Source organism: Asticcacaulis excentricus CB 48, from assembly GCF_000175215.2.
GTDB lineage: Bacteria > Pseudomonadota > Alphaproteobacteria > Caulobacterales > Caulobacteraceae > Asticcacaulis > Asticcacaulis excentricus.
Map to the genome: position 1 here is coordinate 1,403,094 of NC_014816.1, position 115,343 is coordinate 1,518,436.

At 59.1% G+C, this 115,343-nt stretch carries 90 protein-coding genes, 1 tRNA gene and 2 pseudogenes (2 of these 93 cut by a window edge); 36 read left to right on the forward strand and 57 right to left on the reverse strand.

The window, feature by feature from the left end:
• A protein-coding gene (locus tag ASTEX_RS06520) for a GH36-type glycosyl hydrolase domain-containing protein (protein WP_013478816.1) crosses the window boundary here: on the forward strand, positions 1–683 show its end. The gene continues 1,624 nt to the left of window position 1, outside the view; only the last 683 of its 2,307 coding nucleotides appear in the window; the start codon falls outside the window, past its left edge; it ends in the stop codon at positions 681–683.
• Between the two features lie 99 nt (positions 684–782).
• On the opposite strand, the gene ASTEX_RS06525 is transcribed toward ASTEX_RS06520, so the two are convergent.
• The 3 genes from ASTEX_RS06525 to ASTEX_RS06535 all read right to left on the reverse strand — a co-directional run bounded on the left by ASTEX_RS06525 (position 783) and on the right by ASTEX_RS06535 (position 3,955).
• Entirely contained in the window at positions 783–1,097 is a 315-nt protein-coding gene (locus ASTEX_RS06525) for a BlaI/MecI/CopY family transcriptional regulator (protein WP_013478817.1), read from the reverse strand.
• Positions 1,098–1,100: 3 nt separating this feature from the next.
• Entirely contained in the window at positions 1,101–1,550 is a 450-nt protein-coding gene (locus tag ASTEX_RS06530; RefSeq protein ID WP_013478818.1) for a MotA/TolQ/ExbB proton channel family protein, read from the reverse strand.
• A gap of 80 nt (positions 1,551–1,630) precedes the next feature.
• Positions 1,631–3,955, reverse strand: a complete 2,325-nt coding sequence (locus ASTEX_RS06535; RefSeq protein WP_013478819.1) for a glycoside hydrolase family 127 protein — start codon at positions 3,953–3,955, stop codon at positions 1,631–1,633.
• Positions 3,956–4,118: 163 nt separating this feature from the next.
• On the opposite strand from ASTEX_RS06535, the gene pelA reads away from it, so the two are divergent.
• From pelA to ASTEX_RS06550, 3 genes are all read left to right on the forward strand, one after another.
• Positions 4,119–5,414 (forward strand): pectate lyase, encoded by a 1,296-nt coding sequence (gene pelA / locus ASTEX_RS06540; protein WP_013478820.1) that lies wholly within the window; start codon positions 4,119–4,121, stop codon positions 5,412–5,414.
• 100 nt (positions 5,415–5,514) lie between these two features.
• Entirely contained in the window at positions 5,515–5,967 is a 453-nt protein-coding gene (locus tag ASTEX_RS06545) for a response regulator (RefSeq protein ID WP_013478821.1), read from the forward strand.
• 187 nt (positions 5,968–6,154) lie between these two features.
• Entirely contained in the window at positions 6,155–6,649 is a 495-nt protein-coding gene (locus ASTEX_RS06550) for a hypothetical protein (protein WP_013478822.1), read from the forward strand.
• On the opposite strand, the gene ASTEX_RS06555 is transcribed toward ASTEX_RS06550, so the two are convergent.
• Positions 6,646–10,026: a trifunctional glycoside hydrolase family 18/polysaccharide deacetylase/glycosyltransferase family 2 protein gene (locus ASTEX_RS06555; RefSeq protein ID WP_013478823.1), complete on the reverse strand. Its 3,381-nt coding sequence runs from the start codon at positions 10,024–10,026 to the stop codon at positions 6,646–6,648. The two genes, ASTEX_RS06550 and ASTEX_RS06555, sit on opposite strands and share 4 nt — an antisense overlap.
• Positions 10,027–10,305: 279 nt before the next feature.
• Between ASTEX_RS06555 and ASTEX_RS06560 the strand changes: the two genes are divergently transcribed.
• On the forward strand, positions 10,306–11,559 hold the full coding sequence (locus ASTEX_RS06560; protein WP_013478824.1) for a hypothetical protein: 1,254 nt from the start codon (positions 10,306–10,308) through the stop codon (positions 11,557–11,559).
• 2 nt (positions 11,560–11,561) lie between these two features.
• Here the strand turns inward: ASTEX_RS06560 and ASTEX_RS06565 are convergent, their stop codons facing one another.
• Positions 11,562–12,482, reverse strand: coding sequence for a ribokinase (locus ASTEX_RS06565; protein ID WP_013478825.1), 921 nt, complete (start codon positions 12,480–12,482; stop codon positions 11,562–11,564).
• Positions 12,483–12,675: 193 nt separating this feature from the next.
• Between ASTEX_RS06565 and ASTEX_RS06570 the strand changes: the two genes are divergently transcribed.
• The 4 genes from ASTEX_RS06570 (at position 12,676) to ASTEX_RS06585 (ending at position 17,069) form a co-directional block, all read left to right on the forward strand.
• Positions 12,676–13,629 carry a DUF2608 domain-containing protein gene (locus ASTEX_RS06570; RefSeq protein ID WP_013478826.1) on the forward strand — a complete coding sequence of 318 codons (954 nt, stop codon included), beginning with the start codon at positions 12,676–12,678 and terminating at the stop codon, positions 13,627–13,629.
• Between the two features lie 5 nt (positions 13,630–13,634).
• Positions 13,635–14,612, forward strand: coding sequence for a nucleoside hydrolase (locus tag ASTEX_RS06575; RefSeq protein ID WP_144004704.1), 978 nt, complete (start codon positions 13,635–13,637; stop codon positions 14,610–14,612).
• Positions 14,613–14,706: 94 nt separating this feature from the next.
• Positions 14,707–15,786: an L-rhamnose/proton symporter RhaT gene (gene rhaT / locus ASTEX_RS06580; RefSeq protein ID WP_013478828.1), complete on the forward strand. Its 1,080-nt coding sequence runs from the start codon at positions 14,707–14,709 to the stop codon at positions 15,784–15,786.
• 209 nt (positions 15,787–15,995) lie between these two features.
• Positions 15,996–17,069 (forward strand): ABC transporter substrate-binding protein, encoded by a 1,074-nt coding sequence (locus ASTEX_RS06585; protein ID WP_013478829.1) that lies wholly within the window; start codon positions 15,996–15,998, stop codon positions 17,067–17,069.
• A 105-nt stretch (positions 17,070–17,174) separates the two neighbouring features.
• Here ASTEX_RS06585 and ASTEX_RS06590 read toward each other — a convergent pair whose 3' ends face one another.
• Positions 17,175–18,050, reverse strand: a complete 876-nt coding sequence (locus tag ASTEX_RS06590; RefSeq protein WP_013478830.1) for an aldo/keto reductase — start codon at positions 18,048–18,050, stop codon at positions 17,175–17,177.
• A gap of 120 nt (positions 18,051–18,170) precedes the next feature.
• Here ASTEX_RS06590 and ASTEX_RS06595 point away from each other — a divergent pair, with 120 nt between their 5' ends.
• Entirely contained in the window at positions 18,171–19,490 is a 1,320-nt protein-coding gene (locus ASTEX_RS06595; protein ID WP_013478831.1) for an amidohydrolase, read from the forward strand.
• Between the two features lie 64 nt (positions 19,491–19,554).
• The gene (locus tag ASTEX_RS06600; RefSeq protein WP_013478832.1) at positions 19,555–20,619 is read left to right on the forward strand and encodes a PLP-dependent cysteine synthase family protein; all 1,065 of its coding nucleotides are present in this window, start codon (positions 19,555–19,557) and stop codon (positions 20,617–20,619) included.
• Positions 20,620–20,622: 3 nt separating this feature from the next.
• Here ASTEX_RS06600 and ASTEX_RS06605 read toward each other — a convergent pair whose 3' ends face one another.
• From ASTEX_RS06605 to ASTEX_RS06645, 9 genes are all read right to left on the reverse strand, one after another.
• Positions 20,623–21,063: a peptidase associated/transthyretin-like domain-containing protein gene (locus tag ASTEX_RS06605; protein ID WP_144004626.1), complete on the reverse strand. Its 441-nt coding sequence runs from the start codon at positions 21,061–21,063 to the stop codon at positions 20,623–20,625.
• 352 nt (positions 21,064–21,415) lie between these two features.
• Positions 21,416–22,402, reverse strand: coding sequence for a P-type DNA transfer ATPase VirB11 (virB11, locus tag ASTEX_RS06610; RefSeq protein WP_013478833.1), 987 nt, complete (start codon positions 22,400–22,402; stop codon positions 21,416–21,418).
• Positions 22,399–23,496: a TrbI/VirB10 family protein gene (locus ASTEX_RS06615; protein WP_013478834.1), complete on the reverse strand. Its 1,098-nt coding sequence runs from the start codon at positions 23,494–23,496 to the stop codon at positions 22,399–22,401. Before ASTEX_RS06615 ends, virB11 begins: the two co-directional genes overlap by 4 nt.
• Positions 23,497–23,498: 2 nt before the next feature.
• Positions 23,499–24,341, reverse strand: coding sequence for a TrbG/VirB9 family P-type conjugative transfer protein (locus ASTEX_RS06620; protein ID WP_013478835.1), 843 nt, complete (start codon positions 24,339–24,341; stop codon positions 23,499–23,501).
• Positions 24,338–25,585: a TrbL/VirB6 family protein gene (locus ASTEX_RS06625; RefSeq protein WP_013478836.1), complete on the reverse strand. Its 1,248-nt coding sequence runs from the start codon at positions 25,583–25,585 to the stop codon at positions 24,338–24,340. The genes ASTEX_RS06620 and ASTEX_RS06625 overlap by 4 nt, the downstream gene beginning before the upstream one ends.
• Positions 25,582–28,008, reverse strand: a complete 2,427-nt coding sequence (locus ASTEX_RS06630) for a VirB4 family type IV secretion/conjugal transfer ATPase (protein ID WP_013478837.1) — start codon at positions 28,006–28,008, stop codon at positions 25,582–25,584. The genes ASTEX_RS06625 and ASTEX_RS06630 overlap by 4 nt, the downstream gene beginning before the upstream one ends.
• 9 nt (positions 28,009–28,017) lie before the next feature.
• Positions 28,018–28,314 carry a VirB3 family type IV secretion system protein gene (locus ASTEX_RS06635; RefSeq protein ID WP_013478838.1) on the reverse strand — a complete coding sequence of 99 codons (297 nt, stop codon included), beginning with the start codon at positions 28,312–28,314 and terminating at the stop codon, positions 28,018–28,020.
• 3 nt (positions 28,315–28,317) lie between these two features.
• Positions 28,318–28,608: a TrbC/VirB2 family protein gene (locus ASTEX_RS06640; RefSeq protein ID WP_013478839.1), complete on the reverse strand. Its 291-nt coding sequence runs from the start codon at positions 28,606–28,608 to the stop codon at positions 28,318–28,320.
• 10 nt (positions 28,609–28,618) lie between these two features.
• Entirely contained in the window at positions 28,619–29,173 is a 555-nt protein-coding gene (locus tag ASTEX_RS06645; protein ID WP_013478840.1) for a lytic transglycosylase domain-containing protein, read from the reverse strand.
• A gap of 1,177 nt (positions 29,174–30,350) precedes the next feature.
• Between ASTEX_RS06645 and ASTEX_RS06650 the strand changes: the two genes are divergently transcribed.
• The 6 genes from ASTEX_RS06650 (at position 30,351) to ASTEX_RS06670 (ending at position 39,216) form a co-directional block, all read left to right on the forward strand.
• On the forward strand, positions 30,351–33,119 hold the full coding sequence (locus ASTEX_RS06650) for a DUF5695 domain-containing protein (RefSeq protein WP_013478841.1): 2,769 nt from the start codon (positions 30,351–30,353) through the stop codon (positions 33,117–33,119).
• A gap of 16 nt (positions 33,120–33,135) precedes the next feature.
• The gene (locus tag ASTEX_RS06655; protein ID WP_013478842.1) at positions 33,136–35,529 is read left to right on the forward strand and encodes a glycoside hydrolase family 127 protein; all 2,394 of its coding nucleotides are present in this window, start codon (positions 33,136–33,138) and stop codon (positions 35,527–35,529) included.
• 568 nt (positions 35,530–36,097) lie between these two features.
• Positions 36,098–36,466, forward strand: coding sequence for a hypothetical protein (locus ASTEX_RS20500; RefSeq protein ID WP_168148075.1), 369 nt, complete (start codon positions 36,098–36,100; stop codon positions 36,464–36,466).
• Between the two features lie 32 nt (positions 36,467–36,498).
• Entirely contained in the window at positions 36,499–36,846 is a 348-nt protein-coding gene (locus tag ASTEX_RS06660) for a hypothetical protein (protein ID WP_041658571.1), read from the forward strand.
• Positions 36,847–36,908: 62 nt separating this feature from the next.
• A complete protein-coding gene (locus ASTEX_RS06665) occupies positions 36,909–38,540 on the forward strand; it encodes a multicopper oxidase domain-containing protein (protein ID WP_013478843.1) in 1,632 nt (543 codons plus the stop codon).
• On the forward strand, positions 38,524–39,216 hold the full coding sequence (locus ASTEX_RS06670) for a copper resistance protein B (RefSeq protein ID WP_013478844.1): 693 nt from the start codon (positions 38,524–38,526) through the stop codon (positions 39,214–39,216). Before ASTEX_RS06665 ends, ASTEX_RS06670 begins: the two co-directional genes overlap by 17 nt.
• Before the next feature lie 58 nt (positions 39,217–39,274).
• Here ASTEX_RS06670 and ASTEX_RS06675 read toward each other — a convergent pair whose 3' ends face one another.
• The 3 genes from ASTEX_RS06675 to ASTEX_RS06685 form a co-directional block, all read right to left on the reverse strand.
• Positions 39,275–40,489 carry an alginate export family protein gene (locus ASTEX_RS06675; RefSeq protein ID WP_013478845.1) on the reverse strand — a complete coding sequence of 405 codons (1,215 nt, stop codon included), beginning with the start codon at positions 40,487–40,489 and terminating at the stop codon, positions 39,275–39,277.
• 118 nt (positions 40,490–40,607) lie between these two features.
• Positions 40,608–41,597, reverse strand: coding sequence for a LacI family DNA-binding transcriptional regulator (locus ASTEX_RS06680; RefSeq protein WP_013478846.1), 990 nt, complete (start codon positions 41,595–41,597; stop codon positions 40,608–40,610).
• A gap of 2 nt (positions 41,598–41,599) precedes the next feature.
• On the reverse strand, positions 41,600–42,886 hold the full coding sequence (locus ASTEX_RS06685) for an MFS transporter (protein WP_013478847.1): 1,287 nt from the start codon (positions 42,884–42,886) through the stop codon (positions 41,600–41,602).
• A 149-nt stretch (positions 42,887–43,035) separates the two neighbouring features.
• Here ASTEX_RS06685 and ASTEX_RS06690 point away from each other — a divergent pair, with 149 nt between their 5' ends.
• Positions 43,036–43,461, forward strand: coding sequence for a hypothetical protein (locus tag ASTEX_RS06690; RefSeq protein WP_013478848.1), 426 nt, complete (start codon positions 43,036–43,038; stop codon positions 43,459–43,461).
• A 53-nt stretch (positions 43,462–43,514) separates the two neighbouring features.
• Here ASTEX_RS06690 and ASTEX_RS06695 read toward each other — a convergent pair whose 3' ends face one another.
• From ASTEX_RS06695 to ASTEX_RS06745, 11 genes are all read right to left on the reverse strand, one after another.
• Complete coding sequence (locus ASTEX_RS06695; protein ID WP_013478849.1) at positions 43,515–44,282, reverse strand: response regulator; 768 nt, start codon at positions 44,280–44,282, stop codon at positions 43,515–43,517.
• Between the two features lie 546 nt (positions 44,283–44,828).
• A complete protein-coding gene (locus tag ASTEX_RS06700; protein WP_083805561.1) occupies positions 44,829–45,101 on the reverse strand; it encodes a helix-turn-helix domain-containing protein in 273 nt (90 codons plus the stop codon).
• Between the two features lie 136 nt (positions 45,102–45,237).
• Positions 45,238–45,552, reverse strand: a complete 315-nt coding sequence (locus ASTEX_RS06705) for a hypothetical protein (RefSeq protein WP_013478850.1) — start codon at positions 45,550–45,552, stop codon at positions 45,238–45,240.
• 82 nt (positions 45,553–45,634) lie between these two features.
• Complete coding sequence (gene serS, locus ASTEX_RS06710; protein ID WP_013478851.1) at positions 45,635–47,041, reverse strand: serine--tRNA ligase; 1,407 nt, start codon at positions 47,039–47,041, stop codon at positions 45,635–45,637.
• Between the two features lie 161 nt (positions 47,042–47,202).
• Entirely contained in the window at positions 47,203–48,102 is a 900-nt protein-coding gene (gene tatC / locus ASTEX_RS06715) for a twin-arginine translocase subunit TatC (RefSeq protein ID WP_013478852.1), read from the reverse strand.
• Positions 48,099–48,686: a Sec-independent protein translocase protein TatB gene (gene tatB, locus ASTEX_RS19655; RefSeq protein WP_013478853.1), complete on the reverse strand. Its 588-nt coding sequence runs from the start codon at positions 48,684–48,686 to the stop codon at positions 48,099–48,101. The genes tatC and tatB overlap by 4 nt, the downstream gene beginning before the upstream one ends.
• A gap of 86 nt (positions 48,687–48,772) precedes the next feature.
• Complete coding sequence (locus ASTEX_RS06725) at positions 48,773–48,979, reverse strand: twin-arginine translocase TatA/TatE family subunit (protein WP_013478854.1); 207 nt, start codon at positions 48,977–48,979, stop codon at positions 48,773–48,775.
• Between the two features lie 120 nt (positions 48,980–49,099).
• A complete protein-coding gene (scpB, locus tag ASTEX_RS06730) occupies positions 49,100–49,771 on the reverse strand; it encodes an SMC-Scp complex subunit ScpB (protein ID WP_013478855.1) in 672 nt (223 codons plus the stop codon).
• The gene (locus tag ASTEX_RS06735) at positions 49,768–50,625 is read right to left on the reverse strand and encodes a segregation and condensation protein A (protein WP_013478856.1); all 858 of its coding nucleotides are present in this window, start codon (positions 50,623–50,625) and stop codon (positions 49,768–49,770) included. The genes scpB and ASTEX_RS06735 overlap by 4 nt, the downstream gene beginning before the upstream one ends.
• A 3-nt stretch (positions 50,626–50,628) precedes the next feature.
• Complete coding sequence (gene nagZ, locus ASTEX_RS06740; RefSeq protein ID WP_013478857.1) at positions 50,629–51,720, reverse strand: beta-N-acetylhexosaminidase; 1,092 nt, start codon at positions 51,718–51,720, stop codon at positions 50,629–50,631.
• A 14-nt stretch (positions 51,721–51,734) separates the two neighbouring features.
• Complete coding sequence (locus tag ASTEX_RS06745; RefSeq protein ID WP_013478858.1) at positions 51,735–52,508, reverse strand: SPOR domain-containing protein; 774 nt, start codon at positions 52,506–52,508, stop codon at positions 51,735–51,737.
• Between the two features lie 238 nt (positions 52,509–52,746).
• On the opposite strand from ASTEX_RS06745, the gene ASTEX_RS06750 reads away from it, so the two are divergent.
• Positions 52,747–53,235: a hypothetical protein gene (locus tag ASTEX_RS06750; protein WP_013478859.1), complete on the forward strand. Its 489-nt coding sequence runs from the start codon at positions 52,747–52,749 to the stop codon at positions 53,233–53,235.
• A 17-nt stretch (positions 53,236–53,252) separates the two neighbouring features.
• Here the strand turns inward: ASTEX_RS06750 and ASTEX_RS06755 are convergent, their stop codons facing one another.
• From ASTEX_RS06755 to ASTEX_RS06765, 3 genes are read right to left on the reverse strand one after another with little or no spacing between them, the layout of a single operon-like run.
• On the reverse strand, positions 53,253–54,170 hold the full coding sequence (locus tag ASTEX_RS06755; protein WP_013478860.1) for a CPBP family intramembrane glutamic endopeptidase: 918 nt from the start codon (positions 54,168–54,170) through the stop codon (positions 53,253–53,255).
• A gap of 56 nt (positions 54,171–54,226) precedes the next feature.
• Positions 54,227–55,804, reverse strand: coding sequence for a cisplatin damage response ATP-dependent DNA ligase (locus ASTEX_RS06760; RefSeq protein ID WP_013478861.1), 1,578 nt, complete (start codon positions 55,802–55,804; stop codon positions 54,227–54,229).
• Positions 55,801–56,811, reverse strand: a complete 1,011-nt coding sequence (locus ASTEX_RS06765) for a ligase-associated DNA damage response exonuclease (protein ID WP_013478862.1) — start codon at positions 56,809–56,811, stop codon at positions 55,801–55,803. Before ASTEX_RS06765 ends, ASTEX_RS06760 begins: the two co-directional genes overlap by 4 nt.
• A gap of 76 nt (positions 56,812–56,887) precedes the next feature.
• Between ASTEX_RS06765 and ASTEX_RS06770 the strand changes: the two genes are divergently transcribed.
• The 3 genes from ASTEX_RS06770 to ASTEX_RS06780 all read left to right on the forward strand — a co-directional run bounded on the left by ASTEX_RS06770 (position 56,888) and on the right by ASTEX_RS06780 (position 60,620).
• The gene (locus ASTEX_RS06770; RefSeq protein ID WP_013478863.1) at positions 56,888–59,335 is read left to right on the forward strand and encodes a ligase-associated DNA damage response DEXH box helicase; all 2,448 of its coding nucleotides are present in this window, start codon (positions 56,888–56,890) and stop codon (positions 59,333–59,335) included.
• Positions 59,319–59,987, forward strand: coding sequence for a ligase-associated DNA damage response endonuclease PdeM (pdeM, locus tag ASTEX_RS06775; RefSeq protein WP_013478864.1), 669 nt, complete (start codon positions 59,319–59,321; stop codon positions 59,985–59,987). Before ASTEX_RS06770 ends, pdeM begins: the two co-directional genes overlap by 17 nt.
• A 69-nt stretch (positions 59,988–60,056) precedes the next feature.
• Positions 60,057–60,620, forward strand: a complete 564-nt coding sequence (locus ASTEX_RS06780; RefSeq protein WP_013478865.1) for a lipocalin family protein — start codon at positions 60,057–60,059, stop codon at positions 60,618–60,620.
• A gap of 28 nt (positions 60,621–60,648) precedes the next feature.
• Here the strand turns inward: ASTEX_RS06780 and ASTEX_RS06785 are convergent, their stop codons facing one another.
• Positions 60,649–61,536: a LysR substrate-binding domain-containing protein gene (locus tag ASTEX_RS06785; RefSeq protein ID WP_013478866.1), complete on the reverse strand. Its 888-nt coding sequence runs from the start codon at positions 61,534–61,536 to the stop codon at positions 60,649–60,651.
• 88 nt (positions 61,537–61,624) lie between these two features.
• Here ASTEX_RS06785 and ASTEX_RS06790 point away from each other — a divergent pair, with 88 nt between their 5' ends.
• Together ASTEX_RS06790 and ASTEX_RS06795 are read left to right on the forward strand one after the other, a co-directional pair.
• Positions 61,625–62,590, forward strand: coding sequence for a sodium-dependent bicarbonate transport family permease (locus ASTEX_RS06790; RefSeq protein WP_013478867.1), 966 nt, complete (start codon positions 61,625–61,627; stop codon positions 62,588–62,590).
• A 91-nt stretch (positions 62,591–62,681) separates the two neighbouring features.
• On the forward strand, positions 62,682–63,698 hold the full coding sequence (locus ASTEX_RS06795; protein ID WP_013478868.1) for a LacI family DNA-binding transcriptional regulator: 1,017 nt from the start codon (positions 62,682–62,684) through the stop codon (positions 63,696–63,698).
• Here the strand turns inward: ASTEX_RS06795 and ASTEX_RS06800 are convergent, their stop codons facing one another.
• Both ASTEX_RS06800 and ASTEX_RS06805 read right to left on the reverse strand, forming a co-directional pair.
• On the reverse strand, positions 63,699–64,928 hold the full coding sequence (locus ASTEX_RS06800) for an MFS transporter (protein WP_013478869.1): 1,230 nt from the start codon (positions 64,926–64,928) through the stop codon (positions 63,699–63,701).
• 174 nt (positions 64,929–65,102) lie between these two features.
• Positions 65,103–67,535 carry a TonB-dependent siderophore receptor gene (locus ASTEX_RS06805; RefSeq protein ID WP_013478870.1) on the reverse strand — a complete coding sequence of 811 codons (2,433 nt, stop codon included), beginning with the start codon at positions 67,533–67,535 and terminating at the stop codon, positions 65,103–65,105.
• 444 nt (positions 67,536–67,979) lie between these two features.
• Between ASTEX_RS06805 and ASTEX_RS06810 the strand changes: the two genes are divergently transcribed.
• The 5 genes from ASTEX_RS06810 to ASTEX_RS06830 all read left to right on the forward strand — a co-directional run bounded on the left by ASTEX_RS06810 (position 67,980) and on the right by ASTEX_RS06830 (position 76,499).
• Positions 67,980–69,746 carry an amylosucrase gene (locus ASTEX_RS06810; RefSeq protein ID WP_013478871.1) on the forward strand — a complete coding sequence of 589 codons (1,767 nt, stop codon included), beginning with the start codon at positions 67,980–67,982 and terminating at the stop codon, positions 69,744–69,746.
• A 2-nt stretch (positions 69,747–69,748) separates the two neighbouring features.
• Positions 69,749–70,636: an ROK family protein gene (locus ASTEX_RS06815; protein ID WP_013478872.1), complete on the forward strand. Its 888-nt coding sequence runs from the start codon at positions 69,749–69,751 to the stop codon at positions 70,634–70,636.
• A gap of 86 nt (positions 70,637–70,722) precedes the next feature.
• Entirely contained in the window at positions 70,723–71,592 is an 870-nt protein-coding gene (gene ku, locus ASTEX_RS06820; RefSeq protein ID WP_013478873.1) for a non-homologous end joining protein Ku, read from the forward strand.
• Entirely contained in the window at positions 71,593–74,136 is a 2,544-nt protein-coding gene (ligD, locus tag ASTEX_RS06825; RefSeq protein ID WP_013478874.1) for a DNA ligase D, read from the forward strand.
• A gap of 122 nt (positions 74,137–74,258) precedes the next feature.
• The gene (locus ASTEX_RS06830) at positions 74,259–76,499 is read left to right on the forward strand and encodes a glycoside hydrolase family 3 protein (protein ID WP_013478875.1); all 2,241 of its coding nucleotides are present in this window, start codon (positions 74,259–74,261) and stop codon (positions 76,497–76,499) included.
• Positions 76,500–76,548: 49 nt separating this feature from the next.
• On the opposite strand, the gene ASTEX_RS19840 is transcribed toward ASTEX_RS06830, so the two are convergent.
• Positions 76,549–79,791 carry a PAS domain-containing hybrid sensor histidine kinase/response regulator gene (locus tag ASTEX_RS19840; protein WP_013478876.1) on the reverse strand — a complete coding sequence of 1,081 codons (3,243 nt, stop codon included), beginning with the start codon at positions 79,789–79,791 and terminating at the stop codon, positions 76,549–76,551.
• 142 nt (positions 79,792–79,933) lie between these two features.
• Here ASTEX_RS19840 and ASTEX_RS06840 point away from each other — a divergent pair, with 142 nt between their 5' ends.
• The 3 genes from ASTEX_RS06840 to ASTEX_RS06850 all read left to right on the forward strand — a co-directional run bounded on the left by ASTEX_RS06840 (position 79,934) and on the right by ASTEX_RS06850 (position 83,111).
• Positions 79,934–81,313 (forward strand): glycoside hydrolase family 53 protein, encoded by a 1,380-nt coding sequence (locus tag ASTEX_RS06840; RefSeq protein ID WP_013478877.1) that lies wholly within the window; start codon positions 79,934–79,936, stop codon positions 81,311–81,313.
• 273 nt (positions 81,314–81,586) lie between these two features.
• The gene (locus tag ASTEX_RS06845; RefSeq protein ID WP_013478878.1) at positions 81,587–82,156 is read left to right on the forward strand and encodes an RNA polymerase sigma factor; all 570 of its coding nucleotides are present in this window, start codon (positions 81,587–81,589) and stop codon (positions 82,154–82,156) included.
• Entirely contained in the window at positions 82,143–83,111 is a 969-nt protein-coding gene (locus ASTEX_RS06850; protein WP_013478879.1) for a FecR family protein, read from the forward strand. The genes ASTEX_RS06845 and ASTEX_RS06850 overlap by 14 nt, the downstream gene beginning before the upstream one ends.
• A gap of 200 nt (positions 83,112–83,311) precedes the next feature.
• Here ASTEX_RS06850 and ASTEX_RS06855 read toward each other — a convergent pair whose 3' ends face one another.
• From ASTEX_RS06855 to ASTEX_RS06925, 15 genes and pseudogenes are all read right to left on the reverse strand, one after another.
• Positions 83,312–85,474: a beta propeller repeat protein gene (locus tag ASTEX_RS06855; RefSeq protein WP_144004628.1), complete on the reverse strand. Its 2,163-nt coding sequence runs from the start codon at positions 85,472–85,474 to the stop codon at positions 83,312–83,314.
• 197 nt (positions 85,475–85,671) lie between these two features.
• A pseudogene (locus ASTEX_RS21065) lies at positions 85,672–85,839 on the reverse strand (helix-turn-helix transcriptional regulator); the annotation flags it as partial.
• A 220-nt stretch (positions 85,840–86,059) separates the two neighbouring features.
• Positions 86,060–87,235 carry a sialidase family protein gene (locus ASTEX_RS06865; RefSeq protein WP_013478882.1) on the reverse strand — a complete coding sequence of 392 codons (1,176 nt, stop codon included), beginning with the start codon at positions 87,233–87,235 and terminating at the stop codon, positions 86,060–86,062.
• Positions 87,236–87,293: 58 nt separating this feature from the next.
• Positions 87,294–90,413 (reverse strand): glycoside hydrolase family 2 protein, encoded by a 3,120-nt coding sequence (locus ASTEX_RS06870; RefSeq protein WP_013478883.1) that lies wholly within the window; start codon positions 90,411–90,413, stop codon positions 87,294–87,296.
• Between the two features lie 147 nt (positions 90,414–90,560).
• Complete coding sequence (locus ASTEX_RS06875; RefSeq protein ID WP_144004629.1) at positions 90,561–91,526, reverse strand: pectinesterase family protein; 966 nt, start codon at positions 91,524–91,526, stop codon at positions 90,561–90,563.
• A 67-nt stretch (positions 91,527–91,593) separates the two neighbouring features.
• The gene (locus ASTEX_RS06880; protein ID WP_013478885.1) at positions 91,594–92,520 is read right to left on the reverse strand and encodes a rhamnogalacturonan acetylesterase; all 927 of its coding nucleotides are present in this window, start codon (positions 92,518–92,520) and stop codon (positions 91,594–91,596) included.
• 45 nt (positions 92,521–92,565) lie between these two features.
• A complete protein-coding gene (locus tag ASTEX_RS06885) occupies positions 92,566–94,179 on the reverse strand; it encodes a family 43 glycosylhydrolase (RefSeq protein ID WP_013478886.1) in 1,614 nt (537 codons plus the stop codon).
• 312 nt (positions 94,180–94,491) lie between these two features.
• Positions 94,492–97,947 (reverse strand): TonB-dependent receptor domain-containing protein, encoded by a 3,456-nt coding sequence (locus ASTEX_RS06890; RefSeq protein WP_013478887.1) that lies wholly within the window; start codon positions 97,945–97,947, stop codon positions 94,492–94,494.
• Positions 97,948–98,106: 159 nt separating this feature from the next.
• Positions 98,107–100,851: a TonB-dependent receptor gene (locus tag ASTEX_RS06895; protein ID WP_041658573.1), complete on the reverse strand. Its 2,745-nt coding sequence runs from the start codon at positions 100,849–100,851 to the stop codon at positions 98,107–98,109.
• A gap of 84 nt (positions 100,852–100,935) precedes the next feature.
• Positions 100,936–101,229: pseudogene (locus ASTEX_RS21070) on the reverse strand (STN domain-containing protein); the annotation flags it as partial.
• 84 nt (positions 101,230–101,313) lie between these two features.
• Complete coding sequence (locus ASTEX_RS19270; RefSeq protein WP_168148077.1) at positions 101,314–102,204, reverse strand: FecR family protein; 891 nt, start codon at positions 102,202–102,204, stop codon at positions 101,314–101,316.
• 80 nt (positions 102,205–102,284) lie between these two features.
• Entirely contained in the window at positions 102,285–102,764 is a 480-nt protein-coding gene (locus ASTEX_RS06905) for an RNA polymerase sigma factor (RefSeq protein WP_013478890.1), read from the reverse strand.
• Between the two features lie 466 nt (positions 102,765–103,230).
• Positions 103,231–103,306, reverse strand: a tRNA-Phe gene (locus ASTEX_RS06915).
• 109 nt (positions 103,307–103,415) lie between these two features.
• Positions 103,416–103,664, reverse strand: a complete 249-nt coding sequence (locus tag ASTEX_RS06920; RefSeq protein ID WP_013478891.1) for a DNA gyrase inhibitor YacG — start codon at positions 103,662–103,664, stop codon at positions 103,416–103,418.
• 116 nt (positions 103,665–103,780) lie between these two features.
• Complete coding sequence (locus ASTEX_RS06925; protein WP_013478892.1) at positions 103,781–104,062, reverse strand: FliM/FliN family flagellar motor switch protein; 282 nt, start codon at positions 104,060–104,062, stop codon at positions 103,781–103,783.
• 41 nt (positions 104,063–104,103) lie between these two features.
• On the opposite strand from ASTEX_RS06925, the gene lipB reads away from it, so the two are divergent.
• Positions 104,104–104,907 carry a lipoyl(octanoyl) transferase LipB gene (gene lipB / locus ASTEX_RS06930; protein WP_013478893.1) on the forward strand — a complete coding sequence of 268 codons (804 nt, stop codon included), beginning with the start codon at positions 104,104–104,106 and terminating at the stop codon, positions 104,905–104,907.
• A 592-nt stretch (positions 104,908–105,499) separates the two neighbouring features.
• Here lipB and ASTEX_RS06935 read toward each other — a convergent pair.
• Together ASTEX_RS06935 and ASTEX_RS06940 are read right to left on the reverse strand one after the other, a co-directional pair.
• A complete protein-coding gene (locus tag ASTEX_RS06935; protein WP_013478894.1) occupies positions 105,500–105,817 on the reverse strand; it encodes a hypothetical protein in 318 nt (105 codons plus the stop codon).
• 46 nt (positions 105,818–105,863) lie between these two features.
• The gene (locus tag ASTEX_RS06940) at positions 105,864–106,424 is read right to left on the reverse strand and encodes an HNH endonuclease (RefSeq protein WP_013478895.1); all 561 of its coding nucleotides are present in this window, start codon (positions 106,422–106,424) and stop codon (positions 105,864–105,866) included.
• A gap of 154 nt (positions 106,425–106,578) precedes the next feature.
• Between ASTEX_RS06940 and gluQRS the strand changes: the two genes are divergently transcribed.
• Positions 106,579–107,406, forward strand: coding sequence for a tRNA glutamyl-Q(34) synthetase GluQRS (gene gluQRS, locus ASTEX_RS06945; RefSeq protein WP_013478896.1), 828 nt, complete (start codon positions 106,579–106,581; stop codon positions 107,404–107,406).
• 54 nt (positions 107,407–107,460) lie between these two features.
• Here the strand turns inward: gluQRS and ASTEX_RS06950 are convergent, their stop codons facing one another.
• Entirely contained in the window at positions 107,461–107,664 is a 204-nt protein-coding gene (locus tag ASTEX_RS06950) for a cold-shock protein (protein WP_013478897.1), read from the reverse strand.
• A 540-nt stretch (positions 107,665–108,204) separates the two neighbouring features.
• On the opposite strand from ASTEX_RS06950, the gene ASTEX_RS06955 reads away from it, so the two are divergent.
• On the forward strand, positions 108,205–109,281 hold the full coding sequence (locus ASTEX_RS06955) for an alpha/beta hydrolase fold domain-containing protein (RefSeq protein WP_013478898.1): 1,077 nt from the start codon (positions 108,205–108,207) through the stop codon (positions 109,279–109,281).
• Between the two features lie 155 nt (positions 109,282–109,436).
• Here the strand turns inward: ASTEX_RS06955 and ASTEX_RS06960 are convergent, their stop codons facing one another.
• Positions 109,437–111,038, reverse strand: coding sequence for an AbgT family transporter (locus tag ASTEX_RS06960; protein ID WP_013478899.1), 1,602 nt, complete (start codon positions 111,036–111,038; stop codon positions 109,437–109,439).
• Positions 111,039–111,305: 267 nt separating this feature from the next.
• On the opposite strand from ASTEX_RS06960, the gene ASTEX_RS06965 reads away from it, so the two are divergent.
• Complete coding sequence (locus ASTEX_RS06965) at positions 111,306–111,734, forward strand: RcnB family protein (RefSeq protein WP_013478900.1); 429 nt, start codon at positions 111,306–111,308, stop codon at positions 111,732–111,734.
• A 620-nt stretch (positions 111,735–112,354) separates the two neighbouring features.
• Here the strand turns inward: ASTEX_RS06965 and dxs are convergent.
• The gene (gene dxs, locus ASTEX_RS06970) at positions 112,355–114,277 is read right to left on the reverse strand and encodes a 1-deoxy-D-xylulose-5-phosphate synthase (RefSeq protein WP_013478901.1); all 1,923 of its coding nucleotides are present in this window, start codon (positions 114,275–114,277) and stop codon (positions 112,355–112,357) included.
• 303 nt (positions 114,278–114,580) lie between these two features.
• On the reverse strand, positions 114,581–115,343 hold the 3' portion of the coding sequence (locus ASTEX_RS06975) for a polyprenyl synthetase family protein (protein ID WP_041658576.1). It continues 146 nt past the right edge of the window; only the last 763 of its 909 coding nucleotides appear in the window; the start codon falls outside the window, past its right edge; the stop codon is at positions 114,581–114,583.

Consider the following 115,343-nt stretch of genomic DNA (forward strand, 5'->3'; position numbering starts at 1 on the left):
GGCGACTGTATCTTAATCCGCAGAGTTTTGCTCTGCTGTCCGGCGCGGCTTCAGAGGCGCAGGCCCAGCGCATGGTGCACGCCGTGGCATCGGAACTGGAGACGCCCTATGGCGTCGAAATGCTGGGCCCCCCCTACACAAAGATGCGCGAAGATGTCGGGCGTCTGACGCAAAAATCGCCTGGTGTGGCCGAAAACGGCTCGGTCTATAATCACGCGGCGGCGTTTTATATCTATAGCCTGACGCAGGTGAAGAAAGGTGAAAAAGCCTTTGAACTTATGCGCAAAATGCTCGCCGGAGTGGATGAAGCCGACTACGTGCAGCGCGGTCAGTTTCCGGTCTTCATCCCCAACTATTACCGCGGTGATTTCCATGCCCACCCACGCACGGCGGGCCGCTCTTCGCAGCTTTTTAACACCGGCACCGTGGCCTGGGTCTATCGCAGCCTGATCGAAGGCCTGTTTGGCCTGAAAGGCACGCGCGAAGGCTTAAGCATCCAGCCCTGTCTGCCCGCGCAGTGGGCTGAGGCTAGGGCGACACGCCTTTTCCGGGGGTCGACGTACCACGTCACCTATCGCCGGGGCGGCCCGCCGGGTTTGATGCTGGACGGTCAGCCGATAGCGGGCGATGTGCTGCCACTGCCGCAAACGCCCGGTACGTTCGAAGTTGTTGTGACCCTGTAACAAGGACGCCGGACACAAAGGTCCGGCGGCGCCAAAATGGGATAGGGCGCAGTTTGGTCAGGTCCGTGGAACGGGGAGCGTTACGCAGAAACTGACGGTTCAGAAGGTCTCATCGATGAAGCGGCGGAAGGCCTCACGGTCACTGGCGAAGGTCCGTTTGATCAGGTTGTCGATCTCGTGCGCCACATAGGCGTCGCGGGTGATCAGCGGATGGTAGCGCAGGGTGCCGTCTTCGCGTTGCGAGTGCAGGGCCTGTTTGTGTATCAAGCGCGCGATCAGAGTCTTGATGGTCGCATCGCCCCAATCCCGGCCCGTCTTGACCTCGGCGATCAGGCGCGCCGGGGGCAGGGGCCCCAGCCGCCACAGAGCGGCCAGAACTGCCGATTCCGCATCGGTAATGGCGGGCAGACTCACGCCCTATTCCCCCAGCACAGCGCGGTCGATCCGTGCTTCGACCGCCCAGTGGGCGATGACCGCGACCGAGCCGGTGATTAGGCCCAGTAGGATCAACGAGGCGATCTCGGCCCAGCCGGGCGCCAGCACCGCTACGGGCGGCACGGTCTTCACATTGGCCAGCCCGATGGTCATGTTCAGTGTTCCAAAAGCCGCCCCGACGAGTCCGGCCAGCGGCCCGCCTAGTCTCAACCCCTTGAGAAAGGCCGAACTGCCCGCCAGACTCGGTCCCTGCAGCAGTTTGCGAATACAGACCGCGATAGCCGCAGCCGTGGCCGCCAGCAGGCCAAGGATCAGCACCTGCACCGGCATGGCGGCGTGCTGAAAGATGGTCAGGGGCGTGAACGGTGCGGCCAGAGCCATGCCGGGTGCGAGCAGGGATGCCGAGGCAAGACACAGTGACAAAAGGCGCATAATTTCCTCCAATTTACGTTTGTAGATTATATATTCTACATTTGTAAAATGGAGTCAACCGTCTCTTTTACACGCGTGTCTCAGGTGGTCTGCGCGGGGGCTCTTTTCAAAATCCGCGCCTCATAGACGTTGGCCCATTGATCGCGGTCGGCTTCTAAGCGCACCCGCACCTTGGTCTTGCCCGCTGTTAGCGCAGCGGGCAGCGGGTAGGTAATGACATTGCGCGCCATCGTTGGTTCACCCGACAAGGTTTCGGTCGCCAGCACCTGCCCTTCGACCAGCAGACGGAAGGATTTGTTGCGGTCGCGTCCGGCATAGGCGACCTGTAGCACCAGCGGCCCCTCAGCGGTTTTGAGGTCAAACGCCAGATAACCCTTTTGAATCAACCGCCCACGTTCAGCGATATGGGTGATGGTCGCCGTATTCGGCGTGCCATCAAAAGCGTGATCAGTTTCTGGCTGCTGCTCACCCAGCCGTATGGAATCCACCGTGCGGGCGGCCATATCGACGCGGTCCTTTGCCGCCTGACGCCACACGGCCTCTTCGCCGACCCATTCCGCGCTACCGAAACGGCGGAAATAGACCGCCGTGCGGTTGCGGTGTTGCAGGAAAAAAGGCTGCAGACTGAGGTCTCCGGGCTTGCCTTGCGTCCCCAATCGGTACTGATGCAGGCCACCGGCAGCGACCAGTTGGGGCGCCGTCTCATCGGACACTAGTGCCGGATCGACTCCTTCCCAAGGCTGATCCGATGGCCCAAGGTCACCGGCCAGTACCAAAGGCCCGCTCAGGAAGGCGATCAGTTTGGCATCATCGGGCATGGCTTCAACGCGCACGTGCATGGCCAGACACAACTCAATTCGGTCGCCGTTTTTCAGGCCCGTGAGCCGCAGATACCCCCCCTGACCCACACCCGCAGCCTTGCCGTTCACCCTCAACACGGGGGTGTCGCACCAACCCGGAACGCGCAAATCTAGGGCTTTGGGTGCCTTGTGCACTGTGATCACCACCTGATCGGACAGCGGGAAGGCGGTTTCCATCTCGAGTTGCGTTTCGGGCGCATTAAGCGTCGAGGCGTAATAGAGGTTTACCGCCACGCCCTCGCCGCGCTTCCAGTATATGCTTTCGCCGTGCTTGGAATGGCTTTCCATGCCCGATCCGACGCAGCACCAGAAGTCGTTGGTTGGGTCCGAATGCACGCGCCCCAGACCCGAAGCCAGTCCGGTGAAATAGGTAAACATGCCCGTTTGCGGGTCTTGCTGGCTCATAATGTGGTTGAGGTGGGTCCGCTCATAAAAGTCGAACAAGGCCGCATCGCCGCTCCAACCATAGAGATGGCGTGTAAGGCGCAGCATATTGTAGCTGTTGCACGCCTCACAGGTCTGCTGATCGAGGCGGCTGGCCAGTTGGCGCGGCGCTCCGAAATGTTCGTGGTCGGAATTGCCGCCGATGACGTAAGAGTGGTCGCGCGATACGGTCTGCCAGAAAAAGCGCGCGATCCGGGCGTCGTCGGCGTTCTGCGTCAGCTCAAAAAGACGGGCGGAGCCGACGATCTTGGGGATCTGCGTATTGGCGTGCTTGCCGGCCAGTTCGTCGTGCCCAGCGGCCAGAGGATCGACAATAGCGCGGTGCCGCAGACGCTGTGACAGGGTGAGCCAGCGTTGGTTTTTCGTGCGGGCATAGAGTTCAGCATAGGACTCGGTCAGGCCACCATGTTCGGCACGCAGAATTTCCTGAATCTGCGCATCGCTAAGGCTTTCGAGAATGGTCCCCAGATAGTCGCCCAGACCCGTTGCAACGATCAAAGCGTCGGCCAGTCCGGCGTACTGATGCGCGTCGAGCGCTCCGGCAAACACCTTATGATAGGTATAGAGCGGTACCCAGCCGCCATTTAGATCAAATCCAGAGGTGCGGATATCGCCCTTGCGCAGTTCCTCGTAAACGACCTTGCCGTCCACCTCCTGCCCATTACGGCCCACGGTCGTGCCGCCCGCATAGCCGTCGCTGTGTTTGGCCTGAATGGTCTTCAGTTCGCTCAGCACATGGGCGGCGCGGTCACGAAATTCGGGTTTGCCCGTCTGCGCGTACATCAGCGAAAGGCCGGACAGGTAGTGGCCCAAACTATGGCCTGCAATGCCGCGCGCCTCCCAGCCGCCATAGACCTCGCCTTTAGGTTCCAGCCCGGCACCTTTGCGGAAATTGTGCAGAAAACGATCAGGCGACAGCGATAGAAGATAGCGCTGATTGGCCTCAATGGAGGTCAGGAAGATCGACGGCTTAAGCCGCACCTGAGACAGAGGGAAGGGCGTGGCGGATATAGGGTCGGGCGTCACGGCCCCGGCAGCGGATACGCCGACGGCCATCCCCAGTCCTGCGGCAGTTACTCCGCGTCGCGTCCAGCCCTGCATGGCCTCTCTCCTGTGCTGTTTTTCTGCACTATAACCCACCATTTGTCTGAGTAAAATCAAACTTGCGCTCCGCGACGGATTTCGGATTGCCATACGTTTGACACCGGTATCATATATGACCAACCAAAACAGACACTGCCAACCGTCTTTTCGGGGAAATGCCATGCACCGCCGTACCTTGCTCACCAGCCTTGCCATCCTGCCGTTCACAGCGCCTTTGCTGGCGCAGGCGGCCCAGATTGGCGTCAATACCCCGTTTCCACCGCTCAGTCCTGAGCGTATCAAGGCAATCGCGCCCGCGGCGGAGCAGGCGGCCTGGCTTGATTATCTGGCGCGGTCGCAGGCGCAACTGGCCGCTGATCAGGCGGCGCTGATGGCCGAGCGCAAGGGCCTGAGCACAATCCCTGCAGACCCGAAAACCGGCGACGGCGAAAAGACCATGCCGCTCGATAAACCCGCCGAGTGGTATGCCTCGGCGGAAGGCCGTAAGGTGGCTGACAATATCGTCAGCTTTCAGACGCCCGCCGGCGGCTGGGGCAAGAACCAGCCGCGTGATACCGAGCCGCGCGTGACGGGGCAGCATTATGTTGCCAACAACGCCCCGCACAACGGATCATCCGGAGATTTTGATACGTCGGCGGTTCCCGGCTGGAGCTATGTCGGCACCATCGACAACGGGGCCACGATCACAGAGACGCGGTTTCTGGCGCTGGCCTTTAACGCGACGAAGGACGTCCGTTATCGTGACGCCGCTATTCGCGGTCTGACCTACCTGCTCAATGCGCAGTTCCCTAATGGCGGCTGGCCGCAGGTGTGGCCTTTGATGGGTGGCTATCACGATGCCATGACGCTGAATGACAACGCCATGATCTCGGTGTCGCGTCTGGTGGGCGATGCCGGACGTGGTGACACGGGCTTTGGTTTCCTGCCAGCCGACCTGCGCGCGCGCCTGCTGGCGGCGGAACAGCGCGCCCTGACCGTTTTCCTCAAGGCGCAGGTTGTGATCGACGGTAAGCTGACCATGTGGGCGCAGCAATACGATGCCTTGACCCTGATGCCCTCATCGGCCCGCAATTACGAGATGCCGTCGTTGAGTTCGTCGGAAAGCGGCTCCTTGCTGGTTTATCTGATGAAGCAACCCAACCCGTCGGTCGAGATGAAGACGGCAATTGTGGCCGGGATTGCGACGCTGGAGGCCACAAAGATCGAAGGCAAGGCCTTTGAGAAGACGCCGGACGGCAAGGATCGTCTGCTGGTCGATAAGCCGGGAGCCGGGCCGATCTGGTCGCGCTACTACGATCTCAAAACGATGAAGCCGATCTTTGGCAACCGGACCAAGACCCTGCACGATACGATTAATGACGTGGAGCCGGAACGCCGCCGCGGCTATTCGTGGTTTGGCAGCGGGCCGCAAAGCGCGCTGAAGGCCTATATCGCCTGGAAGGCGAAACAGGGCTAAGCCTCTCCGAATGGAAAACTTATCTGTGGTGTGATCACTTGAGGCCGGACGGTCCGCAACGGGCCGTTTGGATCACATAATAAACACCGAAGTCACCCGCATGGCCAAACCGCACCCGGCCCTTCCGTTAAACCTGTCGCCTGTTACGCAGGCAGGGGAGGGGTCGATCCGCATTCTTGTGGTGGAAGATAATCCCGCCAACGCATTGGTGGCGAGCCTCTTTCTTGAACAGATGGGCTATGCCCATGATCGCGTCGAAAATGGTCGGGAAGCGCTCGAAGCGTTTGAAACGGGACGTTACGGCCTGATCCTGATGGACCTTCAGATGCCGGAGATGGATGGCTATGAGGCCTCCCGCCGCATCCGGGCGCTGGAGCGTGAAACCGGTCGCATGGCTGTGCCCATTGTTGCCCTGACAGCGCACGCGCTTAGTGGCGACCGCGAAGCCTGCTTGCTGGCCGGGATGAATGAGTACCTCTCCAAACCTTTTAAGCCGGATGAGTTGCAGGCCTGTCTGGAGCGCCTGACCGTCGCAAAGCCACCCGTCGCATAAGGTCTCTTACAACAGCGGGCGATACGCCGTCCCGTTCCATCAATAACTGCACGATCGGTTCTGAGAGCAAGTTTTCAAGACAAGGATTCATGTTCCGGCTCCGATAGATTTCTATTTGCGACTCGTTCTCAATAATGTTAATGAGAATTATTCGCAATTATTAATCCACGTAGGAGGCGGTTTTCTCATGTCCCAAGGGGTTTCCGGAAGGGGGCGCGACCTTCGCCAGCTACGCTATGCCGAGCATTTTCTGACCTGGGCGCTGCGTACCTCGGTGGCCTGCTCGCCTCAGTGTCGTCTGTTGCAGCGTGAGTTCGGGCACGCCTTTGGTCCAGAGCCATCCGAAGGGCTGAAAGCCTTTCACGGCTGGCTTCTGGCATTGGCCAAAGGTCGGCGGCGGTTGGAAATCGGACGGCCGGGCCTGATCGCGCTGACCCGTGACGAGGAGATGCTTCTGAGCCTGCTCACCGACGCGCAGACGCAGGACGTGGACCGCTTCACCGCTCTGGCGCGCTTTGTGATGGGGGCGGAGCCCTCAGGCGAGCTTTATGTGACCGCCCGCCATCTGATGGAACTGATGGCGCAACGTGGGCACGGCCTGCCGGCTAGCACGGCCGTTGGGCGCGACCTGCCGAGGGTTTTGCCCTGCGCCGGACAGCCGCCGCAACTGAGGGCCATTTAACCTTGCGGGGTTGATGCAGGGGCGACGCGCCCGCTGCGCTCCAGCTTACCCCAGCCAACCGCCAGCCCGCGCCCGGCTGAGGCCAGCGCCTTCAGCACCACATAGTACATGATCTGACGATAGACGAAGCGTTGTGACAAAAGCCAGAAGACGGGATAGCGCTTTTCGCGCGGCTCTAGCATGTAGGCGATCCAGCCGCACAGGGCGTCGATGGCCACAAACACCGTCCAGTAGATTAGCATCCGCTCAAGGGTGCCGTCAGTCTGGTTCAGTCCGTGCTGGCTGATCGTCCATAGGGTAGCGGCAATATTGATCAGCAGGGCCAGATCAATCAGCGGGGAAATCACCGAAAAGCCGATCTGGAAAATCCACGCCTGCGGCAGCCCGATATGTGCCAGCCCCTTCGGCTTGCCTTCTTTCAGAATACGACGGTGTTTCCACAGGCATTGCAGCGTACCAAAAGCCCAGCGGTAGCGCTGTTTGATCAGGGAGGCGAAGCTTTCGGGCGCTTCGGTCCACGCCACGGCGTCCTGATCGTAGGCCACGGCCCAGCCGCGCCGCTGAATGGCAATGGTCAGGTCCTGATCTTCGGCCAAAGTATCGTGCGGATAGCCGCCGACCTCTTCGAGGGCCGAACGCCGCCACGCCCCAACCGCACCGGGCACGACCATCATGGCGCCAAAGGTCGCCAGCGCCGTACGTTCCAGATTCTGCGCCGTCACATACTCCACGCCCTGCCAGCGGGTAACGAAGTTGAAGCGATTGCCGACCTTGGCATTGCCTGCCACCGCGCCGATCTCAGGCCGGATGAACCAACGCACCAGCCGCGCAATGGTTTCCGGTTCGAACTGCGTATCAGCATCGAGCGCGATGATGATTTCGCCTCTGGCTCTGGCGATGCCATTATTGACCGCCGTCGCCTTACCCGCATTGGCCTGAGTGATCAGGGTGACGCGCGGTTCGTTCGCAAAGGCGCGCGCCACGATGGCGCTGGTCTCGTCCTTTGAGCCGTCATCGACCACCACCACCTCGATATCAACATCGACGCTGGTCAGGACGCGGCGCACCGAGGCTTCGATGACGCGGGCTTCGTTAAAGGCGGGGATGATGACGCTGACTTGCCGGGCATGAACAAAGTCGGCGATACGGCCGTCATCGGTTTCGGCCGGCGGGTCCATATGGCCACTATAATCGGCCCATATGGCCATAACGCTGAGGATGAGGGCGCGCAAAACCCCAAGAACAATGGCGGCGATAAATAGCCATTGCAGGCCAATCGCCCCCCAGGCCAGCAGCATGAAGATGCCGACATCAAAGCGCACGGCAGCCAGATCATTCCCCGAAAGGGTAGGCATGGCCTGTGCCGCAGGCAGGTCGGTCAGTCCGCTCACCGTCGTAAACTGATAGCCCTGCGCTTTCAGGGCCCGGATGATGTGCGGGAGGGCGTCGATGGTCTGCTGACGATCACCGCCGGAATCGTGCAGCAGGACGATCTGACCCGATCGACAGTTGTTGATGTCTTCTTTGCAGGCCTCGGACGCGGCACTAGCAGCGCCGTCGGCGACGCCCTTCAGGACATTGTTCACAATCGCCTGTACGCCCGGCCTCTGCCAGTCTTCGGAATCGACGTGCAGCCCGACGCTGGTATAGCCCATCTGCTGACCCAGAAGGGCCGGGGCCAGTTCGTTTTCGGTCGTGGGTTCCGCATCCCCGAAATAGGGGGCGCGCAGCCAGCGCAGGGAGCGCCCCGTATAGGCTTCGACCACGCGCTGCGTCGAGTTCAGTTCCACCTTCGCCCATTCGGCGGGGATATTGGCCATATTGGGGTGGGTATAGGTGTGGTTGCCCAGTTCATTCCCTTCAGCCAGCAGGGTTTTGAGCAGGAAGGGGTGGCCCAGCGCCTTTTCGCCTACCACGAAAAAGGTCGCAGGAACGTGTTCGGCCTTTAGGATTTGCAGCACCTTCGGCGTCCATTTCGGATCGGGGCCATCGTCGAAGGTGAGGGCGATGGAACCGGGTTTGAAGCCTGTACGGCGCACGACATAGGGGGTGGGCAGGGTCTGATAGACCTGATTTTGCGCCATCCGCTGGGCGTCAAATTCGACCGTTCGGCGTCCAAATGTAGGGGTCGCGCTGATGCGCAGGATTTCGCCCGCCCCTTCGACATCGACATTGCCTGCGGGGTTAAGTGTTGTCAGATCGGGCGTGGTTTTGCCCTGAAAATGCGCAAAATCCTGCCAGATGCCGGGGTCTTCCGAGCCCAGACGCCACAAGGCGACGCCATAGGCATCAGTGGCGTGAACGGCCAGCAGCTGATTCCACGCGCTGACGGCATCAAGCATCCACACTTCGTGATTGACGCCGTTTTCCTGATAGGCAAAGCCGCTGTTGCCGGTGGCGCGGTCGAAGGAGACAGGCGCTTCGGAATCGTGCGCGATCAACCAGGCATCGCCCACCGTCAGGACTGTGGTGCCGAATTTCGACCAGTCGTAGGCGTAATTGCCGATACAGACGATAGCCTTATCCGCCGGGACGGCCTTCATCGTCACCGCCAAACGTCCCTCGAACCAGTCCTGCGCGGCGATCGGGCCCGCCTTATCAACCATCGAGTGCTGATCATAGACCATCAGGAACAGTTTGTCGGTCGCCTGCGCAAAGGCGGACAGGTTCCAGTCAGGGTCATCGACCGGTACGGTGGCGGTGACTGAATATCCCCTGGCCCCCAGACGCGCGCGGGCCTCTTTCAGAAGGGCGAGATAGGGTTTGAGGGCGGCAGGCTCCAGATTTTCGAAGTCGAAAACAACGCCGCCTGATTTTTCCTGTTTAAGGGTGTCTTCGATCTGCGCCAGCAACTGCGTCCGCGCGGTGACATTCGTCAGGAGGCGACGCGTATTTTCGCGCTCAAAGCCTTTGAGCGAGGTGTTCTGCACCATGGTCAGCAGAACAGGCGCCTTTTTTGCCGCCGCCAGTACCTTATGAAAGCGCACATCCGGCTGATAGCTATAGGTGTTTTGGGGACCCGAGACGCTGGCAAAGGCCCCAATCACCACGTCCATATCGCTGGCGTGGGACTCAAACGCGGCGCGGCTGCCGTCGTCCCACGGCACGTAAAAGCCGATGATTTTCTGAGGCGTATCTGCGTGGCGGGTCAGATTGCGAAACCGATGCGGATGGCGCGCATCGTGGGTCTGGAAATTCCAGCGCGACGCGTGCGAGGCCTCCATATGCAGATCAAGCTGACGCGGCACCGGCACGAACAGCACCGACAAGATCAGGCCCAGAAACAGCAGGCTGGCAGCCGCCGCCAGCGCGATCACGCCCATCAGCGTGGCCTTGTTGCGCTTGCCGGAGGGATCATAAAAGACCGGTGTTTTCATCGTGCGCAGGTTCCGAAAAAGGAGATACCGCTTTGCGGACTGAGCCTGTGACGCAAATGATCAGACAACGCTCTGCCCGAAGGTAGACCCGTCGCCAGTTGCCCCGGCTTCGTGTCAAAATTGAGATAACTGCAATCGATTTTATAAACACCGGTTCCGTTTTCAGAATAGCCCACAGTTTGAGGCTGCCGCTGGCAACGGAAACCGGTTACCCTGACCGTAAAATGTCCTGAACTCCGGCCAGAGACGGCGGGAAGAGAAGAAAACAGGGAAAACACAATGCCACACCGTCTTCATCGCCGGATGATTCTGAGCGGCCTGATCAGTGCCGCAGCCGTTCCTGCACAGAGCGCGCAAAGGCCTGCGGTGATCCGCGTTACGACCCTTGATCCGCAGGGGCCGGGATCGCTAAAGGCCGCGCTTGATGCCAAGGGGCCGCGTGTGATCGTTTTTGAAGTTGGCGGCCTTATCGACCTTGGCAAAACCACTCTTGTAATTCGCGAGCCCTATGTCACGCTTGCCGGGGAAACGGCACCGGGGCCTGGGATCACTCTGATCCGGGGCGGGATCAGCGTCCAGAGCCATCACGTGGTTATCCGGCATGTCGCCGTGCGGCCCGGCACCGCCGGTATGCCGGAGCGCTCAGGCTTTGAGCCGGATGGCCTATCCTGCACGGCGGCGCACGACGTCCTGATCGAACAGTGCAGCTTTACCTGGGCGGTGGATGAGGCCCTGTCAGCCTCAGGACCGCGGTTTGAAGGCGCAACACCGGATGATTGGCGACGCAACACGTCACATAATATTGTTTTCAGAAATAATCTGATCGCTGAAAGTCTTCATCAAGCCAGCCATGCCAAAGGGGCGCATTCGATGGGCTCCTTGCTCCACGACAACGTGACCGGGGTGCAGTTAATCGGTAATCTCTATGCCCAAAACAATGAGCGCCATCCGCTGATCAAGGGCGGGGCGCAGGCGGTTGTGGTCAACAATGTCTTTGTCAATCCCGGCTCGGCCTGCGCGCAATATACGCTGGTGGAAGACCAGTGGAAGGGCCGCTCCCCCATAGCGGGTAAGCTCCTGCTGCGCGGCAATGTGATGCGCGGCGGTGTCAATACGCGGCCCAATCTGGGTTTGCTGAAATTTGGCGGGGCCGGGGATCTCGATTTACACGCCGCCGACAATATGGCCACCTATGCCGATGGCCGCCCGGCTCCGATGATCGCCTACTATCAGGCGCGGTCGGATGGTTATGAAGACACTACCCCTTATCGCCCCAAGGCGTGGATTCGTGCCGTGCCCAAGGAAAGTCTGTGGCCGCAGGGCCTGGCCTTGCGCCCCGCAGCGAACATCGAGACCCATGTCTATCGCCATGTCGGCGCGCGACCGTGGGCACGCGATCCAATCGACGCCCGCATTATCGCGGAGGCGCAGGCGGGCAAGGGGCGCATTATCGACAATGAAAGCGATGTAGGTGGGTATCCACAGCGCGCCGCGGCCCGGCGTGCGTTTCACGAGTCCCTTCTGATGAAATAGGGCTACGTACGCTCACGCAGAAACGCGTCTACCTCCGCCGCTGTCGGGGCGGCATCGGCCGAGCGGCGCGTGACCGAAATGGCTGAGGCTGCTGAGGCATAGCGCATGGCCGACACGTAGTCGTCGCCAAGGACCAGCCGTGCGGCCAGTGCGCCATTGAACACGTCACCTGCGCCCACCGCATCCACGGCTTCAACCTTAAAGGCGGGCAGGCGCACCAGTTCACCGTCGATCAGACCGGCACAGCCATTGGCCCCCAGCGTCGTGATGACGGTTTCAGCCCCATGCGCGCGTAGGGTCTGCATGGCGCGGATCAGCGACTCATCGTCCTGCCCGTCTATGCCGGTCAGTTTGGCCAGTTCCGTCTCATTGGGCGTCACCACTTCGCACAGGGGTAGGAGGTCGAAGACGCCGTTATCGACCGGGGCGGGGTTGAGAACGGTCTTCACGCCGTTTGCCGTGGCGATTTCCAGCGCGGTTTTCAGTGTGTCGAGCGGCGTTTCAAGCTGCACAACCATCGCCCCGGCCGAGGCAATCAGCGCTTCGGCGGCTTCGGCATGGGCGGGCGTCAGGCTGGCATTGGCCGCTGAGGAAACGACGATCATGTTCTGACCATCGGGCGCGACAAGAATATTCGCCATGCCGGTGCCGACACCGTCCAGCACCACCACAGACGCCTCATCGACGCCACGCTTTTTGAGAAAATCGCGCGCCATGCCGCCGAAATTGTCATCACCCACCGCGCCGACCATGCGGGTGGTGACACCGGCCTGCGCCGCCGCCACCGCCTGATTGAGCCCCTTGCCGCCCATGGCCACCGCCGTGTCGTGGCCTATGATCGTCTCATTTGGTTTAGGCAGGGCATCGACCCGGATAAAGAAGTCCACATTAATCGAGCCGAGGACGAGAATGGAGGCGCTCACGAAAATCCCTTTGGTTGACACCGGCCCGCAGGCAGGTAATTAAACGTTTCACAACCGTGTTTATAAACTGTGTCTATAAACGGCCTCTATAGACAGTTTGCCTTGCGACAAACAAGGCGCTGATCTAAGCCTGATCCGCGCGTTTTGCCAAGTTAAAGCAAGGCGGTCCAGCTAATCATTTTCAGGAAATCCCATGCGTTTCCCAACTCTTGCGGCTGTGCTGGCCGCCATGGCCCTAAGCACCACGGCCCTTTCGGGGCAGGCCTTTGCGGCGGCTGAGCATCCGCCGCTACCGGCAGAGGGGTTCTATACGACCTCTGACCTGCGTAGCGCTGCCGATCTGGCGCTGGCCGATCAGGCCGCCAAAAAGCGCGTGCTGTTCGTGGTCGATATCGACGACACAATCCTGACCGTGCCGCAGGATCTGGGGTCCGAGGCGTGGCTTTCGGAACGCATGGCGGCCATTAAGGCCCGCACCCCGGCCGGCCAGACGCCGGATTACGAGCCGATCTTTTACGAACAGGCCCTGTGGTATCAGGTGACGAATATGGTGCCCACTCAGGCCGATGGACCGGCCGTGCTGGCCGGGCTTCAGGACGCGGGGATTCCCGTCTATGCGCTGACGGCGCGCGACCCGAACCTGCGCGGGCAGACCGAACGTGCCCTGTCAAAGGCCGGTTACGACCTGTCGAAAGCGCCCGATTGCGCCAAACCCCTGTGCACCCGGCGCGGGCGTCTGCGCGACAGCGAAATCCGCGCGGCGGGCGCGGCGCTAAAGGTCACGCTGAGTGATGCCGCCTATAAGGACGTGACGGTTCAGGACGGCGTAATGATGGTCGCCGGTCAGGACAAGGGCACTATGCTTCTGCTTCTGATGGGCAGCCTGGGCAAGTTCGATGCCGTCTATTTTGTCGATGATAGCCAGCGCAATATCGACAATATGGTGCGGGCGGCGAAGGTCACCAAAACGCCTCTTTATATCTATCGCTACACCGGTGTCCTGCCTAAGGTCGAGGCACTGCATAAGGACAAGGCGCGCCTGAGCGCCGCCGACGCGGTGTCGGATGCGACCCGCACCGTCATGTGCCTTCAGGTGCAGTCCGACCTGTGCACCTACACCCACACGACCGCAGACTCTTCGAAATGAGTAAGATGAAGATTATTTTCGACACTGATCCGGGCATCGACGACGCCATGGCGCTGGCCTATCTGGGGGCGCAGCCGCGGGCTGAATTGCTGGCCTTGACGACCGTGTTCGGCAATGGCGGCGTGGACATCACTACGCGCAATGCCCTCTATCTGACGCAGCGTTTCGGCATCGACGTGCCGGTCTATCGCGGGGCGCATACACCGCTGGTCCTGCCGGCACCGACGCCCGCACCGCACGTGCATGGCTATGACGGTCTGGGCGATATCGGTGCGCTGGACGGGTTTGTGGCCGAACCGCAGGCGACCTTTGCGCCGCAATGCATCGTCGAACTGATCCGCGAATATCCGGGTGAGGTGACCCTGCTGGCCGTCGGGCCGTTAACCAATCTGGCGCTGGCGCTTGAGCTTGATCCGGAGATTACGGGTCTGGTCAAGGAAGTGGTGATCATGGGCGGCGCCTTCGGCTGGGGCCCGCGCCGCGGCAATGTTTCGCCCGTCGCCGAAGCCAATGTTATCAATGACCCGCACGCGGCGGACAAGGTGCTGACAGCTAACTGGCCTATCCGGGCCGTGGGTCTGGATGTCACTACCCAATCTATCCTTTCTACGGCGGCAGCGCGTGAACTGGGCCGCACAGCAGGTGAAACCGGGCAGTTCCTGTTCGACATCTCGCGCGGCTACGAAAAGCTATATACGCAACGCGACGGCTTCGCCGGTTGCGCCATGCACGATGTGGCCGCCGCCATCGCCGTGTTTGAGCCACACCTGTTCGGGTACGCGCGCGGCACGATCCGCGCCGTGACGGACGGTATCGCCATCGGCCAAACCATTCTGAAAGAAGAAGGCCGCAGCTTCCCGCCGGGGCCTTGGGACGACCTGCCGGTGCAGACCGTCTGCCGTGAAGTAGATGTCGAGGGCGTGTTGAGCGCCTATCATTCCGTGCTGAGTACTCACTATGGTGGACTGAAAACGGCGGTCTGAGCGCATTTGACGAAAATTTTAGAACTGCATTGCGTATATCGGGACATGAAGTTAGCATAAGCGGACAAAATCAATCATAAGGAAGCGTCCGCCTATGACTCCCAATCCGCTGATCGGCGTCTTTTTCCACTGGCTGGGCGGTCTCGCCTCCGCCTCGTTCTACGTGCCTTATAAGAAGATCAAACTGTGGTCGTGGGAGATCTTCTGGCTGACCGGCGGCATCTTTTCGTGGCTGATCGCGCCTTGGATATTTGCCTATTTTCAGACCTCTGACCTGTTTGGCGTGCTGGGTGGGGCGTCCCCGACGACATGGTTCTGGTGCGTCTTTTGGGGCCTGCTGTGGGGCTTTGGGGGACTGACCTTCGGCCTGACCATGCGCTATCTGGGCCTGAGCCTTGGCATGGCGGTGGCGCTAGGCCTGACCACGGTTATCGGCACTCTGGGCGAACCGATCTTCACGGGCAAGATCATCGGACTGATCCGGACGCTGAGCGGGCAGGTGACCCTGTTCGGGGTGCTGGTGGTGCTGGGCGGTATCGTGCTGGTGGCGCGCGCCGGTCACGCCAAGGAGAAAGAAGTCACCGAAGTCTCTGAAAGTCTCAAAGAATTTAACCTGACAAAGGGTCTCCTGGTGGCCGTCTTTTGCGGCATTATGTCGTCGTGTTTTGCCTTTGGTCTGGCCGCCGGTGCGCCGGTACGCGAAGCCTCAGCGGCTGCTGGAACCGGTCCTCTGTGGGTCGGCCTGCCGGTCCTGTGTATGGTCCTGCTTGGGGGGTTGACCACCAATCTGGTCTGGTCTGGCTATCTGATCCTCAAGAATAAATCGGCCTCCGAATGGGTGGGTAAGCCGCGTGCCGATGCCGAAGACAAGGGCAAGATCCCCCTGCTGGTCAATTATCTGCTGGCGGCGCTAGGCGGCACCCTTTGGTATTTCCAGTTCTTCTTCTACACCATGGGTGAAAGCCAGATGGGCGAATACGGCTTCTCGTCCTGGACTCTGCACATGGCCTCGATCATTCTGTTTTCGACCCTTTGGGGTTTCGCGCTGAAGGAATGGGCCGGGACCTCGGCCAAAACCAAGGGGCTGGTCTGGGGCGGTATCACCCTTCTGGTTGGTTCGACCGTGATCATCGGCATCGGCAATATGCTGGCTGGGCAGGCAGCCGGGCACTGAGTCTCATTTAAAATCAATGTAGTCGGCGTTTAGGATGAGTTTAAGTCCTCATCACCTTTTCTGATTTGTCGATTGAGAAATTATCACACCTAAAACGCAAAAACGGGTTGGAAAAAATAAAAGTAGATAAGTAGGAATAAAGGGCGCCTCTGGCGTATCCTGCCTCCCGCGGTGCGGCCTTGCGCACTGTCCAACGAAGGTAACTTCCCATGTCCGTTAGGCCGTCTGCCTCGCTCACTAGTCCGCCTTCGGCATCGTCTCAGATGCCGTCGCAACTGGTGTGGTACGCGCGTTGTCCGACCCTGACGGCCATGGGCCTTTTGGCACATCGGGGTGTGCTTCAGCGCGAGTTTCGTCGTGACCCGGTAAATTTCATCTCGGTGCGCGAAACCTCCCTACCGTCGGTGCGGCAGGGCTACCTCGATCATTCTTTGGCCAATCTTGTGCGGGAAGGCGATGCGGCCACCGCCTTGTGGTCCTATGGTGTCAATGAGCGCTCGCGGCTTTTGGCCATCGGGCACACGTGGCACACGGTTCTCGTTGTGGTTCCCGCGCGGTCATCTATCAACGGCCTCGCCGACCTTAAGGGGCGCACATTGGCCCTGCCGCGCGAAGCCGGAAGCTTTTCACCGGCGCGGGTGCGCTCATTACGCGCCTGGGACAGTATTCTAGACGTCAGCGGTCTGAAAGGCGCCGACGTGACCTTCTTTAATATCGTTGCCGGGCATCCCTCTACGCCTTTTGGCGACATTGCCCGGCGTGAAATCGAGGCCGTTATGGGCGGTCAGGCCGATGCCGGTCTGCTGTTCGGAGCCAAGGGCATCGAGCTGGCGCGCACAGCGGGCCTGAAAGTCGTCCACGCGTTTGAGGCAGCGGATATCCGTAGCGATGCGCGCCTCAAAGGGCTGGCGGAACTGCGCACCCTGACCATTGACTATCCGTTTTTGGAGGCCAATGAAGCGATCGTGTCGCGTCTGGTGCAGGCTCTTGCCTTAGCGTCCGACTGGGCGCGCAGTTTCCCGAAACAGGCCCTGTCGCATATTGCCGAAGAGGGTAAGGTCGAGGCCGATGACGCGGTGCGCGCCTATGGGGACCTTATTCCCGAAAGCACTGCCTTAGGCGCCGAAGAGGCGCGACTGATGGACATAAAAGGCCTACTCGACTGGCTTAAACAGCGTCAGGCGGTGCCAGAAGCGCTTGTCCTCAGCGACTGGAACCGTACCGATCTGCTGACCACCAAGGAGCTGCCTTATCCCTCAAAACGCTTGAACGCCGTCGCCTGATCTATCCCCTTTATCAGCGATGGCTTCGGGGTGGCGCGGTGTTGATCTGACGCCGCCGCGCCGCCGAAAAAGGCCCGGGAGTGGTGCCCCGGGCCTTTTTCCTGTTTATTTTGGCTTCGCCGCCTGATCGAGGGCCGCAAAATCCTCATCGCTCAGTGCGAGGTGCGCCGCCGCCACGTTTTCTTCGAGGTGGCGGACCTTGCCTGTGCCGGGTATGGGCAGCATCACCGGGCTCCTTTTCAGGACCCACGCCAGAGCAACTTGTGACGGCGTGGCCGTGTATTTCGCCGTGAGACGGTCCAGTGTGCCCCCCGGCTTGGCCAGATCGCCGGCCGCCAGCGGATACCAGGGGATAAAGCCGATACTGTGTGCCGTGCAGTAGTCGAGCACGGCTTCATGGCGACGTTCGACGAGGTTATATAGGTTCTGTACGGTCGCAACCGGGAAGACGTTTCGCGCGGCTTCGATGTCGCTAACCGACACTTCCGACAGACCGGCATGGCGAATAACTCCGTCGTCCAGAAGCTGTTTCACAGCAGCAAACTGTTCGTCGCGCGGAACAGACGGGTCAATGCGGTGCAGCTGCCACAGGTCGATCCGCTCAACCCCCAACAGGTCGCGGCTGCGGTGGGCCTGCTGGATCAGATAGTCGGGCCGGCCGTTTGGCGTCCAGATATTCGGCCCTGAACGGGTCAACCCGGCCTTAGTTGCGATAATAAGGTCGTTGGCATAAGGATACAGGGCTTCGCGGATCAGCTTTTCTGAGGTTTCCGGTCCATAGGAGTCGGCTGTGTCGATGAAATTGACCCCCAGACCACCAAGGCGTCTCAGGGTGCGAATGGCCTCCCCGCGGTCTGCAGGTTCGCCCCAGACCCCACTGCCGGTGATGCGCATGGCCCCAAATCCGAGGCGGTTGACGGCAAGATCGCCGCCGATGGCAAAGGTGCCGGACAAACGGGCATCGGGTAGGGCTGGTGACATGGATAACTCCTCAAACGTTTCAGCAGATGTGGGGCGGGCGGGTCCCGGTCGCAAGGCTGGGCTATTGACAAGGCGTGGGGTGCACCGCCTATTTCGCATATAGCTTTGAGGGGAATTATCATGCGCCGCCTGTTGCCCGTACTGACCGCTGCTCTGATGGGGCTTCCACTGCCCGCTCTGGCCGAGCCGGACTATGTTGCCGCCATCCGCGCCGATTATCAGAAGGATCTGGGGGACATGTGGGACTGGTTCCACCGTAACCCCGAACTGTCGATGCTGGAAAGTAAGACTGCGGCGCGCATGGCAAAGGAACTGCGTGCGACCGGGGCTGAGGTAACGGAAAAGGTGGGGGGTACGGGGGTTGTGGCCGTGATCCGCAATGGTCCGGGACCGGTCGTCATGCTGCGGGCCGATATGGACGGCCTGCCGGTCAAAGAAGCGTCGGGCCTCCCCAATGCCTCGGTGGCGAAACAGGTGGGTACGGACGGTGTTGAATATCCCGTTATGCACGCCTGCGGTCACGACACCCATATCACGGCCATGGTGGCCACGGTGCGTCAGCTTCAGCGGCTTAAGTCGCAATGGAAGGGCACATTGGTCATTGTCATCCAACCGGGTGAGGAGCGGGTGATGGGGGCCAAGGCCATGCTGAAGGACGGGCTCTATATCCGCTTCCCCAAGCCCGACTATGCGCTGGCCTTCCACGTCAATTCGCAGATGCCTGCAGGTAAAGTGGCCGCTTCGGAAAACATTCAGTATTCGTCGTCTGATTCCATCGACATCCATGTGCATGGCGTCGGCGCGCACGGGGCGTCTCCGCATCTGGGGAAGGACCCTGTCTATATCGGCAGTCAGATTGTTATCGCCCTGCAAGGACTGATCAGTCGCGAACGTTCCCCGCTAAGCCCCGGCGTGATAACGGTCGGGGCCTTCCACGCGGGCAGCAAGCACAACATCATTTCCGATGCGGCTGAGCTTCAGGTGACGGTACGGGCCAATGATGAGGTGACGCGTGGGCAATTGGTAGACGGCGTCAAGCGTGTCGCGGTCAATATGGGCCGCGTTAACGGCTTGCCCGATGATAAACTGCCGGAGGTCAATGTCGTCGAAGGCACCCCCACCACCATCAATGACGCGGCACTGGCGCGCCGTCTAAACGGGGCGATTGCCGCGGCTCTAGGGCCGAACACAGTCGTGCCGTTCCAGCAGATGGGTATGGGGGCGGAGGACTTCGCCTATTTCGTTCAGCCGGACCTTAAGGTGCCGGGCTATTATTTCGCCGTCGGTGGCACGCCTCAGGCGGCGTTCGATGCGGCTAGGGCCGGAGGCCCGGCGGTGGCTTCGCACCACTCAGCGCTGTTCAAGATCGACCCGGAAGCGACCATCGTTACCGGTGCGTCGGCCATGACGGCAGCGGCGCTGGACCTGCTCAAGCCGTAAGGCAGGTGGCTCTTGACTCCTGAACCCGCACGCGCTTTGTCCCACAGGTTTCGGGAGCAACGGAATGAGCAGTATGACACAGTTACCGCGCGAGTGGCTGATTGAGGCGGTGCGCCGCATCGAGGCGGATTTCAACCGTTCCTCCGACACGCACCTGATCCATCATGAGGTGGCTGCGTTTCCGGGCGTGCATCTCTATTTCAAGGACGAGTCCTCACACCCGACCGGCAGCCTGAAACACCGGCTGGCGCGCTCCCTGATCCTCTATGCCCTTTGTAATGAGTGGGTCGGGCCGCAAACCACTCTGATCGAGTCGTCTTCCGGTTCGACCGCCGTGTCCGAGGCCTATTTTGCGCGGCTGCTTGGCCTGCGTTTCATCGCGGTGGTACCAAAGTCTGTGGCTCAGGCCAAGATTGACGCGATCCGTTTTCAGGGCGGTGAGGTGCACGGCGTCGATGATCCTAATGCCGTCTATGCCGAAGCGCAGCGTTTGGCCGATGAAACCGGCGGCCATTACCTCGATCAGTTCACCTATGCCGAACGGGCCACCGACTGGCGCGGCAATAACAATATCGCCGAAAGCCTGTTCAGCCAGATGACCGCCGAGCCCTATCCGGTGCCGACCTGGCTGGTGACCGGGGCCGGGACCGGCGGCACGTCTGCGACCCTGGGGCGCTATATCCGCTATCGACGATTGCCGACGCGGTTGTGTGTCGCCGATCCCGAAGGCTCGGTCTTCCATCGTCACTATCATGACCGCAGCGTGCAATTGATCGACCGCTGTGGTTCCTGCATAGAAGGGATCGGTCGCCCGCGTGTCGAGCCGAGCTTCATCCCGTCACTGATTGACCACATGGAGGTGGTGACGGACGCGCAGTCGATCGCTGCCGTGCGGCTGTTGTCGGAGCGTCTGGGGCGCCGCGTCGGCGGCTCGACCGGCACAAATCTGTGGGCCTGTGTGCGCCTGATGCAGGAAATGGCGCAAAAAGGTGAAACCGGCTCAATAGTTACCATTCTTTGCGATGGCGGGGAGCGCTACGCCGACACCTATTATAACGATGGCTGGCTGTCGGCGCGCGCAATCGACTGGCGCTCGCCCTATGCAGACCTTAAGTCCCTTATGGGATAGGGGTCAGATAGTGATTCCCAGTGTGATGGTCCCGGTGTAACCGTTGGTCGTGTCACCGCTGGGGCTGATGGTCTGCGCAGACAGGTGCGATGACGACAGGTCACTGAAGACATTGTCCGCGGAAAAGGTGATGCCGTTCAGGGTCGCCCTCGAGGCATGGTATCCTGAGACCGTGTTGTAAACCTTAGAGCATACCTCCCGAACAAGCGCGAATTTCGTTGTCTTTATCTTGTTGGCATAGCTGGTGGCGGCGGCAAGACTGGGATAGACCTCAACGTGGATATGCGGCATCCGGGCGGTGTAACAACCGGGGAAGATGGCGGTGAATGTGACCTTACAGTTTGCGTCGCTGACCTGTATTCCGCGTAGATAGTTCTGGGTGCTTGTGGTCGAGGAATAGAGCGAACAAAGCCGCGTCGGCGGGATATCGTCTCTCAGTCTCATTTGAAAAGGTTGTGCAGGCGCCGCTCACGCAGGACGAATTGCTCGAAGATGAGCTGCTGCTGAGGATGGACTGACCGTGGACGATGAAGACGACGATGTGGCTGCGCTTGCCGTGGTTGACCACCGCCGCCACATGCGGCCGTGAAGCTGGCCCCGCAAGCGACCTTTCCCAACATGGCGATCGCGCGCCGGCGGGAAAGCAACAGAATGAGGTCCTGAAGGCTGCCTTCATCCTGCTGGTACGAGGATGTTCGGGTTGTCGTGGCTTATCGATTCGCCATTAATGCAATCTATCGCGGAGGCTATCCCGACCGATTGAGGCGAATATCGTTATGTGATTATATCGAACCCATCACAATGACGTAGTGGCATTCCGGGGTAACAGAATATCGGCAATGCCGCGCTCACCACCCACCTTCGACAGTTGCACGACAACGTCGATCAGCCCGGACGCATAGGCGATGGTTTCGGGCCGTGAGAGGGCCATGCCGGTCTGCATCACCATCAACGCGATCTGTTCCAGCGCGCCCTGCGGCGTGTTCGCGTGCACTGTTGTGAAGGAGCCGGGGTGGCCGGTATTGATGGCGCGCAGGAAGGTCACCGCCTCGGTGCCGCGGATTTCGCCGACAATGATGCGGTCAGGACGCAGACGCAACGAAGCCTGTAACAGGTCATTGACCGTCACCTTGGCTTCACCCAGCTCGCCCTTGACCGCCACGAGGCCCAGCGCATTGGGCTGATGCACGGCGATTTCGGGCGTGTCCTCGACCAGAATGACCCGTTCCTCATTGGGCACTGCGCTTAAGAGCGCACTGAGGAAGGTCGTCTTGCCCGACGAGGTGCCGCCCGAAATCAGAATGGTCTTGCGCTCGGTCACCGCCTGTTTGAGGAATCCGACCGGATTGGCGCGCGCGGCGCGCTGTTCATCGGCCGGATTGCCATAGGCCGGGGCGCGGATTGGCCCGCGATCATAGGCTTCCAGCGGCCGATTGACCATCAGGTGGCGACGGATAGCGATGGCCCAGTGGCGGCGCGTCGCGGGTGGACCGACGATCTGCACGCGCTCACCCGACGGTAAGGTGGCGGCCAGCATAGGGTTCTCGCGATTGATCCCCTGATGGCTGATGCGCGCGATCTGCGCCGCCAGTCGGTTAAGCAGCCCGTCATCGATGTCGGGCGCGTCGAAGCGCTGCATATGCGGTTGACCGCTGATTTCGACCCACACTTCACCTGGCCGATTGACCATGACCTCGGTCACTTCGGCGCGGTCAAGCCACTGTCGGAAAGGGGCCAGATAGGCCTGAAGATAGACGGCTTCGGTCGGTAGGGTTTCGGTCATAGCGAAAAGTCGAGATCGCGGGAAACGAAGACCTGAATCGGCGTGCCCTGTGCTACACGCACAGTGGGGCCGATCTTTGAGTCCGCCTGTAGCGCGGCTGTGGCGGCATTATTTGCCCCCTGCGCCGTCCCGATGACGATTGTGTTGCGGTCGCCACTGCTCGACGAATTGGCAAGCCCGCCGATGATCGACAGCAGCATGGCCGAACCGAAGCGTTTGAAGAAGTGCGTATCGATATCACCCGTTTGACCGGCCTGACCCAGATTATCGGTCGAAGGGTCGGTCAGGACGATGGCCGTGCCGTCCGGACGGATCAGGCGCGCCCAGGTGATAAACAGGCGGTTTTGTCCGCTTTGTAGGCCCGACCGGTAAGAGCCGATCAGGCGCGAGCCGCGCGGGATCAGTACGCGTGACCCGTCAAAGCTGCGCACATCGCGCGAAACCAGCGCCCGTGTATAGCCGGGCAGGTCTGAATTGAGCGCTGTTTCCAGAACGGCCGGGATCAAGGTCCCCTGCGATACGGTGCGCGACGGTGTGGTGATGCGCGTAGCGCGCACCTGACGCGTCGGGTCGAGGCTGGTCATGGCGGTGACGGAATTGCCGTCCATCACATTGCCTTCGGCTTTTTGCGCCGGGGCCGGGGCCTGAGCGGCATTGGCCGTCGGGTCGGGATCGGGGGCCGAGACGTCGTAGATCAGGGCGTTGGCGCGGGCATTATTGGCGTCGGCCACAGGGGCAGCTCCCCCCGTCTGAGGCGGTTGCGGCTGCGCTACGGGCGGGCCTTCGGGCAGGGCGACGGGCGGCAGTTCGACCACCGTGCCGTTTTGCCCCTGCTGCGGTGGCATGGGCTGCGCCGGTTGTGTCTGCGGTGGCCGGATCTGCGCCGCCTGACGGTTATTGTTCATGAACACCAGAGTCAGCGCGCCCAGAAACACGGCACCCATTATGCCGCCGGCCAACACCAGACTGTCTTTCAACGTTGATTTCGAAGCCACCTGGGGCAGGGCATTGACCGAGGCGACGCCAAGGTCGGAACGGTCGAGGGCTTTGCGCGGATCGCCTTGCGGATCGTTGGAGGGGAGACGGGTTTTCATACTCAGTCCTCCTTGCGTCCGAACCAGCCGGTCCGTTTCTTCTGGGTGGCGGCCGCATCGGCCTTACGCAGGATTTCGGGACGCGGCTGCGGTGACAGGGCATCGAGCGCCGGCGGCACATAGGCGTCATTATAAACCGTGGCCGTCAGGTCGCCGCGACGCAGGACAAAGGCCGGGCCCACCTGTTCGATAACGATAAAGCCTTCGCGATAGCCGAAATTGACCAGAGTCTCCTTGCCATCCAGTACGGCGTAGATCGCCGGAAACGGCACGCCTTCGCCCCACATCAGATAGGTCGATTGCCCGTCATCGAACAGGCGCATGGGCACCAGAGACGGGTCACCGGCATAGGTGTAGCTGGTGTTGCGCTTTTCCGGCAGGGTGGAGACGGGCTTGGCCGGGGTTGCCGGTGCGGCGGCTGCCTTTTCGGCGGCTTCGCGGGCCTCAGCCTCGTCCTTGGGGAAGGTGAAGCGCAGATCGTAGATCACCTCACCGCGCTTGCAGGCGGCCGCATCCTTGGTACGCAGTTCGAAGGCATAAGTGCGGCGGTTGGTGACGACTGACAGATTGGTGAAGGCCCCGCGCTGAAACGGTTTCACAAACATCAGATTGCCGCGCTTGTTCGGTGTGGCCTGCCACTGGGCGGCATCACCGACGGCGACATTCTCGATCTTTTCGTTGTCAGCGAAGGTGATCATGGTCTGAAAGCTGACGCACGTATCGAGGCGGATGACCTCACCATCGACATAGGTGATGGTGCGGATGCGGTTGTCCTGCGCCTGAGCGGGCGCGACGGCCAGTAGGGGCACGGCGATGAGCAGGGAAAGAGTAGAGGCGAACTTCATGAACCGGGGGCCTTTGAAAGGGGCGTCGGGGTCGGGGCGGTTTTGGCTGACGAAGAGGCTGGGGCGGCAGGGCCGGGCGCGCCGCGGAATCTTTGGCCAAGGCCCTGGCGGCGGGTCACGCCGCCGGACAGCTGGCCTGCCTGTGGCATTGAAGAGAGGGTGGTGGTTACGGTCTGAACCCGCGTGTCGCGGCTGGAGCTGCGGCCCCCGGCGGCGGCGGTCTGGCTGTTTTGCGTAATGAGGGTGGAGCCTCCCACGGCGGCCATAACGGCGGCTGAGGTCACGGCGGCGGCCTGCACGTCGGCGGCACTGTCGCCCCGCTCACGCAGCGGGTTCCAATTTTTGACAATATTAAACGCCACCACCATCAACATGATGAGGAAAGCCGCGTAAATTACGGAACCCATGAACAAAATGACGATTGGCTGAATGTCGCGCACTGTCTGCATCGGGTCGCCCGAAATGGCCAGAATGGCGGGGGTCAGGAGGGCCAGAGCCGCCGAACCACCGAGCGTCACCAGCATGGGAATGAAGGCAAAGCCGATAGAGGTGCGCAACCAGCCTTCGAACAGGCCGCGCGTCTGGGTAAACAAGGCAAAGACGACGAACAGCGGTCCCAGAGCCAGCAGAAGCGTCAGGATCAGGCGCGACAGGACCAGCACACCTACGGTGGACAAAAGCAGGATCAGGCCCGAACTCCATAACATGTCCGAGGCTGACGACTTGCCATTGCGGATGGGCTGCGGGGTTTGTACGCTGGGGGCTGTGCTCGCCGCAGGAGCGGCCTGCGACGTCTGTTCAAAGGCGGTGGCGGCATCGGCAAAGTGCACGAACAGCACGTCGAGCCGCTTGGCAAAGGCGGCGCTGGCCCCCTCATTGGATCCGGTCAGAGCGGCGGCAATCTCATCGGGGCCGCGCGTCAGCAGATTATAGACAACGGTCTGATAGGCGGGCCACGCGGTGACAAAGGTCAGGACCAGACCGATGGCCAGCACTTTCGGCGTCATGGTGGTCAAAGTCAGGCGCGTGCGCCCGGTGATCAGCCCAAAGGCCAGAAAAGCGATATAAAGGGTCAGACAGATTGTCAGGGCCGTGCCCAGATAGCCGCCATCGCCGAACAAACGCCCGAAGCTGTCCTCGACCACGCGCCCGATCTGGCAGTCCACGCTCATCAGCGCGCCTGAAATACCCGTGTCGCCGCTGAGCGGCATACCGGGGCAGGTAGCGGGCGGGGGCGGCATCATGCGGATACGCGCTCCGTTTGGCCAAAGCCGGGCCATGGCGTACCCGTCAGGGCTTCGAACCACGCCGACGGCGCGTCGCCATGCGTTTCGCGTAGTTCGTCTAGCTTGCGCACCGTCGATTCACGTCCCGACAGCAGCGTCAGGATTTCCGGCGTCCCCGACAGGTCGAGGCGCGCCACGACTGAATGGTTACCATGCTTGACCAGGAAGGCGCGCGAGTGCGGCGGAAGCGCGCGCACCAGCCCAACTTCATGCGCGCTAAGGCCGAAGCCTTCGCCGTAGTCTTCGAATCGGGCGCGCGGATTGGGCATGAAGATCTGCGTCGCCGCCTGCTCGATGATCGCCGATGAAATGCGGCTGTCGAGGGCGTCACCGGCACTTTGCGTGCCGAAACCAAGGATCGCATTACGTTTTCTGAGCGTCTTCATCCAGTCTCGGATGCGCGCGGAAAACACCTCATCGTCCAGCGCCTTCCAGCCCTCGTCGATTAGGATCATGGCCGGGGTGCCGTCCAGACGCTCCTCGATACGATGGAAGAGGTACATCATGATCGGCCCGCGCAGTATTGGCGCGTCGAGGAACTGCGTCATGTCGAAGCCCAGTACGCGCGCCGACAGGTCGAGTTGATCCGCCTCGTTATCAAACAGCCAGGCCCATTCGCCCGATCCGACCCACGGGGCGAGACGCGCCGCCAGATCGGTCTGACTGGGGCGACGGAAACCTCCGAGAAGCTCCTGAAAATAGCGCAGTCGCCGATAAACCGGGGCCTGTGCGTACATGGCGTCAATGGCCGAAGCGATGATGGTCTCGTCTTCCGGCGGCAGGGCCGGGCCTTCGCCGGCGATTAGCCGTGACAGCAGGTCGCGCAGGAACCCGCGATTGATGGCGCTGTCGGGCAGTTGCAGCGGATTAAAGCCGCTCGGTTCTCCGGCGCGCAGCGTGGCATAATGGCCGCCGATGGCGCGGATGAAGATTTCCGAACCGCGATCCTTGTCAAAAATGATGGTGCGCGGGCGCGCCTTCTGGGCCTGAGCCGCAAGGAAGTTGAGCACCACGGTCTTACCCGACCCCGACGGCCCGATCAGGGTGAAATTGCCAAGGTCCGAGGCGTGGAAGTTGAAGAAATAAGGCGTAGCCGCGGTCGTTTCAAAGACGGTGATCGCCTCGCCCCAGTGGTTGTCGGCGGCTTGTCCTAACGCAAACCCATGCAGGCTAGCCAGTCCTGCAAAGGCCGAGACTGAAATCAACGCCTTACGCGAAATATAGGTCTCATTGCCTGGAAACTGCGCCCAGAAGGCCGGTTCGAGATTGATGTCTTCGCGGACCGCTACGGCTCCCGTATCGGCCATTGCCGACGTGACCTGTGCTGCCGCCTGATCCAGCGCGCTAAGGCTCGGTGCACGCACGCAGACTGTCAGGTGATGCTCGCCCAAAGCCGTCTGACCCGACGCCAGTTCGTCCTTGGCCGCCATAAGGCCTGCACGCAGGGTAATGCCGTCATCATCGGCGGCGCGCAGACGACGCAGGGCCAGATTGACGCGCTCAAGACCGATCTGACGATCCACGAACTGAAAGCTCTGCGACACAGTCATTTCATAGGGCAGGTGGAGCAGGGCATCAAGCATGCCCGGCGCGGCCTGCGGCGGATATTCCTTCACTGAAATGAGCGCGCCGAATGACTTATCTGCGCCGGCGCCTTTCATTTCAAAAGCATCGATGCCAAAGCTCAGGCGCTGATAAGGCAGGTACTGCCCTACATCGTCGCGAGCTAGCGGATCGGGCTTGAGCACCGGGCGCATCTCGCCGTGCATCAGGGCCGATAGCAGTTCCAGCGGCTCGGAACAGCGGCCGCCACGCGTCTCATAAGAGGTCAAAAGCCGCGGGCCATAGCGCCCAAGCGCAGCCATCAGGGCGTCGCGCGCCGCATCGAGGTCCCGAAGTTCCGCCCCCAAACCGTCACGATCGGCCCCGGAATGCGCGCCAAACAACTTGCCGAGGCTTTCGGAAAGTCCGGCCTTTCCACGCGCCGGGCGACGCAAAATGGTTATGAACAGATCGTTGACGAACAGTTCGCGCGATTGCAGACGGTCCTGCCAGCGGGCATTGATGTATTCGGCTATGGGGTCATCGTACTGCCCACTGCTGGTCACCGATACTTTTCGGCGGACGATATGGTGGTGGAGCACCAGCCGCGAGTCCCCGATGGCACGGAGCGCGCTCTCCCGCAGAGCGTGCAGACCGTTAAGGTCGGTCGTGTCCGCCGTTTCAAATCCAAAACCATCGATATAGAGAGCCTGCATCAGCGACCCGTCACGCAGCGTAACCGTGTGGTCATTATAGAGATGGGCAAAAGGCAGGCGATCACCGATCCGCTGCTCCTTGGTGCCCAGACTCATGACTTGCCCGAACAGGCCTTTACTCATGCGAAAACCTTACGGTAAATAGGAGTTGCAGCGCCAGAATTTATAATTCCGGATCCGCGGGGTGCGGCTCACCTTAGTGAACCACAGGTCGAACAGGCGTGGTTCACGCAGACAGGCCAGATAACCTACGGCATGCACCAGAAGCGCAATCCCCAGAGCCCAGAACGACCGCGTGACCAGAAAGGCCTCGGTGGTGATCATGAAGTTAAGGATGAAGTAGGAATAGGTCACGCCCGCAAACATTTGCGGCTGGGTCAGCGCCCGGAAAATCGGCGCCTTGACCAGAGCGACGGTCTCTTCGCTCATGCCTCAGCCCACGGCCGTACGGATGCCCGCCACGATGGTGGCCGCGCCGAACAGGATAAAAATGCCGAGGATGACGGTGGCCCCGAAGCGCCAGTTCATTCGACCAGACAGCATCATAAAGCCGACGGCGGCTACAGCGATCACGGCCACGGCGGTGGCAACATTGCCCAATAGCGTGCCCTGAATCCAGCCAAGCGCATTGACAATTGGGCCGGAACCAGCGGGGTCCTGCGCAAAGGCCGGTGATGCGGCAAGCAGCGGCAGAAGGGCGGGCAGGAATTTACGGACTTTCATAGGTCTATCCTTACGAGCATGTCTCGGTCGGTTGAGGATCGGTCTTTACGCTCAGCCGGTCAAGGCTGCGGGCGACATAGGCCTGGGTTTCGGTATAGGGCGGCACGCCGCCGTGGCGGTTGACTGCGCCGGCCCCGGCATTATAGGCGGCTAGCGCCAGATCAATACGACCGTCAAAGCGGTCAAGCTGACGGCGCAGATAAGCGGCACCGCCGAACACATTGCCTTGCGGATCAAAGGGGTCGACGCCCAGTTCGGCGGCGGTCGCGGGCATAAGCTGCATTAGGCCGATGGCCCCGCGTGGCGAGATGGCCTTCGGATTAAAGTCCGACTCCTGTCGGATGACCGCGATCAGAAAATCAGCGCTGAGACTATAGCGTTCGGCGGCGGCCTGGATCACATCCTGATAGGGCAGGGATGTCGTTTGAACGGTTACCGGCGGCACGGAGGCGCACAGGGTGTGAAAGTCGCCATCGTCGGCCAGCTCAAACACCTGCGCAGCGGTGGGTAAAGCGGCGCAAAGCACCACACCCATTGTTCCCGCTGTCGTCAAAAATGCCCGCACGGGCCGCTCCTTGCTCACGCTCTGTACCGCGCACTATACCGCGTCACGGCTGCACCGTCCCGGTGAAGATGTCATCTGGTCAAGCGGCTCTAACAGTTAAGTTTGTCAGATTTGTTACGCTCGCCCCCCAATAATCTTTGCACGGAGAATTCTTGCGATTCGCCGCTGTTGTCAGCATACACCGCGCGGTCCTTAATTTACAGGAAGCCGGGGTTGGGTTGTGAGAAATTGCGCGGACTAGGGAAGAAGGCAATGCCATCTGTGCCATATCCAGTCGGCGTAACTAGTTGCGGTAATCGAGGCGATCTCGGGATGGGTGGGGCAAAACGTCGTCTGAGCCAGAAACTGGCGGGCCTCTGTATTGGTCGGCTTGAGCAACACCGGATGTGGGGTCTTTACGCAAACCACCGAAGCATTGCCTCCACCTCCACCTCAGTCCACAGGCGGGCAGGGCAAGAAACAATGCTATCACGCAAGCATGGGCGGCTTTTTCGAGACGGAGCCTAAACGCCTTCCGTCCGTTCCAGAATGTGACCTGCGCTGACGGGTTGCCACACAGAACAGCCTGACTTTCTGCATAAAAACATGCCCCGCGAGGTTTTTACAGGCATGATGATTGCCATCAAAGATGATGACACTATCCCCTGAGAACATTAAGAAATCAAAATTTTTGCCATTAACAATTCGTGACAAAACGGCAATCTCAAAAGGGGCGCGGAGGGCTTCACTCCATCTAAGGGGCTGAGGCGGGCCACTCTGCAGCTATTTTTCGTCATGCAGATCAAGCGACAAAAAGCCCTCAGGCGCGGTTTCGTGGCAGTTAAACCCTGATAAATTAAATAACTCCGACAATTAATTTACATAATCGTATATTTTATAATTGACCCCGCTGGCTAAGGAGGGTTACATTTTTGATGGGTGGGGCACTCTTGGTTCCGGTGAAGAGGCCCGTGCCCGGCTTACCGTGCGGCCTCTGATGACATTAAAGACTCCCTACGTGTTATCGGAGATCGCTAGTAACTTGCATGTCCGCCACGCTTCACTTTTGTCGTGTGGTGTAAACCTTCATTCTTAGTCGGCCTCCGCAAACCCCGTGGATCAGCCAAGCCCCTAACGCGAAAAAGAACCCTGAGTATTTTTCGAAAGTATCTCCACTTCTTACCCGACGGAGTGAACCATGACGCCATCCGCCGTTTCGACCCTGACCCGCCGCGCCAGCCTTACGGCCATAGCGGGGGCGCTGGCCGCCCCCAGTCTGGCGCGGGCCGCTGATACAGGAGGTCTGGCTTGGAACAGCGCGGACGCGCAGACCACAGTTCATGAGACGCCGGATTTCCATATCGAGCTTCAGGAAACCTCCCAAACCCTCGTCTCTCTGGCTCCGAAGGGTGTAGGGGGAGGCTTTGACTTCGCCCCGCGCCACCGTTTTACCCAGCGTCTGGGCGACGGGTGCTACCGTCTAGGCGATCTCGACCTGCGTGTGCGCATCGAAGGGGAAGAAAAGTGGAGCGACCATTCGACGGCCTATCGCCGTGTGAAGGTCAAAGCCCTGCCAAAGCCCGAGGGGGCGCTGGCCTCAGCGGACATTACCCCCAGCCTTGGCGCGGAGATGCCGCTGAAGGTGGTGCGGACGTGGAGTGTGTCTGAGGGCAAGCTGGTTTTGCGCTTTACACTGGCGAACCCCACCCAGAAGACGATTGAAGTCGGCGGTCTGGGCATGGCCATGGTCTTCGACAATATCATCAGCGGGCGTCATCTCGATGAGGCTCATGATGTCGCCTCTTTCTACGATCCCTATGTCGGTCTGAATGCCGGCTATCTTCAGGTCAACCGACTGAACGGGCAGGGGCCCTCCTTGCTGGTCCTTCCAGCCAACGATACGGCGAAGTTCGAGCTGTATAAGCCGATCCTCAACACGCGCGATGGCGACAAAAAGCTGGCGATCTACAGCGATATCGAGCCGCGCAACATGACGTTTGAAGGCTTTTATAGCTGGATGACGCACGCCAAAGGTTTTGCCGACAGCGAATGGAAGGGCGTCGAGCAGTGGAACACGCCCACTTCGCTGATGCTCAAGCCGGGGCAATCGACCAGCGTGGCGCTGAAATTCGTTCTGTCGCCGTCTATCCGTGAGATCGAGCCGACCCTGATCAAACAGGGCCGTCCGGTCGCTGTCGGCATTCCCGGCTATGTGGTGCCGACCGACCTGCCCGCCGACCTCTTTATCCATGCGCCGAAGGCGGTCAAAGCTTTAGGGGTGCATCCGCAGGGCGCGCTGGAGGTCACGCCTGTCGGGGCTATTAGGGGCGGCTGGCTGAAATACAGCGTGATGGGCAAGGCGTTGGGTCGCGCGCGGCTGACACTGACCTATGCCGACGGTACGCAACAGACTATCCATTACAAGGTGACCAAGCCCCAAGCAGAGGCCGTGGCCGATATGGGGCAGTTCCTGACCACGAAGCAGTGGTACGAAAACCCCAATGATCCGTTCAAGCGCTCGCCGTCGATCATGATTTTCGACCGCGAAAAGAACGCACTGGTGCTTCAGGACAATCGAGTCTGGGTATCTGGCCTGTCAGACGAAGGCGGGGCCGGGGCGTGGCTGGCGGCCATCATGAAACAGCTCGACAATCCGAATCCCGAAGAGGTGCAGAAGTTCGAGCGCTTTGCCAACACCACGCTTTGGGGGCAAATTCAGACACCAGACGGCCCCGATAAATACGGCGTGCGCAAGTCACTGATGTTCTATGACCCAGAAGGGATGCCCAACGGCACCTATGATGCGTCTCTGAACTGGAAGGTATGGTCGGCCTGGGATCGCAAGCACGCCGCCGATCTGGGACGGTCCTACAACTACCCGCACCCGGCGGCGGCCTGGTGGACGCTGTATCGACTCGGCCGCTATAACACGGGCATGACGTCTGGTGAAACCTGGCAAACCTATCTGACGCGGGCGGCCGAAACCATCAAGGCCATGATGAGTAAGGCCCCTTACTACACGCAGTTCGGTCAGATGGAAGGCGACGTCTTCCTCTACATCCTCCTCGATCTGAGGCGTGAGGGCTGGACCGAACTGGCCAGTGAGGTCGAGGCGTTGATGAAAGGCCGCGTCGAAATCTGGAAGACGCTGAAATATCCTTTCGGCTCGGAAATGCCGTGGGATTCAACCGGTCAGGCCGAGGTCTATATGTGGATGCGCTATTTCGGCCATCAGGATAAGGCCGACGTCACGCGCGAAGTCATCATGGCCTATGACCCTGCCATCCCGCACTGGGGCTATAACGGCTCGGCCCGTCGCTTCTGGGACTTTCTCTATGCCGGGAAGCTGTCGCGCATTGAGCGTCAGTTGCACCATTACGGCTCGTCGTTGAACGCCGTGCCTCTGTTTGACGCCTATCGCGAAACGCCGGATGACCTCTATATGCTGCGTGTCGCCTATGGCGGCCTGATGGGGTCACTGACCAATATCGACCAAGAGGGTTTTGCCTCAGCGGCCTTCCATTCCTTCCCGGACGCCATGAAGTGGGATGCCGTCAATGGCGACTATGGCATGAGCTTCTTCGGTCACGCTGTGACCTCGGCCTCATATCTGGTCAAACACACTGTGTTCGGCTGGATCGGCTTTGGCGGCGTGGTCAAGACATCGAATGGTGTAATCCATCTTACGCCCAAGGATAGCGCTCGACGTCGCGTCTTCATCGCGCCAGCCGGTCTGTGGATCACGCTCGATGCCGGCAAGATCGCTGAGGTAGGCTATGATAGTGTTAGCGGTAAGGTGCGCTTGACGCTGGAGGCTGCCGACGCGCAAACGCCCGTCGCCTACATTAATTTTGAAACCACGGTGAAGGGAGCCAAGCCCTACAGCCTCAAGGGCGAGAAGGCTCTGGGTGCCTATGCGGTGCCACTGAAGGCCGAAGCCATCACCCTCGACCTGAACCCCGCCTGATACAGGAATACGCCAGATGATCCGCACGACCTTTCAAACTGATCGCCGCGCCCTGCTGTGTGGGGCCGGGGCCCTGACGCTTCTGACTGCAATTGGCGGCCCGGCCGTGGCCTCAGCCCCGATCGTCGCCAGGCCCATTCCGCTGACACAGGTGCGCCTGCTGCCGTCGCCTTTCCTTGAGGCCGTCGAAGCCAACCGTCGCTACTTGTTGTTCCTGTCGCCTGACCGCTTTCTTTACAATTATCACAAGTTTGCTGGTATGCCGGTGAAAGGGGAGATCTACGGCGGTTGGGAATCGGACACCATCGCCGGCGAAGGGCTGGGGCACTATCTATCGGCCTTATCGCTTATGCACGCCCAGACGGGTGACAACGAATGCGTGGCGCGCATCCACTACATTATTTCGGAACTTGAAAAAGTGCAGGCGGCGCACGGCGACGGCTATGTAGCAGGCTTTATGCGTAAGCGTAAGGACGGCTCTATCGTCGATGGAAAGGAAATCTTCCCGGAAATTATGGCGGGCGATATCCGCTCGGCGGGCTTCGATCTCAATGGCTGCTGGGTACCTTTCTATAACTGGCACAAGCTTTTTGCCGGACTTCTGGACGCGCAGGCCTATTGTGGCGTCGACCGGGGCATTCCGGTGGCCGAAAAGCTGGGTGGCTATATTGAAATGGTTTTTGCGGCGCTTGACGACGCACAGACGCAGAAGGTGCTCGACTGCGAGCATGGTGGCATCAACGAGAGTTTTGCCGAACTGTATAGCCGCACGAACAATCCGCGCTGGCTGAAGCTGTCTGAGCGACTCTATCACCACCGCATGCTCGACCCGCTGGCGGCCCGCGAAGACAAGCTTGCCAACAACCACGCCAACACACAGGTGCCAAAGCTGATTGGTCTGGCGCGTCTCTATGAGCTGACGCAGAAGCCGCAGTATCAGACCGCCTCCAGCTTCTTCTGGGAGCGGGTTGTGAACCACCACAGCTTCGTTATTGGCGGCAATGCTGACCGTGAGTATTTCTTTGAGCCGGACACCATCTCGGCCCATATCACCGAGCAAACCTGCGAAAGCTGCAACACCTACAATATGCTGAAGCTGACGCGACACCTCTATAGCTGGTCGCCGAAGGCCGCTTGGTTCGACTATTATGAGCGCGCGCATCTCAATCACATGCTGGCGCATCAGAACCCAAAGACGGGCATGTTCACCTATATGATGCCGCTGATGTCGGGCGCGGCGCGCGGTTTCTCCGATGAGGAAAACTCCTTCTGGTGCTGTGTGCTGTCGGGGATCGAAACCCATTCCAAGCACGGAGACTCTATCTACTGGCACCAAGAAAAGACGCTCTTCGTCAACCTGTTCATTCCGTCAAAGGTCAACTGGGCGGAACAAAAGGCGGCGTTCGAGCTGACCACCAAATACCCCTATGAGGGCCAAGTAGCGCTGAAACTCAGCCAGCTTTCTGGCGCGAAGACCTTTACGGTGGCGGTGCGTATCCCCGGCTGGGCCGAAGCCTCAACTCTGCAAGTCAATGGCAAGCCGGCCCTAGCCAAGATGAATGATGGTTATGCCCTAATTACCCGAAAATGGCGCGCGGGGGACGTGGTGACGCTGGACCTGCCGCTGAAGCTGCGTTTTGAGACCGCGGCAGGCGATAACAAGGTCGTGGCCCTCCTGCGCGGCCCGATGGTGCTGGCCGCTGATCTGGGGCCTGCAGATCAGCCGTGGGGAGGCGATGCCCCGGCTCTAGTTGGGTCCGATCTGATCGGCAGCTTCTACCCGGTCTCGGCGGCCGAAGCGGTATATGTATCCAAAGGCTCGGGACGTCCGGCGGATATGACATTCCGTCCCTTCTATGCGCAATACGAACGCCGCACAGCGGTCTATTTCAATCGCTACAGCGACGACGAATGGGCACAGGCGCAGGTCGCCTATCGCGCTGAACAGGCCCGTCTGAAAGATCTCGCCAACCGTTCGGTGGATGTCATGCATCTGGGTGAGATGCAGCCCGAACGCGACCACAATCTCCTAACCGGCGGCAACTCCTACCCGGTGGTCTATCGCGCCCGCAATGGCCGGGACGCCCGCACTGGGGGCTTCTTCAGCTTTGAGATGAAGACGACCAAGGACGGGAAGGATGCGGGCCCGCTGATGCTCCAGGCCACCTATTGGGGTTCAGAATTCAACCGCAGCTTCACCATTGAGATCGACGGCACGGTCATCGCGCATGAGCGACTGTCGGGCCGTCAGCCGGGGGCGTGGATAGATGTCGATTACCCCATCCCGCACGAACTGACGCGCGGGAAACAAAAGGTCACGGTCAAGGTCAACCCGCAGGAGGGGAAATCTGCTGGCCCGGTCTTTGGTGTCCGCCTCTTTACCATGGCTCCTGCGGCAAAACCGGCCTGAGGCATCCTGATGCGCCCTTGTCCCTGATCAGCCTACTGCCGCTGCCGGCCGGATGGACGACTCACGCTGAGCCAGTCCTCTATGCGCCCAACTCGGCGCCGGAAGCGCGGACGGTAAGTGCCCATCTTCGATGATGGAGCTGATTATACGACCGATCCCGCACCGCTGATCTCCGGGGCCAGGTTGTATATTCTTACCGGACGCGATACGGCCGTACCGGGCGTCATGATCTCATCATGCCCGAATGGCAGATGCTGGTCAGCGATGATCCGTAATCGGGATAGTGGACGCATAAACTGTACTTTCTAAAGCCGGAAGCGGTGGTCAAGTGAGCGACGCCGGTCCGCGCCTTTGCCCCTCAGATCGTGCAGAAATCGGACAAGTGCTTCTATCTCTACGCCCCGGTGCGACGCGCCCTTTGACGCCATGGTCATCCGCAACATCGCTTCGCACGCCCGCGTCACCGCCTCCAATGCGCCTGTGGAATACTGGCTGCGCGCCCTTGATATCGGCCTGCCGCCAGAAATTTTGGGCCACCTGATCGCCCAACAATCCGACGCAGAAATGGGTGCCGTTAAAGGGGGAGCGATCAGTCACGCTGAACGGGGCCAGTATCTATTTCTGGGACTATCAAACCGCAGGCTCCGGCGTCGGTGTCACGCCGCCAAAGGGCTGGCATCTGGACTATCGTGACCGCGAAACGTTGAAACCCGTCAAGGCCACAACCGCGTACAGAAGCCGTCTTGACGCCACTTATCCTGTCTCGTTTACGCTAGCGGCCGCTCGCTGTCTGCGGGCCGCGTTCGACGCTTCTACTGATGGGAAGTCCTACGCTGCTGTTGCGGCACAGGAGTGGCAGGCCTTTACAGTTACCCCGCAGGTGCCCGTCAAGGCCTCGGTAAAGGGCCCCGCGTCAACTGAGTGTGCGCAGCGATAGGCAAGCGCGTGAAATCCTGCTAAACAGGGTGCATGTGGAAGCGGCTGAGCCCTATTTTCGGATTGCTGGCCTTCGTTGTGGCCACGGTGGCGGGACCGGCCATGGCTCAAGTCCGCATGGCCGCCGTCGAGCCTATGCCCTGTCATGAGATGGCAATGAGTGAACAGGGAACATCGATAAAAAAGCCTGTCCAAAAAACGCATACCGATTGCGACGGTGCGTGTCAGTGCCCGGTCAGCCATTGCGCCGCCGGTCCTCTCACCCTGCCTCAGCTGACCTTGCCGATGATCTATGATAACCCTGATTTTCACAAATTTTTCTTTGATCAACGGTTGAGCTTTGGTTTGAGTGAAGACCTGATGCGCCCGCCACGCGCCTGAAAACCGGACTCGTTGGGCGCCCAGAGCGGGTGCAACTCGTCACGTTTTTTAGGAAAATACTCATGAAATCCATGCTTTTGGCGGGCTTCTTCAGCTTGTGCGCCACTATGGCTCTAGCCGAAACCCGCACCTATCACCTGACTATCTCGCCGGTCCAGTCCATCATTGGCGGCAAACCCGTACCCAAGATCGCCGTCAATGGCACCATTCCCGGCCCCGTCCTGCGCTTTACCGAAGGCGACGAGGCTGTGATCCATGTGACCAACCGCTTGAAAACCCCGACCTCAGTCCACTGGCACGGCCTGCTGCTTCCGGGTGTAATGGACGGCGCGCCGGGCTTTAACGGCTTCAAAGGCATAGCCCCTGGTGAGACCTTCACCTATCGTTTCCCGATCCGGCAGTCGGGCACCTACTGGTATCATTCGCATTCTTTGGGGCAGGAGGCAGACGGCCTCTACGCCGGCATTGTCATAGCTCCCAAGACACCGGCCCCCATTTCCGCCGACCGCGACTATGTGGTGCTGCTCTCCGACTTTCATCAGGACAGCGCTGCACGTATTCAAGCCAACCTCAAAAAGTCTTCCGACTATTATCAGTATAAGCGCCGCACCGTGAGCGATCTGATTGAGGACGCGCATGCACAGGGGATTGGTAAAGCTCTAAAATCAGCCGGCGAGTGGGGGAAGATGCGTATGCTCCCCACCGACCTGTCCGACGTCACCGGCTACCGCTTTCTCGTCAACGGCCTAACGAATGAGCAGAACTGGACGGGCCTGTTCCGGCCGGGTGAGCAGGTGCGCCTTCGCTTTATCAACGCCTCGGCCATGACGATGTACGATGTACGCATCCCGGGCCTGAAAATGACGGTTGTCGCGGCCGATGGCCGACCGGTACAGCCGGTTGAGGTGGATGAATTCCGCTTCGGCAATGCCGAAACCTATGATGTCATTGTAACCCCGCGCGAAGAGCGTGCCTATACGATTGCAGCCGAGTCGCTCGATCGCGAGGGCTTTGCGCTTGGGACCCTCGCCCCGCACGAAGGGATGACCGGCGAACTCCCCGTGCATCGCCCGCGTGCTTTGCTCAAAATGGGCGACATGAATATGGACGTCATGATGCGCGACGACCCCCACATGGATATGAGCCAGATGGACCATGACAGCGGTTGGGCCGACACGGGCGCACCCAAAGGGGCCGTGGTGCTCAACTATTCTCAATTGAAAAGCTTGACCCCTCGGAGTGACACGCGCGCTCCCACGCGCTTTATCAAAGTGGTGCTGGGCGGTAATATGGAGCGCTATATCTGGACCATAAACGGGAAAACCTTTTCCCCCGAAGACGGCATTGCGTTGGGCTATAATGAGCGGGTGCGGCTGATCTACGTCAATGAAACCATGATGGCCCATCCCCTGCATTTGCACGGCATGTTCGTACAGCTTGAGAACGGGCAGGACGCGGATCGCATGCCAGACAAGCACACGGTGATCGTGCCGCCGGGTCAGACCGTGTCGGTTCTACTTTCGGCTACCGAGCCCGGTGACTGGCCCTATCACTGCCACCTGTTGTTCCATATGCAGTCGGGAATGATGACGACCTTACGCGTCGCTGCACCGGAAGCGGGTTTTATACCCCCGACGGCGCAACCCGCTCCGAACCACACGCCACACGGGGAAGGCCATGATGAACATCATTAAAATAACGGCTCTGTGCCTGCTGCTCCCCTCAGCCGCGTTAGCCCAACACGACCATTCGGCCACCTATCACGCCGTGTGGCTGGAAACCGCCTTCAGCCGGCACGAGGGGAAGGAGACGGCCTATTGGGAGGCCGACGGCTGGGTCGGTGGCGATACGCACAAGCTTTGGCTCAAAAGCGAAGGCAAGGTGGGTGACGCCCGGAAGAATGGCGACGTCTGGGCTCTCTACAGCCGCAATGTGTCAACCTTCTGGGACATGCAGATTGGTGTGCGTCACGATTTCGGGGAAGGGGATCGCAACTGGTTGGCCATAGGGGTAAACGGGCTCGCACCCTATTTCTTCGAGACCGAGGCGCATCTGCTCGTGGGTGAAGAAGGCACCGTCGGCGCGCGGTTGCGGCAGGAAAACGATGTGCTGTTGACTAATCGGCTGATCCTGTCGCCGTCTTTGGAAGTCAATGCGGTCAGTCAGGCCGACACACAGCGCGGCACGGGTTCGGGTCTGACCGATGCGACAGCGGCCCTGAAACTGCGCTATGAGGTCAACCGGCGCTTTGCACCCTACGTGCAGCTTGATCATCAGCGCAAATTGGGAGAGACGGCCGAATGGGCGCGCGCTGCGGGAAATATGACTGAAGACAGTCGCATAAGCATCGGAATACGCTGGCTATTCTGATAAATGAAAACGGCGTCCGGATCGCTTCGGACGCCGAAATTTCACTCTGTCTCCAACATTACAGCTTGTATTCCAGACCAACCCACACCTTGCGTCGCGACGCCGGCATTGAGGAGTCCGCGCGCTCGAAATCGGCATATTTGACACTGACCGTCAGGTTCTTGGTCAGAGCCGTCGAGGCCAGCGCATCCCATTCTTTGCCCACGGCGCGGCTGTTACGATCCGTCTTGAAATCGTGATAGCTGAGGGTCAGGGTCGGCTTCTTAAAGGGGCCGATCTGGGTCGGATGAGCATAAGTGGTCGTGAAATTTAGATCGTTCAGACCATCCGGCAGCATCTTGTTGCCATTGGTTGAAAAGGCGTCGGCCCAGCCACGGACATTGTGCGCGCTGCCGATGGGGGTGATGAAGCCGCGCACCCCATTGCCTTCATTCTTCTCATATGCCGCGACGACCTTCCAGCGTCCATGATTGACGCCCACCTCGCCGTTCACGGCCTTGAGGCTGAAATCGCTGGGGTTATTACCGTGCTCGACCTGCTTGGCGATGACACCGGCATACGTCAGTTTCGTCGTTTTGCTCAGCGGTTTTTCACCGCTGAACCGCAGGCCAGTCGTCAGGGTTGAGTTATAGGCCGAATTCTTGAAATCGAGCGCATAGACAAAGCCTTGTACTTTCATGGCCGGGCTTGCCGCATAGCCGACATTTAGAATGTGGCTGTCGGAATCCCAGTCGGCATATTCGCCCGCGGTGCGGTTGATCTTGGTCAGATAGGCATAGGTCGACGACCACTTGCCCTTTTTAACGTCCAGACGTAGAGCATCGAAGGTCATTTCGTCCTGACGCCACCCGGAATTGCCAACAAAACGGTTGTCGTCGATCAGGATGCGCTGACGCCCGGCCGTCAGTGTCGTCGCTACATTGGGCGTCCAGGTCAGTTGCAGGCGGTTAAGTTCGGTGACTTCCGGGTCGTTGACCGAGGCATAGGTCGTCTTGCCATTATAACCCGAATTATAGTCGTCCTTGACTGCGCGCACGTCCTCGAATTCAACGAGGATCTTGACCTTGCCGAACTGACCGCTCTCGAAACCAACACGATTGCGCCACGTCAGGGAGCTGGCGTCATTCAATCCGGCTTGCGACACGCTTTCGCTACGCAGGCGGGACTCAAGGATGGGTTTGGACTTGGCGAGAGCTTCGGAAAAGCTTTCAGCGTGTGCACCGCCGGCGATACCGGCCAAGGCGAGGGTGCTGAGCGAAACGCGAACAATCATAGACGTACTCCAACTGGTGCGCGCCTTCCGAAACGTATGAAGCAGGTCCGGACACAGAGGCGCGTACTTTCGATGAAAATAAGCCTCTCATAAAAATGGTAATTTTTTGCAAACGCCGTTACGGGAGCGTTCGCGTCGATTCCCGAACGATCAGAGTCGTGTCAAAAACGACACGTGCAGGAGTGCCGGTTTCCCGTTGCAGCAGGCGATCCACAGCCTCATTGGCCATGTCTTCAATGGGCATTTCGACCGTCGTTAGGGCCGGAGCCGAGGTACCGACCCACGGCGCATCGCCAAAGCCGATGACCGATAGGTCGTCCGGCACCCTTAGGCCACTTCGCGCGGCGCGCCGCACAACAGCCAGCGCAATCTGATCCGTGCCGGCGAAGATGGCCGTGACGTCGCGGCGGTCGATAGCCTCACCCACGGTGGGCTCCAAATCGTCCGAAAATGCGGTTTCCACATGAAATACGCACTCGGCCTCGTCGTTTAAACCAGAGCGAAAGCCCTCGCAACGTTCGATCATACTGCTGAGGCTCATTGGGCCTGAGACGAGTCCGACCTTGCGGTGCCCGCCCTTGAGAAGATGCGCCGCCGCCTGCTGTCCCCCGCCAAAATAGTCAGCCAGCACCAGAGATAGACCCGTTGCCTTGCGGTCCATCACCACGGTCGGCAAGCCCGGCGTTACGGTTTGGGCGTCGAGATCCTGCACCGGAAACCACACCAGCCCGTCGGCCCCGCGCTCGATCAGGCTGGCTATGGCCTGCTGCTCAAGGCCGATATCCCCTTCGGTATCCGCAATAATCACATAATGGCCGCTGGCACGTGCCCTGCGCATGACGGCCTGCGCCAGAGCGGTGAAAAAGGGATTGGCAAAGTCCGGCAGGATAAGGCCCAGCGTTCCCGTGCGGCCGGTACGCACCGCCCGCGCCGACAGGTTCTGACGATAACCCAGATCGGCAGCGACCCTGAGGATATGGGCTCGCACCTCTCTACCCAGCGAACCTGTGCCATTGATGGCATACGACGCACTGGCCAAAGAGACGTCAGCGGCTCGGGCCACGTCTTTCAGCGTGATACGCTTTGCGGTGCCCCCCTCGTTTGCCATGCTCAGACCTCGTCCTTGCCTGAGGCAAAGATGCAGACCAGCGTGACCAGCGCCGCCACCAAAAGGTAATAGCCAACATGGCTCAGCCCATAGTTTGCCTGAAGCCAGGTGGCGGCATAGGGGGCCAGCGACGCCCCAACGATGCCTGCAAAATTGAAGGTGAGGGAGGCCCCTGTATAGCGCACATTTGCCGGGAAGGGGGCCGCCAGCGCCGTGCCGATCAGGGCATAGGTCATGCCCATCAGCGCCATGGCGGCAATAGAAAAGACAAAAATGCCGCCCTCGTTGCCCATCAACGGGGCCAAGGCGAACGAGAAGGCCGCAATCAACGCGGTAGTCAGGATCAGGATTTCGCGACGACCAAAGCGCTCCGCCAGCTTGGCCGACAGCGGTATAAACAGACCAAAAGCGATCGAGCCCAAAATCTGAACCTCAAGAGCCTTCACAAACGGAATTTTCAGCACCTTAACATTGTACGAGAGGAGCCACGCGCTGCCGATATAGAAGAGGACAAAGGTCACCAGCGCCACAAAGGTTCCGAGGAACAACGAGCGCTTATGCCGGCCGAAGATTTCGACCAGCGGCACCTTGACGCGTTCTTCCTTGTCGATAGCGGCCTGAAACTCCGGCGTCTCGGTGATCGACAGGCGCACCCACAGGCCAACCCCGATAAGCGCCAGAGAGGCGATGAACGGCACGCGCCAGCCCCAGGTCAGTAGGTCCTCCTGCGAAATGAAGTGCAGCAGCACCCAGAAGGCCCCGGACGACAGCAGCAGACCGATGGGGGCCCCCAGTTGCGGGAACATACCGTACCACGACCGCTTGCCTTCCGGCGCATTTTCGGTGGCCAGCAGTACCGCGCCTCCCCATTCGCCGCCCAGACCAAAGCCTTGCCCGAAACGGCACAGGGACAGAAGGACCGGTGCAACCACGCCGATCTGCGCATAGCTGGGCAAGCAGCCGATAAGGACCGTGGAAATTCCCATGGTCAGCAGCGCCGCCACCAGCGTCGCCTTTCGTCCAATACGGTCGCCGAAATGCCCGAACACCATAGCCCCAACCGGACGGGCAAAAAAGGCGATGGAAAAGGTGGCGAAGGACTGCAGCAGGGCCGAGGTCGGGTCGCTGGTCGGAAAGAACAGGGATGGAAAGACCAAAACGGCCGCTGTGGCATAGACGTAGAAGTCGAAAAATTCGATGGTCGTGCCGATCAGGCTGGCCAAAAGGACCTGCGCCGGTGAGTTGACGGGCTTGTGGCCGGTGATAGTCGCCGGTGTAGCGTTGGACATGGACGGAATCCCGAAATCCCTGTGATTTGATTGCTGTTCCGCCTAACGCATTTTCCGCCGTAGCGGAAGCCTGACATCTGCAAGACGCCGCATGGCGCGCTTATTTTGAGCCGCTTACAGTGGCGCATCGGAATTGAAGGAGATTTTTCATGACCTCACTATGGAGACCCAGCGCGGCTTTGTTCGCGGTTTCGGTGCTTCTGGGGGCCTGCTCTGCGGAACGCTCTCAGCCCGCGGCTGAAGAAGTGGCCCAAAGCCCCCTGAGCGAAACGCCGGCATCGGCTGTCTCGTCAAGCGCCTCCGCCTTTGACTATGCCGGGCGCTGGAAAGGCGTGGAGGGCACCTACATGACCGTCATGCCGCAACTGGACACGACCTATCAGGTGGTGATCGCCGATCTGGATGGACCCAAAACCTATGTGGGGACGCTGCAAGCCGACGGTTTGCATATCGAGCGCAATGGTGCGCCTGCGGTTATCGTGCCCGGTGACGGCGAGGCAACCGGCATGAAATGGCTGACGGAAAAGTCCGACTGTTTGGTCGTGGCCGTCAACGAAGGCTATTGCCGCGATTAAAAAAGCCGGCTCCGTTTGCAGAGCCGACTTCCTTTTTGTGGCTGTGCGACCTGTTAGGAGGCCATCAGGCGGATGGCCGTATTGATCAGTTCGACCGGGCGGAACGGTTTCTGGATTTCAGCGTCGGCCCCGGCGGCCATGGCGGCCGACGTCGCGCGGTCCGAGCTGACGCGCGCATCCAGTCCCGCCGACATCGCCAGAATCCGCACATTGGGCCAGGTCGATTTGATGACGCGAATCCCCTGAAGTCCGCCCATGCCCGGCATGAAGATGTCCGAGACGATCAGATCAACGTGGGCGATGTCTTCGTTGTCTAGCGCCTCTTCCATGCTGTGCGCAATCGATACGCGGTAGCCGTTATCCGACAGGGTCTGCGCGGTCAGGGTGGCCACGGTGTGGCTGTCGTCGATGACCAGAGCGTGCTTGCGCTTGCGGCCCTCGGAGGCGTCAGCCTGCGCCGACTCGACGATGGCGCGCATCTGTTGACGCGAAAAGGGCTTGCGCAGAACGTAATCGACATTGGTGCTGCGCGCCAGTTTCAGCGTACTGTCCACCGAAGCGTCACGCGATCCGGCAGTCATGATGGCGATGGTGGCGTCCAATGCGCGGTCGCGGATTTGCGTGATATGGTCAAGGCTGTTGTCTTCGCCTAGAAACACATCAACGAAAATCAGGTTCGGCCGTTGCTGCAACAGCACGTCGTGACATTCGGCAAGGGAGCGCGCCACCACATAGTCCCAGTCTTCGTCCTTGAGCATCCGCCCGACGATGTTTGCCTGGGTCATGCTGTCTTCGATAACCAGCGCCAGTCCTTCAGCCATTCTTGCCTCGTTTAGATGAGCCGCACGGGGTGCGAAAAGGGATTGGCACACTCAATACAATGTTATTCTTAATAATTCCCCCTGTGGAGCATTCTGTGGAACCTCTAGGGCTCATCCGCGAAAAAAAGCCGCGCGAAAAACGCACGGCCTTAAGTCGATACAGGGAGGAAAGCCCCGAAGGGCAACGGTGCAGGACACCGCATATCAACACCATACAATTGGTTGACCAAAAATTCAACTGTAAAATGCCTTTCAGTTTTAAAAACGTTAGCCCCTTTTCTGTTTTCCATTAATCCGACGTCGAAGACGATCGAATAGGATTCAACCTGGCTCCCATTGGGCGAAAGACGACCAGCCAGGGCAGGGGAGACACTAAGCGGGAGCTAAATGATTACCAATTACTGGGCCATGTAGACCCGGGGAATGCTGAAGGCGGCATCGAAAGAGTTGAACGCCCCGCAGACCCGCCAATAACGGGCTTGCTAGACACGCGGCCGGCGCTTCTTACGTGTCGTCCAGAGGCCTTGCTCAACCATCCACAGCCGATCAGCGGCCGGAATCGGCATAACGTTCGCGGATGATCGCCAAAGCTTCGGCGCGAACTTCGTCAGGCTTGCGCCGGTTGCTCCGCGGGCCGCGCTGCTTTGATACCAAACCGTTAACGCCGAACGTCCGGTAGGCTTGGAGCAGCCGAAGCGTCTGGCGCCGGCTAAGGCCTAGAATATCTGCCGCGGCTTGGGCGGTGAGGCGCTCGTGGTCGAGATCGCGTAGAACCTCGAATCGCGCCAACTCTTTGTCGCTCATGATGCGAACTGCCATCTTTAACACCTCCAGCTAAAAAGCTGGAGAGTGACATTCCTAATTGGTTTAGGGGTGACATTCTCATATGGGCGCTACACCAATATATCGCATAATATAGATTATGGGAAATAAATTGCCGTGCGACTGACAGGGCTTAATGCCGCAGCCTTGACACTGGCTCAGACAGTTTGAGAGCCGCTTGCATATGGCCGGAGGTGGCGCAGGCCGCCGCATCAACCACGGCATCAAAGGCGTCGGCCAGCGCCATTTGCCGGGCCGCCAGCGCCTTGAGCATCTGACGCACATAAAAGCCGATGACAGCCATGGCGTAGTCGGTCTTGCCGTCGATCTGGCTGGCGATGATTTCCACCAGTTCAAGCTCGGCTTCTTCAGGCGGCAGGTCCCGGCGCGTAAAGGCGCACAGCGTGGCACCGACCGAACGTTCAATCAACGACGGATGGGTCTGCATGGCACTCACTCGAAAATAAGATGAGAGTGTGCCACTGTTTTAATAAAAAATCTATCCACAGGCGAATTTGGCCCGCGCTGGCTCAGCCGATGTGCGTCAGGCCGCCCATATAGGGTTGCAGCACGCTGGGGATAGCGATGCGACCGCCCTCGTCCTGATAATTTTCCATGATCGCCACCAGCGTGCGGCCGACCGCCAGACCCGAACCGTTCAGCGTATGCAGGAAGCGCGTGCCCTTTTCGCCGGCCTTGCGTGTGCGGGCGTCCATGCGGCGCGCCTGGAAATCTCCGCAGTTGGAGCAGGACGAAATTTCGCGATAGGTGTTCTGCGACGGCAGCCACACCTCAAGGTCATAGGTCTTGCGCGCGCCAAAGCCCATATCACCGGTGCACAGCAGCATGGTGCGGAAGCTGAGGTCGAGCTTTTTGAGGATGGCCTCGGCGCATTCGGTCATGCGCTCATGCTCGGCTGCCGACTGTTCCGGCGTGGTGATCGACACCAGTTCGACCTTCTGGAACTGATGCTGACGAATCATGCCCTTGGTGTCGCGGCCCGCCGACCCGGCTTCGGCGCGGAAGCAGTTGGTCAGGGCCGTCAGACGCAGCGGCAGTTCCTCTTCCGCCGTAATGGCTTCGCGCACGAGGTTGGTCAGAGACACTTCGGCGGTGGGGATGAGGTAGCGGGCGTTTTCACCCATTTGAGCAATAATCAATTCGTATGTTTGCTCATCAAGCGACTTCAGTTCTATTCCTGCCTCACGCGCCTGACCAGCCAGACGTTCACGGCTAAACGTAAGACCTGCTTTAAACAAATCTTCTTCGAACTTCGGCAATTGCCCCGTACCAAACAGCGCATTTTCGCGCACCAAAACCGGCGGATTGACTTCGGTGTAGCCGTGCTCGGTGGTTTGGGTGTCGAGCATCCACTGACCTATGGCGCGTTCCAGACGCGCCAGTTGCCCCTTAAGCACCACAAAGCGCGAGCCAGACATCCTGGCCGCCGCTTCGAAGTCCATCAATGGGCCAGTTGGCCCCTTAAGCGCTTCGCCCAGATCGGCGTGATCCTTGGCCAGGAAGCTGAGGATATTCGGCGCGCCGTGGCGGCGAATTTCGACATTGCCCGCCTCATCCTCGCCCAGCGGCACGTCCTCAAACGGGATATTGGGCAGCGAGGCCAGCAGGGTGCGTAGGTCCTCTTCGGTCTGACGCTCGGTTTCCTGCGCCACGGCAATCGCGCCTTTCAGGCCCTCGACTTCGGTCATCAGTTCAGCGGCCCGCGCCTCGTCCTTTTGCGCCTTGGCCTTGCCGATTTCCCCGGACAGCTTCTTCAACTGTGCCTGATTGGTCTCGAAGGTCGTCTTGGCGGCACGCAGGTCTTTGTCCAGCGTCAGCAGCGCATCGACATCGGCTTGAGCCGACTCACGGCCACGCGATGACCAGCCCCTTACATAGGCTTCTGGTGTTTCGCGTAAAGCTTTGATATCGTGCATGGAAGTGTCCTCAAGGTCTCGGTGGACAGGTCGCCCCACCCACCGCTTCGCGGTCCCCCCTCCCCGCTGCGCAGGTAGGGAGGAAAAATCCTTCCCCGTTTACGGGGAAGGTGGATTTCTCGTCAATGCTTCATTGACGAGAAAGACGGAAGGGGGATGGCTCAGCTTACAATCGACGGCTCTTTGCGCCGCCATTCGATCACCCGCACGCACAGGATCGAGATTTCGTACAAGAGCACAATCGGAATGGCGAGCATGAGCTGCGAAATGGGGTCCGGCGGCGTGACCACGGCTGCAACGACCACGATCCCCAGAATGGCGTAGCGACGGCCCGATGACAGCATTTTCGACGACACCATTCCGGTCAGGCCAAGCAGCGTCAGCACAATCGGCAACTGAAAACAGGCGCCGAAGGCCAACATCAGGGTGGTGACCAACGACAGATATTCGGACACCTTGGGCATCAGTTGCACGGTGACGGCCCCTGCCCCCAGAATTTGCTGGCTCAATGAGAACCACAGCACCATCGGCAGGATAACGTAATAGACAAGCAGTGCCCCCATTACGAACAGCACTGGCGCGGCGATCAGGAACGGCAAAAAGGCCATGCGCTCGCGCTTGTAGAGGCCCGGTGCAACAAAGCGATAGAGGTGCCAGGCGATCACAGGGAAGCTTAGGATAACCGCCCCAAAGCCCGCCATCTTCATCTTGGTGAACAAGAATTCCAGCGGTGCCGTAGTGATCAGCGCCACGCTGTTCTTTGCCTGCGGCACTTCTTTGAGGCCCAAAATGATCTCGATCAGATCGAATGGCCCGGCCCCATGTCCGCCACTGGCGCGCGAGGCCTCAAACATGCGGTTGGCCATCTCATAGGGATGGGTTAGGAAGATGTAGATCGGCTCGGCGAAGCCAAAGCACAGCAGAAATGCCGCCACAAAGGCCACGACCATCCAGATCAGGCGCGAACGCAACTCAATCAGGTGGTCCATCAGTGGCGCGCGCGACGCCTCGATCTCGGCCTCATCAGGGTGGAGGTCGTCTTTGGTCACCAGATCGTTCATGACGGGGAAGTCTCAGTCGTCTTTTTGGCGCGGTTGCGCTTAGGTTTAGACACAACCGTTTCAGCTTCAGCCACAACCGATGCATTTTCAACGGCTTCGGCGGCTTTCTTCGCGCGCGGCTTGCGCGGCTTCTTTTCCGGCTCTGCTATGGCTGGGTCCGCTGCCGGCTTAGGCACTTCGGGTTCGTCGGTCAGAGACGGCTTGCCGAAATCCGCCGGGGTGTGCCCATGATCATAGGCATCGGGCGACGGTACATCGACATTGTCGCTGTAATAGTGACCCTTGGGCGGGATGGCGTCGTTGATCTCGCCTTCGATGCGCCGCATGTCTTCGCGGATGTCGTCGATGACGGGCGAGGTGACATTGCCGGAGCGCAGCGCCTCCACCTCCTTACGCAGATCGTCGAGTTCCGACTGACGCGCCATGTCGTCGAAGGAGGTGCGAAATTCGTCGGCCATGGAGCGCATCTTGGCCACAAAGCGACCCAGTTGCCGCAACAGCTTCGGCAAATCCTTGGGCCCCACCACAATCAGGGCCACCACCGCAATGAGTACGAGCTCAGAGCCCCCAATACCGGGCAGCATTCAAATTACGCCTTAGGGTCAGAACAAGAAAAAGCAACCGCCCCTTTTTAGCGAGGGGCGGTCACGCACAAAATAACGAAAAAGGCTTAGGCCGCGTCCTTGTCAGTGACGGTCTTGGCCGTTTCAGGCTTGGCTTCGTCCTTCTTGACGTCCTCGTCCTTGAGGCCGTCCTTGAAGGCTTTGATGCCCTTTGCGGCATCGCCCATCAGGCCCGACAGCTTTCCGCGGCCGCCAAACAGCAGCAGCGCGACAACCGCGACGATGGCCCAGTGCCAGATGCTCATGCTACCCATGTCAGATCTCCATACGCGCGGCGCTGCCTTGCGGCGGCGCATCTTCGGGATACAAGTATTGCTCTCTTATAGGCGTATTGTAGGCGTACATCAAAGCGAAAATAAGCCCAACTCCACCGTCTAGTCGCGGTCGCTGTCGGCGCCTTCAAAGAAATCCTGTGCAAACTCGACCTGTTCCAGCTCTTCAAGACCGATGGGGTCTTCGGCCTCCCGCGCGCCGCCGGGTTCGGGGATGACGAAATCGGCGGGGACATTGAGGTCGAGCAGACCGGCAGCGCGCATTTCTGCCGCGCCTGGCAGGTCGTGAAGGCTGGGTAGCGAAAACACCTCCAGGAAGTGTTCGGTCGTGCCATAGGTAACCGGGCGGCCCGGCGAACGCCTGCGTCCCCGCAGACGGATCAGGTTCATCTCATGCAGCACATCCAGCGTGCCGCGCGACAGGCCGACGCCGCGAACCGTCTCGATCTCCGCCCGTGTGACCGGCTGGTGATAGGCAATGATGGCGAGAGTTTCCAAAGCAGCTTTGGACAGACGGCGCGGTTCCTCGCGTTCTTCGACCATCAGGTGGCTGAGGTCAGGCGCAGTGCGGAACTGCCATTTGTCGGCTACAACTTCGAGGGTCACGCCCCGGTCGGCGTAGCGGCTTTTGAGCGCCGCCAAAGCCTTACCCACATCAGCCCCTTCGGGCAGGCGACGCGCGAGATCAGCCGCCGAAAGAGGGGCCGCAGCGGCAAACAACAGGGCCTCGATGGCGCGTTCGATATCGAGTTTGGCGGACAAATCGAGGGTCATCGTCCCTCCATCAGCGGGAGGCGACGGCGCAGGTAAAGCGTGTCGAACGTGCCCAGTTGCTGCACCTGCATCAGGCCCTCCTTGGTCAGTTCTAGCCCCGCCGATAAGGTCGAAGCGATGTAGGAGGCGCGGCGCGGACCGCCCTCGCCGACCGGCTGCGGCGCAATTTCATCTAGCGCCGTCCAGTCCGATAACTGCGGCAGCACATCACGCAGATGGTCGCGCGCGTCCTCCAGCGCGAAGGCCTCGACGCGCATGGTAGGGTCGTAATGGCGAGCGATTTCGCGCTGCCTCTGGGTGACATAGGCCCCCATCAGATCAAATAGCGACACATCCAGTCGTGACGACGGCAGAATTACTGTGGCCTGCGGATCACCACGCGCGAACACGTCGCGTTTTAATTGGGGGCGAGAGGTGATGGCCTCCACCGCCTTACGGATAGCCTCCAGTTTCTTGAGGCGAAAGGCCAGCGCAGCGGCCAGTTCTTCCGGTTCCGGCTCATCGCTTTTCTTGCGTTCCGGTACCGGCAGCAGCAGACGGGATTTGAGATAGGCCAGCCACGAGGCCATGACCAAATAGTCGGCCGCCAGCGAAAAACGCAACCGCCGTGCCTGCTGGATGAATACGAGATACTGCTCAGCCAGTCGCGTGATCGAAATTTTCAGCAGATCGACCTTCTGCTGCCGCGCCAGTTCCAGCAGCACGTGGAGGGGGCCTTCGTAGCCATCGAGATCGAGCAGAAGGGCGTCGTCGGCCTCAATTTCCGCCACGGGCACGGCATCGGTCGTGAAATCGAGGCGGTGCTGAAACACCTCGTTTTCAAGCCCCGGCAAAGCGCCCCCGCGCGTGTTCACGACTTAGTAGACCTCCTGATAGGCGGTCGGATCGACGAAATCCTCATACTCTTCGCGCACAGTGACGGGACGGTGCAGCAACACCTGAAGGCGGCCGCGCGCCTCTTCGATGTTCAGCGGTTCGATCTTATGCTTAAGGCGCAGGAGCGCGCGTTCGAGACGCTGCTGAACCTTGCCGCGGATGGTTGGCACGAAGACCGACACGGCCTTCATCTCCTCAAGGTCGCCGCTGCAATGCAGGACGATGTCGCAACCGGCGCGCAGCGACGCCCGTGCCCGCGCCCCAACCGGACCTTTCAGCGCGCCCATGCCGATGTCGTCGCTGAGCAGCAGGCCGTCAAAGCCGACCTCTTCGCGGATGACCTTGATCACCTTTTTGGAGGTGGTAGCCGGGTTGCGGCGGTCGAGCGCCGTGTAAACGACGTGCGCTGTCATGGCTAAGGGCATGTCAGCATTGACGGAGAAAGGCAGGAAATCGACCTTTTCCAGTTCATCACGACGCGCCTTAACGACCGGCAGTTCGTGATGCGAATCGACCTGAGCGCGGCCATGACCGGGCGCGTGCTTAATCACCGGCAGCACCCCGCCGGCCAAAAATCCTTCGGCGGCGGCGCGGCCCATGATGGCCACCGTCTCAGCGGTCAGGCCATAGGCCCGGTCACCGACTACGTCGTGAGTGCCCGCCTGCGGGACATCCAGCACCGGTGCACAATCCACATTGACGCCCAGCGCGCGCAGATCGTGTGCCATCAGTTGCGCGCCCATGCGGACATATTCGCGCTGTTCAAACGGTGAGTTGGCCACGGCTTCATAGGCGGCGGCGGGCGGGTAGGACGGCCAGTGCGGCGCTTTGAAACGCTGCACACGCCCGCCTTCCTGATCGACCAGGATCAGAACATCGGGGTGGCCGGCCGCGGCCTTGAGTGTACTGATTAAAGCACGAACCTGTTCCGGCGTGTCGATGTTGCGCTTGAACAGTATAAAGCCCAGCGGCTTTTTAGAGGCAAAAAACGCCTGCTCAGCGGCGGACAGCTCAAGCCCTGCGCAGCCGTAAATGGCTGCGGAAACCTTGGCTTTTTGTTTTATATTCAGCATGTTTTACCGGACTCTTACTTCACGAAACAGGTCTTGCCCGCCGATTTCAGCGCGTTGCAGAATTGCTGAGCCTTCTCCTTGGAAGCAAAGCCGGTAAAGGAGGTTCTGTAAAAAGTCGATCCGTCGCGATCGACCTTTTCGACCACCTTGCGCGTGCCGCCGAGGAATAGGCCATAGGATGAGGCCAAGGCGGCGAATTCACGGTCAGCGATAGCCTGCGAAGAGAAGGCGCCAATCTGCACAGATGCGCCGCCGGAGACCGGCGCAGCCACGGGCTTCATCTCGGGTTTACTTTCTGCGACTTTCACAGGTTCAGCAGGTTTCGTGGCCACTGGGGCCGGTTGCGCAGGCTGTGTTGGTTGCGTCGGCTGAGTGGCCGGCGGCAGCAGGTTGTCATTAGAGCTGGGGGCCCCCGGGGCCGCGGCCGAAGAGGCTTCGCGGGCTTGCGGAGCCTCTGTGTCATTGGCAAAAACGGGCGCGGCGCCTGAGGCATGCGCTTCCTGACTGACCGAAGGATCGAGTAGGTCCTCGTCGCTCAGCGGCTTGGCTTCCTCTATACTGCCGTCCTTATAGGCAGTCAGTGGGTCACCCACATCCGTGACCTTACGGGTGTTCAGACCGGAATTGTAGAACAGTACGACCGCCAGCAGCAGTACCACCAGCACGATAAACGACGCGATCAAGGTGATCGGGGTCTGATCCCGCTTCGGTGCGGTACGACGGCTGTCGTAGTTCAGATGATCCTCGGTCGGCGGCGTGTAAGTGCCGCGCTCATTGTCTTCCACCATGACCTTAAAATCCTGTAGTTGCGCCTTTACGAATCATGCGCAGCGAAGCACGCCATTTTGGCAGGGTTAAGTCCATACGAAAAGAGAGGCCCATCTAAAAAGCGGCGCGCGACCCTTATACACGTCTGTTTTCGCTAGCGAGGCAAGATTTCAGCGTAAGCGACAGCGTTTTTTATTCCGCGACTTTCGGTTGTAATTTGATAACTCTTTCATGTTACCGTCCAAGGCGGAGGACAGGATGGGCCAGCTCACAGACAAAGACAGGCTGATCTTCATGGCGCACAGCGACCTGCGTGTGATCGTTCTACGTCCTGTTGGCGCCCTGCCGCCGGAAGTCCTTATTGAGCAATTCTTCCTGTCGCTCAAGCGCGTGGAGGGGCCCTGGCTTTATCACCGACTGGTCGATATGCGGCGTTATGACCGTGATTTCAGCAGCGAACACGTCACAAATCTGGCCAAACGCTGGCAGGGCCTGCGCGGGCGTCACAAGTGCTACGCCCATGTCGCACTGGTCTGTGCGTCGCGTTGCGAGCGCTGGCATCAAGCAGGACCACTGCCCGGTTTTCCCAATGAAACCTTATGCCGTTTCACCAGCTATTCGCACGCGTTCAACTGGCTGACAGCTAAGGATCGGCACGCCTATCTCTTGCAAATTGCTGATGCGCAGACGGATCAGGCGCGCAAATCCCGGCCCTCATCTTTTTCGAGCGATCTGGTACTCGACTAGGCCCCGACACTTTCCCGTCAGACGTCTTCGGGGGGCACTGTCTGCGGCCTGAGTGCACCTTTCAACACCAGATATGCGATCCCGACGATCAGCACGACAGACGTGATAACGCTGCCTTCCGGGCCGAACTTGCCGCCGGTAATCCACCAGTCCGCACCGGTCGATTTTAGATCGGTGACCAGCGGGAGGACATCGAGGTTCTGACCACTGACTTCAACGCCGAACCCGGCCCCCAGAAGGAAATTCCATGCGCTGTGCCACGCGCAGACGCCCCAGAGAGACCGTTCCTGAACCGCGTAGAGACTAAAAAAGATACCCACCAGAACGATGTTCGTCAGACCGAGCAAGAGTTCCTTCGACGGCGGAATATTGGCGGCGTGCAGCAGGGAAAAGACCAGCATGCTGATGCCTATGCCCCAATAGATGCCGTGACGCGACGCCACGACCTGCATCAGATAGCCACGCATCGCAATCTCTTCGGTCGCGCCCTGCACCAAAAAACCCGCAAAAATGGCCGCGATGGGCACAAAGGTCATGAGCCGGGGCTCACCCCATGCGCCGAAGCTTTCGATTGTGTATCCCCCGGCCAGCCAGATACCTCCTATCGCCGCCGCAGCAAAGCCGAAGCCGATCGCCAGCCCCCTCAAATAGCGTTTGAGACCGCCCCTATTGAAGCCGAGCGCCCCGACCCCTCGCCGCTCAAACAGAAAGGTCCAGAGGAAAAAGATGAGGGCTATTGGCGCAAAGAACAGCAGCATCAGCGCGTCGGCGCGCCAGTCGATGCCTGTAGCCAAAGGTAACTTAAGCCACGTCATCGCTATCACGACGGGGATCTGCCCCAGAATGATGAAGACGATCGTGAGCACGATCGCCGCCCATGTCCATGTGCGACGCGCCTTTTCCGGACGCGGTGCGTAAAGATCAATACCTGCCATGCAGAAACCCCTGAGTAACGCCGCACAGTCTCATCAAATGAAACGTACGGCAAGCCTCAGCTTGTCCCTGCAAGAGGTTCGAGAATGCTTAGATGATCGGCCTCCTGGGCCGGCTTGTCCCAGCGGATCCGACTTATGCGCGGGAAGCGCAGGGCATAGCCTGATTTGTGGCGTTTGGAACGGTTGACAGCGTCAAAGGCAACCTCAAACACAAGCTCTTTCTTCACTTCTCGCACCGGCCCAAAGCTGTTGAGTGTGTTGTGGCGCACCCACTTGTCCAGCTCCTTCAACTCGAAATCGGTAAAACCAAAATAGGCCTTGCCGATCGGCAGAAGTTGGTTCCCCGACCACAATCCGAAGGTAAAGTCGGAATAGAAGCTTGACCGCTTGCCCGATCCGCGTTGCGCGTACATCAGAACTGCATCGACCAGTTTGGGAGTGATCTTCCACTTGTACCAAGGCCCCGTCGGCCGCCCGGCGACGTAGGCGCTGTCGCGGTGTTTGAGCATGAGACCTTCGATGACCGAGGCGTTTTCGACGCTGGCGCGTAAGGCCTCCAGTTCGGCAAAGTCTCCAAAGGGCAGTTGCGGCGACAAACGGATGCCATAGGGCCGGTGGTGCTCAAGCGCGGCCTGCAACAGGGCACGGCGCTGTTCATAGGGCTGGGCGCGCATATCCTCGCCTTGAAGAAACAGCACATCATAGGCGACAATTGCCGCCGGATAATCGGCCATATATTTTGCCGATGGGGCCTTGCGCCCCAGTCGCTGCTGGAGGTCGTTGAACGTCCCCATCTCTTCGCCGCGCTGCACCAGCAGTTCGCCGTCCAGCACCGCATGAAAATTCAGATGCGCCAGCGCGTCCGGAAACGAGCCGGAGATATCATCGCCGGTCCGCGTAAACAGAGCCCGTCCCAGAGCCGAGTCCACCACCTGAACGCGGATTCCGTCATACTTCCATTCGGCTGCATAGGTTTCCGGCGTGATCAGGGCGTGGTCTTTGGCCTCCAGCGGGTGGGCCAGCATGACCGGGGTGAAGGTCAGGCGCCCGCTGACGACCGGCTCTGGCCCCTGCCCTTCGAGCCAGTCGAACAACGGTTGATAAGGCGCGTCGATGCCGTGCCACAGGCTCTCGATACGTTCGACCGGTTGATCACCAAATTTCGCCAGCACTTGCTTGAGCAAACGCCCCGACACGCCGATGCGCAGTGCCCCGGCCCCGATCTTGAGTAGAGCCCAGCGTTCGGGCGAGGTCATCTGATCGAGCAACCCCACCACATAGTCGGGCAGTTGCGCCTTGGGCGTATCGCGAAAGGCTCCGACTACTGCGTGAAGCGGCGGTAAGTCGCCCGGTTCGGCTTCGGCGGCCGGCCACAGATGGGCGACTGTTTCCGACAGCTCACCCACATAGTCATGGCTTAGGGCGAGAAGCGTCGGATCGACACGCGCGCGGATCAGCTCCATCACCATTGAGCGCCGGAAATTGGGCAGGGACAGCTCACCTGCGATAATCGCCACCGCATAGCCGCGGTCCGGATCAGGCGTGGTGCGCAGATAGTCGAGTAACAGCCGCGTCTTGCCGAGTGTCGATGGCTCGTAATAGAGGCTTTCCAGCAGACGGGAAAAGGCTTTCATTCCGCATCATCCTCATAACCGATCAGGTGCAAGGCGCGTCCCTTCAGCCCCATCAGTGTTGCCTGATGCACCAATGCGTCGTCGCGGCCATGCGTCACCCATACCTCCGGCGCGCCGACATCTCTGAGAGTCTCGACCAGTTCGTCCCAGTCCGCATGGTCGGAAATCACAAGAGGCAGTTCGACGCCTTTTTGTTTGGCGCGCGCCCGTATGCGCATCCAGCCGGAGGCTGCCGCCGTCAGCACCTCTGGCAGCCGGCGTGACCAGCGGTCCTTGAGCGCCGAGGGCGGACAAAGGACGATCTTTCCGGCTAGCGTCCGGGCGTTTTCCGCCGTCACCGGCGCCAGCGGCCCTAGATCAATGCCAAGTGACTGATAAAGATCGCACAACCGTTGCATGGCGCCGTGCAGATAGAGAGTATCAGCGTACCCCGCGGCGCGCAGGGCGCAAATCACGCGCTGACACTTGCCCAGGGCATAGGCACCGACCAAATGACAGCGATCGGGAAACTGCCGCAGCGAGGCCAGCAGGCGTGCGATCTCATCCGCCAGCGGCGGATGTCGAAACACTGGCAGGGCGAACGTCGCCTCGGTGACGAAGACATCGCACGGCACCGGTTCAAACGGCACGCAGGTTGGGTCCGCCCGACGCTTATAATCGCCGGAAAAGACGATGGTGGACCCGTCATATTCAAGCCGCGCCTGCGCCGAACCTAAGATATGCCCCGCCGGGTGCAGGCTGAGGCGCACGCCATTGATGTCAACCATTTGCCCATAGGCCAATGGATGCTCGGCCTCGCTGAAATGATCTTCGCCATAGCGGCTGCGCATGATGGCGAGCGTTTCCGGCGTCGCAAACACGTGCTGATGGCCGGCTCGCGCGTGATCGGCATGGCCGTGCGTTATGACCGCGACTTCGACCGGTTGCATGGGGTCGATAAAGAATCCACCGGGCCGGCACCACACGCCTTCGGGCCGGATTTCGATCCAGTCACGCGGATGGGTCACTGATCACCCCGGCGATCTTGAACGTAACGGGTGGTATAACTGCCTTTTTATAACTGTTCACGCTAAAAACGTCCCCATGACGATACCTGATGCCTTCCAGTCCTGGTTTACCTTGCAAGGCTGGACCCTGTTGCCGCATCAGCGTGAGATGACGGCGCGCTTTGCCGCCGGTCATTCGACGCTTCTGACCGCACCGACCGGCACTGGAAAGACGCTGGCAGGGTTTTTGGGGTCCCTGATTGATATTACGCAGACGCGGCCAAACGGTTTGCACACGCTGTATATTTCGCCGCTGAAGGCGTTAAATTACGATATCGAACGCAATGTCACAGCGATGATCGAAGCGTTAAGCCTGCCAGTGCGTGTGGAAAGCCGCACAGGGGACACGTCGCAACACCGTCGCCAGCGCCAACGCGCCAAGCCCCCGCATATCCTGCTGACGACACCGGAATCACTGATGCTGCTGCTGTCCTATCCTGACGCGGCAAAGATGTTCGGCACGCTAAAGGCCGTCATTATCGACGAAATCCATCAGGTGGCGGCGTCGCGTCGCGGCGACCTGATTGCGCTGGCGTTGGCGCAGCTTGAGGCCTACAGCCCGGGCTTTCGCCGCATCGGGCTGTCGGCCACGGTGGCCGAGCCTGAGCTGTTCTGCGGCTGGCTGGGGCTGGAGAATAAACGCGTCGACCATCTCGACAGCCGCACCCTGGGTATGGCTGAGGCCGCGCCCGAAGTGGCCATACTGCCCACGCGCAAAGCGCCGCCCTATAACGGCTTCATGGCGCTATATGCGGTGCCGGAAATCCTGTCTGAGATTGCGAAGGCCCGCACCGCCATCGTCTTCGTCAATACCCGCGCTCAGGCCGAGCTCCTGTTTCAGTTCCTGTGGGAGGCCAATGAAGAGGCACTGCCTATAGCCATCTACCACGCCTCTCTGACGCGCGAGATGCGGCTGAAGACCATCAGTCTTATGGCCGCAGGCAAGCTGCGGGCGCTGGTTGCCACCTCTGCCATCGAACTGGGGATCGACTGGGGCGATGTCGATCTGGTTATACAGGTCGGAGCACCAAAGGGCGTGAGCCGCCTCTTGCAGCGTATCGGCCGGTCAAACCACCGCGTCGATGTGCCGTCAAAAGCCTTTCTGTGCTCGGCCAATCGCTTCGAAGTGCTGGAATGCGAGGCCGCCATTGCCGCCATCCGTGCAGGGAAACTCGACGGCGATGTCCCTCAGCCGGGGGCGCAGGACGTACTTGCACAGTTCATCCTTAATGCGGCGTGCAGCGCGCCCGTCACGCCCGAAACTCTTTATGCCCTTGTGCGTACCGCATGGTCCTATCGCCACGTGAGCTATGCCGAGTTCGAGACCCTTTTCCGTTTTGTCGTTGATGGCGGCTACGTGCTGCGCAATTACGACCGGTGGCACCGTCTGAGCGAGACCGAACAGGGGTGGATACCGGCCTCCCCCCAGATCTCCCGCCGCCACCGGCAAAATATCGGCGTCATTATCGAGGCCGGAAAGCTCAAGGTGCGTCGTCTGCACGGGCGCGGCGGCAAATATCTGGGGGAAATCGAGGAACAGTTCGGGCAGTCCATGCGTCCAGGTGACACCTTCTTCTTTGCCGGTGAGGTCCTGGCCTTTGAGCGCATCCACGACATGACGCTCGATGCCCGCCCCACCGCGGCCAGGGAGCCGTTGCTGCCCACCTATTCTGGTGGGCAGATGCCGCTTTCGACCTTCCTCGCCGACGGGGTGCGCGGCCTGTTGCAGTCAGAGACGACGCTAAACGAACTGCCGGCTGTGGTGCGCGACTGGTTGAGGCTGCAAACGCGCTTTTCGCGCCTGCCCGACCGTCAGTACCTTTTGGTCGAGAGCTTTCCGCGCGGCAAGCTTTACACCCTGGTCCTCTATACATTTGAGGGCAGGCGCGCCAATCAGACTCTAGGAATGCTGCTGTCGCGGCGCATGGAGCGCTACGAGCTTCATCCCTTGAGTTTCACCATCACCGATTACGGGCTGGCGATCAACAGTGTCGAACAGGTGACCGACGGTATGATTCACGACTTGTTTTCTCCCGACATTCTGGCGGACGAACTGGAGGAGTGGCTGGCGGATTCGCCTATGTTGAAGCGTTCCTTCCGACGGGTGGCGACCATTGCCGGCCTTGTTGAACAGAACAGTAATGCGGCGCGTAAGACACTGAAACAGGTGACCTTTTCAACAGATCTCATCTATGATGTGCTGCGTAAGTACGAGCCCGATCATGTGCTTTTGCGGCTGACGCGCGCCGATGCCGAACGCGAACTTCTGGACCTCGACCGATTGACAGATCTCATTTTGACCTTCCGCGACCGGATCGCCTTTTGCGAACTGCCACGTCCCTCGCCCCTGTCCTTGCCCGTTATTTTGGACGTGCGGACCGAGCGCCTGCCCGGTGGCGGGATCGAGGCCCTGTTGCAGCAGGAAGGCCCCGAAGCGGCCGCCGAACGTCTGATGCAGGAGGTAGTCGATGGCCTCGACGGCTGAGGTAGAGTTCGCGGGTCACCGGATGGTGCTGGATGCCGAACTGGCCCTGTGGTGGCCGGCGCACAGCGTGCTGGCCGTGTCGGATTTACATTTCGAAAAATCGACCTTTTTGGCGCAGTTCGGATCGCCGATCGCCCCTTACGATACGCTGGACACGCTAATGCGCCTCGAAGCGCTCATTATGCGTTATCAGCCGCGCACCCTTGTCCTGCTGGGCGACAGTTTCCACGATCGCGAGGCGTGGCAAAGGCTGGAGGCCGCTACGCGCCACCATCTGCTGAGCCTGTGCGGCGCGGTCGAGTCGTGCCTGTGGGTCGAAGGCAATCATGATGTCGGCCTCATCCGCGACGACAGCCTAACCTTTGTTGACCATCATGTGGTGGACGGAATCGGCTTCCGCCATGAAGCCGAACCTACAGATCAGCCCCAGATTATCGGCCATTTTCACCCGAAGCTGACCACTCGGGTTAGCGGTCACAAGGTTAGCGGCAAGTGCTTTGCCGTCAACCGTAGCCGCCTAATCCTGCCCGCCTTCGGCAGCTTCACCGGCGGGCTCAATATACAGCATGAAATCCTAACTGAAGCGGCGCAGGGTGAGGCCTTTACCCCGTATTTGATTTACGGGCGGACGATTCTGCCAATTCGCAGTTGAAGATACGGAACCGCCGGATCGTATCTTTACAAAGGTACCGGCACGATTAAGCCACACACGGAGACCTAAATGCAAACGCGCAACTACGCCCTGCCCGTCCTCCTCGCTTCCGCCGCCGTTTTGGCCCTAAGCGCTCAGGCCGTATCCGCCAAGCCAGTGGGTAATCCGAAGGTGCCGCCACCGGCCAAGCCGGTCGAACTGACTCGTTATCTGGGCCTGTGGTACGAACTGGGGCGCTATGAGAACCGCTTTGAGAAGGACTGCGATCTGGTTACGGCGCAATACAGCCTGGCCGAAGATGGGAAGATCAACATTCTTAACACCTGCGGGTGGCGCAAAGGCGAACCGGGCAAGTCGTCGAAGGGCAAGGCCATGATCGTCAGCGACAGCGGTAATGCCAAGCTGAAAGTTTCCTTCTTCGGCCCGTTCTATGTCGGCAATTACTGGGTGCTGGATCATGCCGACGACTATAGCTGGTCCATCGTTGGCGAGCCGACTGGGAAGTATTTGTGGATTTTGACCCGTGCACCGTCACCGGCGTTCAAAGTGCGCGAAGACCTCCGCGATCGGGCGCGAGAGCTGGGCTATAACACTGATCTAATCCGCTGGACCAGCCAGACACCACCCAAATAACCTCGCCGCCCATAAAAAAACCCGGTTGTCACCGCGCTGAAGTCGGATGGCGGCCCGACGAAGGCGTTCCGTGATCAAGGCAGTCCATAATGTGGCGTGCTAGCATCTGCCCTACCTCGCCCAGTTCGGGTTGCGCCTGGAGGGCAATCTCTGCATCCGGCAGACTCGGCAAGTCGAAGGCGCGATCTACGATGCGGATGTCGGCCGGGATCATATTGGCCGGCAGCACGCCAACACCCAGGCCTGAGCGCACCGCTGCTAGAGTGCCGGTCAGGCTGGGGCTGGTATAAGCGATGCGCCAGTTCCGCCCCTGCTGATTAAGCGCCAGCAGGGCGCGCGCCCGGTAGATGCAGGGCGAAGGCGACAGTACAAGCGGCAACGGCCCCGAATCGGCGGCCTCACCACTGGCGACCCAGACCAGTGGCTCACGCCACACCCGCACGCCTCCCGTTACCGACTGCGGGTCACGTTTGAGCAGCACAATATCATACAGGCCTTTTTCATAGCCCGACATCAGGTTGAGCGTCAGATCACAATTGACATTCAGGTGCACCCGCGGGTGCAGGCTGCGAAAGGTCGCCAATACGCTCGGCAGGTAGTGGGTGGCAAAATCTTCGGGCGTCCCCAGCCGGATTTCACCCTCCACCTCTGGCTCAGACAGGCGCGACCAAGCCTCACGTTGCAGGTCGATCAGCCGCCGCGCATACCCCAGAAAAACCTCACCACTCTCGGTCAGACGAACATTGCGTTGATTACGTAAAAACAGGCTGTGCCCCAGCGTGTCCTCCAGGCGGCGGATCTGCACGCTCAGAGCCGACTGACTTCGCCCGACCCGTTCGGCCGCACGGGTGAAATGAAGGGTTTCCGCCAGAGCGACAAACGCTCTCAGCGTATGGAAATCGGTGTCAAAGGCCATTAATTCACCTTTTCGATTATAGAGATTAAACTAATTCATTTTATAAATTTATTGCGACCTCGTAAAGGCCTCCTCAGTTGGAGGCCCCATGACAACGTTTGTTTCTCTCTCGCAAAACTTCCTCACCGCACCGGTCCTGTTTTTCGTACTGGGGGCGGCGGCTGGCATTGTCCGATCGAACCTGCACTTCCCCAAAGGTGTCGTGCAGTTTTTGTCCATCTATCTGATGATGTCGATTGGCCTGAAAGGGGGCATTGCCGTGGCAGGTACGGGCACCCTGACCATGGCCCTTCTTATTCTGATAGGCTGTGGTCTGGTGTACGGATTGCTCCAACCGGTTATTGGCTTCTGGCTGTTGAAATTCACCACCCCATTGGACCGCCCGACCCGCGCTGCAGTCAGCGCCCATTACGGCTCGATCAGCGTCGTGACCTTCGCTGCCGCCGTAAGCTGGCTCGACTCGCGTCATCTGCCCTATGCCGGCGTCGTGGTGGCCATTGTCGCGCTGATGGAAGCCCCGGCCATTGTGTCCGGGTTGATGTTGGCGCGCGAGAACACTAAAAATCACTCGCCTTTACATATTCTGTCTGAGACCCTCACCAATGGCGCCGTCTTCCTGCTTCTGGGGGCCTTTATCATCGGCGCGCTGATCGGACCGCAGCAGGCCGAAAAGCTGAAAGGCTTTGTCTTCGAGCCATTTCAGGGGCTGTTGTGTCTCTTCCTGCTAGAAATGGGGCTGACGGTCAGCCGCAATCTTAAGCAGCTTTCAAAGTTCACCCTACCGCTTCTGGCCTTTGGTATCTATATGCCTCTTATTGGGGCTGCACTGGGGATCGTGACGGGCACGTTACTAAGTCTGGATTACGGCACGGCCTATCTGTTTACAGTGCTGTGCGCCTCGGCCTCCTACATTGCAGTCCCGGCGGCGATGCGCGCAGCCCTTCCGGAGGCCGACCCGGCGGTCTATGTGCCCCTCAGCATCGGGGTGACCTTTCCGTTCAACATCCTGATCGGTCTGCCGCTCTACGGCTGGCTTTTGACCGCCGCATCATGACCAGAGCGGTGAGCTGCGGACGAATCCGGGCATAGGCCGTTGAATTACGGCTCGAATGACTCTAACCTGCGGCTATGGAACCGTTTTTGCGATGAGCGACACCCTCCCTGCCAAAGTTAAGATGACCGACATTGCGCGTCTGGCCGAAGTGTCACTGGCCACCGTTTCGCGGGCCCTGGCCGACAGTCCGCTGGTGCCGGAGCCGCAAAAACAGCGCATCATCGCCATCGCCGAAGCGCACGGTTACGCCGTAAATCAGGCGGCACGCAACCTGCGTATGCAAACGACGCGCACCATCGGTCTGGTCCTGCCACTGGGCCACGAAACCGGGCAGCAGATGACCGACCCGTTCCTGCTCGAACTGGTCGGTTACTTGTCCGAAGAGGTGTTCCGGCGCGGCTATGATCTGCTGTTTTCCAAAAATCTTTCACCGCAAAGCGGTTGGCTCAATTCGCTGGTGAAGTCGCACCGCTTCGATGCCATGCTGGTTTTGGGCCAAAGCGATCAGCACGATGAAATCAACGCCATCTCGGCTCACTACAACCCGATGGTGGTGTGGGGCGAGCGTTTGCCGGATCAGGGCTATTGCTCAGTCGGCGTGGACAATGTGCATGGCGGCCGACTGGCGGGGGAGCATCTGCTGAGCAAGGGCCGCAAGCAGATCCTGTTCCTAGGGCCAGCTCAGGTGCCCGAAGTGGCAGCGCGTCTCAAAGGCTTTACTGAGGTCCTCGCACAGGCCGGGCATAAACTCATACCCGCGCAGATCATCGAGACGCACTTCACGCCAGATTCGGCCTATGAAACGGTAAAGGGGCTTGTGGCCTCGCGTCGGCGCTTCGATGCCATCTTTGCCGCATCGGATGTGATCGCGCTTGCCGCAATCAACGCGCTGATTGATGCCGGACGGCGGGTGCCGGAAGACGTGGCGGTTTGCGGCTTTGACGACGTGGCCATGTCCAAGACCATGTCCCCGGCCCTGACCACCGTAAAGCAGGACCTGCGGCTGGGGGCACAACTGATGGTCGATTTGCTGTTCCGGCGGCTTGCGGGAGAAAAGACCTCCTCCGCCGTTCTGGCCGCCGGGTTGATCGAGCGCGCCTCCACCTGATCAGTATTCGGCATTGAGCGCTTTCAGACGCGCACCCGCTGGGTCGCGACGGTGGTTGAAGACCAGCGCTATGAACAAGATCAGGGCAAGGCCGGTGGCTAGCACAAACCCATACTGCGCCCCGCCAAACAGGTCGGACACAGCACCCATGGCAAGAGGCGCCACAACCGCACTCAGGCAAGTGAAGAACAGAATCACGCCACCGGCCGCGCCATGCTGCGCCTTGCGGAAGCCCGATATGCCCTTGGAATTGATCGTCGGGTACATTACTGACATGAACAGGCCCGAGAGGGGCAAACTATAGACTGCCACTGTCTGCCCACCGATCAGGGCCGCCACGAAGCAGACCAGAATAGCACCCGCACACAGCACCAGCACCAGCGTCCATTTCAGACGCGCCAGCATCCACACCCCCAGAAAACGCCCCGTCGCGCGCAGCACGAAGAAGACACTGAGGGCATAAAGCGCTAGCCACACCGCCGGTCCCTGATAACCTTTGAGTAGGGTTGGCATCCACACATAGATGGCCGTCTCTACGCCGACATAGAACATTGCGAGCGCCGAAAAAGCCAGTGCGTAAGGATCACGCACAAGGCTCAACGAGGCTTTCAGGCTGAAAGTGTCGCTCGCGGCCGTCTGCCGGTCGGGATAGCGCACCACAAAGGCCGTTATAATCAGCAACGTACACAGCGTTCCGGCAATCACGTAGAGCCACTTCCACGACGCCCCCGACACCAGAAGTTGTGTTACGATCAGTGGGCCGATAATGGCACCGACGCCGAAAAAGCCTTCGACCATATTCATGACGCGCGTGTGGCTTTCGGTCGAAGTGGAGATATCCCCGATCAGGGCCAGCGCCCCTGTCTTGAACACACCGATGGCCAGCCCTGAGATAAACAGCAGACAAGCAAAGAACAGAAAATCATTGCCGACCGCAAATAGGAAGGAGTTGAGCGCAAACAGGCTTAGCCCAAGAATTATGGTCCACTTGCGCCCCAGACGATCAGCCAGAAACCCCAGCCCTAGGCCGGCAATGGCGATGCCGCCCATAGTGGCGTAATGAAACGCCCCAGCCTCGGTCATACTCAGGCCGTACTCACGTATGACTTCAGGGATGATGACCCCTACGGCATCGGTCGTCATGGCGAACATCATGAACATCAGATAGGTCAGCCCGGTAATCAGGGCGATATTGGCCGGACGGATCAGATGAGGCGCAGATGTCGTCATAGAACAATTCCCTGTGTATCTATCTTTATATATCTAAAGCTAAGAGGCGAATGAAAAAGACCGGGAGCGGGCCGCAGAGGGTATGCGACCTGCTCCCGATGCCTTCACGCCAAGGCACTTTTTGACAACTCATTTGTACCCAAAAGGTGGTGCGCACTTTTTGGCATGAGGTTATCAGAACCGATACTTCAGACTGATCGTTGAGGTGCGGCCATTGATGGCGCGGGCGCGCACATAGTTCGTCGCATTATTGGTGATCGCCCCTTCTTCGACCTCGGTGATCCCGAGAACGTCGAAGGCATTATTGACGTTCAGTGAAACGGTCAGGTCGTGTGTCAGGTTGTAATCAGCAAACAGGTTCGTCTGCACGTAGCCTGGCATGACCAATTGGTTATCGTCCTGCGCATAGGCGTCGGTCGTACCGACAAAGTTAGCCCCGAACTCCAGCTTTTCCATCTTGTAGGTCGGTGTGAACTGGAACACCCATTCGGCCTGACGGCGCGGACGCTTGCCGACCGCGGTCGGGCTCAGGGCGTCCTTGGTAATCTCGGCCTTGGTGTAAGTGGCCCCGCCGTTCAGGCTTAGGTTACCGATACGATAGGCACCTTCAAACTCGATGCCCTTGGCCTCGTACACTCGGTCAAAGAACTTCTGCGAGGTAGCTTCGAAATTCTGCTCCTCAGTTTCCGCGGCAAAGGCCGTCACGAAGACACTAAGCGGGCCGCTGCGGTACTTTAAACCGGCCTCGGTCTGCTTGACGAAGTCGATGGCGTCTTCACGCGATACCGAACCGTCGTCGCGCACCTTACCGAACAACAGGCGGTCAGCATTGGCGCGCGCGCCCTTGGAATAACGGGCGAAGTAGGACAGGTTGTCCGTGGCGCGATAGTTGGCCCCAAGCGAATAGGAGGTGTAGCTCCAGTTATAATTGACCGGCTTAGCCGCCGCGTAATTCACGAACGAGACGCTCTTTTCCGGATTGGAAATCACGCCGTCGCCGTTGACGTCAAAATTGGTCATCTGGGTCGAGGCCGCGTAGGTGCCGCGCGCCTTGCCTTCGTCCTGACGTACCGAGGCTTCGAGCGTCAGCTTGCCCCACTCGCCGCTGGCGATAACATAGGGGGCCACAATGTCGTACTGCACATCATAATGACGGGTGCAGCAGTTGCCCCACACCGGCACGCCATAGGCAAACAGTCCGTTTTGCGACAGGTTAGTGTTGCCGGCATAGAGGTTGAGCAGGCGCGCATTGTCACCAGCCACTTCCATCGCATAGCTGTTCCACACCCAGTCCATATTGATGGTCTGCGACGAATTGTAGAGACCAAAGGTCAGGTCGATCTTCGAACCCAGAGCGTCAAACGTCTTTTGCAGTTTGAGGTCGTTGGCCGAGTTATCGAGGCTGTTCAGGCGCGTATTAAAGGTGTGCATGATCATGGCCAGGCCCGTGAAGGTCGAACCGGCATTTGGCCCATTGGCCACCACAAGGCGCGTCCCTGCTGTGCCGAGAGCCGCGTTGATACCCGACACAATCTCCGCCGAGGTGCCTACCGTCGCCGGGAACGGCGCGATGAAGTTGGCTTCGGTCTTGGCGAAACGGAATTTGTCGTTCAGCGTCCAGCCGCCGCCTACTTCGAACTGCGCTTCACCATTGAAGACGAGGCTTTTCGGGGCCATACCGTCGCGTACATTGGTCAAAGAGCGGTTGTTGCTGCCGTTAAGGCCGGCGTCCTGCATGAAATAGGCCGAGTGGATGGTGTCGGACTTGGCGTCCAGCCCCGGTGCCGACGACCATTTCGGATCGCCATTGGTGCCCGTCACCTTCATGGGCATAGGCAGGTAGCCAATGGCCTTGTCATTCAGATATTTTACGCCCAGACGCAGGAAGCCGTTATCGAACTTGCGAGTGATATTGGCCTTGATCTGCCCGCCCTGATTGGCGGTGTAACCCGCCTTGCGCGGCCCTTCGCCGGAGCGATAGAAACCGCCGATATGGAAGTCGATCTTGTCCGACAGTGCGCCGCCAAATTCAAAATCACCGCGGGTTTGACCGAAGTCGATACCTTGCGTGAGTTGCAGCGTGCCGCCTTCCTTCGCACCGGTCTTTGAGATGACATTAATGATACCGCCGGGCGAATTGGATGCCAGGGTCGAGGCCGTGCCGCCCCGGATGGCTTCGACGCGACCCACCGTCAGATCGGTACGCAGAAAGATGTCCGCATTGCCGAAGGCAATATCGCCGAATTCCAGAACCGGCAGGCCGTCTTCCTGCAACTGAAGGAACTTGGCTCCGCCCGCCGCGACCGGTAGGCCGCGCACAGCGATATTGGCATTGCCTTCACCGCCGGTCGATTCGGAGCGTACGCCGGGGATATTGCGGAAGACTTCGGCGGCCGAACGCGGCGCGAACTTCTGCATGTCCTCAACCTGAATGGCGCTAACCGAGATCGACGTGTCGAGCTTGTTAGCCTTTCGCGCCACGCCGGTGACGATCACTTCGGTGACGCCCGAATCGGCAGACTGATCCTGCGCCATCGCTGGCGCGCCCAGTACCGCCATAAGCGCCACAAACGAAACCCCGCCGGTCGTCCATATCGATTTAGACATACTATTCCTCCTGATGAAGCACCTGGCTCCGCATTTTTCATATCATCCGGACGGGATCTTTGAGTCCCGCTCCGGGCCTGGCTCCGAAAACATCACTTATTGTAAACGTTTTCAAGTCAATTCTTTCGGAAATCACCGATTCCGGACTAAATGAGCTGTGTTTTGGCATATTTGTCACAGCTAAGCCCAACAAGTTCGTCAAATTGCATGAGCTCAAAGAAATTTTTCTTGTAATCCTTTTCATTCTATATGTATCTAAGGCAGGACGCGGTTGCGATCCCTCTTCCCTACCCCTGGGCCGCCGACGTGTGTACGGCGGCCCGCTTTTTCAGACCGGGAACCCCAGAGCGGATTGCGTTCAGATTGAACCAAAATATCGCTCTATATTTTTGATGTTAGCGCGCTTTTTATCCGAAAAGTGCGTTACACTTTTCGGAAAGCGCAATGATGCCCGATACGATTCATGCCTCTGCCGATCTGTCCTGCGACCCGCTTTGGCGTCAGGCGGAGGCCTGCCTGCGCACGCTTTATGGTGGCGATCCCCGCTTTCAACACTGCCTCAGCGAACTGAAAGCCCGCGTGGCCGATGCGCGCGGCGCACGGCCCGCCGCCCTGCGTCAACTCGATATCGCACGCGCCGATACGCCCAATTGGTTCCTTAAACCAGGCCGCTCTGCCTATTGTACCTATATCGACCGGTTTGCTGGTACGCTTGAAGGCACGGCGCAGCACCTCGACTACCTCGAAGGCCTCAAGGTCGGCATCTTCCACCCCCTGCCCCTGTTGAAACCGCGCGAAGGCAATTCGGACGGCGGCTTTGCCGTGGCCGATTATCGCGAGGTCGATCCGCGTCTGGGGAGCATGGAGGAGTTGCGGGCGTTGGCGGCTGAGCTGCGGGTACGCGATATGTCGCTGGTGCTCGACATGGTGTGCAATCACACGGCGCGCGAACACCCCTGGGCGCAGAAGATGATGGCCGGTGACCCGGCCTTTGCCGACTTCTATATCGTACTCGATTCGGCGGATGAGGTCGCCGAATGGGAAACGGCGCTTCAGGACGTCTTCCCGGACACCGCGCCGGGCAGCTTCACCTATGACGCCGAAGCTGGGGGCTATGTGTGGACGACCTTCTATCCGTTCCAGTGGGATCTGAACTACGCCAATCCGCGTGTGTTCATCGAGATGGCCGACAGCCTATTCTTTCTGGCCAATGCCGGGGTGGAAGGCTTCCGCCTCGATTCCACGGCGTACCTGTGGAAACGCAAGGGCACGATCAGCCGCAACCTGCCGGAAACGCACCTGATCCTTCAGGCGCTACGCGCCCTGCTGACCCTTGTGGCCCCTTCGACCTTCCTGTTGGCTGAAGCCATCGAATCGCAGGCTTCAGTCCTCCCATTTTTTGGTACGCCGTCGGCGCGCGAATGCGATCTGGCCTATAACAACGGCGTAATGACCGCCCTTTGGGGCGCCTTGGCCGATCAGAAAGCCGATTTGCTCAAGACCACGATTGAGCGCGCCGGAGAAAAGCCGGGGCATGGCCACTGGCTGAACTATGTGCGCTGCCATGACGACATCATCTGGCTGGCCCTGTCCGATACGGCCGCGCCAGAACGCCTCAAACACTGGTCCGACTTTTTTGCCGGCAACGGCTCCTATGCAAAGGGCGAGGCGTTTCAGGCCCCGGAAGGCTTCCCGGCCTCCAGCTGTGGCATGGCGGCCAGCCTGTGCGGCGGCAAAGACGATCCGCAGATGGCCGCGCGCCTCAAACTGCTGTACGGCCTCACCTACGCGCTGGAAGGTGTCCCGCTGCTGTATATGGGCGATGAAATTGGGTTGCAAAACTTCGATGCCTATCGCGATGACCCGGACCTGAAGGATGAGGTGCGCTGGCTGCATCGTCCGGTGATGGACTGGGCCAGAGCCGAGCGCCGCCACGCCCCCGGCTCTGTCGAACACGACATGTACAGCTTCCACCGGCAATTGGCGGACACGCTGTCGGGGCTCGCTTTCACACCGGGACAGACCGTGCGCACCGATGTTGATGAGCGGGTTTTGATAATCGAACGCCCGCTCGCGGCCGGTCGGTTTGTCTGTGTTGCCAATTTCAGCGCCGAGGCCGTCACCCAAAACGTCACAGGCCGTATGCTGATCGGCCCTGACGGCGACACGCTTCCGGCCTATGGACTGCGCTGGTTTATCGAAGAGGCCTGATCATGCCCTATTTCGCAGCCCTTGAAGTGGGAGGCACCAAGGTGAATGTCGCTGCCGGTTCCGGCCCCGACGACCTTCAGACCCTGCGCATCCCCACGCGCGCTCCGCAAGAGACGTGGCCGGAGGTGCTGCGGGCGCTGGACACCCTATCGCAAGGGCGCGACTTCGACGCCATCGGCATAGCCAGTTTCGGCCCCATCGACGTCAATCCCCAGAGCCCCACCTATGGCCGCTTCCGCAAGACGCCCAAACCGGGCTGGAGCGGCTTCGACCTGCTGAGCCCCCTGACCGAAGCCTATCCTGAAGTGCCGGTTGGCCTCGATACTGACGTCAATGGGGCGGCCTTGGGTGAAAAACGCTGGGGCGGGGCCAAAGACCTCGATACCTTCGTTTATGTGACGGTGGGGACGGGTCTGGGTGTCGGGCTGGTCGTCGCTGATCAGCCGGTGCACGGCCTGTTGCACCCCGAAGGCGGGCATATCCGCGTGCGCCGCCACCCGGACGACAGCTATGCCGGTCATTGCCCCTTCCACAGCGATTGCTGCGAAGGCCTAAGCTGCGGCCCGGCCATCGAAGCGCGCACCGGACAGAAGGCCGAAACGCTCTCGCCCGAACATCCCGTCTGGGGCATAGTGGGTGACTATCTGGGGCAGTTGTTCTGCAACCTGTCTCTCATCACGTCGACGCAGCGAATTCTGGTGGGGGGAGGTGTGGGGTTGAACGAGCCGGTCCTGCGGGCGTCTAGAGAGATCTGCCACCGGCTGCTGAATGGCTATCTCGAGGCACTGGAATCCGCCTCTAGTATGGACAGCTACATTCAGGCAGCACATCTCGGCGATCGTGCTGGGGTGTTGGGGGCCATCGAATTGGCTCGTCGGGCGTTAGACTAAGCACAATTTTACGCCTAGCCTAAAGCCGCGCAGTGCGGTCTTATGCGTCATTGTAGTAGGCTGACCTCCTAATCCGGAGGTCGGTTATGGCGCTTCGCCCGTACTGGAGCGGTAATTTAAGGCTGTCGCTCGTCACCCTCCCCGTAAATGTCTATTCAGCGCTCAACCGTTCGCGTCAGATTCCGCTGAAGGAAATTTATCGTAAAACGGGCGAGCGCGTGCACCGTCTCAATGTCACCGAAGACGGTACCGAGGTTGAACGCGACGAAATCATCAAAGGGTATGAGGTCCAAAAGGGGCAGTACGTCCTCATCGAGACCGACGAGATCAAGGATTTAAAGATTCCCTCCTCGCGCACGCTCGATATCGTGCAGTTCGTGCCCGCCGAAGAGATTGACGATCTCTATTTCGACACACCCTATTTTGTTGCGCCGCAGAAAGACGCTGACGAACAGACCTTTGCAGTTATTCGCGACGCGCTGAGGCATTCAAAGACGACCGGCATAGGGCAACTGGCCATAGCCGGTCGTGAGCGCTTGTGCACGATCCGCCCGTGTGGATCGGGCCTGATCCTGCAAACCCTCCGTTATGAAGACGAGTTGCGCGACTCCGACCCCTATTTCGACGACATCACGGAAAAGGCAGCAGCCTCGGAGGAACTCGATCTGGCGCGCGAACTGATCAAGCGAAAAACCGCGAAGTTTGATCCGGGCCGTTTCCACGACCATTACCGCGAAGCCTTGCAGGAGCTCATTGAGGCCAAGGTCGAAAACCGCGAACCGGTAGCGGTTGAAAACGACCAGCCGGCGGCCAAGGTCATCAACCTGATGGATGCCTTGCGCAAGAGCCTGAAAGAACCGCCGCCGCGCCCAAATGAAGTAAAGCCGAAGCGCAAAACGCCGGCCAAACGTAAGAAGTCCCCGGCAAAGACTGGTACCCGCAAGAAGGCAAGCTAGATGGGTCTCGACCTATATAACAAAAAGCGCGACTTTGCCAAAACCGCCGAGCCGGAGGGCAAGCCGGGACGTAAGAGCGGCCAACGCTTCTTGATCCAGAAGCACGATGCCAGGCGCCTGCACTATGATTTCCGACTTGAGCTGGACGGGGTGCTGAAATCGTGGGCGGTTACTCGCGGCCCCAGCCCAAACCCGCAGGACAAGCGACTGGCGGTTGAGGTGGAGGACCACCCCGTCGCCTACGGAACCTTTGAGGGCATCATTCCAAAGGGCCAGTACGGTGGCGGGACGGTGATGATGTGGGACGAAGGGACTTGGGAACCATTGGACGACCCGCATAAGGGGCTGAAGGCGGGCAGTCTCAAATTCGTACTCCACGGCAAGCGGCTCAGCGGCGAATGGGCACTAGTGCGCATGAAGCCACGACCAAAAGGCCCTGATCGCGCCAACTGGTTGCTGATCAAACACGATGATGCGGCGGCACGCGACGATGCGGCCGAGGCGTGGCTGGAAACCCAGGCGACCAGCATCACCACGGGACGTCGAATGGAGGAGATCGCCACGAACACCCAACGTGTTTGGACATCACGAACCAGGGACGAGCCGCCGAAACGCAAGCAGTCCAAATCAATGCTTGAATTTATAGAGCCGGAGTTGGCAACCCTCGCCGTCGCGGTCCCCAAAGGTAAGGACTGGGTGCATGAGATCAAGTTCGATGGTTACCGAACGCAGGCCCTGATCGAAAATGGCGAGGTGCGACTTCTGACACGCACGGGCCTGGACTGGACGCACCGCTTTCGTCCACTGCCTGACTATTTGGCGCAGATGCCGGTCACCAGCGCTATACTTGATGGTGAGATCGTCGCCGTGGACGAGGGGGGCCGTGCGGATTTCAAGACCCTCCAGGCCACCCTGGCCGGAGAAGCCGATGTGCCATTGCAATTTTATGTCTTCGATCTTCTGCACAGCGACGGCGAGGACTTGCGCGCCCTTCCGCTCGTGTCACGTAAGGCCAGACTGCAAAGGCTGTTTAATGGCAATCATTTCGGCGGACGTGTTCACTACAGCGAACATTTTACGAAGGATGCCGCTGATCTGAAGGACCGGCTCTGCGCGTTGGATCAGGAAGGCCTGATCTGTAAACGCGCCAATGCGCCTTACCACTCAGGGCGCAACCGTGCATGGCTGAAGGTCAAGTGCCACAAGCGGCAGGAATTCGTTATCGGTGGGTTCACCCTCCCCAAGGCCGGCAGTAAGGGGATTGGGGCTTTGCTGATCGGCTATTTTCAGGAGGGCCGCCTGACCTATGCCGGTAAGGTGGGGACGGGTTTTACTCTCGACAGCGCCATCGACCTGCGCCGCAGACTGGACCTGATCGCTCAAAAATATCATCCGTTCAGTGATATTCCGCCAGAATTTAAACGCGGGGCGCATTGGGTCGCGCCGCACCTTGTCGCCGAGGTGCAGTTCGGCGAATGGACTTCAGATGGCCGCTTGCGCCACCCCTCGTTTCAAGGCCTGCGTGAAGACAAGCCGCCGCAGGACATCCACCGCGACCGCCCACTCAGCCCAACTGAAGTGCGCAAAGCCGAGGACGTACCTGCGGCTCGCAAGCCCAAGCGCCGGGCCCCCGCATCAGAAAAATCCCCGACAGACGTGGTCGGTGGGGTCGCGATCTCGTCGCCAGACCGCGTCGTTTTTCCCGGCACGGATATCACCAAGAAGGACGTGGCTGAGTATTATCTCAGCGTCGCCGACCATATCCTGCCGCACATTGCCGGGCGTCCCATCTCAACGATCCGCTGCCCACAAGGCATTGGCGGACAATGTTTTTTCCAACGCCACCTCACCCAGGCCGCCATCCCGCACGTCAACGATACCGGTCTTCCGGTCAATGGCCGCGAAGACGATTACATAATGATTACGGACGCTCACGGCCTGATCAGCCTGATGCAATGGGGCGTGATGGAGATACACCCCCGGGGCTGCATGGCCACCACGCCCAACCGTCCCGACCGCCTGATCTTCGATCTCGACCCCGATCCGGAAGCGGACTGGGCCGACGTGGTGGCCGGGGCGGCTGAGGTGCGCGAGCGTATGACCGAGTTCGACCTCCAGAGTTTCCTCAAAACCACGGGTGGCAAGGGATTGCACGTGGTCATCCCTATTCAACCCCAGTACGACTGGAGCGCCATCAAAGCCTTTACGCGTGCCGTGGCGGAATCCATGACGCACGACAGCCCGAGACGCTTTGTGGCGCAAGCATCAAAATCCAAGCGCAAAGGCCGAGTCTTTATCGATTACCTGCGCAATGACTTCACCGCCACCGCCGTGGCTCCCTATGCTGTCCGCGCGCGTCCCGGTGCGCCCGTGGCGATGCCGATAGATTGGAAGGCACTCAGCCGCGACCTCGATCCGGCAGGTTTCACCTTGGAGAACACACCTGCTCATCTCGGACGGCGCAAGGCCGATCCGTGGGCAGATATGGCTCGAATGAATCAGCGCCTGTCGCCAAAAATACTTAAGGCGTTGAATATTATTTAAGTTTGCCTGTTTACCGCCGCCGATGCATTTTTGAATTACCCGGTAAAAACGCCCCGCGCCTTCCCGAAGTCTCAAAATGCGGTTAGCGTAGCCGCAATATCCAAGACAAGGGGAGTAAACACATGCGTTTAAGATGGATGGTGGCAACCGCCCTTCTATTAACAGGGGTGTCGAGTGTCGCGCTGGCGCAAACTCAGGCGTGGTTCGACAAGTCGAAATCGCCAGACGAACGCGCTAAAGCCGCCGTTGCAGCCATGACTCTCGACGAAAAGCTAACCCTCATCCTCAGCTTCACCGATCCAGACCAGCTGGCTAAACAGCCCGACTCCATCGTCTCGCCTGAGATCAAGGCGCTGGTGAACAAGGAGCATATCCGCGGGTCGGCAGGCTATGTGCCGGCAATCCCGCGTCTGGGGATTCCCGCCCAATGGCAGACCGACGCCTCAATTGGCGTGCGGGTTCAGGGCATGGCGCGCACCGCGCTGCCCTCGTCTTTGGCGACCGCGGCCAGCTTTGATCCCGCCGTCACCGAGGCGGGAGGCCGCATGATCGCCCAAGAAGCACGCCTTTCGGGGTTCAACACCTTTCTGGCTGGCGGGGCAAATCTAGCGCGAGAACCGCGCAATGGCCGCAATTTCGAGTATGTCGGTGAAGACCCCTGGCTGGCCGGGCAGATGGCTTCTGGGCTAATCAATGGCATTCAGTCACAGCACATGGTCTCGACCCTAAAGCATTTTGCCGTGAACGATCAGGAAAGCCAGCGCACAACGGTCAATGTGACCATTTCCCCCGAAGCCATGCGTCAGTCAGATTTGCTAGCCTTCGAATTCATCCTTGAACAGTCCAATCCTGGTTCGGCCATGTGCGCCTATAACCTAGTCAACGGCCGCTGGGCCTGCGAAAACGAGTATCTGCTGAACAAGACGCTTAAACAGGACTGGGGGTTCAAAGGCTATGTAATGGCCGATTGGGGCGCTGTCCATTCCACCGTTGACTCGGCCAATTACGGGCTCGATCAGTTCACCGGCTTCCCGTGCTGCGGCGACCGTCAGCCCTATTTTGCACCCATTAATGTCAAGGCCGCGATGGAAAAGGGCGATATTTCGCAAAAGCGCCTCGATGACATGGCGCAACGCGTCCTTTGGCCGCTCTTCTCTACCGGCGTCTTTGACAACCCGCCCAAGGTGGGTTCGATTGATTTCAAGGCCAATGCCGTTGTTTCGCAAAAGGCGGCCGAAGAGTCGCTGGTGCTACTCAAAAACGAGGGCAATCTGCTGCCGCTCAGCGGCGTGAAATCGGTGGCGATGATCGGCGCTCACGCCGACAAGGGCGTCATATCGGGAGGTGGTTCATCTGGTGTGACGCCGGTGGGTGGCAACCCGCTCGAAGGACAACTGGAGCCCAAATCCTGGCCCGGTCCGGTCACCTACATGCCTTCCTCTCCGGTCGAAGCGCTTAAGGCCGATCTGCCCAAGGCAAAGATTGTCTATGCCGGGGGTGAGGACATTGCCGCCGCTGTGGCTCTGGCCAAATCGTCAGAGGTCGCGATCGTCTTTGTTACCCAGTGGATGGGCGAAGGCATGGACGGGACGCTGGAGTTGAAGGGAAATCAGGACGCTTTGGTAGCGGCCGTGGCGGCCGCAAATCCACGCACTATAGTAGTGGTGCAGTCCGGCGGGGCCATTTTCATGCCATGGAAGGACGATGTCGGCGCGATCCTTCAGGCCTTCTATCCCGGTATACGGGGCGGGGAAGCCATTTCGCGGCTTCTGACCGGCAAGGTTAATCCGTCCGGCCATCTGCCGATCAGCTTCCCGGCCTCGAATGACCAACTGGCGCATCCCACCATTCCGGGCTTTGGCAAGCCGGACGGTGTTGCGGTCAACATTACCTATCACGAAGGCGCGGCCATCGGGTATAAGTGGTACGATGTGAAGGGCTACACGCCTCTGTTCGCGTTCGGGCACGGCCTGAGCTACACGACCTTTGCCGTCACTGATGCCAAGGCCACGGTCGAAAAGGGCGAACTGACCATCTCCGCCGCAATCCGCAATACCGGCAAGACCGCCGGCAAGGGTGTTATTCAGGTCTATGTCGCCCCGACAAACTATAAGGCCGTCGGCTGGGAGGCCCCCAAACGGCTTGTCGCCTTCCGAAAGAGTGCTGTCGCGCCGGGCACCACGTCTGGCACCTTTACGCAAAAGATAGACCCGCGTCTTCTGGCCACCTATGAGGTGGCGGACAATAGCTGGCGCATCCGGGCAGGCACCTATCAGGTCCTTTTCGGTCAGGCGGCCGATGACCTGCCGCAATCGGTAATGGTTACCCTCCCCGACCTGACGTGGAGCGCGGTTCACAACTAAAGCGGATAGGGACGCCCCCGCACACGCGGCGGCGTCCCTGTCTGACCTATCACTTGCGATCCAGCATTTCGCGCAACCGCGCCGCCAGTTCTTCGATACTAAACGGCTTGCCGATAAGCTCGACCCCGGCATCGACCACACCATTGTGCACGACGGCATTTCGCGTATAGCCCGAGGTAAAGAGGACTTTCAGATCAGGCCGCGCCCTCTGGGCTGCATCGGCCAGCTTTCGGCCATTGACCTCCGGCATTACGATGTCGGTAAACAGCAGCCGGATTTCCGGATGGACGTCCAGCAGCCGCAGCGCCTCAGCCGCCGAGTCAGCTTCCAGCACGCGGTAGCCCAGTTCGCTTAGGGCATCGCAACTGAAGCGGCGCACTACGGCTTCATCATCAACCACCAGGATGACGTCACGTGCCTCCCCCGGCAAAAGCACGCCCTCGGACGGGCCAAGCGCAGGTGTAGCTACATCCACGCCTGTCAGGCGCGGTAGATAAATTTTGACAGTCGTGCCCTGTCCCGGCTCCGAATAAATGCGGACGTGGCCGTTTGACTGTTTGACGAAGCCATAAACCTGACTGAGGCCCAGCCCCGTTCCCTTACCCACGCCCTTGGTGGTGAAGAAGGGGTCAAAGGCACGGGCGATGACGTCCGGCGGCATCCCGCAACCTGTATCAGTGACGGCGATCAGCACATACTGACCGGTTACCATGCCGATCTCTTCGGCCACATAACGTGAATCGAGGTGCGCGTTGTGGGTCTCTATGGTCAGCCGCCCACCGTCGGGCATGGCATCGCGCGCATTGACCCCCAAGTTAAGCAGGACATTCTCAAGCTGGTTAGGATCGACGTGCACCGGCCACGCCCCGGCGGCCAGCACGGTCTCCAGCTGAATGCTCCCTCCCAGCGAATGGGCCAGCAAGTCCGACATCCCGCCAACCAAGCGATTGACGTTGACTGTTTCGGGCCTCAGGGGCTGCTGACGTGAGAACGCTAACAGGCGCTGAGTTAAGTTGGCGGCGCGCTTTGCCCCTTCCAGCCCTTGCGTCACATAGTGACGTGCACGCACGTCTTCGCTGCCGATACGGCGCTTTAGCAGTTCAAGTGACCCCATAACAACCGCCAGCATATTATTGAAGTCATGAGCGATCCCACCCGTCAGCTGACCCACTGCTTCCATCTTCTGCGATTGGCGCAACTGCTCCTCAAGCTGGCGCTTGGCCGTCACATCGATGCCGACGCCCGTGCGACGCACCGGTTGTCCATTTTCAAAATAGGTATGGCCGCGCGACAACACCCAGCGGACTGAGCCATCTGGATGGATCAGGCGGTATTCGAGTTCAATATCGCCGTGGCGCGTCAACCCCTCGGCCATAGTGGTTCGCAGGGCAGCTCGGTCATCGGGATGCACATTAGACAGGAACAGCTTGCGGCTAACACCACTCACGCCCGCTTTGGGATCAAGCGCATAGACGCTGGCGATCCCCTCATCATAATGGAAGAGGTCGCTGGCGACGTCATAGGTCCATACGCCGACACCATCGACAGCCCCCAGCGCCAGACGGGCGAAATCGCGGCTGTCTTCAAGTTCGCGCGCACGTTTGATGTCGCCGCTAATATCGCGGGCGACGCAATAGACGAGTCCGTTTTCCTCGTTCGCCGTCCACGAAAAGGTGCGGTACTGACCGTCGCGGCCACGCAGCCGATTTTCAAAGCGCCACGTACTGCCGCCCGCCGCCAGAGACCGCAGTTCCGCGCGGGTCGTTTCGTGATCGTCCGGGTGCTCAAGCCAATGAGAGGTTTGACCGATCAGTTCTTCGGCTGCCCAGCCCAGCAGATGGGTCCAGGCGGCACTGACCTTTAGCCAGCGTCCTTCACTGTCCGTAATCAGGAACGGGTCCTGCGACAGGGACCACAACCGGTCCCGCTCCTCAAGCTCGCGCAGGGTTTGAAGCAGGAGGACGTCCTGCTCCAGCCGCTGCGTCACATCATAGGCAAACTGATAGGCCCCAATAATCTCGCCATCGACCCCATAAAGCGGCGCCGCACGGATTTCATAGGCGCGCTGCTCACCCGTGTCCCCGCCAAACTCCTCAATGGTAACCGGGCTTTCTCCGGCCAGCGCCTGATCCCAAAGGGTCCGCACATGAGTAACCGCCTTGGGGTGACCGGCCAGTAACTCAAGCATGTTGTCGCCCACGTGCGGCGTGACCCCGAACAGGCGCTGAAACTCACCAACGGTGGCGTGATTGATGGCCCGCCAGTTATAGTCGGTGTCAATGACGTGGATGAAGGCTTCTGTCGCTTCAACCACATCGGCAAGAATCTTGCGCTCGGCAAGGGCGTGCGTTACCCGCTCTTCAAGCGTCGCATTAAGCGCTTTCAGGGCGTCCTCGGCGTGCTTATGGTCCGTGACATCGTAGCCACCAACAAAGATGCCCGTCACCGCGCCCTTTTCGTCAGAGATCGGCTGATAGATAAAGTCCAAATAACGGGTTTCGGTTTGATTGGAGAGGTTGATAGGAAAGCTACGCGAATTGAAGCGCTGCCCACTTTTGTAGACCTGATCCAGCAGTTCGTAAAAGCCTTGATCCGCCACCTCGGGAAACAGTTGCCGTACGCTATGGCCTGGATAGTCGCGCTCCCCTGCAATGGTGCGATAGGCCTCGTTGACATAGGTAAAGACGTGGTCGGGGCCCTCCAGTATGGCCACAAAACCCGGCATATGGCGCAGAGAGCGCGCCTGACTTTCGCGCTCGGCAGTCGCAGCGCGTTCGAGCAAGACCTTGCGCGTCGTTTCGACCACAATGGCCAAAATACCGACTGGGTTTCCGCTGTCATCGCGCACCGGCGAATAATCGATATCAAACCAAATTTGTTCGGGCTCTCCCGACCGGTTGAGCTCAAACTGCACATCGCGATAGGCCAGAGTCTGCCCGGACAGCCCACTGCGAACAACATTGGCATTAAAATCAGAAGCTTCTGGCCACGCCTTCCGAACATCCATCCCCAGGATTTCGGGGTGGCGACCCGCTGAAATTTCAGCATAGCCGTCATTGTAAATCAGCGAACCCGCCGCGCCCCACACCAATGTCATGGGTACATGCGAAGCGACAATCAGACTGACACAGGTCTTCAGGCAGGCGGGCCAGCTCTCGATGTCGCCCAGTTCGGTCTGCGACCAGTCTTTCTCAGCGATTAATCGTCCGCACTCTCCACCGACAGATGAGAGACTGCGGGCGTAACCGCCAGCGGATCGGGGCGCAAAGCGTGCGTCATCACGGGCGGGCATGGAAACCTTGGGGCACAGAGCCAGTAAATGCCTTCGCTATGGATCGCGGCATAAGTTTTCAATCATGGCCTTAGCCACAAGTCCGGCGGAAAAGGCTGTGCGCTTCATCTTGGATAGGGACATTCCTTATTTTGGAGTAATTATGCCCTTTGCCAGCCCGCGCCACGCCCTTCCCGTAGCCATGCTGATTCTGCTTGGTACCCTTCCCTCTGCCGAAGCCCGTGAGGGCCGCCCTTACTATTTCGGAAGCGACCTGTCCTATGTGAATGAAATGGAGGATTGCGGCGCGACCTATAGACGTGACGGCAAGCCAGAGGACGTCTACACGCTGTTCAAGTCGTCTGGGGCAAATTTGGTGCGACTACGACTTTGGAATGACCCCAAATGGACCTCCTATTCCAATCTGACCGACGTGACCAAAGCGATGAAACGTGCCAAGGCCGCCGGTCTGCCCGTCCTGCTCGATTTCCACTATTCCGACGACTGGGCGGATGGCGACAAGCAGCTGGTGCCCGCAGCATGGGCCCATCTCAGCACGGATCAGCAGGTCGAAGCCCTGTATAAATTTACCTACGACACGCTTATGACGTTGAACGCACAGGGGCTGATGCCGGATCAAGTGCAGGTCGGCAATGAAACCAATGGCGAGATGATGGGCTCGGTGACATGGAAACAGGGCGATCCAATCAAGCCAGTAAACTGGGAACGCAATGCCCGTCTGTTCAATGCTGGTATCCGCGCCGTGAAGGACGCAGGCCTCAAGGCGGGCAAAACACCGCGCATCATGCTGCACATCGCACAGCCGGAAAACGTTGAGAGCTGGTTCCTCAAGGCAACCCGGGCGGGGATTGAAGGCTACGACCTGATCGGCATAAGCTATTACAAGAAATGGTCGAAAATGGACATGGCAGGCCTTGGAGCAGTTATCAACCGTTTGCGCCATACCTATCCGGGCAAGGATATTGTAGTGGTAGAAACCGCTTATCCCTATACCGACAAGCATATGGACGAAAATGTCAATCTGATGGGTGAAGACTCGACCTTCCCTTCTTATGGCTTTTCGCCCGAAGGTCAGGCACGCTACATGCACGACCTGATGCAACTGACTCTCGACAACGGCGGCGCGGGCGTCGTCTATTGGGAACCGGCATGGGTATCCACCAAGTGCAAAACACGCTGGGGCAGTGGCTCAAACTGGGAAAACGCCACCTTCTTTGACTTTACGGGCGAGGCCTTGCCGGCGCTGGACTGGCCTAAGTCCGACTACGTCTATCCGGTTGAAGTAACCTTCCGGGTAAAGGACGAAGGTCAGTCGGCCCTGTTTGTGAGTGGCGACTTCACCGGAGGTCTGGCCGTGCAGATGACGCGGAAAAACGGCTGGTTTGTCTACCGAAGCTGGCAACGCCCAGGTTCGAGTTTGCTGGCAGGAGTCGCCACCACACCTGAAACCCTAAAAGACGCGCCTGCTTCGGAGATCGCCGTGCCGGCTAAGGCTGCAGTGGTGACCCTATCGACAAATTAATCACACAGCGACGCACACGAGTCTTTTATCATACAATTATCTGGTCAAAAAAGCGGGGACGTGTTTACTCTATGAGACAACCCCGCCTGTGGGCCGGTAACGGAAATGGAGAAACCCTTTTCCGTTATCGGCTAGATCGCTAGAGACGGGGGACTCAGGGAGTGCCACCGTGCGTAATCGAGCAAGCTTATGCCAAAAAAAGCGTGATGACGCAGCGGAAACGCTGCGCTCGTGCATTTTATACAGTGGAGGCGTCCGGCGGGCGGGGCTATTATGAGCGCTACCGACGAACGTCTGGCATTCATTGGGGCGCACATCCTACCGCATGAGGCGGGAATGCGTCAGTGGCTGTCGCGCGCCGGGCTTTCTCCATCGGAGCGCGACGACCTGGTTCAGGAGGTTTATTACCGCCTTCTGCGCCAGACTAGCTACGCCCATATTACCGACCCGCGCGCTTATCTGTACAGGATAGCGCGTAATCTAATGCTTGAGCAGATCAGGAAAAACCGCGTCGTGTCGATCACCACCGTTCAAAACCTCGATGAGCTGGGCCGGGCGGATCTGTCGCCTACGCCGGAGCAGGCCGTTTCGGCCCGCCGAGAGCTATCGCGCGTCATGGCATTCATCGAAACCCTGCCCGCCCGTTGCAAGGCGGTCTTTGAGCTGCGTAAGGTGCATGGCCTGTCTCAGGCCGAAACCGCCGCACGGCTGGGCCTTAGCGAGAACGTGGTGGAAAAGGAAACGGCACGCGGCCTCACCTTGATCCTAAAGCAGGTCGCCGAAGACGATGCCCCCGCTCTCGTACCGATGCAACCCAATCGGACCCGGCATGTCTGCCATTGACGAACAGGCTGCGGCCTACGTCGCCGCGCGCGCCGCCGGGCGCTGGGATGAGGCCGATCAGGTCGCCCTGGAGGCATGGCTGGCGGCAGATACGCGGCATCAGGGCGCCTTTTTCCGCGCCGAAGCCGCTTGGGCTATGCTCGATCGCGCCAGCGTGATGGGCGCTGGCTTCGCCGCCGATTCGGTCCAGACTTCGCCCTTTCAGGCGCTGGCACCGCGTCCGCGCACCGTCACCCGTCGCCAGTGGTTGGCCGGGGGCGGTCTGATCGCGGCGTCGATTGCCAGTACGTCCCTAATCCTCCCCGCGCTGAACCGTCAGCGGCTTAGGACCGAGGTCGGTGAACTGCGCAAGGTGCCGCTGAAAGACCAAAGCATCGCTAGCGTCAACACCGATAGTGCACTGGACGTGGCGCTGGGGACCAAGCGCCGCGACATCCGTCTGATCCGTGGCGAGGCGTGGTTTCAGGTTGCAAAAGACAAGGCCCGCCCGTTTGTGGTCGAAGCCGATACGGTGCGCGCCCGTGCAGTGGGCACGGCGTTTGGCGTACGCCGCTACCCAGACGGGGCAGAAGTCATGGTCAGCGAGGGCGTAGTAGAGGTGTGGAACACGCAAGCGCCTGACACCCCCATACGCCTTGAAGCTGGGGGCCGTGTCTTTATGCCCTACGCGGCGCAACCAAGCCGCGCTGAATATGCCCCTGAGACCGTCGATCGTCGTCTAGCGTGGCGCGAGGGGCAGATCGCGCTTGATAATGACAGCCTCGCCCACGCCGCTGCTGAGTTCAACCGCTACAACAGCCGCAAGATCGTTATCGCCGATCCGGAGCTGGGGGACGAAAAGTTGGTAGGCTGGTTCCGCGCCGATCAGCCGGACACCTTTGCCCGTTCCGTACATCTAGCGCTCGACGTGACGGTGCGTATCGATGACACCCGTATCGTCATCGGTGGGGAATAGGAGAGCGCAATCGGAGAAGTTTGCTGCGGTATTGGCTTCGGCCAACTCCGTTTCGGAGGCAAATGGGAGAATAAACGAAAGTTTGGGCATGATCTCGTCTCAACCTAACTGAAATGTTGTCTAAACCATAAGTATCCAAAAACGCCCCGTGGCTCGCCCATCAGCGGGAATCAGCACAAGGATAGCGATACCTCGTTCACTCAGGCGGGGGGCCTCCCCACCAATACGCCTCGGCCATGTGGCGCCACATAAATCGTACCCCATTCCAGCGGATCACCTGCTATGGCTCGGAAAGCGCCGAATTGATGGGCATCGTCATTAATGCGCGTCCAGTTAAGACCCTCGTCATCTGATCTCCATAGACCTTCCCTGCCCCTTACCTTGCCCCACAAATAGACAGCCGGATAGCCACCTTGGGACTTAGGCGCTCCGAACCCAATACACCAGGCTGCTTCAACGCCTTTGACGGATGCCATAGCACTCTCGGCATCGCGTGAATGAAAAAGCCCCTCTGGCAATGCGACCCAGAGGTCGCGCATACGCGTAGGCACCACTGCCAACTGAGCACTTTGCCAACTCTCAATTTTTGGCAGGCCCCGTATGATCGGTTTGAATGTGGCCCCGCTGTCGATGCTGATGAGTACGCTTCCGGTAAACCGGTCAAGGACATAATAGACTCCGTCAACCACCTTATCGGAAATGGGCACGAGAGCCTGCTCTCGACCTGCTGGCCAACCCACGCTCTCCTTCCAGCTCTGGCCCCTGTCGAACGAGACATAAGCCCCTTCGCGCTCAGGAACCCACAGAATGGAGGTCGCCTTGGCAGAAATGGCGGCTGTGCCGGGCCCTTTCCACGCTTGACCTTCCGCTGGCTTTCGATAGGGGGTAGTCGGGATTGCGGCCCAGCTCGCGCCCCCCTCTTCGGAGAGCATCGCGAAATGTCCGCCATTCGTCGTTCTGACAACAAAGTCCGGTGCAAGCCCCGCGTAATCAACCGACCAATTCGTCTCGTTTACGGGCAAAAACAGCCCGTTCTTAGGCGTTTTGGTCAGGTCGTCCCAGGCGGCCCCGCCGACATCGCCCATCGCGACCAGTAGCGTGGCGCCCCCCGTCGGAGACGTCATCTGGATTGTAGCGGTTTCTTCAAGGTTTTTGACATTGAAGGCAAAGCGAACGGTTTCTTGGCCCAGCTTTGTGAGATTCTCACTCATCCAAAGGCCATATCCTGTCCCGTAGATGAGTTCATCGGGCTTGAACGGATTGATTTTAAGATCGCTGATCCAGTGCCCCATCTTGTCCTCGCCTCTCAAATAGTTTGAAAGCCAGGGGTATGGCGTCGCGTCATGTTTTGATCTTTCGCCTAGGGCGACCCAGGATTGCCCTTCGTCATCAGACACGAATATGTCGTCACCTGGCCACCACCGGTTCAAGGTGGAAACAGCGACCCGACCGCCAGGCGCTACATCTACGCCTGAGAAGCCAAAACGGGCACCACCTTCAGGCTTGACCGGTGAAACGTCCCGCCACTTACCGCTCTTGCCATCGCGTCTCCAGACGCTTCCCCCCGTCGCAAAGCTGGGGTTGATGGTTTGCGAGGGGTCGTCTGCCCGCGCGAAGGTGACGTACAGCGTCCCATCGGCGGCAAAAGCGGCGTGCTGAGGCACCTGGTTCGGCGTCGCCTCTACACGTTGCCACGTGGCCCCCTCGTCAGGGCTGAAATAAAGGCCCGGCTGGGCATCACCTACGCCTACATAGAGGGCACCTGACGAGGGATCGATCAGCACAAGGCTCAGGTGCGTACCCGGTCCGGCAACCTTGGCAAAGGATATGGCCGCATCCTTGCTCTGCCAAAGTCCGTCCTGGTTTGATCCGTACCACAACACATCGCTGTTTTTCGGGTCAACGACCAACCGATCCCCCGTCCCTCTTCCGTCCGCATTCCCCCCCACGCGGATGGGCAGCTCAGTCTTTCGCCAGGTGCGCCCCCGGTCTGATGAAGCCAAAATAGCACCTTTGCGGGCCCAGTCTGCCAAGTATAGGCCACAAGCAGCATACACCTTGTCCGGATTGGAAGGGTCAAGGGCCATACTCAGAACCCCCATAAGATCGGCTTCCTCACGCCCCAAATGGTCAAGCAGCGGCGTCCAACTCCTATCGGCAAACTCAAAGCGGTACATTCCGCCGATGTCAGTACGGGCATAGAGGATGTCCGGGACCTTCTGGTGATATAAAAAACCGTCTACGTAGCCTCCCCCACCAAACGGAACCGTTGACCAACTGTAGGTACGGCTGTCTGCCGCGCAAACCGGTCCGGAGCTTAGGAGCAGCGCCCCTGTTGCAAGCATAACTTCACGACGGTTCAATGCGGACTCCCCTAAGATCATAGCAGCGATCCAATTATAGCGAATTGTTCAACCCGACCGTAGGGGTTGACAGCGAGTTTGCAAGGCACACAAATTTTTTTGCTTTGAATTTCCATAGCGCTTCTATTTCGGCCATATCTGCAGAGCTGGCGGAAGCCACATTCATCCGATTCGGTAGTGCCGCCCCGAACGTCTAGCTAAGGTATGGAAGCATGCTCTCGAGCCATTGCTATCCTCCCCGCGATCCAAGCGGTCACGTCTCCTTCTGCCCCGCCGACGTTGCCGCCGCCGCGCCCTAGTGGCTTAGGAAATTGCCCCTCGCGAGTGCGTTCGTAAATCGTGGAGCGAGTGACCCTTGTAAGTGCTTTTACATCAGGTCGTCAGTTGGTTCTCACATCGCACGGTCTTTGCGGCACAGGCACTTGACGTCTTAAGAGAGTGGTCATTCATACCTTCGCTTGCTCCAGGGGTTAACGCCGAACCATGCCATAAAAGAAAACGGATGCCGGATGAAACGTAGTGACTTCGCGGCCATGTTCGGCAGGTCGCGGCACCCGGCCCTAGATTCAATACGGTCAGGCTTTATCAATATTGAACCACAGGAAGAGACAAAATCATCTTTTCAAGACTTCCAACAGGTACGCGCGTTACATCAATCGTCTCTTTGTGCGTACTATAAACTACATAAAGATGCGCCTTCCAAACCACACTTTTTGGATAATGATAGCCGATACGCTTGTAGCGACCTTCAAACCGCAACGGTGTCAATTCATCGGCGCCACGCAATAGAAACGACTTGTCAAAAGTTCGTCCATCAGGGCTGAGCGTAACCGCCAACGGCAATCGCAGTTTATCTCCGGATGGATTGTTGATAACAAACACTGTCCCGTCGGGAAGATTCCCCGCGCTTTGCTTGGATCGCGAGTCCGGCATCGTCGTAACGACCGGGGGAGTCCAGTCCTCACCGCGGTTACAGCTTTCTGAGGCCAGCTGCCGAAAGCTGGACATTTGGTCGCGAAACACCATGACAACGCATTCCCCGCGCAAGAAGAGGCTGGGCTCCAGCTCTCGACTGATATTCGCATTGTCGCTGGGCAGATTGCTCATCCGCCCCCTCACCCAACCGCTTATGCCCAGAGGATCATCTGTGTAATATGGCGTGGCAAACAAGCCTGGCCTAAGGTGAAACGCGGTCAGAATGCGCCCATCCGGCAAGACATGCGGGTCCTGTTCAATGACGCCCTCAACCGGTTCACCTTTCTGGTTTTTCAGCCGTTGCGGCGCATCCCAGTTCACCCCATCCGTACTGCGCTGATACGTCGCGTACCCTCCTTTGCCGGACTGAAACCCCTCAGGCCAGACATTGATGTACGCAATCAGCACTTCGCCATCCGTCCACCACCCACCGGACGAGCGCATCTCGCCGCCCTCACCCGGTGCAGCCAGAACCTGCGGGGGCTGCCAGTGCACAGCATCGTCTGAAACGCTGTAAAGGACATGGGTGTCCGCGCTGTCCTCATCACGCCGCGAAGATTGCCACTGAACAAACATACGCCCCTTAAAGACAACCGGAACCGCACCGTTGTTAAATCTGCCATCTTCCGGACCTTGCGGTCGGAATACCGTGACGGTTTGTGTGCCTTCTGACTTACGCAATCCCAGATTGGCCTCTGAGGCGTTGAACAATTCCGGTTTCACCTCATAAGGCGCCACTGACACCGGAGCCAGTGCAGTAAAAAGGGCGGCTATCTCAGCTTTCATGTCAATCCTACCTCAAATACCTGGCGCCAAAACCGGTGCTGGCGGGTTTTGATCGTCGTCAGTTGGTTCCGGTCAACCAGCCGATCGCATTGATCAGGAACCGTTGCTGAAGCGGGGCCACCATGTCGGGCAATCGGTGTAAGAAAACCCTCATTCCGTCCCTGCGCACCGTAAAGCTCGCGGCGCCGTTTTGGCGGTCATGGTCCCGGCTATAAGCCGCGATGACCTCAATGCCGTCCGGCCCGATGACAGGGCCGTCAATCAGCAACCCATTCGAGGGCTGACCTTCGACTTGATGGAATACCGAAGTGGCCTGATCCACTGGCAGGCCTTCGAAGATCGGGTGGGCGCGCAGATAGTTCCAGTTGCCCATCCACGGCGCACGCAGGTTGCCCACTTGACCGGAGTAGGAGAAAAGCTCCAGCGCCGACAACTGCTTTGCCACCCCTTCGGCCAGACCGTCTTCCGGCACATAGGCCAGCAGTGGCGTCCCCGCCTTCACTGCTGCCAGCACGTCCGCTGGCAGCTCGCCCAGAATGAGTTTGGGCTTTTCGCCGGCCTTGGGCTGGGCTTCAAGGCCCGTCTGCTCTCCTACCTGACGTTTGGCAATCTCTTCGGCTTTGAGGCCCGAAGCGATGATGGCATCATATTTTCCGCCGGCCTTGAAATCTTCAACCGTCAGGCCGGTGATGGCCGTCAACTGATCGCGGAAGGATTTCGCCACACCCGATACGGCCAGCTTCACCGGCTTTTTCAGCCCTGAGGCAACGTCCACCACCCACAGGTCGCGCACAAAGGACGGGTAGCCTTTTAACTCAATCTGAACCTTGTTTATGCCCGGCTTCGTCAGGGCTGGCGTCAGCACCTTCTCCGCCAGCAGGTAACGGAACTGATCCTTCACATGCGTCGGCGCGGCATACCGAGCGATCTCGGTCGTCGTCCCGTCCGGCGCGATCAGGCTCAGGATCATCTCACCTCTAATCTGCGCGTCGGTATCGTTGAGCAGGTAGATGTCGAGTTCGGCCGCTTCACCCGCCGCATAGACCAGACGACGCTGTTTGGCGATCGGCCGAACCGGCAGCAGGCTGTTGCGCAGAAGATCGGGCGGTGATTTGAAGTAGCGCAGATTATCGACAATTCCGGAATGGTTTTCGATAGCCGTCGTTTCCCATCCGGAAATCGCGGCAATATCGACTTCGTCACCGATCCGGATGTTTTCCAGATAGTTCTGCCAGGCGTCATAAACCTTGCGGCCAACCGACAGGAACAGGCTTTCCGTCGTCGGAAACGTTTTGCGGAAGCCCCATTTATCGAGATAGGCCGAGGTGTTCTGCACAATGACCTTATGGTCTTCAAGGTCGTAGGACTTACCGCCATTGGCCAGAATGTCAGCAACCATCAGCACATGGTTGTCCGCCGTGGCACAGCCCTGCATTTCGCCAAATTCAACGATATAGGGTTTGCCGGTCTGATAGTGGATATAGCTGTCTTTCGACTGATAGAACTTGTCGTACCACTGATCCCCGGCCCCCTGATGTTCCACCCACCAGCCGCCGAAGGGTTCAACATCCGAACGGAAATAGTGGTCATTATAAGCCAGATACATGGCCTGAGCCGCGCCGCGCTTGACGAAGCCGTCATTGAGGATGACCGTGCGCGAAGGGTCTTCGTCGTGAATAATCTTCAGAACATTCTGGACGTCAGGATTGTTGAGATTCGCCCCGATTTCGTTCTGAAGCGTGTAGTGTGCCAGCGACGGATGCGAACGGAAGGTTCTCGCCATCAGGCGACACTTCTCGATCATGTAAGCGCGGCTGAAGGCATCGGCTGCTGACAGGCTCTCACCGGGTTTCAGGTCCTTACCGATGGCATGGCGGCCGCCGCCGGGCTCCATAACGCGCATCAGCCCCAGTTCGTCCTGACGATCAAAGACATCGTGCTTGCCGACATTGCGGTGCGCATGGAGGCAGTTGAGACCCAGAGCCTGCGCCGCCTCAACCTCTCGCCGCGCCAATGCGGGCGTCGGCCACATGCCGTTGTAACCCCAGTACCCCCACGAGATGGCGGAATAGAGTTTGATACGTTTGCCATTCAGCCGCAAAAGCGCACTGGTGCCGATCCCTTCGACAGCGAACCAGCGAAAACCAAAACGCACAGTCTTTGATGACAGTCCGGTCTCACCCTTCCAGTCAAAGCGCATATTGTAGAGGTGAGCGTTTTCTAGGTCCCACAGCTTCGCGTCAGACGCATGAAGATCATAGACCAATGTGGCCACACGGTTTTCGATCCTCGCACTTTTTAAAGCGATTTTGACTTTGACAGACTTCCCGTCCGAGCCTAGCAACAGGACAGAACCGCGTTTGGCGAGGCCTTCCGCGCTGATTTTGTCGGTGAACCGCACCTGCATATGGGCGGTAACCTTACGGGGCTCAGGCGTATTGAGCACCCACGCATCTTCGATATGGCTGTCCAGCGGATGCACGCTGAGGGTCATGCCGCGGTCCAGCCCGCCAAACCCGTGCGAGGCAAACAGTTTAAGTTTACCCCACATCATGGTGGTGGAATCGCGCCAGTCGTAGCGCCCACCGGGATTGGTGATGCGGATGGCCAGACGGTTGGTGCCGCCGGGAGCCATGGCAGCGGTCAGATCGCAATCAAAGGGCTGTTCGGAGAGGATCGAATACCCAACCAGCTTTTCATTGAGGAACACCTCGGCCCGCAACCGCGCCCCACGGATATGCAAGAGGACGCGCTGGCCTTTGGCTGAGGCGGGAATAGTGATCTCGCGCCACCACCACGACACACCTCGATAGGCTCCGTTTTGCGGCACCGGATCGTCTTCGGCATAGCGGTATTCATCGCCATTATATGGCCTTAGTCCAAAGCGGCCCCAGAAGTGCTGTTCAACCGTGGCCGGAAGGGTAACCGTGGCTTCGGGGGTCAGCGCCCCCCACCCTCCCGTCGGCGGATTGATCGGAAGGGTCTTCAGGTCCGCCTGCGCCGGCAGATAGATGACATCGTCCTTATAGGCAGCCTTCTCATCTACCCACAGGTTCCAGCCTTCGTCGGGGATAGCCATACGGGTGGTCTCGACCGCTTCAGCGGGTCCTGCGACCGAAGCGGTCGCCGCGCCCGCGGCGGAAACAGTGAGGAAGTTACGGCGATTGAGTTGGGTCATGAGTATGACATCCTAGCATTCATCCTTCCCCATTTACGGGGAAGGTGGCGGGCGTGTCCCGCCAGAAGGGGAAAAGACAGGCGGGTCATATCCCCGCCCACCGCTTCGCGGTCCCCCTTCCCCGTAAACGGGGAGGGGTTATCTCTTTCAATTCATCCAGCTACGATCGGGGAACACGCTCTCCAGTCGCCACTTTGCCGCCTGATCGGCAGTAAGCCGCTTGGCCCAGAAGACCCGCTGGCTGACATCCGCGCCGGGGCCGCTGGAGTTGTATTCCGCAAAATGCGCTGTGCCATAGGTCTCGGTCTTGCCCGGCGTCCATTCACGCCAGCCTTCCGGATGAATTTGCCCATCAATGCGCGTATCGAGGAAAATCACCTGCGCATAGGGCCGCCAGGCCCGCCCAAAATAATAGGCACCCGTCCCCGCCGTGGTAATACGGCAATGATCGAACACATAGGCCGTAGTTTCGCTGTCCGCTGTTCGGCTATGAGCTGTGATAAAGGCTCCGTCGCGCTTGATGATATGCAGATGGCAGCGATCAAAGAAGGCCAGCGCATTGCCGAAAATGAAATCGACATGCCCTTCGATGTAGCAATCCTTATAGTACTGACGGCTTGGCACGGTCGGCTTCTTCGATCCTGCATAGAGCGTATCCTGCGCCCCCAGAAGACGGACATTGCGTAAAACCGCCCGGTCAGCGCTTATAGATAAGGCCACGGCCTGAGAGGGATTGTCCGGCTGAGTGAGGTGGTAATCGTTCTGGATCGTCAGATTGCTGGCGCGGAAGCCATCGCCACTGACGGTAAACGACGCCGACTTGCCCGTGCCCCCGGCCATTTTCGCGCTGTCGCCCCAGACAATGACCACATCTTCCGGCTTTTTGCCCTTGCCGATGAGCTGCACGCCGGGTTTCGACAGGCTGAGTTTTTCGCGGTAGGTGCCAGGCGCAATCTCGACCACGCCTCCCGCTTCGGGCAGAGCTGCAAACGCTTCGGCAAGGGTCTTGTATTGCGTCGGCACACGCACAATCGCCTGCGTCTGTGCGAAGCCAGCGGGCGCTGAGCTCAATGCCAGCGCGCCTGCCCCGCAGAACAGTCGGCGATTCAACATAGGTCGCTTTGCGTTCATCAGCGGTTCCTCAATAGTAAACGCGGTTCAGATATACAGTAGCGAGTGGTCACGGAATGAGGTCCCGCTTCAGTTCCGGAACCGCACGCGCCAGTTCATAGGTAACGATTTTGGAAAAAAAGTCCGCACCCTCTCTGCCCAGATGCGTGTAATCGAAACTCAGCTTTGCCTGCCCCAGGGGCTCCTGAGCGTTGCGAATCTGCTCCTCAGTAAGCGGGGTTTGCGTGGGTGCCACAGGCACGCCTGTGGACCCGGAAATCGTCGTGCCTGTTTTGCCCGCTTCCAGCACTTCTGCGCTGGGCGGCTTTTGTGCAAAGCGCATGGCAGCCACCGGGCCCATCGCCTGAACCTCGCTCTGTGAGCGCGCGTAAAGGTCCACAAGCGGGACGTTGAGTTCTGCCGCCACCTTGCGCGTGGCAGCGGCCCAGGGGGCCAGATCGTTCTCCAGCACGCCATTTTTGAACCCGCGACGCGTCAGGGGCGTCACCAGCACCGGTATGGCACCGGCCGCACGGGTTTCATTGACGTAGCGCTTCAGAAACTGCGGAAACTCGGTTTCGAGGTCTGTGGAACGGCCAGGTTTACCCGGTTGATCGTTATGGCCAAACTGAATGAGGACGTAGGTTTTTGAGAAACCGCCGCTTTTCATTTCAGCCAAGGCAATATCCCATGAGCCTTCGGCAATATAGTTGAAGGTCGAACGCCCGCCTCTGGCCAAGTTTAGACAGGCCACAAACGAACTGAGGTGATGCCCGCAAAAGCTGGGGCCCCAGCCCCCCAGAACCGCGGTAGTGGAATCACCGACCAGAATGACCTTTTTAGCATTGACCTTCTTGATTTGGGCACGGGCCTCAATGTCCTGAGGCGACAGGTTGGGCGCGGTCTGCGCAAGGGCGGGCACAGCCAGCAGGCCGAGCCCGATCATTGCGGCGCCAAAGGCAATGAACTTTTTCATACCGCAGGCGGGCATAGTCATGGGCAGAATCCCTCTGTTAAGTCGCTCATGATCCTAACCTGGGCGTTAAAGCGCCCGGTACCGGAAGTTGCGGAAGCGTGCCTCGCCCTGCCCGGCGGCATAGAAGCCGGGCTTGAGCATCAGGAAACCACCACGCACATTGTGATGATAGCCCGACACCTCCATGCCACGATCAAAGCGTCGCCAGGTCTGGCCATCCGATGAGGTGTCAAAGGTCACAATATGCCGGTCGTTGCACAGACGCATGAACATCCGGCGACCATGGGGATTGACCGGACGCCCGCGCTCGATACCGTACTGATGCGTAACGAAGTTTTTGCCGTCAAAGCCCAGACCACAATAGAGTTTGGTGTCGTAGAACAGCAGCAGGCCAGCGCGCACGCCTTCGTCGATTTCGATCTCCATCTCAATCTCATAGGCCGGATCACCGACAATAGTGATCAGGGGCGAGCTTGAACTGGGGGCCTGACCTGTGGCCGTAAGATGCAGCACACCGTTTTCGCGGCGGATGCGGGCTTTCTCGTCCGGCGACGGGTTAAAAAAGTTCCACTGGATGCCGTACTTGTCGGTTGTAAAGTCGTCCGACAGGGCAAATCCGTGCGGCGGCTGAAAACCATGCGGCTTGCCACCCTTGGGCTTCTTTATAGGCTGCGACAGATCACCGCCGCCAAAATCAAACCAGCCATCCTTTGACCACGCCACCGGGGCCAGAAGCGTCTGCCGCCCCAGCGTCCAAAAGCCGTTTTCATAGCCGTGATAGACGCCCCACCAGTCACCGGCAGGCCCCTCCACAAGCGTGGCATGGCCGCGCGACCACCACCTTTCCTCGACCGAGGTCGTGCGCACCAACGGATTGCGCGGGTGATGCTCCCACGGACCGTTGATCGACTTCGAGCGCGCCGCAATGACCATATGCCCGGTCGGCGGGCCCGCCGTACCCCCGACAGCGAGGATCATGTAGTAATACTGGCCATGCCGCGTGATCTTCGGGCCTTCGGGCGAAAACCCTTCGACCACCCAGTCGGACGGATAGCGCCACGGCTCATAGACGTGCTCGACCTCACCCGCCTTCGACAGACCATCGTCTGCCAAGCGCACGCGATCACCGCCAGACAGGAATAGCCAGCGCGACCCGTCTTCGCCCACTGCATGGCCGGGGTCGATATGGTTGGGCAGGTCCAGGTCGATGGGCTCAGACCACGGGCCCTCGATATAGTCGGCCCAGATCACCCACGAGGTGGTCTTTGAGCCCGGTGCCGAGGTCTTTTTGGTCGGGATATAAAGATAGTAGCGGCCGTTGTGCTTACACAACTCCGGGGCCCAGACCGAGCCGACATTCTGGGTCAGAGCCGGGCCGATGGGCCGCCAGTTGACCATATCCCTCGAATGCCAGATCACCAGCCCCGGATAGGCATCGAAGGTCGAAAACGTCATGTAATAGTCGTCGCCGTCCTTCAGGATGGACGGATCGGGGTGGTCCCCGGCCATGATGGGATTGAGGAAGGTGCCATCACCCAGATCCGGCTGACGCTGCCCCTCTATCCCCTTGGGCCATGTCGTACGCCTGGCCTTAGGAGCCGCAACGGCCCCGGCGGGGGCTCCAAACAGAAACGCTCCAAGACCGATAGATTTTAGTGTGTTACGCCGGTCGATGGTCATTGTTGTATATCCATAACCTTTTACCAGTGCTGAGGGTTTGAACTGTCATCGTTCACGTATGGCCAATATGCAGCAAAGAATGAATTGGCAAAGACGGGGAAAAGAACAGGTTGCGGGACGAAATGCCCGCAACCTGTATAGACGTTAAAGGCGCTCGGGTTTCCTTTAAAGCGTCAGTTATACGCGGGAGATGCCACAGGGAGTGAAGCATGGCCGCAAAGTAAAGCACTTATGACACTCAAAGCAAGAGCATAATAACATACTTGGAATGTCAACAAAGTACACATTTCGCCTCATTTGAATTAGGCAAATCTAGTACTTATAGCGCATCCCGAGCCTAAAATTGCGACCCACTGCCGAATAGTTGGCAACGACCGGGTCGGTATAGGCATAACGCTCTGACTTCTGATCTGTGAGGTTCAGAGCCTCGAAAGTGAGAGAAATCTTCTTGGTCGGCTGATACCGTACCGACATATCAACATTCAGCGTTTCTTTGGACCCCCCGAACTCGTTGATGAGCGGACCATCACACGGCGTACCGTTGGCCTGAAGGCCGGGCTGACAGTTCCCCGAAGCCAGTGGGTAGGTCGTGTAATACTCATCCCGTTGCGAGGCTGATATGCGGGCGTTGAACTTCGGGGTTTCGTAGTAAACCGTGAAGTTCATGGCGCGCGGTGACGCACCCAACCACGGACCCGTACCAAGGGTTGGAGGCGTAATAACCGCGCCCGTTACGGTGTTTTTGCTACCCGGATCGAGAATGTAGTTCAGATTGGTGTCGAGGCTTGTCATGTTGAACTGGACACCGAGGTTCTTGAAATACCACGGCAGGAAGGTCAGGTCCTGCTGATAGCTGAATTCCCAGCCTTCGAGGACGCCCCCCGGTGCATCACGGATCTGGCGCGCCTGAAACACATTGCCCGCGTCGATATAGGCCAGTTGGTTTGCCACCGTCGTTGGGTTTGTTCCGGTACGAATCTGGACCTTCAACTGTTCGATAGCATCCGCATCAAGGAAGTCGGACAGAGGCGCGTCGTAGATGATGGTCTGAGGATAGGACTCAATATCCTTCTTGAACACGGCAAACGACACCAGAGCGCCCTTGGCAAAGTACCATTCCGCCGACAGGTCATATGCCACGCCGCGGAAGGGCGACAGTCGCGGATTGCCGACCGAAAGGGTGCCCCCCGTCACAGAACCATCACCGGGCACGGAAATACCCGTAACCGCAGGCGAAAGATTACCCAGCAGAGGACGCGACATCACCTTGGCCGCACCCGCACGGATGTAGAAGTCGTTCATGACCTCCCACGCCACGTTGAACGACGGCAGGGTGTCATCATAGGTATTGGTGCCGTAAATGGTACGACCGGCATTGGTCTGACCGGTGGACAACACGTCCGTGTGGGCCTGGCGGACCCCAATGTTACCAAAGATGTTACGTCCGAAGACATCATAGTTGAACTTCAGTTCCGCATAGAAGGCCTGCGTCTCTTCGGTCACGGCAAAAGTCGTGGTACGGTTCCGCTTGGTGGTAATGCGGAAATCGCCGTACTTGTTGATACAGTTACAGGTAAAGCCAAAGGCGGCATCAAACGCTTCGATCGACGGAGCGAAGAAACTGGTCGTGCTGCCGGCCGGTACATCCAGCCCCTGACCGAACTGGATCACACGGCCCAAAGAGGCCACCGCAATACCGGCTTCCTTTTCCGTAGGGTTGATCGTATCGTTGTTGCGCTCAAGCTGATTGGTCGAGAAGTCGAACTTGCGCGCGACGCCCCCGAACTTGATGGTCAGGTTTTCGGTCCAGTCATAGGTAAAATCGGCCTTGGTACCGGCATACTTATTGACAGTGGTGCGCATATAGTTGCGCATCCCTGAGAAGCCTTTGACGATACCCCATTTGTTCGGATCTGTGGCATTAAAGCCGACATCAAACTTCGGCATGGACGGGCCTCCACGTTCATCAAAGATGAAAGGTTCCTGAGCATCCATATAGTTGAACTCAACCAGAGTACCCTGATTGACGTTCGTTGACTCCGAGACACCGAAAGTGAACTGGCTGGCCAGCTTGTCCGTGAACCGATGGGTCAGATCAAAAGACACCTGACCAAACTCGGTGGTGTAGGCACCGCGGTCGGCAGCTGAACGCCAGTCAACGTTCTGTAGCTTGAGGTATTCCGCGTTCGTCCCAACAACCTCCGCATCAAGCACCTTAACCGCCGGGCGGCCAATCAGATCACCTCGGAAGGCCAGGGAAGCGGCTGTCCCCGCGTAACCCGGTGAGAGCGGGTTCGTGTAGTATTCATAGGTGTCGCGGTTGTAAGGATTGAAGCTGAAGGTATAGCCTGTCAACGGCGTCGTACCATTGAGGAACTGACCACAATCCTGACCGGGGTTCAGTTCTGTTTCTGCGGCAAAGGTACAGCCGTTAGGATAGAGCCCACGACGCTGAGCATCGGTAAAGGCCGTACCAGAGCGCGCCGTGGCCGTAGGCACGTTAGCACCGAAGGCGTAGGTGTTGCTCGTATTGTTGCGGTTCAGGCCCACCGGACTGAGTTGATAGTTCGTGCTTTCGCTGGTGAACTTGGAATACAGGCCATCAATCGTGAAACGCGTTTGCGGTGCCAGTTGCATCTGGAACGAGGCCGTAACCCCCAAACGCTCCGTGCTGGTGTCGCGCTGCTGAATCGCCGGCAAGGCCGGGAAGCGGATCAGCGAGTTGTTACATCCTGGCGAAGTTGCCGTCAGGCTGGCAGCCGTTGTTCCGACAGCCGCAGCACAGTTCGGGTAGAGCTTTGCGTAAGCGGCCGGATCAGACCCTGTAAGTTCGGCGTAGGCCGCCGGATTGGCAACCGGGTTATAGTAGTTAGCCGGATTGGCTTTGTAGGCGTCAAGCGCCGTTCCGGTCAGGGTCGTGGGGATCAAGGCTGTGAACGTCGTACCGGTCGGCGCGGCAAAGCCGGCACGCCCCGGCAGTTCATCGCCCGCCCACGTCGATCCGCGATACACATAATCCGACGAACCGACACCCCGCGAATAGTTATCGTCTTCAGAATTGCGCTCGGCATAGGCCACCGACATCAGGAAGCCCAGCTTGCCATCCGCCCAGCGACGCGAGAAGAGACCGGCAATACGCGGGCTGTTAGTTTCGCCGTTCTCGTAATAAGAGTTTTCGATCGAGAAGGCGGCAGCGCCCTGCTTGTAGTCGAAGGGGCGGCCGGTAATCAGGTCAACCGTAGCCCCCAGGCTCCCCTCGTCAGTCGAAGCCGAGGCTGTTTTCTGAACGCGCAGCGAGTTGAACAGTTCCGAAGCGAACGCATTGAAGTCGAACGCCCGCGAACGGTTGGGTGAAGACCCGGCGTCGTTGGACGCACCCGTCGAGAGGGCTTCCATATTGTTGATACGGACGCGGGTGAAATCACCACCAAGGCCACGCACGCTGATCTGACGACCTTCGCCATTGTCGCGGTCAATGGAAATACCCGGCAGACGCTGGAGCGAGTCAGCGAGGTTGGAATCCGGGAAGTCAGCGATGTCTTCAGCGTTAATCGCGTCAATCATCACGTCTGCCTTGCGCTTGGTCGTCAGCGCGCTTTGCAGCGATGCGCGGTAGCCTGTAACGACAACCGTCGTCAGGTCATCCTTTGCATTCGCCTCCTGCGCACTCACGGTATGAGGCGCGACCAGCGTCAGTACACCCAGCGATATGCTGGCCAGCAGGCCACTGCGAAGACCGGCATGCGGTCCATTGTGAGCAAGACTCATTACTCTCTCCCTGGAATATCTAATTTGTTGCCACCCAACCGGCTGTCACAACGCACCGAGACACCGGTGTCACGCAGCCTTATTAAGTAAGACTCTGCCCTTGCCGATTTCCGACATTCCTTCGTGAATTTTTTATTTCACTGGTGAAAATTATAGAGATTAAAAAGTATAGCTGAACCCTAACGAGACGGTTCGTCCACTCCATTGGATATCAACGAGACGTCTGGCCTCCAGCCCCTCCCACGTGCGGGAAGGCTCATCCGTCAGGTTTAGGCCCTCCAGACGCAGTTGCAGGTTGGGTGCAATCCTGTAGCCGACCGCCGCGCTCAGATACAGCGCCCCATCGACACCCGCCGCGTCTGATATCCGCGCACCGGGCACGTTCGTCAGATAGGCGCTCCGGTAGACACCCGTTACCTGTGCATCGACATTTGCCACACGATAATGCGCGGTTGCCCGGAGGGCGCGCGGAGATAGATTTAGCAGATCGAAATGCACACGACGACGTTGCCCCTGATCGTCGAGGAAGTATTCGATCCGGCTGTGTATTTGCGTATAATTCAGGTCAAGACCAAGGCCTGAGAACGGGCGCGGCAGGTTCTGCGCCCGCCAGCGCAGATTGAGTTCAAGCCCTCTTACCGCCCCGCCCTTCGTATTGATCACCTCTGAGATGAGGAAATCGTCCGAGGGGGCGGCACCAGTCTTATCGAGCAGGGCATCCGACAGCCCGGTACGGCTGTATGCGCCGACATAGGCATAATTCTGAATGTAGCTGCTGATGTGCTTGTAAAACAAGCCAAGTGAAAAATGGAAGGTACGGTTCGGATACCACTCCGCCGTAAGATCGGCTGTCTGTCCACGGATAGGCTGGATAAAGGGGTTCCCGGTTATGATCTGACGCGATGCCCCGCCGATATTCAGCGCGGTGGCTGCAGAAATGCTCGTCAGGGGCGGTCGCGCCATAACCCTGGCCAGTCCGACCCGAATGACCCGTGTCGGACTTAGCTCCATAGCGAAATTGAATGCCGGGAGGGTATCGACATATTTCCGGGATACGGTTTCCAGACGCGGAGACGAAGACGTACCCGCGCGCGCCTCATTATAAAACTCAGACGTCTGATGGGTTTCGACGACCCGCAAACCGGCGTCCGCCCGGAAAGGAAACGCCCCCCACATGCCATCGAGCTTAAGCTCGACGAAACCGGCCAGATCCGTTTCGGTAACCGACTGGTTAAATCCTCTGGCTAACGAGGCCTCAGGTGAAACGGCCGTCCGCCCGGTATTTCCATAAATATTGTATTCTTTTGCAAAGGCCGCAGGCACTGGCGCAAACCAGCACACAGGGGTCTGATCCGATTTTTTAAAGCGGCTAAGACCGCAAAACACCTCCCCCAATGCGCTCAGGTTTTGGGAAGGTGACGGGAAATCGACGTCACCTTCTGCGAACCGCAAGACTACTGAGCGGAAACCATACCGTTTCCATTGAAGACCTGTCACGAACTGAACGCCGGCAGACACCGGGTAAATGAACTGACCTTTTACAACGTCGAACGCGTTATCCACAAAGTTCGGTCGGTATCTGATTTCCGGGCCAACCAATCCGGTGCCTCCCGGTTGCAACTGCCGCGGACCAAAATACCACTGCGCAGGGTCCTTCGCATCAAAGGCAAAATCAAACGATGGGTTGTTGCTACCGGTGCTGCGGGTGTCGAACACGAAGTTATCGACATTGTAGCGATCGAGATGAAAACTGACTTCATTCTGATTGAGAAAATTCGAACGGGCAAATCCAAGCGCCCCCTTGAACCGCAGTTTGGGGCCAAAGGCGTGCGAAAGCTGTAGTGAGACCTGCTCGAAACGCGTCTTGTAGTCGTCGAAAATAACCTCAGAGCGGACATCTACATTGTCGAAAAGCCCATAGATGACGCTCCCGTCGCCATCAACCTTGACATCTCTTGCCAGAATTTCTGGTTTGCCGCCCTGAGCCGTGCCACGGCTAAACCCTACGGGAAACAGATAGTGCGCGGTCCGCTGAGTGCGCAACTCTGAAACCAGTACGTCCGCTGTCAACAGGGTGGCATCGCTTGGTCGCCATTGAAAACCCGTGGCCAGCCCGCGGCGTGTCGCCTGACCTGAGATGCTGGTGAAACGGTAAAATTGAGGGGAAACAACACCGGGTGATTCCAGCAGTGTATAGGCGGCGAGCGCCTGAACATACTCAGAGGGCGCGACATCACATAGCCCCCCCTGATGGAGCGTGGGGCGGCAGAAGCCCCCATCGGAGGCTCCTGTGTTCCAGTTTCCACTATTCACCCCTTGTATCTCAAAGGTCACGCGATTATAGGACGCCGAAATTGTCCAGCCAAACCGCTTGTCTTTGTCCACGCGCGTGGCAGAGGCCGTATATCGGCTCCCTGCCCGGTTTGACAGATCATTATAGGTTCGCGTGACGCTGAACTGATCCGGCAGCATTGTCTGTTCAAGCGCCTTTGGCGTCGTTAGAAATACACTTGCTCCCAATGACCCTTCAGGTTGGCTTGCCCGCGTCGTTTTGGCGGTCGATATCTGGGCAAAAATTTCGGACGGAAAGACGTTGAAATCAAAGCCTCGCCCCCTGTAACTGCTAAAGTTGGGGCCGTCGGTGAGTGCCTGCGCTTCGATCCCGTTGATTTCGACGATGGAAAGCTCCGGGCCTATACCCCTTACCGACAAGGTGCGGCCTTCCCCCTGATCGCGCGCCAGCGCGGAACCAGGCAAGAGTTGAAGGGCTTCTGCGAGGTTGGCATCCGGAAATTTGGAGATATCCGTTGACGTTGCTGCTTCAAGAACGCCCGTATAACCCCGCTTTGTGGCCTCCTCTTCCCGAAGCTCGCTCTTTGACGATCGCACAACAACGAGTGGCATCACGTCCGGCACTGGTAAGGGTCGCAATGGCTGCAGAATCGGGGGCAGCAAAGAGGTCCTGCGGGCTGGCGCACGTTCAATAATGAATTGTCCTTGAGACATTTCAACGGCGTGCAGACCGGAGTCTTTCAGTATTCGGCTAAGCGCCTCGACTGGCGAATAATGTCCATTTAATGGCTTCGATCTTTCGCCTTTGGTGAGATCCGGATCGAAAAGAACCGTAATCTTTCCGGCCCGTGCCAGAGCGGTTAGCGCGGTCCCAAGGGGCTGTTCGGCGAGTTGACAGTCTATAAGAGACTGAGCCGTTGCCACAACGGGCATGACGCAAACAAGCGTTGCTATGGACAGGCCGATCAGCCAATTCCTGTGTAAGCGCATGTCCCTGTCCGACGCCGTTTGCTGGCTATTCTGATTTTAACGTGCAAGCCGATAAAGTGCCATGAAACCTTTTTGGCAAGCGCTCTACCGCGTAAGTTCAATCACATTTTCAGACTGACGAACTTTCAGTCCATGAATACGGGCCATACTTCTAACAAACGCTTCTGAGTTACCAGTCTGGAAAACCCCGGCGACTTTCAGGGATGCGACACCGGAGTCCGCGACAACAATCTGCAAGCGACTATACCGGTTCAACTCATTCACCGCCTCAGCAAGTGTCACGCCCGAAAAAACGACCTCCTGTCTTTGCCACGCCCTGATAACGTCTGATGGCGGCCGATCCACAACCGGCGTCATGCCCTCACGGACCGTCGCCCGCTCACCCGGTTTCAGGATCATGCCGTTTGACGCCGACACCTTTTGTTTTGCGCGAAGCTCGACCTTCCCAGAAAACAAAGCGACTTGCACTTCAGTGGGGTCTGACCGCACCAGAAAGACCGTACCCAGCGCGGTGACGCGTTGATTACGCGTTTCGACGACGAAGGGTCTTGAGAGGTCGTGCGCAACCTGAAACACTGCCTCCCCTCGTTCCAGTTGCACATAGCGTCGGTTGCGACTGTACCTGACAGAAAGCTTCGTATCCGTGTTCAGGGTAACCATTGAGGTGTCCGTGAGCGACATCGATCTCTGCTCACCCTTTTGCGTTTCATAGACGACCGGACGAAGGTTTACCGCATAAACACCGCCACCCACGGTCACCACTACAGCCGCGGCCATCGCTCCCACCAGAGCCATACGGCGCGACATCACCGGTGACACAAGGCGCGCGCGACGCGTCGGCACCGCTGATGGCAGCATCTCCCAGACATCTGTCGCTTCATCAAAAAGAAACTGAGCGTCCGGCGTTACCTCCAGCCAGCGCCGAAAAGCCGCTTCCGTCTCCGGTAGCCGGCAATCGCTTTTCAAGCGCGCCATCCACACAGCGGCCTCTGCCGCTGTATCGAGCTGCGGCACGCGTCCTAAAGTCGGTTCCGGAAGCATATTGTCGTCTGGACCTACCATCCGTTCACCCAGTTCATTAACTCAAGGGTGGCGCGCGCCACCTGCTTTTCTATCGCCGCCTCGGTTGACCCTTCTATCTGCGCAATCTGCTTGTAAGTGAGGCCGTCAAGACGCCGACTGAGCAAAATGCGACGGGTCCGTTCTGGCAATCGGTCCAAACCTTCCTTCAGCCTCGCGGTACGCTGCTGTGCGCGCAGTATTTCATCCGGCAGCGGCGCATCATCTGCCACCGACGGAACCTCATCGACTTTTTCGAACATGGCGGCCCTATCCTGCCGTCGCCTCTCATCGTAGGCGAGCCTCACTGCGGCGGTGATCAACAACGCCTCCTGAGACCGCACGATCTCGCGCTGCTCAAATGCGTGAACACGCGTGTACGCGCTCTGAACGATATCCTCTGCGTCCTGAGGAGAAATACCTTTGCGAAGTACCACTCGCCTCGCTTTAGCTAAAATATCTCTAAGGTTTTCCATCGGCGCTCGAGAGTGTCCTAACACGTAAGACGCGCGAAGCCACAAAACACGACAAATTTAGTTCAGCTTCTTATTCAGAAACGATTACACACCGTGGAATGCGGCGCAGACCTGCCTTCGGAGCTGCTCAAGTTAAGGCCATGCAGTCGGTTAAATCGAGCACGTGTTGATTACCGCCGACATTTGACCATGCGGGCTAAATTGTCAGCGCGGATCAATACAGCGAGCTCAATCAAAAGGTGCAGCTCCCTCATTGAGTAATTTGAATCCCTGATTTTTGCTTTTAAAACACTGGATAGGGGTTTCCCGAGGCAACAATTGGGGAGCTCGCCTTTGAGTGTGATCGCGAGCCCCAGATACCCGGATGTACGAGGAATGGGCCGGACTTCGGCGTACCCCGCCTGGCCTTTAAACCGTGAAGTTAAGAAGATTTTGATATCCCGTCTGACGCAAAGGGAAAGCGCCATGGTGCCTGGAGCCGGAATCGAACCAGCGACACGCGGATTTTCAATCCGCTGCTCTACCAACTGAGCTATCCAGGCACTCTTTGCTTCGGAACGGCCTTGGTGCGCCGCCCCGGGAGGTGGCTCTAATAAGCGAGCCATTCGGGCTTGGCAAGCGCGCAAAGCCCTAAATTCGCAAAAAACCCGCCTAAATCGCGTCTTTATCGTCAAAAGGTGAGGATAAGTCCGCTGAGGGTAACGCCCCCTGCTCTTCCGGGGCTTCGGCCGCCAGCGCCCCCGTGCCGCTGATGACGTATTCGCCCTTCAGCCAGTGCATCAGGTCGGCATCGGCGCAGCGTTTCGAGCAAAAGGGCGAATAGTCCTTCGCGGCATTGGGAAGGGTCTGGTCCGCCACCTGATAGGTCTGGCGACAATAGGCGCATCTACGTTCGGTCATGACGCCCCTATAGAACATTTTCTGATGAAGTGGCAAAAGGCTTTCGTGACGGATGAGCCCCGAATCACGCGCACACCAGGCAGCGGTCTGCGCTCACACACTGGAGCCGTCTGGGTTTAATTGCCCAGCGCCATAAAGTCATAGACATTGGCCGGGCGGGTAACCACGATCGAGATTTTCTCTTCGAAAATCTGGATTTCGCCGCGCGCGACGGGGTGGTTGTTGGCCAGTATCCAGACCTCATCGTGTTCACGCGCGTCCAGCGGGATGACCGCGCCACGGCCCATGCGCAGAAGCTGCTGCATCGGCAGGACGGAACGTCCCAGAAGCACTGAGATTTCCACCGGTACGGAATTGACCTGAGACGACACGCTCGACTTGATCCCTTGAATGCCCATATACGGGGAATCCTACCCCACCCGCCGCAGAATGGCCGAACATGCTGAACGACAGGTTAAGCCCCGCAGATTCCGATGACACTCCGTCGGAATTTGTGTCGCCGGACTTTATTCTCAAAGACCCTGAGAATGGTTTGCCGGAATGGTGCGTGTCTGTGGGCCAGGTGGCCTATCCCGACGCTGTGGCCGCAATGGAGGCTCGCGTCGAAGCCATCCTCAAGGGCGAGGCGCGCGAACTGATCTGGCTCATCGAGCACCCGCCCCTTTACACGGCCGGCGTCTCGGCTAAACGCGAAGACCTGCTGGAGCCCGATCGTTTCGAAGTGTTCGACAGTGCACGCGGGGGACAATTCACCTATCACGGCCCTGGACAGCGGGTAATCTATGTGATGCTGGACCTCAACCGGCGCACCAAGGACATACGCGCCTTTATCAAGGCGCTGGAGGGCTGGATAATCGGCACGCTGTGGCAGTTCAATGTCGAAGGCCATATCCGTGACGGGCGCGTCGGCGTCTGGGTCGAACGCCGCGACAAGAGCGCCACACCAGTGCCGTCCGAGCACCTGCGGGGCGCCCCTGCGGCGCCTGAGCAGCGCTATCAAGAAGATAAAATCGCGGCCATTGGCATCAAGCTGCGCCGCTGGGTCAGCTTTCACGGCATCAGCCTCAATGTCGAGCCGGACCTCAGCCATTTCAATGGCATAGTGCCGTGCGGCATTTCGGAACACGGCGTAACCAGTCTGATTGATCTGGGCCTGCCGGTAACCATGGATGAAGTGGACTACGCCCTGCGACAGGAATTCATCGCGCGCTTTGGGCCGGTAGATAACGGATCGGTCCTCTGAAAAGGCCGGTTTAAGGCCATATTAGACCAACATTTTGTAAGGCGTCCCGTCAGGCCATTTGCCGATGCGGGCGGCGCGATTGCGAGCTCGGTCAGAGTTTAAGCCGCGAGACGCATCAGGTGGTCATAGGCCGCTGTGGGGGTAGCCGGATGGGCAGCAGGAATATTGGGGGGCGATCTGTGTCATAGATTCAGCAGGGCAGAGGTTTCTGCGGCGGCGAAAAATTGTGAAAAAATGCCCCTAAACGGTTGAAGTTGTGCACGTTTCAGCGGGGATCGATTTTTTGCTGCGATTAGACCCGGATGGCGGGCTTCGCCCGCCCGCCATGGATGATCTGCGATTTGGGCCCCCTATATACGCGAATGAACTTCCGTGTGTACCTTGGCAAAACTCTTATCGGCTTGGCCCAAAGATAAGAGCGAAGACGTCAGCACCCGCGTGTGAAACCTCAAAAGAAAGTCCCGACTGATTACACAGATGCTGCGGGCGAACCCCGCTTGAAACAGATGACCTGTGCGCCGACTTCATAAATTCCACAATGAACATTCCTGCAGGCCGCGCATCCGCGCGGCCATTCGTGTACATCAGTGGCTTAGAAACTCTCAAAATCCTCGGACAGGCGCATATGTTCGATGATCGTTTCACGCGCCTCATCATCAGCATGTGAAAGGTCAAGCACCGCATCACCGGAGTCGAGCACCCTTAGGCACAGCACCTCACCCATATAAGCAAAGCGCGGTATCTTGGGGCCAAATAGGCGCTCACGACGCGCCTCAACCTGTACGTCCAGCGTTCGGGCTAGCGCCGCCTCGATGGGTTTCAGGGGCACCAGAGTCTGCCCCTTATCACGGGGAAAGCGTATCACGCCGAAATTCCGGCGATCCAATTCAAAGCGCACGCGCTGCGACATGTCTTAATCAGCCCGAAGAATACCCATATACACCCCTCAGCCCCCGTCAGGGTTCAAGCAGCGTATCCCAATACAGGTAATCTACCCAACTTTCGTGAAGATAGTGAGGTGGAAAACGACGTCCCAGCTCCTGAAGCTGATACATTGTCGGGCGGTGTGGACTTTTGGCCAGTGCCATCTGTGCCTGTTGGGGTGTTTTTCCCCCTTTACGCAAGTTACACGGGGCGCAGGCGGTGATGATATTGGTCCACGTGGACTTGCCGCCCTGCGAAACGGGCAGCACATGGTCAAAAGTGAGGTCGTGGCGACAGCCGCAATACTGACAACTGAACTGATCGCGCAGGAAAACATTATAGCGCGTGAAGGCCGGCGGGCGGTTCTGGTCGATATAAGTCTTGAGGCTGACGACGCTGGGCAGACGCATGGTCATCGAGGGCGAGCGGATTTCGACATCGTAGGTCGAAACCACATCGACGCGGCCCTCGAAGACCGCCTTGACGACATCCTGCCACGGGCGGGTCGAAAGCGGATAATAGGAGAGCGGCCTGAAATCGGCGTTCAGGACCAGAGCTCGCCAGTCAGAGGGCGGATGTTTCAGGACCTGCATGGACGCCTCCATGCCATCGGGGATGCAAAGGGATAATCGTACCGGAAGACCGAGCTCCTTCTAGCTAAGCAGCTTATCCACAAGCTCAGTAAGAACCCGATTCCGTAAAAAGAAAACAGTGAAGTTTGGATGACAGCGTTTATAGGAAGGGCTTATGACCTACCGCACCCGTTTTGCCCCCTCGCCGACCGGTTACCTGCATCTGGGCCACGCTTATGCGGCCCTGACTGCGTTTGAGGCGGCGCGCCAGGCGGGCGGGACTTTCCTCTTACGGATCGAGGACATCGACCGAACGCGCTGCCGCCCCGAATACGAGACAGGGATTTACGAAGACCTACGCGCGCTGGGGATGGAGTGGCCTGAGCCACCTTTGAGGCAATCCGATCATCTGGCCGACTATGAGGCGGCGCTGGAGACTTTGCGGACTCGCGGGCTGGTCTATGCCTGTTACAAGACGCGCAAGGAACTTGCGCAAGCCGCGCAAGGTGCCCCACAGGAAGGGGATGCTGTGGCGGGAGACGGGCCGGCCGAGCGCGAACCTTCGTGGCGTCTATCTTTGAAGGCGGCGTGTGAGGCGCTAGGCGCAGAATGGAAGCGGCTGGGTTTTGTCGAGACCGGGCACGGTCCGGACGGCGAAACCGGCCCCCAGACGGCGTGGCCCGAGGTAAATGGCGATGTGGTGCTGGGGCGCAAAGACATCGGCGTTGCCTACCATCTAGCGGTCGTTATTGACGATGCGCGGGAAGGCATAACGCACATCCACCGCGGCCACGATCTGTTTGCCGCCACCCATACGCAGGTCTTGCTGCAACGGCTTCTGGGCCTCCCAACGCCGCTCTATTGCCATCATGCCTTGCTGCTCGACGATCAAGGGCGCCGACTTGCGAAACGCAAAGGATCAAGGAGCCTGCGCGATTACCGGATTGAGGGTATGGACACAGAGGCGATCAAGGCTCTTATCGCGGCGACGGCTAAGGCGTGAAAAAGCCGCCCCGCAGAACGGGACGGCTTTGTTTCAAACGCTGAAACCGATGTATTACAGCAATTGCAGATTGACAGCGGCGGTCTTGCCGCGCTCGGTCTGAAGCTCATAGGAGAGCTTCTGACCGTCCGCTAGGCCTTGCAGGCCCGCGCGCTGAACAGCAGTGATGTGGACAAAGACGTCGTTGCCGCCTTCGGCCGGTTGAATAAAACCAAAACCCTTGGTGGCATTGAACCACTTAACCGTACCTTCGGCCATGTGCTCTCCTTAGTCAAAAGCAGTATCGAGGTGTTCGGGAGCAAATCTCCCCTACAATCGTCGGTCTCGGTAGCGCAGTTTGAGTTCAGGAAAACGGGAAGTCCCGCGTCCGAGCAGTCAGCAGCCAGATAACGAATTGCGTCAGAGAGTAAGACGCAGCTTTGTCAGCCGGTCAAATAAAAATCCCATATAGACCGCGCCCTCCGGCAATAAATCATCGTTACCGATTTGTGATCTCAAAGTTCATTATTAATACTTACTGTTACTGAGCCGAAGTTGCTTGCGCGGCTATGGTATTATCGTGCCAGATGAGACAATGCACCACGTTCAGTCGTAACCCTCTGGATGGGGCACCTCAAGACTGTCATCCGCATTCCCCCGTCTTGCCGTCCCGCCTGATCCGACCTAACACAGTGGTAACCATTGTTTAGAGCGTATTTGGTCACGCTGAATCGAAATACGCTCGAAATTTACGGCTTAACGCGCTTTAATCCAAAAAGTGCGTGAGACTTTTTGGAAAGCGCTTTTTTCAGGTCATCCATGCGTTTGTCGCCACCTCGTCAGTCCGTCCTGAGACGCCTACTTCTGCGTCAGGTCTTGCGCCTGCCCTTCTCCGTACTGAAATTCCTGTCTGGCGGCGGCATTGTGCACGTGGACGGGCGCACGCTCGATACGCAGATCTCCTTCCTATGGAGGACTTTTTTCGCGCGTCCGGATAAGCGCACACCTCTGAGCCTTGTCGGCACCTCGGTCGAAGGGGCGCGCGAAGACTGGCAGGAGGCAGCCGCCCTGATGAGCGTGGGGTCTGAGGTTCGGGTGAAGATCGAAGCCGTCGGCGATGGCGGGCTGATCAACGGCCAACTGGTTCGGCCGCAGCGTATCGACCACAATTCCTATTTACTGGTGTTGTTCCACGATGGTGGAGGGGTGCTGGGCGGTCCGGAACTCAGCCTCGCCTTTGCCAGCCTCCTGGCGCATGAGGCGCATTGTCCGGTGTTTTTGCCCGCCTACCGGTTGGCACCGGAACATCGTTTTCCGGCGGGGTATGACGACGCGCGCCTGGCCTGGGAGTGGGCGCTGGGTAATTTGGGTCGGTTGGGCGCGACGTCGGGCCAAGCGGCTATCGGCGGCATCGGCATGGGCGGCAATATGGCGGCGCGTCTGTGCCTCGATCTGCGACGCGATTTCAAGCCTCTGCCCGTGGCGCAGCTTTTGGTAACCCCTCTGCTTGACCTGTCAGACCCGAACCTCAAAACGAGCCCCTTCGCGCGGAGCTGGCCGATCAGCGCCGCTGATCTTGACCTCATGACTGGCCACTATGCCGGGGCCGGCACGGGCCTGAGCGACGTCGCCCTGTCGCCGCTACACGAAGAGGTGATCAATGGTCAGCCCAGGACCCTGATCGTCTCCGCCGGGCTCGATCCGCTGGCGGCACAGGCCGAACGCTACGCCCTGCGTCTGAGAGAGGGCCGCACGCACATCCTCTATCGTCGCTATGACACCCTGCCTCTGGGTTTCCCGCTGTTTGCCGGGGTGGTTGATCACGCTCAGACTGCCGTGCGCGATATGGCGGCGTTGTGGCGTGAACTGACCACGGACAACCCTGACTCGCCTTGATAGAAGCGGTCTCTTTGCGGGACCGCATTTTTGAATGAACCACAGATTACACAGATGCGATGCCGTCCAAAACGCGTCCATGAGAAAAGACAAGGGTTTGGAACCGACCTCTGATTAAAATAATCTGTGAAATCTATGGTCAAAGCTTCACAAGCCTACCCCGCCGGGGTGTAGTGGACCTGTGCACCCGGCCCAAGCGGCAGATCAAGCGCCACCCAGGCCGCCGTCAGGCCGATCCCCGCCACCATAAAACTCAAGGCGTAGGGCAGCATCAGGGCCAGCAGAGACCCTACGCCCATGCTCTTGTCCCAGCGTCGCGTGAAGGCCAAAATCAGCGGGAAGTAGGACATCAGCGGCGTCATAATATTGGTGTAGCTGTCGCCCATGCGGTAGGCGGCTGTGGTCATTTCAGGCGAAATACCGACCAGCATGAACATCGGCACCACCACGGGGGCCAGCGCCGACCACTTGGCCGAGGCCGAGCCGATAAACAGGTCGAGTATCGACGAGAACAGCAGCACGCTAACCAGCAACAGCGGGGCGGGTAAATCCCATGCTTTGAGGATTTCCGCGCCATTGATGGCGGTGATCGGCCCCAGCCTTGACCAGTTAAACATGGCCACAAAGTGCGCAGCGAAAAAGGCAAACACTAAATAGGGCGCCAGCGAGCGTATCCCTTCGCCCATCATCTTCACCACGTCGTTGTCAGATGTGATGGTCCCGGCCGCGGTGCCAAAGGCGATGGCGGTGGCGATAAAAAGCAGAAAGAAGCCGGCAATTAGGGCGGCATAGAAGGGCTGAAGCTGCGCCGGACCCGTCGCGTCTTCGTTGATCAGCGGGGTATAGCCGGGCCACAGGGCCAGAGCCGCGAACCCGGCCACCACCAACACCGCAACGATCCCGGCGCGTTTCAGACCTTTTTTCTCAGCGGGTGTGATTTCAGATTTGGCCAGTTCGGCCTGAAGTTCGGTATCCGGTGAACCGCCCCATCTGCCCAGACGCGGCTCGACCACCTTATCGGTGATAAACCACGCCACCGGGGTGAACAGACAGACAATGGCGAGGATGAACCACCAGTTGCCGAGCGGATTCATCGTCCAGGCCGGATCAATAATGCGAGCAGCCTCCTGTGTGAAGCCGAACAGCAGCACGTCGATCTGTCCTGGCGTGATGTTGCCAGCATAGCCGCCCGACACAGCGGCAAAGGCAGCAGCAATCCCCACGAGCGGGTGCCGCCCGACCGAGGCGTAGATCAGCCCGGCCAGAGGGATAAACACGACATAAGCCGCATCCGACGCATGGTGCGACACCATGCCGGTAATGATCACGCAAGGGGTCAGGATGGCACGCGGCGCATTGCGCAGGGATGAGCGGATCAGCGCTGAAAACAGTCCTGAGCGTTCGGCCACGGCGGCCCCGTACATGACTACGACCACGACGCCTAACGGTGCAAAGCCGGTAAGGGTTTTGGGCATATCGACCAGTAACCGCCCGATGTTTTCAGCGGTAAACAGGCTGGTCGCCGTATAGGTGACCACGCCATTGTCCAGCGTCGCCCAGTGCGGGGCTTCGTCGCCGTTATAGGGAATGGAGGCCGACCAGCTAAAATGCGCGCCGATGGTCGAAAGCACCATCAGCCCAAGGATGAGCCAAACAAAGATCATCACTGGGTCCGGCAGCAGATTTCCGGCCCTTTCGACCAGCCCCAGAAAGCCTTTGGAACGCCGTATGGCGTCTTGCGATTGCGGCTCGGTCACCCTGCGCTCCGTTTTACTTTAAAACCTCAGGTTAGCGAAGGTTTTGCGTCTGTAAACCGGAACCAATGCGTGCAATCGATGGCAATTCACAAAAAAGATAAAGGAGATAAGGGACGATCTGCTTATCAGGCATCGGTCCACGCTCAATCACTTCTTTATCTCAGGGAAGAGGCGACTGAATGCCTACGCCATATATCCGTTCATGCTCGGTTCAGGCAGGCGGGATTAGTCTGTAATCAAAGGGATGGGGCACGACAGGAGACCGTTATGAAACGCATAATGACTACGTCCTTGCTGGCTATGGTGGCTGGCTCCCTGCTTTTGGCTGATGTAGCGGCGGCACAACCGCGTGACCACGGGCGTTATGATCGCCACGACCGACACGAGCGGTATGATCGCGATGATCGCGATGACAGATACGAACGCTATGACCGTTACGACGACCGGCGCGGACGCTACGACTCGTACCGCAGCTATGATCGCGGTCGCCAATATGGATGGCGCGAACGCTCCGAATGGCGTCGCGGCGGCTACGTGGCCTATCGTGACTGGGACCGGGGCTATGCCATAGATTATCGCCGTCACCGCCACCTCTATGCCCCGCCGCGCGGTTATGAATGGCGGCAGGTCGATGACCGCTACGTGCTGGCGGCGGTAGCCACTGGCCTGATCGCCGCGATTGTGCTCAGCAATTAAGGCCTTGAATGAGAAACGGCGCTCAAATGGGGCGCCGTTTTTATCTCGTCCATATCCGCCATTGGTGCACAACGCCGTTCGATGGAATTTCTTGGGACATCTGCTTTCACCTGTCAGCTCACCTAACTGCTTTCGCATGATGAGTACAGGCATCTGCAAAGGCGTCTCGCGACTCACCCCGACTGGGGCGACCTGATCAAGGGCGGCGGCGGCGTGGGCGCCACTTATTACTGGATCAGATCAGACCCGACCAGAAAACTCTGACGCTGGTTGTCTATCCCAAATCGAAGAAGGATTTCTGACGGACAGTAAAGTCGCCACTCTGGCACAATTGGTGAAGGCGCTATGGTGTACGAGCCACTGCTTTTCCGATCTGATACAAAGCCTCGGGGAGGCAGCAGAAATCACCGCCGGACGGGACGAACCCTCGCGCCGCCCGATGCCACGGCAACGAGGAAACAACTCGGTCCGTCGCAAAGCGAATTTGCGCGTCTAATGCACGTCAGAGTTAAGACCTTGCAAAACTGGGAACAACACCGCCTTAGACCCACTGGAGCGGGGGTCGCCTTGTTCAAGATTGTTTCTAAAGAGCCGGAAACGGCCCTGACAGCCCAGCAGGGTTAAAGCACCGCTGACTTGGCGATGTCGGCCTCGCTGAACCCCAGCGCCTTCATGGCGGAAGCCGCAATTCCCTGCGCATCAAGGCCAGCATCAGCGTACATCTTTTCCGGCTTATCGTGATCCTGGAAGCGGTCCGGCAGGGTCAGGGTGCGGATTTTTAGACCGTTATCCAGCGCGCCCTCACCCGCCAGATAGTGCAGCACAAAGGCCCCGAAGCCGCCCATAGCGCCCTCTTCGACCGTAATCAAGCATTCGTGGTGGCGCGCCAGTTGAAGGATCAGCTCCTTATCCAGCGGCTTGGCGAACCGCGCATCAGCCACCGTGGTCGAAAGCCCGCGCGCACCCAGCAGGTCGGCGGCTTTCAAAGCCTCCGGCAAGCGTGCCCCTAGCGACAGGATGGCCACCTTTGACCCTTCGCGCACGATACGCCCGCGCCCGATAGCCAGGGTTTCCGGTACGGCCGGGATTTCGACACCCACGCCTTCACCGCGCGGGTATCTGAACGCCGAGGGCCCGTCATCGTAGGCGGTGGCCGTGGCAATCATGCGCGCCAGTTCCGCCTCATCCGCGGCCGCCATTATCATCATACCAGGCAGCGTCCCCAGATAGCCGATATCGAACGTCCCAGCGTGCGTCGCCCCATCGGCCCCGACCAGACCCGCGCGGTCGATGGCAAAGCGCACTGGCAGGTCCTGAAGCGCCACATCGTGCGCCACCTGATCGTACCCGCGTTGCAGGAAGGTCGAATAGAGCGCGCAAAACGGCTTCATGCCGTCCGCCGCCAGACCGGCCGCAAAGGTCACGGCATGCTGTTCGGCGATACCGACGTCATAGCAACGCGTCGGAAACACCTCAGCAAAACGGTCAAGTCCCGTGCCCGACGGCATGGCGGCGGTGATGGCCACCACCTTCGGGTCGATCTGCGCCTGCTTAATCAGCTCGGCGGCAAAGACTTCAGTATAGCTAGGGGCATTCGCCTTCGGCTTCGCCTGCTCACCGGTGATGACGTCGAATTTCGCGACGCCGTGATACTTGTCAGAGGCGGCTTCAGCGGGGGCATAACCCTTGCCCTTTTGCGTGACCACGTGCACCAGCACCGGGCGGTCGGTGATGTCGCGCACGCGCTTAAAGACCGACAAAAGGTTGTCCATATCGTGCCCGTCGATGGGCCCGACATAATAAAAACCAAGTTCCTCAAAGAAGGTGCCACCGGTCACGTAGGTGCGCGAAAACTCCTCGCCTTTGCGCACCATCTCAAACAGCGCACGCGGCAGGCGTTCGGCAACGCTCTTGCCAAAGCGGCGCACGGCTTGATAGGCGCCGCCGGAGACCAGATTGGCCAGATAGGCGCTCATTCCGCCGACCGGAGGCGCGATCGACATATCGTTATCGTTTAGAATAACCGTCAGATTCCTGGTAGTTTCTGCGGCATTGTTCATCGCCTCATAGGCCATGCCGGCCGACATCGAACCATCGCCAATGACAGCCACGACCTTATTCGTCTCGCCCTTATGGTCACGCGCCGCGCAAAAACCCAATGCAGCCGAAATCGAGGTGGCCGCATGTGCCGCGCCAAACGGATCATAGGGGCTTTCCGAGCGTTTGGTGAAGCCGCTAAGGCCGCCGCCTTGGCGTAAGGATCGGATACGCTCGCGCCGTCCGGTCAGAATCTTGTGCGGATAGCACTGATGACCGACATCCCAAATCAGAATATCGCTGGGCGTTTCAAATACATGGTGCAGCGCTACGGTCAGCTCGACCACGCCCAGCGCCGAGCCCAGATGCCCCCCCGTCTTCGACACCACATCAATGGTTTCGGCGCGCACCTCGTCGGCCAGCGTCTTCAGCTCAGCGGCGGACAGATGGCGGATCGCTTCCGGGACCGTCAGCGTGTCCAGGACCGGCGTTTCGGGTTGTGGCATAAGCGGTGCACTCACAGGCCGGATCAGAACCGGCAATGGTTTTGTTCGTCTCTAGTGTCCTGAATCTGAAATTCGCATTGGCCTGATATCGCCCTCTGGCGGATTTCAGATTCTACGGGATACTAGCTACTTATTGTAGCCAGTATCGTTTTGAATATGAAGTTCGCACAGTTGTCGATATCCGAATGAAGCGAACTTCATATTCACGATACTAGCATAACCGACATAAAACTGCGGCAAGGTTTTGTCCAGTAGCGACGGCTTTCCGTTACTCTGCGCAGATCTCAGGGGAGAAACTCACACTTAGCTCTGCCGCTTAAGCACAAAATCAACGCTATCGCGCAGAATGTCCGCATCAGTCCCGAAAACCTCCAGCCGTGCCTTACACTGTTCTGACAGGAGCCGCACCCGCGCCTTCGCCTCATCCAGTCCCAAAAGCGTGACGAAATTGGTCTTGCCCTTGGCCGCGTCCTTGCCACCCGCAGCCTTGCCCAGCAGGTCCGGATCGCCTTCGACGTCCAGAAGATCGTCGGCAATCTGATAGGCCAGACCCAGATCCTGCGCAAAATGGATCAGGGAATTGGCCTCTTTCTCTGGAGCATCGGCAATAATGATCGGAATCTCGAACGCATGGACAATCAGGGCGCCGGTCTTCATACGCTGCATTCGCGCCACACCGCCCAGATCATCAGACACGCCGATCAGGTCGATCATCTGACCGCCGGCCATGCCCTGCGCCCCCGAAGCCAGAGCCAGCCGCGAGATCAGCTCCACCCGCACCCGCGGGTCTTCATGGGTATCTTCGGAAGCCAGAATCTCAAACGCCACTGTCTGAAGCGCATCCCCGGCCAGCACCGCCGTCGCCTCATCATAGGCGCGATGCACGGTAAGTTGCCCACGGCGGATATCGTCGTCGTCCATGCACGGCAGGTCGTCGTGCACCAGCGAATAAGCGTGGATACATTCCAGCGCGCACGCCGCCCTCAGCACTGCCTGAGAATCCGCATCGAACAGACGCCCGGTTTCCAGCGCAAAAAACGGTCGAAGCCGCTTGCCCGGCCCTAAA

Bases quoted from the DNA above. Each gene is read 5' to 3' on its own strand.
- ligD (WP_013478874.1), top strand. From the start codon at position 71,593: ATGGGTCTCGACCTATATAACAAAAAGCGCGACTTTGCCAAAACCGCC.
- ASTEX_RS06810 (WP_013478871.1), top strand. From the start codon at position 67,980: ATGATGCCCGATACGATTCATGCCTCTGCCGATCTGTCCTGCGACCCG.
- ASTEX_RS06660 (WP_041658571.1), top strand. From the start codon at position 36,499: ATGTGGAAGCGGCTGAGCCCTATTTTCGGATTGCTGGCCTTCGTTGTG.
- ASTEX_RS06850 (WP_013478879.1), top strand. From the start codon at position 82,143: ATGTCTGCCATTGACGAACAGGCTGCGGCCTACGTCGCCGCGCGCGCC.
- dxs (WP_013478901.1), bottom strand. From the start codon at position 114,277: ATGCCACAACCCGAAACGCCGGTCCTGGACACGCTGACGGTCCCGGAA.
- ASTEX_RS06845 (WP_013478878.1), top strand. From the start codon at position 81,587: ATGAGCGCTACCGACGAACGTCTGGCATTCATTGGGGCGCACATCCTA.
- ASTEX_RS06885 (WP_013478886.1), bottom strand. From the start codon at position 94,179: ATGACCATCGACCGGCGTAACACACTAAAATCTATCGGTCTTGGAGCG.
- ASTEX_RS06605 (WP_144004626.1), bottom strand. From the start codon at position 21,063: ATGAGACTGAGAGACGATATCCCGCCGACGCGGCTTTGTTCGCTCTAT.
- ASTEX_RS06650 (WP_013478841.1), top strand. From the start codon at position 30,351: ATGACGCCATCCGCCGTTTCGACCCTGACCCGCCGCGCCAGCCTTACG.
- ASTEX_RS06750 (WP_013478859.1), top strand. From the start codon at position 52,747: ATGGGCCAGCTCACAGACAAAGACAGGCTGATCTTCATGGCGCACAGC.
- ASTEX_RS06830 (WP_013478875.1), top strand. From the start codon at position 74,259: ATGCGTTTAAGATGGATGGTGGCAACCGCCCTTCTATTAACAGGGGTG.
- ASTEX_RS06890 (WP_013478887.1), bottom strand. From the start codon at position 97,947: ATGAGTCTTGCTCACAATGGACCGCATGCCGGTCTTCGCAGTGGCCTG.
- ASTEX_RS06865 (WP_013478882.1), bottom strand. From the start codon at position 87,235: ATGAAAGCTGAGATAGCCGCCCTTTTTACTGCACTGGCTCCGGTGTCA.
- ASTEX_RS06815 (WP_013478872.1), top strand. From the start codon at position 69,749: ATGCCCTATTTCGCAGCCCTTGAAGTGGGAGGCACCAAGGTGAATGTC.
- ASTEX_RS06575 (WP_144004704.1), top strand. From the start codon at position 13,635: ATGAAGATTATTTTCGACACTGATCCGGGCATCGACGACGCCATGGCG.
- ASTEX_RS06620 (WP_013478835.1), bottom strand. From the start codon at position 24,341: ATGAAGTTCGCCTCTACTCTTTCCCTGCTCATCGCCGTGCCCCTACTG.
- ASTEX_RS06695 (WP_013478849.1), bottom strand. From the start codon at position 44,282: ATGGCTGAAGGACTGGCGCTGGTTATCGAAGACAGCATGACCCAGGCA.
- ASTEX_RS06615 (WP_013478834.1), bottom strand. From the start codon at position 23,496: ATGAAAACCCGTCTCCCCTCCAACGATCCGCAAGGCGATCCGCGCAAA.
- ASTEX_RS06590 (WP_013478830.1), bottom strand. From the start codon at position 18,050: ATGTCACCAGCCCTACCCGATGCCCGTTTGTCCGGCACCTTTGCCATC.
- ASTEX_RS06880 (WP_013478885.1), bottom strand. From the start codon at position 92,520: ATGACTATGCCCGCCTGCGGTATGAAAAAGTTCATTGCCTTTGGCGCC.
- ASTEX_RS06800 (WP_013478869.1), bottom strand. From the start codon at position 64,928: ATGACGACATCTGCGCCTCATCTGATCCGTCCGGCCAATATCGCCCTG.
- ASTEX_RS06550 (WP_013478822.1), top strand. From the start codon at position 6,155: ATGTCCCAAGGGGTTTCCGGAAGGGGGCGCGACCTTCGCCAGCTACGC.
- ASTEX_RS06600 (WP_013478832.1), top strand. From the start codon at position 19,555: ATGAGCAGTATGACACAGTTACCGCGCGAGTGGCTGATTGAGGCGGTG.
- ASTEX_RS06675 (WP_013478845.1), bottom strand. From the start codon at position 40,489: ATGATTGTTCGCGTTTCGCTCAGCACCCTCGCCTTGGCCGGTATCGCC.
- ASTEX_RS06805 (WP_013478870.1), bottom strand. From the start codon at position 67,535: ATGTCTAAATCGATATGGACGACCGGCGGGGTTTCGTTTGTGGCGCTT.
- serS (WP_013478851.1), bottom strand. From the start codon at position 47,041: ATGCACGATATCAAAGCTTTACGCGAAACACCAGAAGCCTATGTAAGG.
- ASTEX_RS06965 (WP_013478900.1), top strand. From the start codon at position 111,306: ATGAAACGCATAATGACTACGTCCTTGCTGGCTATGGTGGCTGGCTCC.
- ASTEX_RS06560 (WP_013478824.1), top strand. From the start codon at position 10,306: ATGCCACACCGTCTTCATCGCCGGATGATTCTGAGCGGCCTGATCAGT.
- pelA (WP_013478820.1), top strand. From the start codon at position 4,119: ATGCACCGCCGTACCTTGCTCACCAGCCTTGCCATCCTGCCGTTCACA.
- ASTEX_RS06785 (WP_013478866.1), bottom strand. From the start codon at position 61,536: ATGGCCTTTGACACCGATTTCCATACGCTGAGAGCGTTTGTCGCTCTG.
- scpB (WP_013478855.1), bottom strand. From the start codon at position 49,771: ATGACCCTCGATTTGTCCGCCAAACTCGATATCGAACGCGCCATCGAG.
- pdeM (WP_013478864.1), top strand. From the start codon at position 59,319: ATGGCCTCGACGGCTGAGGTAGAGTTCGCGGGTCACCGGATGGTGCTG.
- ASTEX_RS06705 (WP_013478850.1), bottom strand. From the start codon at position 45,552: ATGCAGACCCATCCGTCGTTGATTGAACGTTCGGTCGGTGCCACGCTG.
- ASTEX_RS06570 (WP_013478826.1), top strand. From the start codon at position 12,676: ATGCGTTTCCCAACTCTTGCGGCTGTGCTGGCCGCCATGGCCCTAAGC.
- tatC (WP_013478852.1), bottom strand. From the start codon at position 48,102: ATGAACGATCTGGTGACCAAAGACGACCTCCACCCTGATGAGGCCGAG.
- ASTEX_RS06665 (WP_013478843.1), top strand. From the start codon at position 36,909: ATGAAATCCATGCTTTTGGCGGGCTTCTTCAGCTTGTGCGCCACTATG.
- ASTEX_RS06840 (WP_013478877.1), top strand. From the start codon at position 79,934: ATGCCCTTTGCCAGCCCGCGCCACGCCCTTCCCGTAGCCATGCTGATT.
- ASTEX_RS06940 (WP_013478895.1), bottom strand. From the start codon at position 106,424: ATGCAGGTCCTGAAACATCCGCCCTCTGACTGGCGAGCTCTGGTCCTG.
- ASTEX_RS06795 (WP_013478868.1), top strand. From the start codon at position 62,682: ATGAGCGACACCCTCCCTGCCAAAGTTAAGATGACCGACATTGCGCGT.
- ASTEX_RS06530 (WP_013478818.1), bottom strand. From the start codon at position 1,550: ATGCGCCTTTTGTCACTGTGTCTTGCCTCGGCATCCCTGCTCGCACCC.
- ASTEX_RS06935 (WP_013478894.1), bottom strand. From the start codon at position 105,817: ATGTCGCAGCGCGTGCGCTTTGAATTGGATCGCCGGAATTTCGGCGTG.
- ASTEX_RS06585 (WP_013478829.1), top strand. From the start codon at position 15,996: ATGTCCGTTAGGCCGTCTGCCTCGCTCACTAGTCCGCCTTCGGCATCG.
- ASTEX_RS06770 (WP_013478863.1), top strand. From the start codon at position 56,888: ATGACGATACCTGATGCCTTCCAGTCCTGGTTTACCTTGCAAGGCTGG.
- ASTEX_RS06780 (WP_013478865.1), top strand. From the start codon at position 60,057: ATGCAAACGCGCAACTACGCCCTGCCCGTCCTCCTCGCTTCCGCCGCC.
- ASTEX_RS06870 (WP_013478883.1), bottom strand. From the start codon at position 90,413: ATGACCCAACTCAATCGCCGTAACTTCCTCACTGTTTCCGCCGCGGGC.
- ku (WP_013478873.1), top strand. From the start codon at position 70,723: ATGGCGCTTCGCCCGTACTGGAGCGGTAATTTAAGGCTGTCGCTCGTC.
- ASTEX_RS06760 (WP_013478861.1), bottom strand. From the start codon at position 55,804: ATGAAAGCCTTTTCCCGTCTGCTGGAAAGCCTCTATTACGAGCCATCG.
- ASTEX_RS06790 (WP_013478867.1), top strand. From the start codon at position 61,625: ATGACAACGTTTGTTTCTCTCTCGCAAAACTTCCTCACCGCACCGGTC.
- ASTEX_RS06670 (WP_013478844.1), top strand. From the start codon at position 38,524: ATGATGAACATCATTAAAATAACGGCTCTGTGCCTGCTGCTCCCCTCA.
- virB11 (WP_013478833.1), bottom strand. From the start codon at position 22,402: ATGACCGAAACCCTACCGACCGAAGCCGTCTATCTTCAGGCCTATCTG.
- ASTEX_RS06640 (WP_013478839.1), bottom strand. From the start codon at position 28,608: ATGAAAGTCCGTAAATTCCTGCCCGCCCTTCTGCCGCTGCTTGCCGCA.
- ASTEX_RS06920 (WP_013478891.1), bottom strand. From the start codon at position 103,664: ATGACCGAACGTAGATGCGCCTATTGTCGCCAGACCTATCAGGTGGCG.
- ASTEX_RS06635 (WP_013478838.1), bottom strand. From the start codon at position 28,314: ATGAGCGAAGAGACCGTCGCTCTGGTCAAGGCGCCGATTTTCCGGGCG.
- ASTEX_RS06745 (WP_013478858.1), bottom strand. From the start codon at position 52,508: ATGGTGGAAGACAATGAGCGCGGCACTTACACGCCGCCGACCGAGGAT.
- ASTEX_RS06955 (WP_013478898.1), top strand. From the start codon at position 108,205: ATGCGTTTGTCGCCACCTCGTCAGTCCGTCCTGAGACGCCTACTTCTG.
- ASTEX_RS06680 (WP_013478846.1), bottom strand. From the start codon at position 41,597: ATGGCAAACGAGGGGGGCACCGCAAAGCGTATCACGCTGAAAGACGTG.
- ASTEX_RS06690 (WP_013478848.1), top strand. From the start codon at position 43,036: ATGACCTCACTATGGAGACCCAGCGCGGCTTTGTTCGCGGTTTCGGTG.
- ASTEX_RS06875 (WP_144004629.1), bottom strand. From the start codon at position 91,526: ATGTTGAATCGCCGACTGTTCTGCGGGGCAGGCGCGCTGGCATTGAGC.
- nagZ (WP_013478857.1), bottom strand. From the start codon at position 51,720: ATGCTGAATATAAAACAAAAAGCCAAGGTTTCCGCAGCCATTTACGGC.
- lipB (WP_013478893.1), top strand. From the start codon at position 104,104: ATGCTGAACGACAGGTTAAGCCCCGCAGATTCCGATGACACTCCGTCG.
- ASTEX_RS06925 (WP_013478892.1), bottom strand. From the start codon at position 104,062: ATGGGCATTCAAGGGATCAAGTCGAGCGTGTCGTCTCAGGTCAATTCC.
- ASTEX_RS06535 (WP_013478819.1), bottom strand. From the start codon at position 3,955: ATGCAGGGCTGGACGCGACGCGGAGTAACTGCCGCAGGACTGGGGATG.
- rhaT (WP_013478828.1), top strand. From the start codon at position 14,707: ATGACTCCCAATCCGCTGATCGGCGTCTTTTTCCACTGGCTGGGCGGT.
- ASTEX_RS06725 (WP_013478854.1), bottom strand. From the start codon at position 48,979: ATGGGTAGCATGAGCATCTGGCACTGGGCCATCGTCGCGGTTGTCGCG.
- ASTEX_RS06655 (WP_013478842.1), top strand. From the start codon at position 33,136: ATGATCCGCACGACCTTTCAAACTGATCGCCGCGCCCTGCTGTGTGGG.
- ASTEX_RS06555 (WP_013478823.1), bottom strand. From the start codon at position 10,026: ATGAAAACACCGGTCTTTTATGATCCCTCCGGCAAGCGCAACAAGGCC.
- ASTEX_RS06895 (WP_041658573.1), bottom strand. From the start codon at position 100,851: ATGCCACTCGTTGTTGTGCGATCGTCAAAGAGCGAGCTTCGGGAAGAG.
- ASTEX_RS06755 (WP_013478860.1), bottom strand. From the start codon at position 54,170: ATGGCAGGTATTGATCTTTACGCACCGCGTCCGGAAAAGGCGCGTCGC.
- ASTEX_RS06625 (WP_013478836.1), bottom strand. From the start codon at position 25,585: ATGATGCCGCCCCCGCCCGCTACCTGCCCCGGTATGCCGCTCAGCGGC.
- ASTEX_RS19840 (WP_013478876.1), bottom strand. From the start codon at position 79,791: ATGCCCGCCCGTGATGACGCACGCTTTGCGCCCCGATCCGCTGGCGGT.
- ASTEX_RS06950 (WP_013478897.1), bottom strand. From the start codon at position 107,664: ATGGCCGAAGGTACGGTTAAGTGGTTCAATGCCACCAAGGGTTTTGGT.
- ASTEX_RS06685 (WP_013478847.1), bottom strand. From the start codon at position 42,886: ATGTCCAACGCTACACCGGCGACTATCACCGGCCACAAGCCCGTCAAC.
- gluQRS (WP_013478896.1), top strand. From the start codon at position 106,579: ATGACCTACCGCACCCGTTTTGCCCCCTCGCCGACCGGTTACCTGCAT.
- ASTEX_RS06905 (WP_013478890.1), bottom strand. From the start codon at position 102,764: ATGGAAAACCTTAGAGATATTTTAGCTAAAGCGAGGCGAGTGGTACTT.
- ASTEX_RS06545 (WP_013478821.1), top strand. From the start codon at position 5,515: ATGGCCAAACCGCACCCGGCCCTTCCGTTAAACCTGTCGCCTGTTACG.
- ASTEX_RS06630 (WP_013478837.1), bottom strand. From the start codon at position 28,008: ATGAGTAAAGGCCTGTTCGGGCAAGTCATGAGTCTGGGCACCAAGGAG.
- ASTEX_RS19270 (WP_168148077.1), bottom strand. From the start codon at position 102,204: ATGGCGCGCTTGAAAAGCGATTGCCGGCTACCGGAGACGGAAGCGGCT.
- tatB (WP_013478853.1), bottom strand. From the start codon at position 48,686: ATGCTGCCCGGTATTGGGGGCTCTGAGCTCGTACTCATTGCGGTGGTG.
- ASTEX_RS06595 (WP_013478831.1), top strand. From the start codon at position 18,171: ATGCGCCGCCTGTTGCCCGTACTGACCGCTGCTCTGATGGGGCTTCCA.
- ASTEX_RS06700 (WP_083805561.1), bottom strand. From the start codon at position 45,101: ATGGCAGTTCGCATCATGAGCGACAAAGAGTTGGCGCGATTCGAGGTT.